Source organism: Sinorhizobium sp. RAC02 (genome assembly GCF_001713395.1).
In the GTDB taxonomy this organism is placed as follows: domain Bacteria; phylum Pseudomonadota; class Alphaproteobacteria; order Rhizobiales; family Rhizobiaceae; genus Shinella.
Genome location: NZ_CP016450.1, coordinates 3,883,382 through 3,998,724, shown reverse-complemented (window position 1 = coordinate 3,998,724; position 115,343 = coordinate 3,883,382). Strand labels below are relative to the sequence as shown.

Annotated in this window: 99 protein-coding genes and 1 pseudogene (2 of these 100 running past the window's edge); 60 read left to right on the top strand and 40 right to left on the bottom strand. The window is 63.6% G+C overall.

Translation table 11 applies throughout. The annotated features are described in order from the left end of the window. Window positions 1-828: the final stretch of a dihydroxy-acid dehydratase gene (gene ilvD, locus BSY16_RS19085; RefSeq protein ID WP_069061139.1), read on the top strand. It extends 1,008 nt beyond the left edge of the window; the window shows 828 of its 1,836 coding nt (coding positions 1,009-1,836); its start codon lies beyond the left edge, outside the window; it ends in the stop codon at window positions 826-828. Between the two features lie 42 nt (window positions 829-870). Here ilvD and BSY16_RS19080 read toward each other — a convergent pair whose 3' ends face one another. Continuing rightward, the gene (locus BSY16_RS19080; RefSeq protein WP_069061138.1) at window positions 871-1,275 is read right to left on the bottom strand and encodes a GFA family protein; all 405 of its coding nucleotides are present in this window, start codon (window positions 1,273-1,275) and stop codon (window positions 871-873) included. 85 nt (window positions 1,276-1,360) lie between these two features. On the opposite strand from BSY16_RS19080, the gene BSY16_RS19075 reads away from it, so the two are divergent. The 16 genes and pseudogenes from BSY16_RS19075 to BSY16_RS19000 all read left to right on the top strand — a co-directional run bounded on the left by BSY16_RS19075 (window position 1,361) and on the right by BSY16_RS19000 (window position 26,474). After that, window positions 1,361-1,822 (top strand): MarR family winged helix-turn-helix transcriptional regulator, encoded by a 462-nt coding sequence (locus BSY16_RS19075; RefSeq protein WP_069061137.1) that lies wholly within the window; start codon window positions 1,361-1,363, stop codon window positions 1,820-1,822. An 81-nt stretch (window positions 1,823-1,903) separates the two neighbouring features. Continuing rightward, window positions 1,904-2,638 (top strand): DUF899 domain-containing protein, encoded by a 735-nt coding sequence (locus BSY16_RS19070; protein ID WP_069061136.1) that lies wholly within the window; start codon window positions 1,904-1,906, stop codon window positions 2,636-2,638. Window positions 2,639-2,687: 49 nt separating this feature from the next. Beyond that, window positions 2,688-3,464, top strand: coding sequence for a VOC family protein (locus BSY16_RS19065; protein ID WP_069061135.1), 777 nt, complete (start codon window positions 2,688-2,690; stop codon window positions 3,462-3,464). A 188-nt stretch (window positions 3,465-3,652) separates the two neighbouring features. Further along, window positions 3,653-5,911 carry a methyl-accepting chemotaxis protein gene (locus tag BSY16_RS19060; RefSeq protein ID WP_069061134.1) on the top strand — a complete coding sequence of 753 codons (2,259 nt, stop codon included), beginning with the start codon at window positions 3,653-3,655 and terminating at the stop codon, window positions 5,909-5,911. Window positions 5,912-6,014: 103 nt separating this feature from the next. Next, the gene (locus BSY16_RS19055) at window positions 6,015-9,347 is read left to right on the top strand and encodes a transglutaminase family protein (RefSeq protein ID WP_069061133.1); all 3,333 of its coding nucleotides are present in this window, start codon (window positions 6,015-6,017) and stop codon (window positions 9,345-9,347) included. 189 nt (window positions 9,348-9,536) lie between these two features. After that, a pseudogene (locus BSY16_RS19050) lies at window positions 9,537-11,879 on the top strand (circularly permuted type 2 ATP-grasp protein); the annotation flags it as partial. Between the two features lie 22 nt (window positions 11,880-11,901). Further along, a complete protein-coding gene (locus BSY16_RS19045; protein ID WP_069061132.1) occupies window positions 11,902-12,789 on the top strand; it encodes a transglutaminase family protein in 888 nt (295 codons plus the stop codon). Window positions 12,790-12,930: 141 nt separating this feature from the next. Next, entirely contained in the window at window positions 12,931-14,166 is a 1,236-nt protein-coding gene (locus BSY16_RS19040; protein WP_069061131.1) for a TadE/TadG family type IV pilus assembly protein, read from the top strand. A 217-nt stretch (window positions 14,167-14,383) separates the two neighbouring features. Then, window positions 14,384-16,843, top strand: coding sequence for a glycogen/starch/alpha-glucan phosphorylase (locus BSY16_RS19035; protein ID WP_150130001.1), 2,460 nt, complete (start codon window positions 14,384-14,386; stop codon window positions 16,841-16,843). Then, window positions 16,843-19,056, top strand: a complete 2,214-nt coding sequence (gene glgB, locus BSY16_RS19030; protein ID WP_069061130.1) for a 1,4-alpha-glucan branching protein GlgB — start codon at window positions 16,843-16,845, stop codon at window positions 19,054-19,056. Before BSY16_RS19035 ends, glgB begins: the two co-directional genes overlap by 1 nt. Before the next feature lie 25 nt (window positions 19,057-19,081). Next, complete coding sequence (gene glgC / locus BSY16_RS19025; RefSeq protein WP_069061129.1) at window positions 19,082-20,344, top strand: glucose-1-phosphate adenylyltransferase; 1,263 nt, start codon at window positions 19,082-19,084, stop codon at window positions 20,342-20,344. A 7-nt stretch (window positions 20,345-20,351) separates the two neighbouring features. Further along, window positions 20,352-21,791, top strand: a complete 1,440-nt coding sequence (glgA, locus tag BSY16_RS32015; protein WP_069061128.1) for a glycogen synthase GlgA — start codon at window positions 20,352-20,354, stop codon at window positions 21,789-21,791. A 3-nt stretch (window positions 21,792-21,794) separates the two neighbouring features. Beyond that, on the top strand, window positions 21,795-23,426 hold the full coding sequence (locus BSY16_RS32010; RefSeq protein WP_069061127.1) for an alpha-D-glucose phosphate-specific phosphoglucomutase: 1,632 nt from the start codon (window positions 21,795-21,797) through the stop codon (window positions 23,424-23,426). A gap of 1 nt (window position 23,427) precedes the next feature. Then, the gene (glgX, locus tag BSY16_RS19010) at window positions 23,428-25,401 is read left to right on the top strand and encodes a glycogen debranching protein GlgX (protein ID WP_069061126.1); all 1,974 of its coding nucleotides are present in this window, start codon (window positions 23,428-23,430) and stop codon (window positions 25,399-25,401) included. A 63-nt stretch (window positions 25,402-25,464) separates the two neighbouring features. Further along, window positions 25,465-25,953 (top strand): MaoC family dehydratase, encoded by a 489-nt coding sequence (locus BSY16_RS19005; protein ID WP_069061125.1) that lies wholly within the window; start codon window positions 25,465-25,467, stop codon window positions 25,951-25,953. Next, window positions 25,950-26,474: a GNAT family N-acetyltransferase gene (locus tag BSY16_RS19000; RefSeq protein WP_083242948.1), complete on the top strand. Its 525-nt coding sequence runs from the start codon at window positions 25,950-25,952 to the stop codon at window positions 26,472-26,474. The genes BSY16_RS19005 and BSY16_RS19000 overlap by 4 nt, the downstream gene beginning before the upstream one ends. A 7-nt stretch (window positions 26,475-26,481) precedes the next feature. On the opposite strand, the gene BSY16_RS18995 is transcribed toward BSY16_RS19000, so the two are convergent. Genes BSY16_RS18995 through BSY16_RS18975 form a run of 5 tightly spaced genes read right to left on the bottom strand, consistent with a single transcriptional unit; the run spans window position 26,482 to window position 32,035 of the window. Continuing rightward, window positions 26,482-27,030 (bottom strand): sarcosine oxidase subunit gamma, encoded by a 549-nt coding sequence (locus tag BSY16_RS18995; protein WP_069061123.1) that lies wholly within the window; start codon window positions 27,028-27,030, stop codon window positions 26,482-26,484. Next, window positions 27,023-30,016 carry a sarcosine oxidase subunit alpha gene (locus BSY16_RS18990; protein WP_069061122.1) on the bottom strand — a complete coding sequence of 998 codons (2,994 nt, stop codon included), beginning with the start codon at window positions 30,014-30,016 and terminating at the stop codon, window positions 27,023-27,025. The genes BSY16_RS18995 and BSY16_RS18990 overlap by 8 nt, the downstream gene beginning before the upstream one ends. After that, window positions 30,013-30,372 carry a sarcosine oxidase subunit delta gene (locus tag BSY16_RS18985; protein ID WP_069061121.1) on the bottom strand — a complete coding sequence of 120 codons (360 nt, stop codon included), beginning with the start codon at window positions 30,370-30,372 and terminating at the stop codon, window positions 30,013-30,015. Before BSY16_RS18985 ends, BSY16_RS18990 begins: the two co-directional genes overlap by 4 nt. A 14-nt stretch (window positions 30,373-30,386) precedes the next feature. Further along, window positions 30,387-30,782, bottom strand: coding sequence for a hypothetical protein (locus BSY16_RS18980; protein WP_069061120.1), 396 nt, complete (start codon window positions 30,780-30,782; stop codon window positions 30,387-30,389). Then, the gene (locus tag BSY16_RS18975; RefSeq protein WP_069061119.1) at window positions 30,782-32,035 is read right to left on the bottom strand and encodes a sarcosine oxidase subunit beta family protein; all 1,254 of its coding nucleotides are present in this window, start codon (window positions 32,033-32,035) and stop codon (window positions 30,782-30,784) included. The genes BSY16_RS18980 and BSY16_RS18975 overlap by 1 nt, the downstream gene beginning before the upstream one ends. A 330-nt stretch (window positions 32,036-32,365) precedes the next feature. On the opposite strand from BSY16_RS18975, the gene rpsU reads away from it, so the two are divergent. Together rpsU and BSY16_RS18965 are read left to right on the top strand one after the other, a co-directional pair. Continuing rightward, window positions 32,366-32,596: a 30S ribosomal protein S21 gene (gene rpsU, locus BSY16_RS18970; RefSeq protein ID WP_069061118.1), complete on the top strand. Its 231-nt coding sequence runs from the start codon at window positions 32,366-32,368 to the stop codon at window positions 32,594-32,596. A 324-nt stretch (window positions 32,597-32,920) separates the two neighbouring features. Then, a complete protein-coding gene (locus BSY16_RS18965) occupies window positions 32,921-33,817 on the top strand; it encodes a tetratricopeptide repeat protein (protein ID WP_069061117.1) in 897 nt (298 codons plus the stop codon). 234 nt (window positions 33,818-34,051) lie between these two features. Here BSY16_RS18965 and cysE read toward each other — a convergent pair whose 3' ends face one another. The 4 genes from cysE to BSY16_RS18945 form a co-directional block, all read right to left on the bottom strand. After that, window positions 34,052-34,864: a serine O-acetyltransferase gene (gene cysE, locus BSY16_RS18960; RefSeq protein ID WP_069061116.1), complete on the bottom strand. Its 813-nt coding sequence runs from the start codon at window positions 34,862-34,864 to the stop codon at window positions 34,052-34,054. A gap of 10 nt (window positions 34,865-34,874) precedes the next feature. Continuing rightward, window positions 34,875-35,864, bottom strand: coding sequence for a WD40 repeat domain-containing protein (locus tag BSY16_RS18955; RefSeq protein WP_069061115.1), 990 nt, complete (start codon window positions 35,862-35,864; stop codon window positions 34,875-34,877). Between the two features lie 58 nt (window positions 35,865-35,922). Further along, window positions 35,923-37,032 (bottom strand): CobW family GTP-binding protein, encoded by a 1,110-nt coding sequence (locus tag BSY16_RS18950; protein ID WP_069061114.1) that lies wholly within the window; start codon window positions 37,030-37,032, stop codon window positions 35,923-35,925. A gap of 91 nt (window positions 37,033-37,123) precedes the next feature. Then, window positions 37,124-37,915 carry a creatininase family protein gene (locus tag BSY16_RS18945; RefSeq protein ID WP_069061113.1) on the bottom strand — a complete coding sequence of 264 codons (792 nt, stop codon included), beginning with the start codon at window positions 37,913-37,915 and terminating at the stop codon, window positions 37,124-37,126. Between the two features lie 98 nt (window positions 37,916-38,013). Between BSY16_RS18945 and BSY16_RS18940 the strand changes: the two genes are divergently transcribed. The 4 genes from BSY16_RS18940 to BSY16_RS18925 all read left to right on the top strand — a co-directional run bounded on the left by BSY16_RS18940 (window position 38,014) and on the right by BSY16_RS18925 (window position 41,124). After that, window positions 38,014-38,550, top strand: a complete 537-nt coding sequence (locus BSY16_RS18940; RefSeq protein WP_069061112.1) for a MarR family winged helix-turn-helix transcriptional regulator — start codon at window positions 38,014-38,016, stop codon at window positions 38,548-38,550. Window positions 38,551-38,607: 57 nt separating this feature from the next. Continuing rightward, window positions 38,608-39,636 (top strand): LacI family DNA-binding transcriptional regulator, encoded by a 1,029-nt coding sequence (locus BSY16_RS18935; protein ID WP_069061111.1) that lies wholly within the window; start codon window positions 38,608-38,610, stop codon window positions 39,634-39,636. Window positions 39,637-39,663: 27 nt separating this feature from the next. Then, entirely contained in the window at window positions 39,664-40,632 is a 969-nt protein-coding gene (locus BSY16_RS18930) for a 2-hydroxyacid dehydrogenase (protein WP_069061110.1), read from the top strand. Window positions 40,633-40,713: 81 nt separating this feature from the next. Next, a complete protein-coding gene (locus BSY16_RS18925; protein ID WP_069061109.1) occupies window positions 40,714-41,124 on the top strand; it encodes a hypothetical protein in 411 nt (136 codons plus the stop codon). Window positions 41,125-41,133: 9 nt separating this feature from the next. Here the strand turns inward: BSY16_RS18925 and BSY16_RS18920 are convergent, their stop codons facing one another. Next, window positions 41,134-41,586 carry a winged helix-turn-helix transcriptional regulator gene (locus BSY16_RS18920; RefSeq protein WP_069061108.1) on the bottom strand — a complete coding sequence of 151 codons (453 nt, stop codon included), beginning with the start codon at window positions 41,584-41,586 and terminating at the stop codon, window positions 41,134-41,136. Between the two features lie 104 nt (window positions 41,587-41,690). Here BSY16_RS18920 and BSY16_RS18915 point away from each other — a divergent pair, with 104 nt between their 5' ends. Next, window positions 41,691-42,926, top strand: a complete 1,236-nt coding sequence (locus BSY16_RS18915) for an MFS transporter (RefSeq protein ID WP_171902432.1) — start codon at window positions 41,691-41,693, stop codon at window positions 42,924-42,926. A 42-nt stretch (window positions 42,927-42,968) separates the two neighbouring features. Here the strand turns inward: BSY16_RS18915 and BSY16_RS18910 are convergent, their stop codons facing one another. Continuing rightward, window positions 42,969-43,781: a gamma-glutamyl-gamma-aminobutyrate hydrolase family protein gene (locus tag BSY16_RS18910; protein WP_069061106.1), complete on the bottom strand. Its 813-nt coding sequence runs from the start codon at window positions 43,779-43,781 to the stop codon at window positions 42,969-42,971. 131 nt (window positions 43,782-43,912) lie between these two features. Here BSY16_RS18910 and BSY16_RS32005 point away from each other — a divergent pair, with 131 nt between their 5' ends. The 7 genes from BSY16_RS32005 to BSY16_RS18880 all read left to right on the top strand — a co-directional run bounded on the left by BSY16_RS32005 (window position 43,913) and on the right by BSY16_RS18880 (window position 51,045). Continuing rightward, complete coding sequence (locus BSY16_RS32005; RefSeq protein WP_150130000.1) at window positions 43,913-44,128, top strand: hypothetical protein; 216 nt, start codon at window positions 43,913-43,915, stop codon at window positions 44,126-44,128. 108 nt (window positions 44,129-44,236) lie between these two features. After that, the gene (locus BSY16_RS18905) at window positions 44,237-46,546 is read left to right on the top strand and encodes a putative bifunctional diguanylate cyclase/phosphodiesterase (protein WP_069061105.1); all 2,310 of its coding nucleotides are present in this window, start codon (window positions 44,237-44,239) and stop codon (window positions 46,544-46,546) included. A 184-nt stretch (window positions 46,547-46,730) separates the two neighbouring features. Next, window positions 46,731-47,504 carry an N-acyl amino acid synthase FeeM domain-containing protein gene (locus tag BSY16_RS18900; protein ID WP_069061104.1) on the top strand — a complete coding sequence of 258 codons (774 nt, stop codon included), beginning with the start codon at window positions 46,731-46,733 and terminating at the stop codon, window positions 47,502-47,504. 254 nt (window positions 47,505-47,758) lie between these two features. Continuing rightward, window positions 47,759-47,983, top strand: coding sequence for an aa3-type cytochrome c oxidase subunit IV (locus BSY16_RS18895; RefSeq protein WP_069061103.1), 225 nt, complete (start codon window positions 47,759-47,761; stop codon window positions 47,981-47,983). Window positions 47,984-48,067: 84 nt separating this feature from the next. After that, entirely contained in the window at window positions 48,068-49,225 is a 1,158-nt protein-coding gene (locus BSY16_RS18890; RefSeq protein WP_069061102.1) for a Re/Si-specific NAD(P)(+) transhydrogenase subunit alpha, read from the top strand. Further along, window positions 49,225-49,635 (top strand): NAD(P) transhydrogenase subunit alpha part 2, encoded by a 411-nt coding sequence (locus BSY16_RS18885; protein WP_069061101.1) that lies wholly within the window; start codon window positions 49,225-49,227, stop codon window positions 49,633-49,635. The genes BSY16_RS18890 and BSY16_RS18885 overlap by 1 nt, the downstream gene beginning before the upstream one ends. A gap of 9 nt (window positions 49,636-49,644) precedes the next feature. Then, window positions 49,645-51,045, top strand: a complete 1,401-nt coding sequence (locus BSY16_RS18880) for an NAD(P)(+) transhydrogenase (Re/Si-specific) subunit beta (protein WP_069061100.1) — start codon at window positions 49,645-49,647, stop codon at window positions 51,043-51,045. 168 nt (window positions 51,046-51,213) lie between these two features. Here the strand turns inward: BSY16_RS18880 and BSY16_RS18875 are convergent, their stop codons facing one another. Next, window positions 51,214-51,513, bottom strand: coding sequence for a hypothetical protein (locus BSY16_RS18875; RefSeq protein ID WP_069061099.1), 300 nt, complete (start codon window positions 51,511-51,513; stop codon window positions 51,214-51,216). Window positions 51,514-51,761: 248 nt separating this feature from the next. On the opposite strand from BSY16_RS18875, the gene BSY16_RS18870 reads away from it, so the two are divergent. Continuing rightward, window positions 51,762-52,928, top strand: a complete 1,167-nt coding sequence (locus BSY16_RS18870; protein WP_069061098.1) for an outer membrane beta-barrel protein — start codon at window positions 51,762-51,764, stop codon at window positions 52,926-52,928. 3 nt (window positions 52,929-52,931) lie between these two features. Here the strand turns inward: BSY16_RS18870 and BSY16_RS18865 are convergent, their stop codons facing one another. Next, a complete protein-coding gene (locus tag BSY16_RS18865; RefSeq protein WP_069061097.1) occupies window positions 52,932-53,378 on the bottom strand; it encodes a glyoxalase superfamily protein in 447 nt (148 codons plus the stop codon). 238 nt (window positions 53,379-53,616) lie between these two features. Between BSY16_RS18865 and BSY16_RS18860 the strand changes: the two genes are divergently transcribed. After that, window positions 53,617-54,252 carry a LysE family translocator gene (locus BSY16_RS18860; protein WP_069061096.1) on the top strand — a complete coding sequence of 212 codons (636 nt, stop codon included), beginning with the start codon at window positions 53,617-53,619 and terminating at the stop codon, window positions 54,250-54,252. Between the two features lie 42 nt (window positions 54,253-54,294). Here BSY16_RS18860 and BSY16_RS18855 read toward each other — a convergent pair whose 3' ends face one another. The 3 genes from BSY16_RS18855 to odc2 all read right to left on the bottom strand — a co-directional run bounded on the left by BSY16_RS18855 (window position 54,295) and on the right by odc2 (window position 57,006). Then, window positions 54,295-54,990, bottom strand: coding sequence for an OmpW/AlkL family protein (locus BSY16_RS18855; RefSeq protein ID WP_069061095.1), 696 nt, complete (start codon window positions 54,988-54,990; stop codon window positions 54,295-54,297). Between the two features lie 198 nt (window positions 54,991-55,188). After that, on the bottom strand, window positions 55,189-55,779 hold the full coding sequence (locus BSY16_RS18850) for a GNAT family N-acetyltransferase (protein ID WP_069061094.1): 591 nt from the start codon (window positions 55,777-55,779) through the stop codon (window positions 55,189-55,191). A gap of 93 nt (window positions 55,780-55,872) precedes the next feature. Then, window positions 55,873-57,006 carry an ornithine/lysine decarboxylase gene (odc2, locus tag BSY16_RS18845; RefSeq protein WP_069061626.1) on the bottom strand — a complete coding sequence of 378 codons (1,134 nt, stop codon included), beginning with the start codon at window positions 57,004-57,006 and terminating at the stop codon, window positions 55,873-55,875. A 598-nt stretch (window positions 57,007-57,604) separates the two neighbouring features. On the opposite strand from odc2, the gene BSY16_RS18840 reads away from it, so the two are divergent. The 3 genes from BSY16_RS18840 (at window position 57,605) to BSY16_RS18830 (ending at window position 60,246) form a co-directional block, all read left to right on the top strand. Next, window positions 57,605-58,510 (top strand): LysR family transcriptional regulator, encoded by a 906-nt coding sequence (locus BSY16_RS18840; RefSeq protein ID WP_069061093.1) that lies wholly within the window; start codon window positions 57,605-57,607, stop codon window positions 58,508-58,510. Between the two features lie 96 nt (window positions 58,511-58,606). Further along, window positions 58,607-59,248 carry a DUF1007 family protein gene (locus BSY16_RS18835; protein ID WP_069061092.1) on the top strand — a complete coding sequence of 214 codons (642 nt, stop codon included), beginning with the start codon at window positions 58,607-58,609 and terminating at the stop codon, window positions 59,246-59,248. Then, complete coding sequence (locus BSY16_RS18830) at window positions 59,242-60,246, top strand: nickel/cobalt transporter (protein WP_069061091.1); 1,005 nt, start codon at window positions 59,242-59,244, stop codon at window positions 60,244-60,246. Before BSY16_RS18835 ends, BSY16_RS18830 begins: the two co-directional genes overlap by 7 nt. On the opposite strand, the gene BSY16_RS18825 is transcribed toward BSY16_RS18830, so the two are convergent. The 4 genes from BSY16_RS18825 to BSY16_RS18810 all read right to left on the bottom strand — a co-directional run bounded on the left by BSY16_RS18825 (window position 60,243) and on the right by BSY16_RS18810 (window position 62,702). Then, window positions 60,243-60,455, bottom strand: a complete 213-nt coding sequence (locus tag BSY16_RS18825) for a hypothetical protein (protein WP_069061090.1) — start codon at window positions 60,453-60,455, stop codon at window positions 60,243-60,245. The two genes, BSY16_RS18830 and BSY16_RS18825, sit on opposite strands and share 4 nt — an antisense overlap. After that, complete coding sequence (locus BSY16_RS18820) at window positions 60,452-61,144, bottom strand: GNAT family N-acetyltransferase (RefSeq protein WP_069061089.1); 693 nt, start codon at window positions 61,142-61,144, stop codon at window positions 60,452-60,454. The genes BSY16_RS18825 and BSY16_RS18820 overlap by 4 nt, the downstream gene beginning before the upstream one ends. Before the next feature lie 99 nt (window positions 61,145-61,243). Beyond that, window positions 61,244-61,936 carry a tellurite resistance TerB family protein gene (locus tag BSY16_RS18815; protein WP_069061088.1) on the bottom strand — a complete coding sequence of 231 codons (693 nt, stop codon included), beginning with the start codon at window positions 61,934-61,936 and terminating at the stop codon, window positions 61,244-61,246. Between the two features lie 127 nt (window positions 61,937-62,063). Further along, the gene (locus BSY16_RS18810; RefSeq protein ID WP_069061087.1) at window positions 62,064-62,702 is read right to left on the bottom strand and encodes a 2-dehydro-3-deoxy-phosphogluconate aldolase; all 639 of its coding nucleotides are present in this window, start codon (window positions 62,700-62,702) and stop codon (window positions 62,064-62,066) included. 153 nt (window positions 62,703-62,855) lie between these two features. Here BSY16_RS18810 and BSY16_RS18805 point away from each other — a divergent pair, with 153 nt between their 5' ends. Beyond that, window positions 62,856-63,341 (top strand): CYTH domain-containing protein, encoded by a 486-nt coding sequence (locus tag BSY16_RS18805; RefSeq protein ID WP_069061086.1) that lies wholly within the window; start codon window positions 62,856-62,858, stop codon window positions 63,339-63,341. Window positions 63,342-63,395: 54 nt separating this feature from the next. Next, window positions 63,396-64,334, top strand: coding sequence for an oxygen-dependent tRNA uridine(34) hydroxylase TrhO (gene trhO / locus BSY16_RS18800; RefSeq protein ID WP_069061085.1), 939 nt, complete (start codon window positions 63,396-63,398; stop codon window positions 64,332-64,334). On the opposite strand, the gene BSY16_RS18795 is transcribed toward trhO, so the two are convergent. After that, the gene (locus tag BSY16_RS18795; RefSeq protein WP_069061084.1) at window positions 64,335-66,530 is read right to left on the bottom strand and encodes a putative bifunctional diguanylate cyclase/phosphodiesterase; all 2,196 of its coding nucleotides are present in this window, start codon (window positions 66,528-66,530) and stop codon (window positions 64,335-64,337) included. It lies immediately after the preceding gene. Window positions 66,531-66,609: 79 nt separating this feature from the next. Then, window positions 66,610-67,983: a GH1 family beta-glucosidase gene (locus tag BSY16_RS18790; protein ID WP_069061083.1), complete on the bottom strand. Its 1,374-nt coding sequence runs from the start codon at window positions 67,981-67,983 to the stop codon at window positions 66,610-66,612. Window positions 67,984-68,878: 895 nt separating this feature from the next. Between BSY16_RS18790 and BSY16_RS18785 the strand changes: the two genes are divergently transcribed. Further along, a complete protein-coding gene (locus BSY16_RS18785; protein WP_083242947.1) occupies window positions 68,879-69,784 on the top strand; it encodes an HD-GYP domain-containing protein in 906 nt (301 codons plus the stop codon). Between the two features lie 48 nt (window positions 69,785-69,832). Here the strand turns inward: BSY16_RS18785 and BSY16_RS18780 are convergent, their stop codons facing one another. From BSY16_RS18780 to BSY16_RS18760, 5 genes are all read right to left on the bottom strand, one after another. Then, on the bottom strand, window positions 69,833-71,017 hold the full coding sequence (locus BSY16_RS18780; protein ID WP_069061082.1) for a Gfo/Idh/MocA family protein: 1,185 nt from the start codon (window positions 71,015-71,017) through the stop codon (window positions 69,833-69,835). Window positions 71,018-71,030: 13 nt separating this feature from the next. After that, window positions 71,031-72,083: a sugar phosphate isomerase/epimerase family protein gene (locus BSY16_RS18775; RefSeq protein ID WP_069061081.1), complete on the bottom strand. Its 1,053-nt coding sequence runs from the start codon at window positions 72,081-72,083 to the stop codon at window positions 71,031-71,033. A gap of 181 nt (window positions 72,084-72,264) precedes the next feature. Beyond that, a complete protein-coding gene (locus BSY16_RS18770; protein ID WP_069061080.1) occupies window positions 72,265-73,218 on the bottom strand; it encodes a substrate-binding domain-containing protein in 954 nt (317 codons plus the stop codon). A gap of 104 nt (window positions 73,219-73,322) precedes the next feature. Beyond that, entirely contained in the window at window positions 73,323-74,333 is a 1,011-nt protein-coding gene (locus BSY16_RS18765) for an ABC transporter permease (RefSeq protein ID WP_069061079.1), read from the bottom strand. Between the two features lie 48 nt (window positions 74,334-74,381). Beyond that, window positions 74,382-75,908, bottom strand: a complete 1,527-nt coding sequence (locus BSY16_RS18760; RefSeq protein WP_069061078.1) for a sugar ABC transporter ATP-binding protein — start codon at window positions 75,906-75,908, stop codon at window positions 74,382-74,384. Window positions 75,909-76,128: 220 nt separating this feature from the next. On the opposite strand from BSY16_RS18760, the gene BSY16_RS18755 reads away from it, so the two are divergent. After that, a complete protein-coding gene (locus tag BSY16_RS18755; RefSeq protein ID WP_069061077.1) occupies window positions 76,129-77,160 on the top strand; it encodes a LacI family DNA-binding transcriptional regulator in 1,032 nt (343 codons plus the stop codon). A 6-nt stretch (window positions 77,161-77,166) separates the two neighbouring features. On the opposite strand, the gene BSY16_RS18750 is transcribed toward BSY16_RS18755, so the two are convergent. From BSY16_RS18750 to BSY16_RS18730, 5 genes are all read right to left on the bottom strand, one after another. After that, window positions 77,167-78,675, bottom strand: a complete 1,509-nt coding sequence (locus BSY16_RS18750) for a methyl-accepting chemotaxis protein (RefSeq protein ID WP_069061076.1) — start codon at window positions 78,673-78,675, stop codon at window positions 77,167-77,169. A gap of 319 nt (window positions 78,676-78,994) precedes the next feature. Then, window positions 78,995-80,305, bottom strand: a complete 1,311-nt coding sequence (gene xylA, locus BSY16_RS18745; protein WP_069061075.1) for a xylose isomerase — start codon at window positions 80,303-80,305, stop codon at window positions 78,995-78,997. 27 nt (window positions 80,306-80,332) lie between these two features. Beyond that, window positions 80,333-81,787, bottom strand: coding sequence for a xylulokinase (gene xylB, locus BSY16_RS18740; protein ID WP_069061074.1), 1,455 nt, complete (start codon window positions 81,785-81,787; stop codon window positions 80,333-80,335). Window positions 81,788-81,797: 10 nt separating this feature from the next. Continuing rightward, window positions 81,798-82,862 carry a LacI family DNA-binding transcriptional regulator gene (locus BSY16_RS18735; RefSeq protein ID WP_069061073.1) on the bottom strand — a complete coding sequence of 355 codons (1,065 nt, stop codon included), beginning with the start codon at window positions 82,860-82,862 and terminating at the stop codon, window positions 81,798-81,800. Between the two features lie 83 nt (window positions 82,863-82,945). After that, entirely contained in the window at window positions 82,946-84,064 is a 1,119-nt protein-coding gene (locus tag BSY16_RS18730; protein WP_069061072.1) for a metallophosphoesterase, read from the bottom strand. Between the two features lie 331 nt (window positions 84,065-84,395). Here BSY16_RS18730 and BSY16_RS18725 point away from each other — a divergent pair, with 331 nt between their 5' ends. Further along, window positions 84,396-85,280, top strand: coding sequence for a PhzF family phenazine biosynthesis protein (locus BSY16_RS18725; RefSeq protein ID WP_069061071.1), 885 nt, complete (start codon window positions 84,396-84,398; stop codon window positions 85,278-85,280). Between the two features lie 6 nt (window positions 85,281-85,286). Here the strand turns inward: BSY16_RS18725 and BSY16_RS18720 are convergent, their stop codons facing one another. Both BSY16_RS18720 and BSY16_RS18715 read right to left on the bottom strand, forming a co-directional pair. Next, a complete protein-coding gene (locus BSY16_RS18720; RefSeq protein WP_069061070.1) occupies window positions 85,287-86,876 on the bottom strand; it encodes a DHA2 family efflux MFS transporter permease subunit in 1,590 nt (529 codons plus the stop codon). Window positions 86,877-86,903: 27 nt separating this feature from the next. Then, the gene (locus tag BSY16_RS18715; protein ID WP_069061069.1) at window positions 86,904-88,106 is read right to left on the bottom strand and encodes an HlyD family secretion protein; all 1,203 of its coding nucleotides are present in this window, start codon (window positions 88,104-88,106) and stop codon (window positions 86,904-86,906) included. 144 nt (window positions 88,107-88,250) lie between these two features. Here BSY16_RS18715 and BSY16_RS18710 point away from each other — a divergent pair, with 144 nt between their 5' ends. From BSY16_RS18710 to lysS, 6 genes are all read left to right on the top strand, one after another. Then, window positions 88,251-88,910: a TetR/AcrR family transcriptional regulator gene (locus tag BSY16_RS18710; RefSeq protein ID WP_069061068.1), complete on the top strand. Its 660-nt coding sequence runs from the start codon at window positions 88,251-88,253 to the stop codon at window positions 88,908-88,910. Window positions 88,911-89,041: 131 nt separating this feature from the next. Beyond that, entirely contained in the window at window positions 89,042-89,896 is an 855-nt protein-coding gene (locus BSY16_RS18705; RefSeq protein ID WP_069061067.1) for an AraC family transcriptional regulator, read from the top strand. 98 nt (window positions 89,897-89,994) lie between these two features. Then, window positions 89,995-90,747, top strand: a complete 753-nt coding sequence (locus BSY16_RS18700) for a TerC family protein (RefSeq protein WP_069061066.1) — start codon at window positions 89,995-89,997, stop codon at window positions 90,745-90,747. A 299-nt stretch (window positions 90,748-91,046) separates the two neighbouring features. Further along, window positions 91,047-92,819: an SLC13 family permease gene (locus BSY16_RS18695; protein WP_069061624.1), complete on the top strand. Its 1,773-nt coding sequence runs from the start codon at window positions 91,047-91,049 to the stop codon at window positions 92,817-92,819. Between the two features lie 162 nt (window positions 92,820-92,981). Next, window positions 92,982-94,451 (top strand): glutamate--tRNA ligase, encoded by a 1,470-nt coding sequence (gltX, locus tag BSY16_RS18690; RefSeq protein WP_069061065.1) that lies wholly within the window; start codon window positions 92,982-92,984, stop codon window positions 94,449-94,451. Between the two features lie 12 nt (window positions 94,452-94,463). Beyond that, a complete protein-coding gene (lysS, locus tag BSY16_RS18685; protein WP_069061064.1) occupies window positions 94,464-95,960 on the top strand; it encodes a lysine--tRNA ligase in 1,497 nt (498 codons plus the stop codon). A 184-nt stretch (window positions 95,961-96,144) separates the two neighbouring features. Here lysS and BSY16_RS18680 read toward each other — a convergent pair whose 3' ends face one another. After that, window positions 96,145-96,849 carry a hypothetical protein gene (locus BSY16_RS18680; protein ID WP_069061623.1) on the bottom strand — a complete coding sequence of 235 codons (705 nt, stop codon included), beginning with the start codon at window positions 96,847-96,849 and terminating at the stop codon, window positions 96,145-96,147. A 213-nt stretch (window positions 96,850-97,062) separates the two neighbouring features. Here BSY16_RS18680 and BSY16_RS18675 point away from each other — a divergent pair, with 213 nt between their 5' ends. From BSY16_RS18675 to BSY16_RS18650, 6 genes are read left to right on the top strand one after another with little or no spacing between them, the layout of a single operon-like run. After that, complete coding sequence (locus tag BSY16_RS18675) at window positions 97,063-97,953, top strand: metal ABC transporter substrate-binding protein (protein WP_069061063.1); 891 nt, start codon at window positions 97,063-97,065, stop codon at window positions 97,951-97,953. After that, entirely contained in the window at window positions 97,950-98,819 is an 870-nt protein-coding gene (locus tag BSY16_RS18670; RefSeq protein ID WP_069061062.1) for a manganese/iron ABC transporter ATP-binding protein, read from the top strand. The genes BSY16_RS18675 and BSY16_RS18670 overlap by 4 nt, the downstream gene beginning before the upstream one ends. Next, window positions 98,816-99,688 carry a metal ABC transporter permease gene (locus BSY16_RS18665; protein WP_069061061.1) on the top strand — a complete coding sequence of 291 codons (873 nt, stop codon included), beginning with the start codon at window positions 98,816-98,818 and terminating at the stop codon, window positions 99,686-99,688. The genes BSY16_RS18670 and BSY16_RS18665 overlap by 4 nt, the downstream gene beginning before the upstream one ends. Further along, entirely contained in the window at window positions 99,685-100,527 is an 843-nt protein-coding gene (locus BSY16_RS18660) for a metal ABC transporter permease (RefSeq protein WP_069061060.1), read from the top strand. The genes BSY16_RS18665 and BSY16_RS18660 overlap by 4 nt, the downstream gene beginning before the upstream one ends. After that, window positions 100,524-101,882 carry an NAD(P)/FAD-dependent oxidoreductase gene (locus BSY16_RS18655; RefSeq protein WP_286157154.1) on the top strand — a complete coding sequence of 453 codons (1,359 nt, stop codon included), beginning with the start codon at window positions 100,524-100,526 and terminating at the stop codon, window positions 101,880-101,882. Before BSY16_RS18660 ends, BSY16_RS18655 begins: the two co-directional genes overlap by 4 nt. A gap of 39 nt (window positions 101,883-101,921) precedes the next feature. Next, window positions 101,922-102,872: a nucleoside hydrolase gene (locus BSY16_RS18650; RefSeq protein WP_069061059.1), complete on the top strand. Its 951-nt coding sequence runs from the start codon at window positions 101,922-101,924 to the stop codon at window positions 102,870-102,872. A gap of 2 nt (window positions 102,873-102,874) precedes the next feature. On the opposite strand, the gene BSY16_RS18645 is transcribed toward BSY16_RS18650, so the two are convergent. From BSY16_RS18645 to BSY16_RS18635, 3 genes are all read right to left on the bottom strand, one after another. After that, window positions 102,875-103,861 (bottom strand): squalene cyclase, encoded by a 987-nt coding sequence (locus BSY16_RS18645; RefSeq protein WP_069061058.1) that lies wholly within the window; start codon window positions 103,859-103,861, stop codon window positions 102,875-102,877. A gap of 33 nt (window positions 103,862-103,894) precedes the next feature. After that, the gene (ung, locus tag BSY16_RS18640; protein ID WP_502695986.1) at window positions 103,895-104,584 is read right to left on the bottom strand and encodes a uracil-DNA glycosylase; all 690 of its coding nucleotides are present in this window, start codon (window positions 104,582-104,584) and stop codon (window positions 103,895-103,897) included. A gap of 89 nt (window positions 104,585-104,673) precedes the next feature. After that, entirely contained in the window at window positions 104,674-105,840 is a 1,167-nt protein-coding gene (locus BSY16_RS18635) for a dihydrodipicolinate synthase family protein (protein ID WP_069061056.1), read from the bottom strand. Window positions 105,841-106,200: 360 nt separating this feature from the next. Here BSY16_RS18635 and BSY16_RS18630 point away from each other — a divergent pair, with 360 nt between their 5' ends. Genes BSY16_RS18630 through BSY16_RS18610 form a run of 5 tightly spaced genes read left to right on the top strand, consistent with a single transcriptional unit; the run spans window position 106,201 to window position 112,142 of the window. Further along, entirely contained in the window at window positions 106,201-107,247 is a 1,047-nt protein-coding gene (locus BSY16_RS18630) for a LacI family DNA-binding transcriptional regulator (RefSeq protein ID WP_069061055.1), read from the top strand. Then, the gene (locus tag BSY16_RS18625; protein WP_069061054.1) at window positions 107,244-108,245 is read left to right on the top strand and encodes a Gfo/Idh/MocA family protein; all 1,002 of its coding nucleotides are present in this window, start codon (window positions 107,244-107,246) and stop codon (window positions 108,243-108,245) included. The genes BSY16_RS18630 and BSY16_RS18625 overlap by 4 nt, the downstream gene beginning before the upstream one ends. 6 nt (window positions 108,246-108,251) lie before the next feature. Continuing rightward, the gene (locus BSY16_RS18620; protein ID WP_069061053.1) at window positions 108,252-109,865 is read left to right on the top strand and encodes an acyl CoA:acetate/3-ketoacid CoA transferase; all 1,614 of its coding nucleotides are present in this window, start codon (window positions 108,252-108,254) and stop codon (window positions 109,863-109,865) included. After that, a complete protein-coding gene (locus BSY16_RS18615; RefSeq protein ID WP_069061052.1) occupies window positions 109,858-110,637 on the top strand; it encodes an enoyl-CoA hydratase/isomerase family protein in 780 nt (259 codons plus the stop codon). The genes BSY16_RS18620 and BSY16_RS18615 overlap by 8 nt, the downstream gene beginning before the upstream one ends. Then, entirely contained in the window at window positions 110,637-112,142 is a 1,506-nt protein-coding gene (locus tag BSY16_RS18610; protein WP_069061051.1) for an aldehyde dehydrogenase family protein, read from the top strand. Before BSY16_RS18615 ends, BSY16_RS18610 begins: the two co-directional genes overlap by 1 nt. Before the next feature lie 47 nt (window positions 112,143-112,189). Here BSY16_RS18610 and BSY16_RS18605 read toward each other — a convergent pair whose 3' ends face one another. Then, window positions 112,190-113,233: a LacI family transcriptional regulator gene (locus tag BSY16_RS18605; protein WP_502696013.1), complete on the bottom strand. Its 1,044-nt coding sequence runs from the start codon at window positions 113,231-113,233 to the stop codon at window positions 112,190-112,192. Between the two features lie 341 nt (window positions 113,234-113,574). Between BSY16_RS18605 and BSY16_RS18600 the strand changes: the two genes are divergently transcribed. After that, window positions 113,575-114,825, top strand: coding sequence for an ABC transporter substrate-binding protein (locus tag BSY16_RS18600; RefSeq protein ID WP_069061049.1), 1,251 nt, complete (start codon window positions 113,575-113,577; stop codon window positions 114,823-114,825). A 154-nt stretch (window positions 114,826-114,979) separates the two neighbouring features. Then, on the top strand, window positions 114,980-115,343 hold the 5' end (the start) of the coding sequence (locus BSY16_RS18595; protein ID WP_069061048.1) for a carbohydrate ABC transporter permease. 518 nt of this gene lie beyond the right edge of the window; the window shows 364 of its 882 coding nt (coding positions 1-364); it begins with the start codon at window positions 114,980-114,982; the stop codon falls past the right edge of the window.

The window sequence follows — 115,343 nt, the reverse complement described above, 5'->3', positions numbered from 1 at the left end:
GGCGAACTCGACCGCGGCGGCCTCATCCACCGCGACACGCCGACCGTGCATGCCGAAACGCTCGGCCACGCCATCGATCGCTGGGACATCACCCGCACGACCAGCGAGACGGTGCGCACCTTCTTCCGCGCGGCACCGGGCGGCATCCCGACCCAGGTCGCCTTCAGCCAGTCGGCCCGCTGGGACGAGCTGGATACGGACGGCGAAAACGGCGTCATCCGCTCTGTCGAACACCCGTTCTCGAAGGATGGCGGCCTCGCCGTTCTGTCCGGCAACATCGCGCTCGACGGCTGCATCGTGAAGACGGCCGGCGTCGATGAATCGATCCTGAAGTTCTCCGGTCCGGCCGTCGTCTTCGAAAGCCAGGACGCAGCGGTCAAGGGCATCCTCAGCAACGAGGTGAAGGCCGGCGACGTCGTCGTCATCCGCTACGAAGGCCCGAAGGGCGGCCCTGGCATGCAGGAAATGCTCTATCCGACGAGCTACCTGAAGTCGAAGGGCCTCGGAAAGGCCTGCGCGCTCGTCACCGACGGTCGCTTCTCCGGCGGCACCTCGGGCCTGTCGATCGGCCATGCCTCGCCGGAAGCGGCGCAGGGCGGCACCATTGGCTTGGTACGCGACGGCGACCTGATCGAGATCGACATCCCGAACCGCACGATCAACCTCGCCGTTTCCGAGGAAGAACTGGCAAGCCGCCGCGCCGAACAGGACAAGCTCGGCTGGAAGCCGGCCGCCCCCCGCAAGCGCAATGTCACGACGGCGCTGAAGGCCTATGCCGCCTTCGCCGCCAGCGCCGACAAGGGCGCCGTGCGCATCCTGCCGGAATAAACATTTGCCGGGCGCGGAACATGTTTCGCGCCCGGCCTCACGTCAGAGGTGCCGCGTCTCGGCCGGCGTGTTCCACCAGGCATCGTTCCGCCCATCGAAATACTGGATCGGCAGGGCCGCCAGTTCGCTGTGCTCGATATCGTCGAGACACGCGACATTGATCGAGACATAGGCGCCGCCAATCGCCTCGACATAACCCCGACCGAATGGCGACACGCCGCAGTTCTTGCAGAAATGATGGTGCCCGCTCATCGTGTTGAACTGGTAATCGCCGAGGTCGGCCTCATCGCATTGCAGGCGAAAGGCCTCCGGCTTGATCTGGGCGCCCCAATAGCGCTTCTTCGAGCAGATCGAGCAATTGCACCGCCCCGTGCCGGCGGAGAGGTCGATATCGGCCTCGTACCGGATTTTCCCGCAATGGCAGCTTCCCTTATAGGTCTTCAACATGATGCTCTCCTCGCTTGCGTCCGTCGGCCTAAAATGACAATATGCTGTCAAAATCACCCTCGCAGAATGACAGTATGTTGTCAATATGAATCCTGACCGCACCCCTTCTGGCGACGCTTTCGCCGCCTTCGCCATCTCCGTCCTGCGTCTTGCCGGACACTTGCAGACGGCCGGTGATGCACTGGCCAAGCCCGCCGGCCAGACCAGCGCGCGCTGGCAAGTGCTCGCCGCCGCCGACCATGCACCGATGTCGGTGGCTGACGCCGGCCGGGCGCTCGGCATGACGCGGCAGGGCGTGCAGCGGGTCGCCGACCTGCTCGAAAAGGACGGGCTGATCCTCTATGCGGAAAATCCCGCCCACCAGCGCGCCAAGCTGATGGTGTTGACCGACGCAGGCAAGGCGACGCTCGACGCCATCAAGGCCCGCCAGGCCGCCTGGGCCAATGCGCTCGGCGAACTCTTCGATAAAAAGCAGCTCCGCGAAGCAACCGAGACCGTCATCACGGCGTTACAGGCCGTTGAGAAACAGTCCGTGCCGGACGACTGAAACCGGTCGACACTTTGACACGAACCATGAATGTTGATACCAACTTATTTGTCGAAAGCCCGTGAAAGAGGAGTCCCGAGCATGAGACCGAACCATGAAATCGTATCCCAGGAACAATGGCTCGCCGCCCGCAAGGCCCTGCTGGCCCTGGAAAAGGAAGAGACCAAGCTGCGCGACAAGGTACGCGCCGAACGCCTCACCCTGCCCTGGGTCAAGGTGGAGAAGGATTACACCTTCGACACGCCCGATGGCCGCAAGACCTTGGCCGAGCTGTTCGACGGCCGCAGCCAGCTCATCGTTTATCACTTCATGTACGGCCCCGACTGGGATGCCGGCTGCCCCGGCTGCTCCTTCATGGGCGACCATATCGACGGCATGCTGCCGCATCTCAACAATCACGACGTGACGATGATCGCCGTCGCCCGCGCGCCGCTGGACAAGCTTCTGGCCTACAAGACGCGCATGGACTGGGAATTTCCCTGGGTCTCGTCCTTCGGCAGCGACTTCAATTTCGACTACCATGTCTCCTTCACCAAGGAGGAGCTGGCCGGCGGCAAGGTCATGTACAATTACCGCGAGACCGACGCAGCCGATGCGCATGACGAACTTCCCGGCCTTAGCGCCTTCTTCAAGGACGAGGACAGCACCGTCTACCACACCTATTCCGACTATGCCCGTGGCGGCGAAGAAGCCCTCGGCACCCTGATGATCCTCGACCGCGCACCAAAAGGCCGCAACGAGACCGGCACGCTGAGCTTCGTCAAGCGCAAGGACGAATATGCCGATGCGCCGAAGGCCCATTCCTGCTGCGACTGATCGATAGAGATCGACCTCCGCCGCAAAAAGACAACAGAAGGGAAGACGCATGCACAAGGATTATGGCAAGTTCTGCTGGTACGAACTGATGACGACGGATGTTCCCGCCGCCGAACGCTTCTACGCATCGGTCGTCGGCTGGTCGATGCGCGATTCCGGCATGCCGGGCATGAACTATACGCTCGCCTATACGGGTGAGACGCAAGCGGCCGGCATTGCGGAACTGCCGCAGGAGGCCAAGGGCATGCCGCCCGCCTGGATGGGCTACATCTTCACGGACCGGATCGAGGACACCGTGAAGGACATTGCCGTGAATGGCGGCACGATCATGCGCGCGCCGGACGACATTCCGGGCGTTGGACGCTTTGCCGTCGTGGCCGATCCGCACGGCGCGGTCTTCTCGCTCTTCACCACCGAGGATGAAGGCCCCGCCCAGCCCGGCATGATGGAACCCGGCCGTGTCGGCTGGAACGAGCTGATGGCCGGCGACCTCGACGCTGCCTGGGACTTCTACGCGAAAACCTTCGGCTGGACCAAGGACAAGGCAATCGACATGTCGGACGCCGGCATGGGCACCTACCAGACCTTTGCCGCCGGCGGCGGTAATGCCATCGGCGGCATGATGACGAATCCACCGGGCTCGCCCGTCCCACCCTGCTGGGGTTATTATTTCGTCGTCGAGGGCCTCGATGCCGCCGGAGCGCGGGTTACGGACGGCGGCGGCAGCATCATGATGGAGCCGATGGAAGTTCCCGGCGGCGCCTGGATCCTCAATTGCCTCGATCCGCAGGGCGCGTATTTCTCGCTGGTCTCCATGACCCGTTAGAGCCTGTGCCCAAGTGGAGCGGCCCTGGCCGCTCCACGCAGCTTTCACAAAACCGTCACAGACCCGTCATGACCGATGGTCATATTGACGACGGTCAGAACCGGGCGTCGCCCCGGCCGCAGGATGCGCTTTCTGGCAGCCGCTATCGGCATGATCTGTAGCTGCGTATTTTTTTAGAAATCATCCCCATGCGTCTTTCCATAAAGCTTTCGCTTGCAGCCCTGCTGCTGGCCGTCATTGCCATTTCCGCAACCAGCGTCGCGAGCCTTTACCTCAGCGCCAGCCAGTCGACCGAGGCGGCCGTGACGAAACTCGAAACGCTGGCCGACGGCCGGCGCAACGAGCTCGCGCAATATCTGCAATCGATCGTCAAGGAAACACGCGACCTCGCGGGCCAGAAAGTCGTCGCCAAGGCGCTCGATGACCTGTCCGGCGCCTTCGGTGCCATCGAGGGTGATCGCGCGGGCGAGTTGCAGCGTCGCTATGGTGGCAAGGCCGAGCTGAAATCCGCCGAGACCGACAAATTCGACCAGTCGCACGGCCGCTACCACGGCTTCTTCCAGCGCAATGCGGAGGCGCAGGGTTTTGACGACATGCTGCTCGTCAATCTCAACGGCGATATCGTCTATTCTCTGAAAAAACACGATGATTTCGGCGCAAGCCTGACGCGCGATGCTCGGTTCGCTGATACCGGCCTTGCCAAGGTCTTTGCCGAAGCGGCGCCCAGCACGGAAACCGCCATCGTCGCCTTCAGTGACTACCAGCCCTATGCCCCGGCCGGTCGCGCCACGGCCTTCCTCGCGACCCCTGTCTCTTCCGTCGCCGGCAAGATCGGCGTGCTCGTCGTGGCGCTGCCGACCGAACGCATCGCCGCCAAATTGAACAATCCGGTCGGCCTCGGAGAGACCGGTGAAGCCATGCTGCTGAATGCCGACGGTTATCTCCTCACCCGCCCTTCGCATGGCGCGGATGTCGACGTGCTCACAATGCGCATCGCGCCGGAGCTTCTCATTCCCGGCGACGGCGCGGCGATCGCCCAAGCGACCCTGCCCGATCATCGTGGCCGCGAGGTCAAGCTTGCCGCTGCCAGTTTCGATTTCCTCGGCCGCACCTGGACCGTCGCCGCCGTCATGGCGTCTAGCGAAGTCTTCGCCGGCCTCACGCGCCTCATCAACTGGACGCTGCTCATTTCGCTCTGCGTGCTCGCGGTAACGGCGGCCGTCGGCTTCTTCTTTGCCAATCGCCTGTCGCGCCCGATCACCGCCCTTGTCTGGGACATGAACCGGCTGGCAAGCGGCGACACGACGATTGCTTGCAACGGCGAAAGCCGTCGCGACGAGATCGGCGACATGGCACGCTCCGTGCTGGTCTTCCGGGATGCCGCGATCGAGAAGGAACGCCTTCAGCGCGAAACGGCAACGATGCGTGAGGAAGCCGATAGCGAACGGGCGGTGCGCGACGCGGCTAAACAGGCACATGACGCCGAAACGGAAGAGACGGTCATTCGCCTCGCCGAGGCGCTACAGCACCTCGCCCGTGGCGACCTGACGCAACGCATCGACACCCCCTTCATCCCCTCGCTCGACCGGATCCGCACGGACTACAATGCCTCCATCGAGCGGCTCGCCGAGGCGATGACGACGGTTCGCATCAACACGCACCGCATCCGCGACGATTCCAGCGAAATGCAGGAAGCGCTCGTCCAGCTCTCCAGCCGCACCGAGCGGCAGGCAGCGTCGCTTGGCGAGGCCGCGACGGCGCTTGCGGAAATGACGCAGGCCGTGCAATCCGCCGCCGAGCGCACGACGACCGCCGAGCGCCTCGCCTCTGATACCAAGAAGAGTTCGGCGGCATCCGAACAGGTCGTCGACAATGTCGTCAACGCCATCGGCAAGATCGAGACCTCCTCGCACGAGATCGAAAACATCATCGGCGTCATCGACGATATCGCCTTCCAGACGAACCTGCTGGCGCTGAATGCCGGCGTCGAGGCGGCACGCGCGGGTGAAGCCGGCAAGGGCTTTGCCGTTGTTGCGCAGGAAGTGCGGGAACTGGCGCAACGCACGGCCAGTGCAGCGCGCGAAGTGAAGGCGCTGATCACCAAATCCGCCGACGAAGTGGCTCGCGGGGCCGGCCTGGTGCGCGAGACCGGGACCGTGCTTCGCGATATCGCCGGCAAGATCAATGCGATCGATACGGAGATCAAGCAGATCGCCCGCGCCGCACGCGACCAGTCCGTCGGTATTCACGAGATCAACACGACGATCCGCCAGCTTGATGCGGTGACGCAGCAGAATGCTGTGATGGTCGAGGAGAGCAGCGCAGTCACGCATCGCCTTTCGGAAGAATCCGCGACGCTCGCGCGTCTGGTCGGCCAGTTCGAGATGCCGCGCAACGAGGCAAGGCAGGAACCGGCGGCGAGACCGCACCTGCGGCGTATCGCCTGATCGACTGTAGCCGCCTCAAACGAACGCGCTTGCAATCTCTCTTCGCATTGCACAAACTCCCCTCGATGGCGGCATCAGACCGCCCGAGGGGAACAGAGCGCGCATGTCGATCAAGGCCGGTATCTACCACCTCACCCACTACAAGTACGACAACCCGGTCCGCCTCGGACCCCAGATCATCCGGCTGAAGCCGGCGGCACATTCCAAGACCAAGGTCATCAGCCACTCGCTGAAGGTTTCGCCCGAAAACCACTTCGTGAACCTCCAGCAGGACCCCTACGGCAACTATCTCGCCCGCTACGTCTTTCCCGATCCGGTCACCGAACTGAAGATCGAGGTCGATCTCGTCGCGGACATGACGGTCTACAACCCGTTCGACTTCTTCGTGGAGGAGGAGGCCGAGCACTGGCCCTTCGATTATCCGGAGGATCTGCGCGAAGACCTCAAGATCTATCGCGCACCCGAGCCGATGGACCCCGCGCTCGAAGCCTACATGAAGACCGTCGACCGCACGCCGAAGCAGCGAACGCTGGATATGGTGGTGGGCCTTAATGCGAACCTCCAGCAGAAGATCGGCTATGTCATCCGCATGGAGCCGGGCGTGCAGACGCCCGAGCAGACGCTGACGAGTGCGCTGGGCTCGTGCCGCGATTCCAGCTGGCTGCTCGTGCAGATCCTGCGCCATCTCGGCTTCGCCGCCCGCTTCGTCTCGGGCTACCTCATCCAGCTCGCACCGGATCTGAAGGCACTCGACGGCCCCTCCGGCACCGAGGTCGACTTCACCGACCTGCACGCCTGGTGCGAGGTCTATCTGCCCGGCGCCGGCTGGATCGGGCTTGACCCGACCTCGGGCCTGCTCACCGGCGAAAGCCATATTCCGCTTGCCGCAACGCCGCACTTCCGCAACGCCGCGCCGATCAGCGGCGGTTATTTCGGTGAGGCGAACACCGAATTCGACTTCGCCATGACCGTGACCCGCGTGGCCGAACATCCGCGCATCACCAAGCCCTTTTCCGACGAAAGCTGGGAGGCGCTGAACGCGCTCGGCCGCGAGATCGACACCGTGCTCGTGAGCAACGACGTGCGCCTCACCATGGGCGGCGAGCCGACCTTCGTCTCCATCGACGATTTCGAATCGGAGGAATGGAACACCGCCGCCGTAGGCCCGACCAAGCGCGAGAAGGCCGACGAACTGATCCGTCGGCTGCGCGAGCGCTTCGCCCCCGGCGGCTTCCTGCATTACGGCCAGGGCAAGTGGTATCCCGGCGAAAGCCTGCCGCGCTGGACCTTCTCGCTCTATTGGCGCAAGGACGGCAAACCGATCTGGCACAACCCGGAGCTGATCGCCACCGAGGGCGCTGATACCGAGGTCACCGACAAGCAGGCAGCAGCTCTCCTGGCCGGCATTGCCGCCGAGTTGGAGATCGGGGAGGACATGATCATCCCCGCCTTCGAGGACCCGGCGGAATGGATCATCAAGGAAGGCAGTCTGCCGGAAAATGTCGACCCCTCGAACTCCAAGCTCGAAAGCCCGGAAGAGCGGGCGCGCATCGCCAAGGTGTTCGAGCGTGGCCTGACGACCGCGACCGGCTACATCCTGCCGGTACAGGCCTGGAACGCCAAGGCCGGCGGCCCGCGCTGGGTGAGCGAGAGATGGCGCACCCGCCGCGGCAAGATCTTCCTCATCCCCGGCGACTCACCGATCGGCTTCCGCATGCCGCTCGGCACCCTGCCCTATGTGCCGCCGTCGCAATATCCCTACATCCACCAGGCCGATCCCTCGATCCCGCGTCAGCCTCTGCCCGACTACAGCGCCCCGGCGCGGACATTGGCACAGGCATCGCTCCGGGCAGCCGAGCCGCAGCAGGACCGCAACGAGCAGAACATCGCCGGATCGACGGGCGATATTCGCGGCGCGGTACGCACTGCGCTGAGCGTCGAGCCGCGCGACGGCCGCCTGTGCGTCTTCATGCCGCCGGTCGAACGCATCGAGGACTATCTCGACCTGATCGCCGCCGCCGAGAAGGCCGCAGCCGATCTCGGCCTGCCGGTCCATATCGAAGGTTATGCGCCGCCGCAGGACGAGCGCATCAACGTCATGCGCGTCGCCCCCGATCCCGGTGTCATCGAGGTCAACATCCATCCTGCCAGCAACTGGCAGGATTGCGTGGCGATCACCACCGCGACCTACGAGGAGGCTCGCCTCACCCGGCTCGGCGCAGACAAGTTCATGATCGACGGCCGCCACACCGGCACCGGCGGCGGCAACCATGTGGTCGTCGGCGGCGACAACCCCAACAACAGCCCGTTCCTGCGCCGGCCGGACCTGCTGAAGAGCCTTATCCTACACTGGCAGCGGCATCCCTCGCTGTCCTATCTGTTTTCCGGCATGTTCATCGGCCCGACCAGCCAGGCACCGCGTATCGACGAGGCGCGACACGACACGCTCTACGAGATGGAAATCGCGTTTGCGCAGGTGCCGCTTCCCGGCACGGCACAGCAGCCCTTGCCGTGGATGGTCGACCGGCTGTTCCGCAACCTGCTCACCGACGGTACGGGAAACACCCACCGTTCGGAAATCTGCATCGACAAGCTTTTTTCGCCGGACGGCCCGACCGGACGTCTCGGCCTCGTCGAGTTCCGCGGCTTCGAGATGCCGCCGAACGCGCGCATGAGCCTTGCACAGCAACTCCTCATCCGCGCGCTCATCGCCCGATTCTGGCAGAACCCGGCGGATGGTGGGCTCGTGCGCTGGGGCACCACGCTGCATGATCGCTTCATGCTGCCGCACTATGTTTGGCAGGACTTTCTAGACGTGCTTGCGGACCTAAAGGGCAACGGCTTCGACCTGCGCCCGGAATGGTTTGCCGCCCAGCTCGAATTCCGCTTCCCCTTCTGCGGCGAGGTGGAATACGAGGGTGCCAATCTGGAAGTCCGCCAAGCGCTCGAACCCTGGCATGTCATGGGCGAACAAGGCGCGGTCGGCGGCACCGTGCGTTATGTCGATTCGTCCGTCGAGCGGCTTCAGGTCAAGCTGGAGACCGCCAATCCGGAGCGTTACACCGTCACCTGCAACGGCCGGCCCATCCCGCTGAAATCGACCGGCACGCAGGGCGTTTCCGTTGCCGGCGTGCGCTACAAGGCCTGGCAGCCGGCCTCCGGCCTGCATCCGGGGCTGCCCGTCAACACACCGCTTACATTTGACATTTATGATACATGGTCGCGGCGGGCGATCGGGGGCTGCATTTACCACGTTGCCCATCCGGGCGGACGCAACTATGACACCTTCCCGGTGAACGGAAACGAGGCTGAGGCGCGCCGGCTGGCGCGATTCGAGCCCTGGGGGCACAGAGCGGGCGGCTATACGCTATGGCCGGAAACAGCATCGGCGGATTTTCCGCTGACGCTGGATCTGAGACGGCCGCCCGGTATCTAAGCAGTCCAGCAAAAAGTGCGAAGCGGTTTTGCGTCCGGAACTGCGTAAAGACAAATGGCTTGGGGCGTTTTCGCGATTCGAAGAGAAGCGAAAACGCCCCAAGTCTCCTGCAGGAGAAATTGATTGAAGACCACGAGTGTGGAGGCAGAACGCATCAAGGCCGACGCAACGGAAACGTCGTCGCGTGTCTATGCACCGCTTCCGGGCGTGGCCGACGAGATGGTCGATACGCACGGCAAAGTGCGTCCCGTCTGGCGGCATTTCCTGAAAGCGCTCGACCGCATGGACGAAACGGACCTTGCCGGCCGCTTCGCTCGCGCCGACCGATATCTGCGCGATGCCGGCGTCTTCTACCGTGCCTATGGCAAGGAAGCGAGCACCGAGCGCGCCTGGCCGCTCTCCCACATTCCCGTGCTCATCGATGAAGCCGAGTGGGAAGCCTTGTCGCGCGGCCTCACCCAGCGCGCGGAACTTTTGGAAGCCGTCGTCGCCGACATCTACGGCAAGAACGAACTCGTCGCAAACGGCCTGCTGCCACCGGCCCTCGTTGCCTCCAACAGCGAATTCCTGCGCCCGCTCGTCGGCGTTCAGCCGGCCGGCCAGCACTTTCTGCATTTCGTCTCCTTCGAGATCGGCCGCGGGCCGGACGGCAACTGGTGGGTGCTCTCTGACCGCACCCAGGCCCCCTCCGGCGCCGGCTTCGCGCTGGAAAATCGCGTGGCGACGACGCGCGCCTTCTCCGACGTCTATGCGGAAACCCACGCCCACCGTCTCGCCGGATTTTTCGGCGCCTTCCGCAGCACGCTACAAGGCAACAAATCGGCGGAGGACCGCATCGCGGTTCTCACCCCGGGCCTTGCCAACGAAACCTATTTCGAGCACGCCTATATCGCCCGTTATCTCGGCTTCATGCTGCTCGAAGGCGAAGACCTGACGGTCGTCGGCGGCAAGGTGATGGTGCGCACCGTCGCCGGCCTCAAGCCGATCGGCGTGCTCTGGCGGCGTCTCGATGCCTCCTTTGCCGATCCGCTGGAGCTCAACCAGAATTCTCATATCGGCACGCCCGGCATCGTCGAGGCCCTGCGGTCCGGCTCCGTCAGCATCGTCAACGCGCTGGGCGCCGGCGTCGTGGAAACACGCGCCATGCTGGCCTTCCTGCCAAACATCTGTCGCCAGCTTCTCGGCGTTGAGCCGATCCTCCCATCCATTGCCACCTGGTGGTGCGGGCAGAAGAACGAGCGGGAGCATGTGGCGCAAAACATCGAGCGCATGGTGATCGGACCAGCCTATTCAACCCGACCGTTCTTCGACGACAACGAACAATCCGTGCTCGGCTCCTCCTTGCGCGACACCGCCAAGCAGTCGGTCGCCGAATGGCTCACCTCCGACGGCGCCAAGCTGGTCGGCCAGGAGGCGGTCACGCTCTCCACCACGCCCGCCTGGGTGGACGGCAAGCTCGTGCCGCGGCCGATGTCGCTACGCGTCTTCGCCGCCCGCACGCGCGACGGCTGGCAGATCATGCCCGGCGGTTTCGCCCGCATTGGCGCCGGCAACAATGTCTCGGCCATCGCCATGCAGGAAGGTGGTTCGGCGGCGGACGTCTGGATCGTCAGCCCCAAGCCGGTAGAGCGCACCTCGCTTCTGCCCGCGGAAGCGGAATTTACGCGCAACATGCCCGGCAGCCTGCCGAGCCGCGCCGCCGACAATCTGTTCTGGCTCGGCCGCTATATCGAGCGGGCGGAAGGGGCACTGCGCATCCTACGCGCCTGGCATGGCCGCTACGCCGAATATGCCAATCCCGAACAACCCCTCCTGAAGGACGTCAGCGACTATCTCGACGCGCTCGGCATTGACACGGCGGAAGCTGTGCCGACCACGCTGATCCGCAGCATCGACAGCGCCGTCTTCTCCGCCAGCAACATCCGCGACCGCTTCTCGCCCGATGGCTGGCTGGCGCTGAACGACCTCTCGAAGACCGCGCGCCGCTTCCATCTCAACGTCCAGGCCGGCGACGATACGACCCGCGCCATGACCGTGCTGTTGCGCAAGCTCGCGGGCTTTGCGGGTCTCGTGCATGAAAATATGTACCGTTTCACCGGCTGGCGCTTTCTGTCGATCGGCCGCCATCTCGAGCGCGGCCTGCACATGACACGCCTGCTCGGCCACATGTCCGGCGAAGATGCACCCGACGGCGCACTCGACATGTTGCTCGAGATCGGCGACAGCGTGATGACCCACCGCCGCCGCTACAATGTGGCGACGGCCCGCCTGACGGTCACCGACCTCCTGGCGCTCGACGCGCTTAACCCGCGTTCGATCCTCTACCAGCTGAACGAGATCAAGAACGAGGTCGAGCAACTGCCGAACGCCTATTCAAACGGTCAGATGTCGCCCTTCTACCGAGAGGCCATGCGGCTGCATGCGGGGTTGGCCGTGATGACGCCGGAAACCATGACGGACGCGACCTACAAGCGGCTCGAGGCAGAGATGGAAAAACTTTCCGACATCCTCGCGCAGACCTATCTGAGCTGAGCGGGAGGGAGACGCTGTGACCATGCTCTACGACGTCAACCTCACCATCAGCTATCTCTACGACACGCCAGTCTCCGGCGGGCGGCACATCGTGCGCGTGCTGCCGCTGTCGATCGGCGGCCGCCAACGGCTGGTCGCCGGCACGGTCGGCGCCAATCCGGGTCCTGGCGAGCGGGTTGATCACAACGACTTCTTCGACAACCCGATGAGCGCGATCCTCTTTCGCAATTCGCATGAGCGGCTGGACATCCGCATGCAGGCCCGCGTCCATGTCGATATGCCGGAACAGGCCGCCGATTTCTCGCCACGCGTCGCCGACCTGCCGGAGGATATCGCCAACTACTGGTCGCTCGATGCCGGTTCGCCGCACCATTATACCGGGCCGAGCCCGCGCCTGAAGGAATGCCCCGGGATCGCCGACTACGCCCGTGCCATCGCCAAGCCGGACATGACGATCCGCGCCATCGCGACCGCGATCTGCGCCCGCATCCACAAGGATTTCACCTACGATCCGAAGGCGACCAATGTCGACACCACCCCGCGCGAGGCCTTCAAGCTGAAGCGCGGCGTGTGCCAGGATTTCACCCATGTGATGATCGTGGCGCTCCGAAGCCTCGGAATTCCGGCCGGCTATGTCAGCGGGTTCCTGCGCACCATTCCGCCAGCGGGCAAGGAGCGGTTGGAGGGCGCCGACGCTATGCATGCCTGGGTGCGCTTCTGGTGCGGCCGGGTGAACGGCTGGATGGAGCTCGACCCGACCAACAACATTCCCGCCGGCACGGACCACATCGTCGTCGCCTATGGCCGCGACTATGCCGACGTGGCGCCGGTCATCGGCGTCCTCAAGGGCTACGGCCAACACAAGACGACACAGGCCGTCGACGTCATACCGGTGCGCCAGACGGCATGAAATCCCGTTTGGAAACAACGACAAACGCCGGAACTACGGGATCGGCAAAATTTTACGAAAACTATACCACGCGGCCGAACCGTTAAATAACACTTCGTTGCTAGCTTCACGCCACATTATGAAGATGGCGGGTGAGCTCTCATGACGAAGAAGATTGCGGAACAGACGTGGACGTCCCGGATATCGCGGGATCGTCGCGGCAATTTCGGAATGATGACGGCAATCCTCTTGCCGGTGATACTTGCGACCGCCGGCGTGGCGATCGACTTGACCAATATGGTGATGACAAGAGGCGAGCTTCAGGACGCGACCGACGCAGCAGCGCTTGCTGCCGCATCCGCCCTTGCAAATGACAATAAGAGCCCCGCGGAAGCGAAGGAAATCGCCATGCGCTTCCTGAAGGCGCAGATTTCCAGCAAGGGCAGTGCCGTCGGCGAAGGCGAGACCAAGAAGGACGAGAACGATATCGACTCGGCCACGACCATCACGATCAAGGAAACCCCCTTGTCTGGCTCCGGCAAGTCGTTCAGCATCGATGTCTCGACCAAATATGTCCTGCAGTTCAACGCCTTCACGCGACTGCTCGGCCAGAAATCGACGACGATGAACGCGACGAGCTCGGCCGAGAGCGCCACGGAATCGAAGAACGCACTTTCGATGTTCCTGGTGCTCGACCGGTCCGGCTCAATGGCATGGATCACGGATGAGAAGGAAGCGGATCTCACCAAGAAGTGCCAAAACCATACGGAACAGAATTGGTTCAATGCCAACCTGAAGGCAACCGCGCCGTGCTACATTTCGAAGATCGCGGCCCTCAAGACGGCAGCAGCGAGCCTTTTTACCCAGTTAAACACTGCCGATCCGAAGAGCACGCTCGTGCGCACGGGGGCCGTCGCCTATAACGACCAGATGTTTCCCGCTGTCGATCTGGCCTGGGGCACAGGTGGGGCGCTCACCTATGTCAACGCCATTCCGAAGGTTCCCGAAGGCGGCACCGATTCCAGTGGCGCTTTCGCGAAGGCCCTGGAAAAGCTGAACGATCCTAACGAGGCCACGCTTCACAAGAACAAGAACGGCCAGGTTCCTTCGCGCTATATCGTCTTCATGACCGACGGTGCGAACACCCACTATAAGGGTGCCACCAACAATACGAAATCGGACGAGGAAACGAAGAAGAGCTGCGATGCTGCGCGCACCGCCAAGGTCGAGGTCTATACCGTCGCCTTCATGGCGCCGGAGCGTGGCAAGACCCTTCTGAAGTACTGCGCGACCACCGGCTCGAACTATTTCGAAGCGACGAACATGGCGGCCCTCGTCTCCGCCTTCAAGGCGATCGGCGACCGCACGGCCGCAGCCATGGCGCGACTGACCAAATAAGTCGGCACGCCTCCACGAAATTCACAAAAAGCCGGCCCGCTGCATGCAAATGCGGCGGGCCTTTTAGCATTCTTCTTGTATTTCAGGCATGCTGAAAATGCATGCGCCCTTTCTTGAAAACGCGTATTGCAAGCGCTTCGGATAGATGCATAAATTGATTTAAACGTGATTTTCGCAAGAAACGAACGCAATGAATGCGAAGGGGCAAAGTTCACCAATGATGAACCGGGTTACCAACAACGACCTCGCTCCCGCTCTCCGATCTTCCGACGTCGAACAGCTCGCCACAGAGCTTCTCGAGCGTCTGAAATACCGTATCGGCAAGGACCCGAAAGTCGCCAAGCCGCATGACTGGCTGACCGCCGCCATCCTGGTCGCGCGCGACCGCATCACCGACAAGTGGATGGACAGCACCCGCCGCACCTACGCGACCGGCGCAAAGCGCGTCTATTATCTATCGCTGGAATTCCTGATCGGTCGCCTGATGCGCGATGCGATGACCAATACCGGCATCATGGACGCGATGCGCGAGGCGCTCGCCTTTCACGGTGTCGATATCGACGTCATCGCGGAGCTTGAGCCCGATGCCGCGCTCGGCAATGGCGGCCTGGGCCGTCTTGCAGCCTGTTTCATGGAAAGCATGGCAACGGTGGACGTGCCGGCCTATGGCTACGGCATCCGCTACGTGCACGGCCTGTTCCGCCAGCAGATGGCGGACGGCTGGCAGGTCGAACTGCCCGAAACCTGGCTTGCGCACGGCAATCCCTGGGAATTCGAACGCCGCGAAAGCTCCTACGAAATCGGCTTCGGCGGCGCCGTCGAGACGATCAACATCGGCGAGGACAAGCAGCGCTTCGTCTGGAAGCCGGCCGAGCGCGTCATCGCCACCGCCTTCGACACGCCGGCCGTCGGCTGGCGGGCAAAGCGCGTCAACACGCTGCGCCTGTGGGCCGCCAACCCGATCGACCCGATCCTGCTCGACGCCTTCAATGCCGGCGACCACATTGGCGCATTGAAGGAGAGCAACAAGGCTGAAAGCCTGACGCGCGTGCTCTATCCGGCCGATGCCACGGCCGCGGGACAGGAGTTGCGCCTGCGCCAGGAATTCTTCTTCTGCTCCGCCTCGCTGCAGGACATCCTGCGCCGCCATCTCCAGCAATATCCGGACTTCACGTCCCTGCCGGACGCCGTCGCGATCCAGCTCAACGACACGCACCCGGCCATTTCCGTCACCGAACTCGTACGCCTCCTCACCGACGTGCACGGGCTGGATTTCGATGCGGCCTGGGACATCACCCGCCGCACCTTCTCCTACACCAACCACACGCTGTTGCCGGAAGCACTGGAAACCTGGCCTGTACCGCTGCTCGAACGGCTACTGCCGCGGCACATGCAGATCGTCTATGCGATCAACGCCAAAATCCTGCTCGAGGCCCGCAAGCAGGCGGGTTTCGAAGACCAGCGCATCCGCAGCATCTCGCTGATCGAGGAATCCGGCGAGCGCCGCGTGCGCATGGGCAACCTCGCTTTCGTCGGTTCGCACTCGATCAACGGCGTGTCCGCGCTGCATACGGAGCTGATGAAGGAAACGGTCTTCGCCGACCTGCACAAGCTCTACCCGGACCGCATCAACAACAAGACGAACGGCATCACCCCGCGGCGCTGGCTGATGCAGTGCAATCCGGGCCTCTTCAATCTGATCCGCGAAGCGATCGGCGACGCCTTCATGGACGATGCCGAGCAGCTGAAGGCACTCGACGCCTTTGCCGACAAGAAGGACTTCCAGGAGCGTTTCGCCGCGATCAAGCGCGAGAACAAGAACCGTCTCGCCAATCTGGTGGGCAGCCGCATGGGCGTGCGCATCGATCCCGCCGCGATGTTCGACATCCAGATCAAGCGCATCCACGAATACAAGCGCCAACTCCTCAACATCATCGAGGCCGTGGCGCTGTACGACCAGATCCGCTCGCATCCGGAACTCGACTGGGTGCCACGCGTAAAACTCTTCGCCGGCAAGGCTGCGCCGAGCTACCACAATGCCAAGCTGATCATCAAGCTCGCCAACGACGTGGCGAAGGTGATCAACAACGACCCGTCCGTGCGCGGCCTGCTCAAGGTCGTCTTCGTGCCGAACTACAATGTCTCGCTCGCCGAGATCATGGTGCCGGCCGCAGACCTCTCGGAACAGATTTCCACCGCCGGCATGGAAGCGTCGGGAACCGGCAACATGAAGTTCGCGTTGAACGGAGCGCTGACGATCGGCACCCTCGATGGGGCCAATGTCGAGATGCGTGATCATGTTGGCGAGGAGAACATCGTGATTTTCGGCATGACCGCAGATGAAGTGGCGAAGGTCAGGGCCGACGGGCACAATCCGCGCGCCATCATCGAGCAGTCGAAAGAGCTGTCCCAGGCACTCGCCGCCATTTCCTCCGGTGTCTTCTCGCCGGATGACCGCAACCGCTTCACGGGCCTCATCGACGGCATCTACAATCACGACTGGTTCATGGTGGCGGCCGACTTCGACGCCTACGCCAAGGCGCAGCGCGATGTCGATACCATCTGGGCCGACAAGACTTCCTGGTATTCCAAGACCATTCGCAACACGGCGCGCATGGGCTGGTTCTCCTCCGATCGTACGATCCGTCAATACGCCAAGGAAATCTGGAGAGCCTGATGACCGCACCGCCGAAAAAAGGCACGACGGAGCAACCGTCAGAACTTCTGGCGAAAACGGACATTGATGCAATTTTGGAAAGCCGGCATTGGGACCCGTTCGCAGTGCTCGGCCTTCACGAGGCGGGGGGTAAATTTATCGCCCGCTGCTTCCTTCCCGGCGCGGCGGAGGCTACCGCCGAAACCCTGGCAGGCAAGGAAATCGGCCTGCTCAGGCAGGTCGATCCGGCCGGCGTCTTCGCCGGCGAAGTCTCCCTCAAGAAGTTCCAGCCGATCCGCTATCGCGCCCGCAACGAAGGCGGCGAATGGATCGTCATCGATCCCTACAGCTTCGGCCCGGTGCTTGGGCCCATGGACGACTACTATATCCGCGAAGGCTCGCACCTAAGGCTCTTCGACAAGATGGGCGCCCATCCGATGACGCTCGACGGCATCGACGGCTTCCACTTCGCTGTCTGGGCGCCGAATGCCAAGCGCGTCTCCGTCGTCGGCAATTTCAACAACTGGGACGGCCGGTTGAACGCCATGCGGCTGCGCCGCGATACCGGCATCTGGGAAATCTTCCTGCCCGGCATCACCGAGGGCCATGCCTACAAATACGAGATCGTCGGCCCGAGCGGTGAGGTTCTGCCGCTGAAGGCAGATCCCTTCGCCCGCCGCTCGGAACTGCGTCCGAACAATGCGTCGATGACGACGGGTCCCATTGCCCAGGAATGGGAAGACGAGGCGCATCTCGCCCATTGGGCCGCGGCGGACGCCCGCCGGCAGCCGATCTCCATTTACGAAGTGCATGCCGGGTCCTGGCAGCGGCACGGCAATGGGGAATTTCTCACCTGGGACGAACTCGCCGACCGGCTGATCCCCTACTGCGTCGACATGGGCTTCACCCATATCGAGTTCCTGCCGATCACCGAGTTTCCCTTCGATCCGTCCTGGGGCTATCAGACGACTGGCCTCTATTCGCCGACAGCGCGCTTCGGCGAACCGGAAGGTTTTGCCCGCTTCGTCAACGGCTGCCACAAGGTCGGCATCGGCGTCATCCTCGATTGGGTGCCGGCGCACTTCCCGACGGATGCCCATGGCCTGCGCCAGTTCGACGGCACGGCGCTCTACGAACACGCCGATCCGCGGCAGGGTTTCCATCCCGACTGGAACACGGCGATCTACAATTTCGGCCGCGCCGAAGTTCTCGCCTATCTCATCAACAACGCACTCTATTGGGCGGAAAAATTCCATCTCGACGGCCTGCGCGTCGATGCCGTCGCCTCGATGCTCTACCTCGACTATTCGCGTAAACACGGCGAATGGGTGCCGAACGAATACGGCGGCAACGAGAACCTGGAGGCCGTACGCTTCCTGCAATCGATGAACAGCCACGTCTATGCCGGCCATCCCGGCATCCTGACGATCGCGGAAGAATCCACCTCCTGGCCCAAGGTGTCGGCGCCGGTGCATGACGGCGGCCTCGGCTTCGGCTTCAAGTGGAACATGGGCTTCATGCACGACACGCTGCAATATCTGTCGCGTGAATCGGTGCACCGCAAGTTCCACCACAACGACATGACCTTTGGCCTGCTCTATGCCTTTACGGAGAACTTCGTGCTGCCGCTGTCGCATGACGAGGTCGTGCACGGCAAAGGCTCGCTGATCGCCAAGATGGCCGGCGACGACTGGCAGAAGTTCGCCAACCTGCGCGCCTATTACGGCTTCATGTGGGGGTATCCCGGCAAGAAGCTGCTCTTCATGGGCCAGGAATTCGCGCAGTGGCAGGAATGGAGCGAGGAAAGATCGCTCGACTGGAACTTGCTGGAATATCCGCTGCACGAAGGCATGCGCCGGCTGGTGCGCGACCTCAACGGCACCTATCGCCGCAAGGCCACGTTGCACGCCCGCGACTGCGAAGGCGACGGCTTCGAATGGCTGATTGCCGACGACCGGGAAAACTCGGTCTTTGCCTGGCTGCGCAAGGCGCCCGGCGAAAAGCCGATCGCCGTCATCACCAACTTCACCCCCGTCTACCGCGAGAATTACGCGATCCCGCTTCCGGCGGAGGGCCGCTGGCGGGAAATCCTCAACACCGATGCCGAAATCTACGGCGGCAGCGGCAAGGGCAACGGCGGTGCAGTACAAGCCAAGAAACAAGCCAACGGAACGATCTCAGCCGCGCTCACCTTGCCGCCTTTGGCAACGCTGATGCTGGAGCTGGACGTATAATTCGACTGTCGGGAGGACGGACACTATGGAGCAAAAGCGGATTCAACCCCTCGCCCGTGACGCGATGGCCTATGTTCTTGCCGGCGGTCGAGGAAGCCGCCTGAAGGAACTGACGGACCGGCGCGCCAAGCCTGCCGTCTATTTCGGCGGCAAGGCGCGCATCATCGATTTTGCGCTGTCCAATGCGCTGAACTCGGGTATCCGCCGTATCGGCGTCGCGACACAATACAAGGCGCATTCGCTGATCCGCCACCTGCAGCGCGGCTGGAACTTCTTCCGCCCGGAACGTAACGAAAGCTTCGACATCCTGCCGGCCAGCCAGCGCGTTTCCGAAACGCAGTGGTACGAGGGTACGGCCGACGCGGTCTACCAGAACATCGATATCATCGAGGACTACGGCGTCGAGTACATGGTCATCCTTGCGGGCGACCATATCTACAAGATGGACTACGAGCTGATGCTCCAGCAGCATGTCGATTCCGGCGCGCAGGTCACCATCGGCTGCTTGGAAGTGCCGCGCATGGAAGCGACCGGCTTCGGCGTCATGCATGTCGACGAGAAGGACCAGATCATCGCCTTCGTGGAAAAGCCGGCCGACCCGCCGGGCATTCCCGGCAATCCGGAAATGGCGCTGGCCTCGATGGGCATCTACGTCTTCCACACCAAGTTCCTGATGGAATTGCTGCGCCGCGACGCTGCCGACCCGACGTCGAGCCGCGACTTCGGCAAGGACATCATCCCCTACATCGTCGAGCACGGCAAAGCCGTCGCCCACCGCTTCAACCAGTCCTGCGTGCGTTCGGATTTCGAGCGTGAAGCCTATTGGCGCGACGTCGGCACGATCGACGCCTACTGGCAGGCCAATATCGACCTGACACACATCACCCCCGAACTCGACATCTACGACAGCACCTGGCCGATCTGGACTTTCGCCGAGATCAAGCCGCCGGCGAAGTTCGTGCATGACGACGAGGACCGCCGCGGTTCGGCAATCTCGTCGCTGGTGTCGGGTGACTGCATCATTTCCGGCTCGACGCTGCACCGCAGCCTGCTCTTCACCGGCGTGCGTGCCAATTCCTATGCCCGCCTTGAAGGGGCCGTCGTTCTGCCGAATGTCATGGTCGGCCGCCATGCCAACCTCAAGAATGTCGTCATCGATCGCGGCGTCATCATTCCGGAAGGCCTCGTCGTCGGTGAGGAACCGGAACTCGACGCCAAACGTTTCCGTCGGTCGGAAAACGGCATCTGCCTCATCACCCAACCGATGATCGACAAGCTGGAGCTGTAGTCGACCAATGAAAATCCTTTCGGTGGCATCCGAAGTATTCCCGCTCATCAAGACGGGAGGCCTCGCCGACGTCGCCGGCGCATTGCCGATCGCGCTCGCCGGGCATGGCATGCAGATGCGCACGTTGATGCCCGGCTATCCTGGTGTCATGCAGCGCCTGAGCACCGTCGATGTGGTCGCCACTTTCGACGACCTGCTCGGCGAGCCGGCACGCATTCTCGCTACCACGCATGAGGGCCTCGACATCCTCGTGTTGGATGCGCCGGGCTTCTACGATCGTCCGGGCGGGCCGTATACCGATGCCACCGGCAAGGATTTCGTCGACAACTGGCGCCGCTTCGCAGCGCTCTCCTTCGCGGGCGCGGAAATCGCCCGCGGGCTCTTGCCGGATTGGCAGCCGGACATTGTGCAGGCCCATGACTGGCAGGCGGCGATGACGGCCGTTTACATGCGCTACACGGGTCTCCAGCACATTCCCACCATCATCACCGTGCACAATCTCGCCTTCCAGGGTCAGTTCGGCGCCGATATTTTTCCGGACCTCGGCCTGCCACCGGAGGCCTTCACCGTGGATGGACTGGAATATTACGGCGATGTCGGCTTCCTGAAGGGAGGGCTGCGCACAGCCTGGTCGATCACCACGGTCAGCCCAACCTATGCACACGAGATCATGACGCCGGAATACGGCATGGGCCTCGAAGGCCTGATGAATGCGCGCGCCTCCGATCTCGTCGGCCTCGTCAACGGCATCGACACTGCCGTGTGGAGCCCCGAAACGGACGCCCATATCGCCCGCACCTATGCCGCCGGCTCCCTCAAGCAGCGTGCCGTCAACCGGCAGGCGCTCGCCGAGCGTTTCAGCCTCGTACAGGACACCGGCCCGATCTTCTGCGTCGTCAGCCGCCTCACCTGGCAGAAGGGCATCGATCTCATCGCCGAGACGGCCGACTGGATCGTCGAGCAGGGCGGTAAGCTTGCCGTGCTCGGCTCCGGTGACCAGGGCCTCGAAGGCGCGCTGCTCGCCGCCGCCTCCCGCCATCGTGGCCGCATCGGCATCGTCATCGGCTACAACGAGCCGCTGTCGCATCTCATGCAGGCCGGCGCCGACGCGATCCTCATCCCGTCGCGCTTCGAGCCCTGCGGCCTCACCCAGCTCTATGGCCTGCGCTACGGCTGCGTTCCCATCGTCGCACGCACCGGCGGCCTTGCCGACACCGTGATCGACGCCAACGAGGCCGCCCTTTCCGCCCGCGTCGCAACGGGCTTCCAGTTCACCCCGATCAATGCCGAGGGCCTGCAACACGCGCTGCGCCGGGTCTTCAAGGCCTATAGCGAGCCCAAAATCTGGGCCCGCATCCAGAACCAGGGCATGAAGTCCGACGTTTCCTGGGAAAACAGCGCCGCGCGTTATGCCGACCTCTATTCCAGCCTTCTTTCGCGAGTCTAAGCCATGACCATCAACACCGTTTCGACGACGCCCTACACCGACCAGAAGCCCGGCACGTCCGGCCTGCGCAAGAAGGTGCCCGTCTTCCAGCAGGCCAACTATGCGGAGAACTTCATCCAGTCGATCTTCGATTCGCTGGAGGGCTTTGCCGGCCAGACCCTGGTGATCGGCGGCGATGGCCGATACTACAACCGCGAAGTCATCCAGCTCGCCATCAAGATGGCCGCCGCCAACGGGTTCGGCCGCGTGCTCGTCGGCCGTGGCGGCATCCTGTCGACGCCCGCCGCGTCCAACGTCATCCGCAAATACCAGGCCTTCGGCGGCATCGTGCTCTCCGCCAGCCACAATCCCGGCGGCCCGACCGAAGACTTCGGCATCAAGTACAATATCGGCAATGGCGGCCCGGCGCCGGAAAAGATCACCGATGCGATCTTCGCCCGCACCCTGTCGATCGACAGCTACAAGATCGCCGACGCCGACGATCTCAACCTCGACCTCGAGGGCAGCCATGAAATCGAGGGCATGACGGTCACGGTCATCGATCCCGTCGCCGACTATGCCGCGCTGATGGAACAGCTTTTCGATTTCGACGCCATCCGCGGCCTGCTCTCCGGCGGGTTCCGCATCGTCTTCGACGCGATGAGCGCCGTCACCGGCCCCTATGCCAAGGAAATCCTCGAAAACCGCCTCGGCGCGAGCAAGGGCTCGGTGCTGAACTTCATGCCGCTGCCCGATTTCGGCGGCCATCACCCGGACCCGAACCTCGTGCATGCCCGCGCCCTCTACGAGGCGATGATGGCCGACGACGCGCCGGACTTCGGCGCCGCCTCCGACGGCGACGGTGACCGCAACCTGATCATCGGCAAGGGCATCTTCGTGACCCCCTCCGACAGCCTCGCGCTGCTCGCCGCCAACGCCCATTTGGCCCCCGGCTATGCTGCGGGCCTCGCCGGCATCGCCCGCTCCATGCCGACATCCGGTGCGGCCGACCGCGTCGCGGAAAAACTCGGCATCGGCATCTACGAAACGCCGACCGGCTGGAAATTCTTCGGCAACCTGCTCGATGCCGGCCTTGCCACGATCTGCGGCGAGGAAAGTGCCGGCACCGGCTCCAACCATGTGCGCGAGAAGGACGGCCTCTGGGCGGTGCTGCTCTGGCTCAACATCCTCGCCGTGCGCAAGGAAAGCGTGCTCGACATCGTCGAGCAGCATTGGGCGACCTACGGCCGCAACTACTATTCCCGCCACGACTACGAGGAAGTCGACACCGATGCCGCGAATGGCCTGGTAGCGAACCTGCGCGACCAGCTCGCGACCCTTCCCGGCAAGTCTTTCGGTGCTCTCACCGTCGCAACGGCAGACGACTTTGCCTACAACGACCCGGTCGATCAGTCGGTGAGCAAGAACCAGGGCATCCGCATTCTCTTCGAAGGCGGCTCGCGCGTGGTCTTCCGCCTGTCCGGCACCGGCACCTCGGGCGCCACGCTGCGCGTCTACATCGAGCGCTTCGAGCCGGACGCCGCGCGCCATGACGTCGAGACGCAGGAGGCGCTTTCCGACCTCATCACCGTCGCCGACACGATCGCCGGCATCAAGAGCCGCACCGGCCGCGACGCGCCAACCGTGATCACCTGAGATGACGACAATCGCCCCCTCCTTCGCACCGGGCGCCACGCTCTCCGGGGAGGGGGTGGAGTTCTCGGTCTATTCGCACGATGCCGGCCGCGTCGAGCTTTGCCTGTTCGACGATGATGGCAACACGGAACTCGCCCGCCTCACCATGGGGCGGGATGAAAACGGCTTCCACCGCGTCTTCGTCGAGGGCGCCGCAGAAGGCACGCGCTACGGTTTTCGCGCGGACGGCGTCTATTCGCCGGATCACGGCCTGTGGTTCGACCCGGCCAAGTTGCTGGTTGACCCCTATGCCAAGGAACTCGATCGCCCCTTCGTGCATGATGGCCGGCTGACGCTCCTCGGCACGGACACGGCGGCCATCGTGCCAAAGGCCATCGTCACCCGCGACGTGCTCGTCAACGTAAAACCACCGATCTTCCGTCCCGGCGGCTTCGTCTATGAAATTGCCGTGCGCAGCTTCACCATGCTGCACCCGGACGTGCCGGAGGCCATGCGCGGCACGGTCGCAGCCTTGGCCCACCCCGCCGTGCTCGCCCATCTCAAACGCCTCGGCGTCGATGCGGTCGAGTTGATGCCGATCACCGCCTGGATCGACGAGCGCCACCTGCCACCGCTCGGCCTGTCCAACAGCTGGGGCTACAACCCGATCGCACTGATGGCGCTCGACCCACGCCTCGTGCCGGGCGGCATGACGGAACTCGCCGACACCGTCGCGGCCCTGCGCGCGGAAAATATCGGTGTCGTGCTCGATCTCGTCTTCAACCATTCCGGCGAGAGCGACCGCCATGGCGCGACGCTCTCCATGCGCGGCCTCGACAACCTCACCTATTACCGCCATGTGGAGGGTCGACCCGGCGAACTGATCAACGACACCGGCTGCGGCAACACCATTGCCGGTGAGCACCCCGTCGTCCGCCAGCTCGTGCTCGACAGCCTGCGCTATTTCGTGCGCCATGCCGGCGTCGATGGTTTCCGCTTCGACCTCGCGACGATCCTCGGCCGCGAGACCGACGGCTTTTCCGCCCACGCCGCCCTGCTGTCTGAAATCTGCGCCGACCCGCTGTTGAAAGACCGCGTGCTGATCGCCGAACCCTGGGATATCGGCCCCGGCGGCTACCAGCTCGGCAATTTCCCCGCCCCCTTCCTGGAATGGAACGACCGCTACCGCGACGACACACGCACTTTCTGGCGCGGCGACAGCCATCGGCTAGGGTCTTTCGTCACCGCCTTTGCCGGCTCCTCCGACATTTTTTCACGCCACGGCGGGGACAGCACACGAACCGTCAATTTCCTCGCCGCCCATGATGGCTTCACGCTGATGGACCTCGTTTCGCACACGGTGAAGCACAACGAGGCGAACGGCGAGGACAACCGCGACGGCCACAACGAAAACCACTCCTGGAACAATGGCGTCGAGGGTGCGACGACGGACGGCGCGGTGCTGTCCGCCCGCCGCGCCGATGTGAAGGCGCTGCTGTCCAGCCTCTTCCTCTCGCGCGGCACGGTGATGCTGACGGCCGGCGACGAGGGCGGGCGCAGCCAGCAGGGCAACAACAATGCCTATTGCCAGGACAATGCCATCACCTGGATGCATTGGGACAGGCTGGACGAAGGCCTGATCGAGCACACCGCCATGCTCGCAGCGATCCGCAAGCGTTTTCCCGCGCTTGGCGAGACCACATTCCTCAGCGGCGCGGGCGATGTCGAGTGGCTGACGCTGGCAGGCAGCCCGATGACCGTCGGCGACTGGGAAGCGCCGTTCGCCGGAACCCTGCTTGCCCTTTTGAAGACACCTGATCTACAGCAGCAACGGATCGTTCATCTTGCGCTTGCCATCAACCGGACTCATGGCGCGCAAGCTCTTGCCTTGCCGCCCCCGGAGGGGCGAGAGTGGACGAGCCTGCTTTCTGCCAACCATCCCGCGACTGGTCTCCTTCATCCACGCAGCGTCGAGATTTTTGTCGAAAAGCATTGATCTTCATTGCCCGGACAAACCGCCCCTCTAGAAGAGGCGCGAATCGATCGACGGGAAAGCCCTATGCCAGACAATATCCACCTGAAAGACATTGCCGCCCTCGTCGGCACGGAGCTCGGCCTGTCACGCTGGTTCACCGTCGACCAGACGATGATCGACCGCTTTGCCGAGGCCACGGAAGACCATCAGTTCATTCACACCGATCCCGTGCGCGCGGCGGCGGAAACCCCCTTCGGCGGCACGATCGCCCACGGCTTCCTGACGCTCTCACTGCTCTCGGCAATGAACTACGACTGCGTTCCGCGCATCGTCGAACAGACGATGGGCATCAATTACGGGTTTGATAAAGTTCGCTTCATGACGCCGGTGAAGAGCGGCGCGCGCGTGCGCGGCCGCTTCGTTCTCGCCGAAGCCCGCTTCCGCGGCGCCGGCATGGTGACGATCCGCTACGACGTGACGGTCGAGATCGAGGACGAGCGCAAGCCGGCGCTGACGGCCGACTGGATCACCATCATCCAGTTCGACCCGAAGGACCGTCCGGAGGACGTGTGAAGGTTCGATCTGCCACCCCGGAGGATCTGACGGCGCTTGGCGCCTGCGATTTCTCCTTCCTCATCACTCGCGAGGCCGCGCCGCCCTTCGAAGGCGACTGGCTGGCCCATGCGCGCCCGGTCGAGCCCTATCCGAAAAGTTATGGCTTCGATCCGGCGGAACTGGCGCTGCATGTGGCGACGGATGACAAGGGCCTCTTTGTCGTCGTCGGCGACGAGGCGCCTGTCGGCTACATCGCGCTGTCGCGCGAATGGAACGATCTCGCCTCGATCGATGATCTTGCCGTCGACATGGAATGGCGCGGCACCGGTGCCGCACAACGTCTGATGCAGCAGGCGGTCACCTGGGCGAAGGAGAAGGACCTACCCGGCATCCGGCTCGAGACCCAGACGACCAATGTCGCAGCCTGCCGGTTCTACATGCGCCAGGGATTTACCCTCGGCGGCCACGACCGGTACCTGTACAAAGGGCTGTCCCCCGGCACGCGAGAGACAGCCCTGTTTTTCTATCGCTTCTTCTGATCCGGGATCAGAGCCCGGCGTCTTCCGCACCTTCGGCAAGAATGCCGAAGGCGTACGACGAGAACGAACGCCAGCATTCGACGCGATAATCCTCTTCGCCCGTGCGCAGGAGCACGATCTCGATCTTGCCGAGCACGGTGCGGGCCGCGGCACCGACCGGGAAGATCGTCTTGCCGAGATCGAGCGGGCAGCTGCTGGCAATCGCACCGGCCGCATCCGGCCCGGAAACGAGGATCGCCGTGTTGCGGTGGGAAACGTCCGTGGCCGAATGCAGCGCCGAAACGCCGGAGGCGATCGCCATCAGGTCGGTGCCGTTCTCATCGATCAGCAGCCACTCGTCCGGCCCGAGCCAGAGCGCGTGGCGGCCACTGACCGATGCCGAAGTTTTGGGCCGCTGCGGCAGTTCAAGGCCGAAGGCCAGCGACAGCGTGCCGATGGCGTCGATGCCGGCACGCAGCGACAGGCGGGTTGCGGGGGCGGCGGGCGTGACGCGCGCGCCGGCGGAACCACCATGACGGCCGGCGAGCGGCGCCTTGCGGAGAGCTTGATCAGCCATTGAGGCGTCCTCCTTCCTTGTCGACAAAGACCATGTCGCTGACTTCGACCGCGATGGTGCGGTCGGGCATCGGCACGTAGAGCGTCTGGCCCAAACGGGCCTGGCCACCGGCGACGAGTGCCATGGCAATCGAGCGGCCGCAGTTCTCCGACCAGTAGGACGATGTCACATGGCCGAGCATGGTCATCGGCTTCGGCTGGTTCGGATCGGCGACGATCTGCGCGCCCTCCTCCAGAACCACGGTCGGATCCTTGGTCAACAGGCCGACGAGCTGCTTGCGGCCTTCCTTGACGAGGTCGGGCCGCTTCAGGCCGCGAATGCCGACGAAGTCGGTCTTCTTCTTGGAGACCGCCCAGCTGAGGCTGGCATCGTGCGGCGTGACGGTACCGTCCGTATCCTGGCCGACAATGATGTAGCCCTTTTCGGCGCGCAGGACGTGCATGGTTTCGGTGCCGTAGGCGCAGGCGCCGAGCGGTTCGGCACGCGCCCAGATGGCTTCCCAGACGGCCTGGCCGTAATCGGCCGGCACGTTGACTTCGAAGCCCGCCTCGCCCGTGAACGACATGCGGAAGAGCCTTGTCGGCACGCCGCAGATCTTGCCTTCACGCACGCTCATATGCGGGAAGGCCTCATTCGTCATGTCGATGCCTTCGACCAGCGGCGCGAGGATTTCGCGTGCCTTCGGGCCTTGCACGGCGATGACCGCCCACTGTTCCGTGGTCGAGGTCAGCCACACCTTGAGATACGGGAATTCCGTCTGGAGATAGTCTTCCATGTGGTTCATGACACGCGGCGCACCGCCCGTCGTGGTGGTGACGTGGAAGCGATCCTCGGCGAGGCGCCCGACGACGCCGTCGTCATAGACGAAACCGTCTTCGCGCAGCATGATACCATAGCGGCAGCGACCGGGCTTCAGCGTGTCCCAGGCATTGGTGTACATCAGGTTGAGGAATTCGGCCGCATCCGGGCCGACAACCTCAATCTTGCCGAGCGTCGAGGCATCGAACAGGCCGGCGGCGTTACGCACCGTACGGCACTCGCGGTTGACCGCATCGTGCATGGTTTCGCCGGAACGCGGATAGTACCAGGCGCGCTTCCAGTTGCCGACATCCTCGAAGACGGCGCCATGCGCCTCCTCCCAGGCATGCATCGGCGTCTTGCGCGCCGGATCGAACAGGTCGCCGCGCGAATGGCTGATCAGCGCACCGAAGGTCACCGGCGTATAGGGCGCGCGGAAGGTGGTGAGGCCGATCTTCGGGATTTCGCGGTTCAGCACTTCTGAGGCGATGGCAAGGCCATGGATGTTGGACAGCTTGCCCTGATCCGTCGCCATGCCATTGGTGGTGAAGCGCTTGATATGCTCGATCGAGTGCATGCCCTCGCGTACGGCAAGGCGGATATCCTTGGCGCAGACGTCGTTCTGGAAATCGACGAAGGCCTTCACCGTCGTATCGATACCCGCGCCCTCGGCGCTGCCCGCCATGCCGCCGGTCCATTCGAAGGCATTTTCGCCGCGAAGCTCGACCTTGGCGCCACCCTCGTTGCCGGTGGCGCGTGCCATCAACTCGCCGGCTGCCAGCGATTCCTCGATGGTTGCCTGAAGGCCGTCCGTGCCGTTGCACGAACCGACGGAAAGGCAGTCCTGCGCATAGGTGCCCGGCAGGAAACGGCCGGAGGCCGCGTCATAGGCGACCTTGCCGCGTGACTGCGAGAACAGATGCACGGACGGCGTCCAGCCGGCGGACATCAGGAGCGCATCGACCGGGATCGCGCGGGCCGAACCGCCGCCATTGCGGGCGACCGAGATGGATGAGACGCGCAGCTTGCCCTTGGTGTCGACGACCGAATGCCCGGTGAGCACTTCGATGCCGAGCTTGCGGGCTTCCGTCAGGACGGCATCGCCCGGCTTTTCGCGGTTGTCGACGATGGCGGCGATGGTGACGCCCGCCCGCTTGAGGTCGAACGCGGCTTCATAGGCCGAGTCGCTTGCCGTATAGACGCCAATCTTGCGGCCGACGGCAACGCCGAAATGGTTGAGATAGGTGCGCGCCGCCGACGCGAGCATGATGCCCGGACGGTCATTGTTGGCGAACACCATGTGGCGCTCGATCGAGCCTGTGGCGATAATCACGCGCTTGGCGCGGACCTGCCAGAGCCGTTCGCGCGGCAGCTTCTTGTCCGGGCGCGGGAGATGATCCGTCACGCGTTCGACGAGGCCGACGAAATTGTGGTTGTAGTAGCCGAAGGCCGTCGTGCGGGTGAGAACAGTAACGTTCTCCATCGCCTTCAGCTTGGCGGCCGTCGCCTGCGCCCATTCGTAACCGCTCTTGCCGTCAATGGTGACGGAGGTGTCGTAGTGCAGCGCACCGCCGACTTCCGGCTGCTCGTCGACGAGGATGACGCGGGCACCGGCTTCGGCGGCGGCAAGCGCTGCGGAAAGGCCAGCAACACCACCGCCGGCGACCAGAACATCGCAATAGGCGTAACGGTTGGCGTAGTGATCAGGATCTTCTTCGGTCGGCGCGACGCCGAGGCCGGCGGCCTTGCGGATAAAGGGCTCGTAGACCTTCTCCCAGGCGGCCTTCGGCCACATGAAGGTCTTGTAGTAGAAGCCGGCGGCGAAGAACGGCGACATCAGGTTGTTGACGCCGCCGATATCGAACGACAGCGAGGGCCAGCGGTTCTGCGATTCCACCTTCATGCCGTCGAAGACTTCCTGCACCGGCGCGCGCACGTTCGGCTGGCGGCGGGCGGCGTCGCGGGAAACGTCAATCAGCGCATTCGGCTCTTCCGGACCGGCCGAAAGAATGCCGCGCGGACGGTGATACTTGAACGACCGACCGACGAGGTGCACGCCGTTGGCGAGCAGCGCGGAGGCGACGGTATCACCCTCCAGCGCCTGATAGGTCTTTCCGTCGAAGGTGAAACGCGCCGTCTTGGCGGGCGTCAGGCGGCCCTGACCGGCAATACGATTAGCACCGCTCATTGCGCGGTTCCTTCCGTGGCTTCATAGGTTTCGCCCACTTTTTCAGCGGGGGCTTTTTCCGTGGCGGGCGCGGCGCCGGAAAGATCGGGCTTCGGCTCGCCGGCCTTGTAGCTCATGACGAATTTGTCGCTCACCGTGTCGCGTGCCGCATTGAAGAAGCGACCGCAGCCATGGATATGGCGCCAGCGTTCGAAGATCAGGCCCTTCGGGTTGTCGCGCAGGAAGAAGAATTCCTGGAACTCCTCGTCGGTGATGTCGGCCATGTTGGTCGGCCGGGCGATGTGCGCGTCGCCACCGTGGCGGAATTCGAGCTCCGAGCGCTCTTCCTCGCAGTAGGGGCAGTAGATCAGCAGCATTGGTTCCTACCTGTTTAAAGCTCTGGTTCCGTCACGTGCGTGCCCGGTTCCTGGTCGCAAAGTCGCTGGCCCATAGTGACGAAGGGCACAATCCGATGAAGCAGTTGCGCCGTGTTGTCATAGGGGGCCAGCACGTCCGTTATTCCGATATTGGCCATGCTCATCGCAAAGAGGTTGATGTCGATATGATAGGCGCGCTCCACGTCTTCGCCGGGGATGAAGTAGACCAACCGCTCCCCGAGCATTTTTGCGCATCCCAGCATCCCGCTCTCAGCGATAAAGGGCCAATTCTGCTCGCCCGCCGCCTTGTGGATCGTCTGAAACCGGAAATCATCGGGTTCAGGAATGATCGAACTCACCGGCACCACGCCAGCGGTCATCAGCAACCCGGCAACGAGCACGCCATGCATCAGTGGGCCACCGCCGCCGCCGCTGCCTCGTCGATGAGGCGACCGGTACGGAAGCGGTCGAGCGTCAAACCGGACGCCAGCTTGTGCGGCTCGCCCTTCGCAATGAGATGCGCGAAGAGGTGCGCCGAACCCGGCGTCGCCTTGAAGCCGCCGGTGCCCCAGCCGCAATTGACGAAGAGGTTCGGAACCGGCGTCACGCCCTGGATCGCCGAACGGTCCGGCGTGTTGTCGGTGATGCCGCCCCACTGGCGCATCATCTTGACGCGGCGAAACATCGGGAAGAGCTCGCAAATCGCATCCAGCGTATGGGTGATGATCTGGAGGCCGCCGGTCTGGGAATACGAATTGTACTGGTCCGTGCCCGCGCCGATGACGAGTTCGCCCTTGTCCGACTGCGAGATGTAGGCATGCACCGAGTTGGACATGACCACGCAGGGGAAGATCGGCTTCATCGGCTCGGACACCAGCGCCTGCAGCGGCACGGAATGCAGCGGCAGCTTGACGTCGGCCATCGACAGGATGACCGAGTTGTGGCCGGAGGCCGACACGGCGATCTTCTTGGCGCCGATGAAACCCTTCGAGGTTTCCACACCCGTCACCGCCCCGTCCGGCCCGCGGCGAATGCCCTTGACCTCGCAGTTCTGGATGACATGCACGCCGCGATCCGACGCAGCACGCGCATAGCCCCAGGCAACGGCGTCGTGGCGGGCGGTGCCGCCGCGGCGCTGGAGGGCCGCACCGTTGATCGGGTAGCGGGCCGTCGCGGAAATATCGAGCGGCGGGCAGAATTCCTTCGCCTGCTGCGGCGTCAGCCATTCATTGTCGATGCCGTGCAGACGATTGGCATGGATGTGACGGCCGAAGGACTGCTTGTCGTGCACATTGTGCGACAGCATCATCACGCCGCGCGGCGAGTACATGACATTGTAGTTGAGATCCTGGCTCAGCCCTTCCCAGAGCTTCAGCGAATGCTCGTAGATGTCCATGCTCTCGTCATAGAGATAGTTCGAGCGGATGATCGTCGTGTTGCGGCCGGTATTGCCGCCGCCGAGCCAGCCCTTCTCGATCACCGCGACATTGGTGATGCCGTGCTCCTTGGCAAGGTAATAGGCAGCGCCCAGCCCGTGGCCGCCCCCGCCGATGATGATCACATCGTATTCCTTGCGCGGCTCGGGCGAGGTCCACTGTGCCTCCCACCCCTTGTGGCCGCGCAGCGCCTCGCGGGCGACGGCGAAAACCGAATATTTGCGCATCCCAAGTCCTCAACGTCTCGCCAGCATTGGCCAGCTTGTTTCCTGCCTCGATAGAAAGCAAATCCTGGCGCCGGACAACGTATTCTTTGCGACGCAATCAGGCGCACCTTGTACCACATGCGACATGACCCGCATTGAGGCTGCTGCGACGGTTTTGCAGGGGCCCGGCACAAATATCCTTAACATCGGCGAGGTCGAGGCTGGACTTCTCCGCGACGATCTGGTATCCGACCCACCAATTGCCGGCCCAGCGGGCTGCGCGAACGCAATCTATTTGCCTGACGGACTCTGATCGCCGGGCTTACAACCAACCGAAGGAACGGGATTCTCGTGCAGGTACTAGTCCGCGACAACAACGTTGATCAGGCTCTCCGCGCTCTCAAGAAGAAGATGCAGCGCGAAGGTATTTTTCGTGAAATGAAGATGCGCGACTTCTATGAGAAGCCGTCGCAGAAGCGTGCGCGCGAAAAGGCCGAAGCCGTTCGCCGCGTTCGCAAGCTGGCCCGCAAGCGCGCACAGCGCGAAGCTGGCGGCGTCACTGCTCGTCCGGGCGCCCGTTAATCGGCCGTCATTTCGACGTTTTCGAATGCAAGACCGGGCGGGGGCGAACATATCGCCGCCGCCTTTTTTGACGTGATCGGAATTTTTTCACCATTGTGAAAGACTTCCCGTGCGATTTCGGGCGTATCAGCTACGCGTCTTTGCCCCGAATTGCCCGCTGGTTACCTCTGCAATCGACGCCGATTTCAGAGGTAATCAGCAACAATTAAAGGACCGCGGCGTCCTTAACGTGTCATAGATGACGCGTCACGCTGTGAAGGCCGTAGCGTATTTCTTCGCGCATGAGGCGCGACAGAAGCCCACTTTGAGGATTCGCACTTGGACATGGCTGCATCTACCGGGTTCCCGATCGACCGTTTCTCCTCCTCGGCCGCCCGCTTGCGCCGCCCCCTGATGGCCGCTGTCGCCGCCACGTCCCTCGCCTTGCTGCTCACCGGCTGCCAGTCGACCGCAACGTCTACGGATGTGCTGAAGGTCGAGCGCGCGCAGGGCTCGGAAGAGAACATCTCCTCGCTCTCGGCCGTCATTGCCGCCAATCCCCAAGATGCCGGAGCCTACAACGTGCGCGGTTCGGCCTATGGCCGTGCTGGTCAGCATCGTCGCGCCATCGATGACTTCAACCGTGCAATCGAGCTCAACCCGCGCCTCTACCAGGCCTATGCGAACCGCGCGCTCGTCGAGCGCAGCACGGGCGACACGGCGCAGGCGGCAGCCGACTACAACACGGCGCTGCAGCTCAACCCCAATTATGACGTCGCCTATATCGGCCGCGGCAACCTCTATCGGCAAGCCGGCCGCCTCGACGACGCGTTCGGCGATTTCAACAAGGCGATCCAGCTCGATACGACCGACCCGCGCGCCTATCACAATCGCGGCCTGATCTATCAGGTCCGCCGCCAGCACGACAAGGCGATCGACGACTTCTCGAAGGCCATCTCGCTCTCGCCGAACTCGGCAGAACCCTATAACGGCCGCGGCATTTCCTATGCCGCGCAGGGCGACGACGACAATGCGTTCTCGGATTTCAACACGGCGATCAACCTCGACGGCAAGCTCGCCGAATCCTGGGCGAACCAGGCGCTGATCTATGAGCGCCGCGGCGAGATGGCGCGCGCCGCCAAGTCCTATTCGCACGCCCTCAAGCTCGATCCGAACTACGCACCGGCCAAGGCTGGCCTCGCCCGCACCCGCGGCGCGGTCAACACCGCCAAGCCGGCCTGATCGCGTCCATCGTCCAAACGAAAAAGCGGCGGCATAACGTTTTTATGCCGCTGCGGTGTGCTCTCGCATTCTCGCGTCTAGGATGACCATCATTCCGCATGCCGACAAGGCGGCGGCTCCCGACCTTCAACTGGCTCTGAGTTCCGTACAACGCGTTTTGATGATGCGGCCTCTTCCAGCATCAGGAACGGGCGGCCGACGAACCCCATACCGCTGGCCCCTGCTCCGTGGCGGTCAATCGATCCGCTGGTCCATCGTTGCCGCCGGCACCTCGTGCGCAGGATGCTGCCGGACGATCTTTGCCGGAACACCAGCGACCGTGGTGTGCGGCGGAACGTTTTCCAGCACCACGCTGCCCGCCGCGACCTTGCTATAGGCACCGATCTCGATATTTCCCAGGATTTGCGCGCCGGCGCCGATGAGCACACCGCGGCGCACCTTCGGATGCCGGTCGCCCTTGTCGCGGCCCGTGCCGCCGAGCGTCACGTGCTGCAACATCGAAACGTCATCCTCGATGACCGCCGTTTCGCCGATCACGATGCCCGAGCCATGGTCGAGCATGATGCCGCGGCCGAGGCGTGCAGCGGGGTGGATGTCCACGCCGAAGACCAGCGATGCTTGCGAGGAAAGCCAGCGCGCACCCTCTATCCGGCCGTCACGCCACAGGCGATAGGCGAAGCGATGGACCTGAAGAGCCTGAAACCCCTTGAGGTTGAGGAGCGCGGCAAGCGGATCGGGATTGGCCGGATCGCGTGTCGTGATGGCAATGAGATCGGCTTCCGTCTCGGCGAGCAGTTCCCCGTCTTCGACGGAGGCGAGAATCTGCACGGCAAGTGCCCGGTCGCCGGCCGAATGGGCAAGCCGCGCGGCAAGCGTGCCGATCAGCATCTGCCGACCGGTCGAGGCCTTGCGGACGGGAAGGAGAAGTTCTGCCAGATGCGGCTGGCGACTGCCGATAATCTCGGCGGTGGCGCGCATCTGCGCCCAGATCGCTCCGTCCGGGCGATTGGCGACAGGCAATACATGCAGGCTCGCCTGGGGCGCCATGGCCGATCTCCTATCCGGCGAGGTCGATGACGCCACAATCACCAGCCTCGCTGGCGAAGGCAAGCAGTTTTCCGTTCTTGCTCCAGGCCATGGAGGTGACGGCACCCTTGCCGGGGCGGCGCAGCAGCACCTCGCGGCTGTCGGCAAACCGGGCGGCGAGCACCATGCCGTCGGAGTAGCCGATGGCGACGACCTCTTCCGCCGGGTGGCAGGCGACGGCCGTGACCATGACGTCGGCGCGGGTACCGAGTTCCAGCGGCGGCTTGCCCATCGGGCCATCCTTGGCCGAGAAGGGCCAGACTATGGCGGCGGGTGCACCCGAGGAAGCGAGCCACTTGCCCTTGGCGGACCAGGAGAGCGACTTCACCTTGGTGGGGTAGCCGGTCATGCGCATGTGACGGGTGTCGCCACCCGGTTTGCTGTCGAGCTTCCAGCCATGCAGGGCGTTTTCCTGCATGCTGGTGACGACGAAACGGCCATCGGGCGAGAAAGTGATGCCTGTATGGGCGCCCTTCCATTCGAGATCGACCGGCTGGGCCGCCATGGCTACCCAGTGCAGCGACGCGCCGTTGTAGCGCGCCAGGCCGATGCGAAGCCCTTTCGGCGCGAAGGCAACGCCTTCGACGGACCGTGTCTCGACGAATTCCTTGATCGTGCCGTCCGCAAGCCGAACGCGGGCCGTGCGACCTTCTGCGAAACCGACGGCACCCTGCGGCCCGGCGGCAACGATGGAAATCCACTTGCGCGGCACTTCGGCAAGCAGCGTCACCGTTCCGTCGGCGGCGATGCGCTGCACCTTGCCGTCCTCGCCGCCGGTGATCAGCGTGTCGTTCGCGTCATCACGCACACAGGCGAGCAGGCCGTCATGCGCCTCGGTGACCTTTTGGCCATGGTCGAGGCGATGGATGGCGCCGGAGGCGGAAGCGAAGAACGGCACGTCGCCGAGGAAGGCGGCCGCAACAATGTGGCCGTCGAGATCAAGAGGCGCGACTGTCGGCATCAGTAGGTATCTTTCGTCCGCATGACGGTGTCCATAAACCGCTTCACACTTTTCGGTGTCATGCTTGGGCTGCCTCGCAGGCCTTGAAGGTGCGTTCGATCTTCTCGCGGTCGAGATCGCGGCCGATGAAGACGAGGCGGCTTTCGCGCTTCTCGCCATCCTTCCAGGCGCGCTGGTGGTCGCCCTCGACGATCATGTGCACGCCCTGCACGACATACCGCTCATCATCGCCGGCAAAGGCGATGATGCCCTTGAGGCGCAGGATGTTCGGGCCGTCGGTCTGGGTGATCTTCTGGATCCACGGGAAGAAGCGGTCCGGGTTCATCTCGCCACCGCGCAGCGAGATCGACTGCACCGTCACGTCATGGATCGGCGAGACGCTGTGGTCATGGTGATGGTGGTCATAATCGTGGTGGTGATGATCGTGATCATGGTGCGCATGATCGTGGTCGTGGTGATGATGATGGTCATGGCCGCAATCCGGGCCGCAGGCATGGTCCGGGTGGTCATGGTCGAGGAAGTGCGGATCGTTTTCGAGCGCACGCTCCAGGTTGAACGCACCCTGATCCAGAACCTTGGTGAGGTCGATTTCCGAACGGGTGGTGCGGTGGATGCGGGCGGACGGGTTGATCACGCGCACCGTTGCCTCGATCCGCGCCAGCTCTTCCGGGCTGACGAGGTCGGTCTTGTTGATCAGCACGACGTCGGCGAAGGCGATCTGGTCCTCGGCCTCGCGGCTGTCCTTCAGGCGCAGCGGCAGATGTTTTGCGTCGACGAGGGCGACGACAGCGTCGAGTTCGGTCTTCTGGCGCACATCGTCGTCCATGAAGAAGGTCTGGGCGACCGGCACCGGATCGGCAAGGCCGGTGGTCTCGACGATGATCGCGTCGAAGCGGCCGGGGCGGCGCATCAGGCCTTCGACGACGCGGATCAGGTCGCCGCGCACCGTGCAGCAGATGCAGCCGTTGTTCATTTCGTAGATTTCTTCGTCCGACTCGACGATCAGGTCGTTGTCGATGCCGATCTCGCCGAACTCGTTGACGATGACGGCATATTTCTTGCCGTGGTTGCCGGTGAGGATACGGTTGAGCAGCGTCGTCTTGCCGGCGCCGAGATAGCCGGTGAGCACGGTGACGGGAATGGGCTTGGGAAGGGCTGTTTCGGTCATGGGAACCTCGAGCGGTGGCAGGGACGGCTGAGACGTCCGGTTGGCGACTGATATAGGAGATCGAACGGGCCAGCGCAAATGCCGGATGGCGTTAGCGGAGCGTATCCGCATCGAATGCGGCGACGTCCTCAAGAAGGGCGACGAGGCCGCGGACGGCATGGGCAATCAGCCGCTCGCCTTTTTCCGCTGTCGCAGCGCTGGCGTCGCCGGCGACACCCTGCGGGTTGAGGTCGGACATTTTCCAGCCGAAGGCATGCGGCCCGTAGGCGCGCAGATGCGCGAAGCGGGCGGCAAACTCCGCCTGTCGAGAGCCGAAACGCTCCGCCTTGTCCATGCGGACGAGGTCCGGATGAAGCGCCAGCATCACGGACGTCTCGATATCGCCGCCATGGATGTCGATTGCCTTGTCCTCCGCAGCGATCCAGCCGTCCGGCTGGCCGAAACGAGTCCAGGCCGTCGCCACCACGAGCATGTCGAAGCGGATGCGCGCCTCGGTCGCGACGATCGTCATCAGGGGCGAATTGCCGCCATGCGCGTTGAGCAGCACGAGCTTGCGGATGCCGAAACGATTGAGATCCCCTGCAATGCCGAGCCAGCGTTCGATGGCCTCGGCGTAACCCAGCGAGCGTGTACCCGGCACGTCGAGATGTTCCGGCGAATAGCCGACGGGCTCGGCGGGCAGTAATGTTACCGGCAGATGCGTGGGCAGCACGGCAGCCAGCCGGGCGGCAATGCCCTCGGCGATCAGCGTATCCGTTTCGAATGGCAGGTGGGGGCCATGGCCTTCATGGGCGCCAAGCGGCAGTACAGCGATCCAGCCTGTGCGCGCCTCCGGCGGCAGGTCCAGATCGTTGTCGGTCCATCGCATCTTGGGATGCGCCATTCCGGGCCTCCGATCTTCACTTGCCGCCTGCCGCTTTCCTGAGTCATATGAAGCCCGAGCCCGCGATGCAAGGGCAGCACGTTCTAACGAGGCGATCGATGGGCAAGAAGCACAAGGACGGCAAGGACGGGAAGAAGGTCAAGAAGAAGAAATCGCACGACGACGTCTCGGGTGCGGGTCTTGCCGCCGCCGTCGTCAATGCCGCCCGGTCCATGCGCACAGTGCTGTCGCGCAACCTGCTGGCGACCGGCCTCTATGCCGGACAGGACGGTGTGATCCTGGCGCTTTCGGAGGATGGCGGGCTGACGGCAGGTGCACTTGCCACCCGGCTCGGTGTCAAGGCGCCGACGATGACGCGCACGATCGGGCGCCTGGAGACTCAAGGGTTCGTCGCGCGCCAGCCGGACGAGACGGATGGGCGCCTGACCGTCGTGCACCTCACCGAGGCCGGCAAGGCCTCCGTTGAGCAAATCACCGAAGCTGGCCGGCTCAGTGAGGAGCAGGCGGCAGAGGGATTGAGCGAGAAGGATGTGCGCAATCTCCTGAAACTGCTGCGCGTGATGGACGAAAACCTGCACGCAACGCTGCCGGAGCTGCCCCGCAACGGCGAAAAGCCTGTTGCCGACGAGATTTAAACTGTTTAAATAAACGGTTTTAAACGTCACATTGCTTGGCGTTCGTCGGGAGGGGTCGTGGCACAGAAAATCAAGCTTTCCACCATCGCGGAGACGCTCGGCGTTTCCACGGCGACGGTATCGCTTGCGCTGAGGGACAGTCCGCTTGTCGCGGCGACCACCCGCGACAAGATCAAGGAACAGGCCCGCGCACTCGGCTATATCTACAACCGCCGGGCAGCGAGCCTTCGCACCTCCCGGTCGGGCATCATCGGCGTCGTCGTGCACGACATCATGAACCCGTTCTATGCGGAAATCCTGAAATCGATCGAAAGCGAACTCGATCGGGACCGGCAGACCTTCATTCTCTCCAACCATTACGATTCGGTCGAAAAGCAGCGCAATTTCATCGAGACATTGCTGCAGCTCGGTGGTGACGGCGTCATCATGTCGCCGGCCATCGGCACGCCGCCGGAGGATATCCAGCTTGCCGAGGACAATGGCATGCCGGCGATCCTGATTGCGCGCTCGATCGAGGGGCTGGACGTGCCGATCTTCCGCGGCGACGATAGTTATGGCATTTCGCTTGCCACCAACCACCTGATCGGCCTTGGTCACCGCACCATCGCCATGGTCGGCGGCACAGACCAGACCTCCACCGGCCGCGACCGTTACCAGGGTTATGTCAACGCGCTGCGCAAGGCCAATATCGACGTCGATCCGAGCCTGCGCATTCCCGGCCCCCGCACCAAGCAGGGTGGTTTCGAGGCGGCGGTGCATTTTCTCTCGCTGCCTCAGAAGCCGACGGCTGCCGTCTGCTGGAACGACCTCGTGGCGATCGGCCTGATGAACGGCATTGCACGCGCCGGCCTCGTGCCGGGCCGCGACGTTTCGGTCACCGGTTACGACGACCTGGAGGAAGCGGCGATCGCGACGCCGGCACTCACCACCGTCTGGAACGGCCAGTCCGAAGTCGGGCGCAACGCCGCCCGCGCGCTGCTCGACAAGCTCTCGGGTAGTCACGAGCCGGATGGCATCCATCTCATCAAGCCGGAAATGCGTATCCGGCAATCCACCGGACCGCTGAAGCCACATCCGGAAGGCTGAGGCATTTCAGACAGAAGGAGCTTTGCCATGTCGGCCAAGACACGCATCCTCGTGCCCGGCACGATCCGCGAGCGGGTACTCGATCGCCTGAAGGAAAGCTTCGACGTGGTGCGCATCGACCGGGCGGACCCGGCGCTGCTCGCGCGCTCGGAAGCGGCAAGCATTGCCGGTGTTGCCGTTTCCGGCGGCTTCGATGCGGCGATGATCGAACATCTGCCGGCTCTGGAGATCATTGCCAGTTTCGGCGTTGGTTATGATGGCGTGGATGCGGCCGCCGCGGCCGAGCGCGGCATCACCGTCACCAACACGCCGGACGTGCTGAACGACGAGGTCGCCGATACCACGATCGGCCTGCTGCTCAACACGGTGCGCCGCTTCCCGCAGGCGGAAGCCTGGCTGCGCGATGGCCGCTGGAAGCGCGACGGCGCCTTTCCACTGGCGCCGCTCAGCCTGCGCGGCCGCAGGGCCGGCATTTACGGGCTTGGGCGTATCGGGATGGCAATCGCCGAACGGCTGAAAGGGTTCGGCGTCGATATTGCCTATCACACACGCCGCCCGCGCGACGGTGTGCCCTATGCCTATTATCCCTCGCTGCTGGAGCTGGCGGAGGCCGTCGATATCCTGATCGCCATCGTACCGAAAACAGCGGAAACGCACAGGACGATCAATGCCGAGGTTCTGCGAGCGTTGGGGTCGAACGGCGTGTTGATCAATGTCGGCCGCGGCTGGACAGTCGATGAGGACGCGCTGGCGACGGCACTCAAAGACGAAGTGATCGCAGCGGCCGGCCTCGACGTCTTCTACGACGAACCGAATGTGCCGCAAGCGCTGCTCGACCTGCCCAACATCTCGCTTTTGCCGCATGTCGCATCGGCTTCGGTGGCGACGCGCGATGCGATGGCCGATCTGGTGGCGGACAATCTGTTTGCCTGGTTTGATCGTGGGGCGGCGCTGACGCCGGTGCCGGAAACGCCCTTTACGCGAAAAACGGGGTAGAGGCTGGAAAGCCTTCGTTAACCCTCCGGCAAGTTTGTGGATGCATGCTTGCCCGATCGAGTCGTTGCGAAGGAGACGCCCATGAAGACGCTGATGATAACCGCCGCCGCGGGCCTGGTGTCGCTGGGTCTCTGGAACGTCATCGGGCACGAGACGCCTTCGGTCGACCCGGTGATCTCGAATTCCATTCCCGCGAAGGCGCCGGGCAGCCACAGCTATACGATTTCCAACGTGGTGGCGAACACCGCCTGCCTTGCCGAGCGCGGCAGCCGAATTTCGAGCCGGAGTGAGCAGTTCTCGGCGAATGCCGATTGCGACACGGTCTGGCCGGGCCTTTCGACGGCCAGGACATGGATCAGCAATGGTGACGGCACCGTGGTCGTCGCCGATGCACGCGGCGAGGCGATCCTGACCGTCGTCGACGGCGACGGTCTCGCCTATGAAGCGGTCGAGCCGGCCGACGCGATGGTTACGCTGATTTCTGCGGACTAGCTGAACCCGTTACGGCGTGGATGCTGCGTCGACGAGACGCGTATCCGCCCAGGTCAGGCCGCGTCCGTCGGACGCGTGGAGTTTCAGGCGTTTGACGGGCGCGTTTGTCGCCGCATCCACCAGCGTCGACCGCCGCTCGCCCGCACGAAAGAGATGGTCCTCTCCCCATTGCCGCAAGGCGACGATGACGAGAAAGAGGCCGCGCCCCTTCTCGGTCAGCACATATTCCTGATAGGCGCTGCCATCGGATGCCGGCGCGAGTGCGAGCACGCCAGCCTCTACGAGATCGCGCAGGCGCGTGCTCAGCATGCCCTTGGCGATGCCGAGGTTTTGCTGAAAGGCGCTGAAGCGCCGGATACCATCGAAGGCATCACGGACGATTAACAGCGACCACCAGTCACCGATGGCATCCAGCGTCCGCGCAACCGGGCATTCCGCTTCACGAAAACTCCTGCGTTTCATTCCGGGCCTCGCGTTTAAAACTGGTTCTAAAATAGAACTGGAAGCATCTTGCTGCAAGTGGTCTCATTATAAGACCAAAAGGAGCGAGAACGACGATGGACACAATGGATACGAGAGATTGCCGGAGAGCAGCGAACCACGACCACGCCGGCGGCAGGCAGGCGTCCGGCCTGCCGCATTGGATGCTGGTCGTCTTTGCCATCACCTGTGGAAGCAGCGTCGCAAATATCTACTATGCACAGCCGCTGCTCGATACGATCGCAACGAGCTTCGACATCGATGCCGCGCGTGTTGGTCTCGTCGTGACGCTGACCCAGATCGGCTATGCGGCCGGCCTGCTTTTCATCGTTCCCCTCGGCGACTTCGTCGATCGGCGCAAGCTGATCGTGGCGCAGGCCCTGTTGTCCGCCGTTGCCCTGGCTGGCGTCGGAAGCGCGCCCGGTGCGCCTTTCCTGTTCGCCGGCATGGTCCTGGTGGGGCTGCTGGCTGTCGTCGTTCAGGTATTGGTGGCACTGACCGCCACCTTGGCACGACCGGAGGAGCGCGGCCGATCCGTCGGTCTGGTCACCAGCGGCGTGGTGATCGGCATCCTGGCGGCGCGCTTCGTCGCCGGTGTCCTGGCTGACGCCGGAGGGTGGAGAGCCGTCTATTTTTCCTCCGCCGGCCTTATGCTGCTGATGGGCCTGCTTCTGGCCCGTATTCTGCCGCGGGATATTCTCGTCGCCAGTGCCGAGCGATATGGCGTCGTGCTGAAGTCGGTTCCCGCCCTCTTCTTGCGGGAGCCGTTGCTGCGCCTTCGGGCCGGGCTGGCCTTCCTGATCTTTGCCAGCTTCAGCACGCTCTGGACCGCCATGGTATTGCCGCTGAGCGCGGCACCTTTTCACCTGTCTCACACCCAAATCGGCCTCTTCGGCCTCGCGGGGCTGGCGGGCGCCCTTGCCGCAAGCCGTGCAGGGCGTCTGGCGGATCGTGGGCTTGCCGAGCGGACGACGGGTTTTTCACTCGTGCTGCTCGTGGTCTCGTGGGTGGCGATCGGTTTTCTGCCGCACGCGCTTGTCGTCTTCACGATTGGCGTCGTGCTGCTCGATTTTGCCGTGCAAGCCGTGCACGTCACCAATCAGAGCCTGATCTTCGCCACTCGCCCTGAAGCGCACAGCCGGCTGGTCGCCGGCTACATGGTCTTCTACTCGGCCGGAAGTGCATTTGGCGCCATTGCTTCGACGGCGAGTTATGCCCGTTACGGCTGGACGGGTGTCTGCCTCACCGGTGCGGCTTTCAGCCTGGCCGGATTGCTTCTCTGGGCCTGCTCTTATGCAAGGACCCGGCGGCGTGTTTCGTGAACATGCATCGCCGGGTGCAGGAGAATGCCGGGAAGACCTGGATCAGGCCGACTTGACCGAACCGAAGGCCAGCACGTCCGCCTCGGTGGCGGGAGCGCTTGCGCCCTGCTTGGCAGCCGCATAGTCGCGGACCGCTTCGCCGAAGGCGGCAAAAAGCTTGTTCGACGGCTGGTCGGAGCCGACCCAGTATTCCGGGTGCCATTGCACGCCGACGGCAAACGCCTTGGCGCCGATGACGGAGACGGCTTCGATCGTGCCATCCTCGGCGACCGCTTCCAGCGCAAGGCGCGGCGCCAATTCGGAGATCGCCTGGCGGTGCAGCGAATTCACCTGCACCTCGCCGGCGCCGAGCACTGCAGCGAGGCAGCTGCCTTCCTTGACCGTGACCTTCTGGCGAATGCCGTAGGCGACGTCGAGCACCGGTGTGTCGGGCTTGCGGTGATCCCACACGCCGGGCTGCTCCTGAATTTCGTTGGCGAGTGTTCCGCCCAGCACGACGTTCAGCTCCTGAATGCCGCGGCAGATGGCGAGCAGCGGAATGCCACGCTCGAGCGCCCGCTTGATGAGCGGCAGGCTGGTCGCGTCGCGCGCCATGTCATAGGGGCCTTCCGCCGCGGTGGCCTCCTTGCCGTAGAGCGAGGGGTGCACGTTCGTGCGCGAACCGCTGACCAGAAGCCCGTCCACCCGATCGAGGATGCCGTCGAAATCGTTGTCGGCATCCAGTGCGGGGACGAGGAAAACCGTGACGTCGGCGCCCTTGACGGCCGCACGGACATACTGGTTCGGGGTGGCCTGCCAGACGTTGCCTTCGATCTCCCTGATATCGGCGGGAATGGCGACGACGGGTTTCGACATGATGGGCTCCGGAAAAAGAAATACCAAATGAGGATTTGCTATCAAATCCGCGATCAGTCAATTCCCCTATTCTGGCGAAATGACGACAGATCAATCGTTGCAGGGGGTATGACAGCCTGTGCAACGTAGCCGTGACCGATAAAATCTGTCAGAGTGTCCGCCAGGGGTTGTTAACCAAAGCCTTGCAAACAGCGATTGCGGCATGGATTTTTCTCGCCTTTCTTTCGCGTAATTGTGTGTCGTTGCCAGGTAAGGATATTGCGCGCCATGCCCATGCCAGGTTGAATCTATGGGCCGAAAAGCAGCAATACTACAATATGAGGTTGAAGCTATCTTCCTTCGGTTGAACAAGCGTGCAAGAATGCCCGGGTGCACCCTCGTTATTGGGTAATTTCCCGAAATCATTCATTAAATTTTGGTCGGTAACCCTCTCTCGTCAAGGGAGTGCCTAGTCCATGAAGGATAAGGGTCAAAACACACTGCCGGCTGATGTGTACCTGTCGTTCGTCAGCTCGCTGTACGGGAACCGCCAGACCCTCTTCGTGGGCATGATTTCGCATGTCATCACGTTCTCGTTCGTCTATGCCAAAACCGCCGACCCTTTCTTCCTGATCTGGAGCGGGCTCGTTATACTCATCTGGTCGACGCGTGCTGTCGGCATGCGCCATTTCGACCGGGTGGACCAGTCCACGCTCGACATGGACGGCATCCGCTACTGGGAGAACTGGTACAATCTCGGCGCCGTCGGCACGACGCTGGCGCTCGGCATCTCCTGCGGCTACAGCCTGCTCTTCAGTCGCGACAGTTTCGCCGAGCTAGCAACCATTGCGGTGACGCTCGCCACCATGGTCTCCGTCGTTGGCCGCAACTGCGGCTCGAAGCGCGCCGTCGACTACATGACCTTTACCGCCTGCTTCCCGATGGTCGTCGGCTTCCTGGGCCTGCAGGATTTCTATCACGCAGTGCTCGCCGTCCTCATCCTGCCCTTCGTGATGACGACCCGCATGATGGCGAATGGCGTGCGCGACTTCCTCTACAGAAACGTGCTGGCGACGCGCGAAGTCTCGATCATCGCCGACCGTTTCGACACGGCGCTGAACAACATGCCGCACGGCCTGTTCATGCTGGATGCCGACCATCGTATCCTCGTCGCCAACCGCCGGGCCTGTGAGCTTCTCCATCTCGGCAACCAGGAGCGGCTGAAGGATTGCCACCTCGATGTCGTGCTGCGCTTCGGGGTACGCAACACGTTCGTCAACGCCGAGCAGAGCAAGACGATCCTGCGCCGGCTCGACGAACTTCTGAAGGGCGAGCGATCGCGCGCGCTCATCCAGGTGACGGATGGGCTCTATCTGGAATTCACCGCATCGCCCCGTGAAAACGGCGGCGCGGTTCTGATTTTCGAAGACGTGACCGCGCGTGTGCGGGCGGAAAACAAGATCCTGCACATGGTGCGCTACGACAGCCTCACCGGCCTGCCGAACCGCACTTATTTCTCCGATCTCGTGCAGGAGGCGCTGGCCGAGCGCAAGAAGCCCGGCACGGTCGGCTTCATGGTGCTCGACGTCGACGACTTCAAACATGTCAACGACATGAAGGGCCACGTCACCGGCGACCGGCTGCTCTGCGCCATCACCGAGCGGCTGCGCCGGCTTGCCAGCGACAAAATGATCGTCGGCCACCTGATGGGCGACGAGTTCATCGTCTTCTTTCCGAACGAGACGAACCGCCGCGATCTCGAGACGCGCATGCACCGCTTCCACGAGCAGCTGCGTGGCAACTATGAATTCGACGGCATGACCTTCCTGGTCTCCTTCAGCGCCGGCTGCGTAACCGTACCGAGCGGCGATTTCCGGCTGGAGGAAATGCAGATCCGCGCCGACCTCGCGCTCTTCGAGACGAAATCGCGCGCCAAGGGCAGCGTCACCGTCTTCGAACAGGAGATGGACGAGCGCTATACCGATCGCCAGAAGCTCAAGGACGACCTGCGCGATGCGCTTGCCAGCAACACGCTGTCGGTCGCCTACCAGCCGATGTTCGTGCCCGACGGTTCAAGCATCGAGTGCTGCGAGGCCCTGTCGCGCTGGACACATCCGGAGCGCGGCCCCGTGCCGCCGACCGTGTTCATCCAGATCGCCGAGGAGATGGGCATCGTCTCCGACATCACCCGCTTCATGGTCATGCGGGCCTGCGCCGACTGCGCGACCTGGCCGGCGCATATGGGCGTTTCGGTCAATCTCTCCGTGCAGGACCTGCGCGGCACCAGCATCATCGACCTCGTCGCCGAGGCACTGGAGGCCGCGAAGCTCGCGCCGCACCGGCTGCATCTCGAAGTCACCGAAAGCTGCCTCATGGAGGAGCCGGTGAAGGTGCAGGCAATCCTGCAGGAGCTGCGCGCACGCGGCATCACCATCGCCATCGACGATTTCGGCACCGGCTATTCGAGCCTCAGCTATCTCGACCAGCTGCCGCTCGACGTTATCAAGATCGACCGGTCCTTCGTGCGCAACATCGGCGAGGACCCGCGCCGTTTCAAATTGCTACGCGGCACGGTGAACCTTTCGCGCGAACTGGGCTTGCGCATTGTCGTCGAAGGTGTGGAGACGCGCGAGCAGCTTGCACTTATCAACAAGTACCAATGTGCCGATCTCGTGCAGGGCTACGTCTTTGCCGCGCCCATGTCGCCGGATGCGCTGCGTGATCTTTACGAGACCCTCGCCCGTAAACCCGGCGATTCCCGCCGCCGCGGCCGCCGCGTCGCCTGAAAACCCTCCCCTGACTTTTCAACGGATCGTATAAATTCGATACCGTGTATCAGCTTCTTCAAATTTAGCGTTAACCACTCATTAAGGTTAACGAATGGTATTTTACACAAATTGTCTTATATCGGAGATTGTTAAGCATAGCAGCGCGGTGGCTGCGGCTTTTTCAATCGGGGATACGGGGACAATGGCCAGCGTGGAGACGGCGACCAATCGCTTTTCGGACAAGCTTCTGGGACTGCTCGACAGGATCGAATACCGCCGGGTCGAGACGGGCGAGGACATGGAAGACGTCGCTCGCATCCGCTACAAGGCCTACAAGGCCGGCGCCGTCATGCATCTCGACGAACAGGCGGTGCTGATCGATGACTCCGATTTCGACAGCCAGGCCTATGTCTTCGGCATCTACTATGAAGAGCGGCTGATCTCGACGGTGCGCTTGCATCATGTGACGCCGGACCATCGCGTCACCTCGTCGGGCAAGGTTTTCCCGGACGAAATCAATGCCTTCCTCGATGCAGGCCTCTCGCTGATCGATCCCGTGCGCCTTGCCGCCGATCCGGAAATCTGGCGGGAGATGCCGGCGATCCCCTATCTGACGCTGCGCATCGCCACGATGGCGACGGATTATTTCCAGGCGGATCGCTGCCTGCAGATGGTCAAGCCGGCCCATTCGGCCTTTTACAAGCGCGTCTTCGATGCCGACTTCGTCGCCTCGCCGAAGAGCAACCACGGCAAGTTCATCATCGACCTGATGCTGCTGGCGACCAACGTCAAGGAGACGCTGCCCTCGCTCTACCAGCGCTTCCCGTTCTTCAAGTCGGAACCCTACGAGCGCCGCATGATGTTCGCCCGCGGCGAGGACCTGACGTTCAGCCCGCTGACGGTGCGCCCGACGGCCCGTCGCGCCCATTTCGGTGATGGCCGGATCCAGCTTTCCGGCAATGCCTTCGCCGGATGAGACCTGCGTTTTGATGTCACATGGCGGGCCGGTTTCTTGCGAAACCGGCTCGATCTGTTTCGGAAACGATACAGGTGCATCGGCACCCCCCGCCTTGCCGTTGCGCTTTGCCGATCCATTGTGTATGGCCTGAAGACCGCGCGCTTGCCGCGCAAGGGGGAAAAGCCGGGATGCTTTGGTTCCGGCGTGTTTTAGGCACTCATCGGGTGGAGCTTTTCTGTCTGGCGGGTGTGGCTGCTTAGGAGAAGGTGACTATGGCTGAACATCATTCCGGACCGGTCGAAATGGGCGCTCCGATGGATTATCCCGAGCACGAGAAGACCTACAATTTCTTCATCAATGCAGCCAAGTTCGGCACGCTGTTCTGCGTCGCCCTGCTGGTCGCCATGGCCGCCGGTTTCTTCACCAGCGCCGGCTTCTTCAGCGCACTTCTGCTCTTCATCATTCTCAACGTCGCCGGCTTCATTCTGCTGCGTTGATCTAAACAGCCGCATTTGCGGTTTGTCACGGTGCCATCCGGCGTCGTGATTCAACACGGCCAGTCTCGGGGGGAGGACCACGGTTTGAGTCAGTGTATTTTTGTGTCGCGGGAAAGCGACGCGGCGGAGGGCCGCGTTGCGGGTTCCGTGGAAACTGTCAAGAAATTGAAAGGCCTGGGGCTAGATGTGCTGGTGGAAGCCGGCGCAGGTCTCAAGTCGCGTATCCTGGATGCGGATTACGAAGCGGTCGGTGCCCGCATCGTCGGTCCGGACGAGGCGAAGTCTGCGGACGTCGTCCTGAAGGTGCGCCGGCCGACCTCGGCCGAGATCGCCACCTACAAATCCGGCGCCATCGTCATCGCCACCATGGATCCCTATGGCAATGAGGCGGCGATCGCCGAAATGGCCAATGCCGGGCTTTCCGCCTTTGCCATGGAACTGATGCCGCGCATCACGCGCGCCCAGTCGATGGACATTCTCTCATCGCAGGCAAACCTTGCCGGCTACCAGGCGGTGATCGACGCGGCCCACGAATTCGACCGCGCCATGCCGATGATGATGACCGCCGCCGGCACCGTTCCGGCCGCCAAGGTTTTTGTCATGGGTGCCGGCGTTGCCGGTCTTCAGGCAATCGCGACGGCACGCCGTCTCGGTGCAGCCGTGTCCGCGACGGACGTTCGTCCCGCCGCCAAGGAACAGGTCGCTTCGCTCGGCGCAAAATTCATCGCCGTCGAGGATGATGAGTTCAAGGCCGCCGAAACCGCGGGCGGCTACGCCAAGGAAATGTCCAAGGAATATCAGGCGAAGCAGGCGGCACTCGTGGCTGAGCATATCGCCAAGCAGGACATGGTCATCACCACCGCGCTCATTCCCGGCCGCCCGGCACCGCGTCTCGTGACGCGCCAGATGCTGGCCGCCATGCGCAACGGCTCCGTCGTCGTCGACCTCGCGGTTGAACGCGGCGGCAATATCGAGGGCTCCGAGGCCGGCAAGGTCGCCGAAGTCGAGGGCGTCAAGGTTATCGGCTATCTCAACGTGCCGGGCCGCATCGCCGCCTCCGCCTCCGCGCTCTATGCCAAGAACCTGCTGACCTTCCTCGAGACCATGGTCGACAAGGAAAACAAGTCGGTTTCGGTCAATGTCGAGGACGAACTCGTCAAGGCAACGATGCTGACCCATGGCGGTTCCGTGGTGCATCCGAACTTCGGCAGCGCTGCCGTACAGCTAGGGGAGGCCAAGTGATGGCGAACGAACTTCTGGACAAGGCCATCATCGAGCTTGAGCGCGCCGTGGAAGCCGTGCGCACGGCCTCCGAATATGTGCCTGATGCGGCTGCTGTTGCGGCGCACGGCGTTTCCGGCGGGGCAATCGACCCCTTCGTCTTCCGCCTGGCAATCTTCGTGCTGTCGATCTTCGTCGGCTATTATGTCGTCTGGTCGGTGACGCCGGCGCTGCACACGCCGCTGATGGCCGTCACCAACGCGATCTCCTCGGTCATCGTCGTCGGCGCACTGCTCGCCGTCGGCATCTCGCTCTCGGGTATCGCGACCGGCTTCGGCTTCGTCGCGCTGATCCTCGCCTCCGTCAACATCTTTGGCGGCTTCCTCGTCACCCAGCGCATGCTGGCGATGTACAAGAAAAAAGAGAAGTGAGGCTGGCCGATGTCTGAGAATTTCGCAGCCTTCCTCTATCTCGTCTCCGGCGTGCTGTTCATCATGGCACTGCGCGGCCTGTCGCATCCGACGACCAGCCGCCGTGGCAACACGCTCGGCATGATCGGCATGGGCATCGCCATCGGCACGACGCTGCTGCTCGCGACGCCATCCTTCGGCGGCCTCGTGCTCATCGTGCTCGGCCTTGCCATCGGCGGCGGTGCAGGCGCCTATATCGCCCGCTCCATCCCGATGACCTCGATGCCGCAACTCGTCGCCGGCTTCCACTCGCTGGTCGGCCTTGCCGCCGTGCTGGTGGCGGCCGCAGCGCTCTATTCTCCGGTCTCCTTCGGCCTCGGCCAGGTCGGCGAAATCCATGGCCAGGCGCTCGTCGAAATGGCGCTCGGTGCCGCGATCGGCGCGATCACCTTCACCGGCTCGATCATCGCCTTCCTGAAGCTCGACGGCCGCATGTCCGGCAAGTCGATCATGCTGCCCTATCGGCACGTCATCAACATTGTGCTGCTCGCCGCGGTCATCTTCTTCATCGTCGGCCTGACGCTGTCGGAAAGCCACTTCGATTTCTGGCTGATCGTCATCCTCGCGCTGGCACTCGGCGTGCTGCTGATCGTACCGATCGGCGGCGCGGACATGCCCGTCGTCGTGTCGATGCTCAACTCCTATTCGGGCTGGGCCGCGGCCGGCATCGGCTTCACGCTCGGCAACCTTGCGCTGATCATCACCGGTGCCCTCGTGGGCTCGTCGGGTGCGATCCTGTCCTACATCATGTGCAAGGGCATGAATCGCTCGTTCATCTCGGTCATCCTCGGCGGCTTCGGCGGCGATAGCGGGGCGGCAGCGAGTGACGACGGCGTGCAGCGCACGGTCAAGCAGGGTTCGGCCGACGATGCGGCCTTCCTGATGGCGAATGCCTCCAAGGTCATCATCGTGCCCGGCTACGGCATGGCAGTCGCACAGGCGCAGCATGCGGTACGCGAACTCGCCGACGCGCTGAAGAAGGCCGGCGTCGAGGTGAAATACGCGATCCATCCGGTCGCGGGCCGTATGCCCGGTCATATGAACGTGCTGCTCGCCGAAGCGAACGTGCCCTATGACGAGGTCTTCGAACTGGAAGACATCAACTCGGAGTTCGCCCAGGCGGACGTCGCCTATGTCATCGGCGCCAACGACGTGACGAACCCGGCCGCGCGCGACGACAAGTCCTCGCCGATCTACGGCATGCCGATCCTCGATGTCGACAAGGCCAAGACCTGCCTCTTCGTCAAGCGCTCGCTCGGCTCCGGCTATGCCGGCATCGACAACACGCTGTTCTACAAGGACGGCACGATGATGCTGCTCGGCGACGCCAAAAAGATGACCGACGACATCGTCAAGGCGATGAACCACTGATCGGCAAACGCATGAAATGAAGAAGCCCGCGAGATAATCGCGGGCTTTTTTGCTTTAGAGCGCAGAACGGCTTTCGTGCCCTGACAGTGGAAATCCAAAATGCCGAAAGCCCGGGAGAGCGAAGCTCTCCCGGGCTCCCGACAGACCGCATGGGCGGGGATGGTGCGGTCAGTGTTTGCGCTTCTTGCAGCCGCAGTCGCTGCCGCCGAGGATGCCGAGCGTATTGCCGTTCAGGATGCCGGACAGCGTGCCATTGAGGGTGTTGTTCAGAACGCCGTTCAGGATGTTGTTGCCGTCATTGTCGCTGAGGATGTTACCGACGCCGACACCGACGCTCGGGGCGATGACGATGCCGCCGGTCTTGTTGCCGCCGAGAATGCCGAGGCCGAGAAGGCCACCAGCGGATGCCTGGCTGGTACCGGCGAATGCGAGGATGGTTGCGACGGCGATGATGCGAGCCTTGTTCATGTCTCTCTCCTTCGGTTGTGTACCTCCTCGGTACGCAACTGAAGGTAATATAAGTACCGATTAACTCAACCGGATTTGGCAGTCATAGCAAAGAGTTAACCATAACATAGACAAGTTTAACGATCGCCAACCGCATACAACCTATAGTGAATTATTCTGCGAATGCTGCGCGAACATCAACCATTGAGGGAATTTTTAACCCTGCAACCCTAAGATTCTGTTCCAAGAACGGACAGGAACGGAATCCGATGCACTCTCCTCGCGGCCCCATCTTCGTGGCTCTGATGCTTGCCGGATGCAACCCGTCTTTTGCAGATTCAACCGTTGATTACAGCACCGGCGGTGGTTGGACGTCGAACATTTTTCAGGACCCGACCGCCCTTCCCGCTGCTTTCGGCGAGGCGAAGCTCGGCTTGCGGGGCAGTCTCGACCTCGAAGACTCCCATTTCGCCTACGGACTGACCACAAGCGTCCGGCGTGTGCCGAAATACGACTTTGCCGACCAGCGAACGCTCGGCGGAGAAATCGGCTATACCCACGATCTTAGCAAGACCATGAAGCTGACACTCAAAGGCGGTCTCGAATACCGGCGATCCGGCGATATCTTTCTGTCCCTGCCCGGACTGCTGATCGGCTACCGCAAGGCCGACATCGCGGCCGCCACCAGCGTAGGCCTGACGGATGAACGCTGGGGTGGCAAGAACCATGTCACCGCCGCGGTCTCCAATCTCAACCGGGGCAAGGCCCATTTCACGCTCCGTGGATTGCGGCCCACGCAGCTCGAAGCCGGCAATACGCTCTACGAGGTGAGCGGCGGTCACATTCGCCCGCTGCTGGGCGGCGAGGTCGGTGTCACCGTGCAATACCGGACGAACCACATCGACCGGTGGGAACAGAAGACCTTCGGGCAATTCCCGGCCGAAACGCTGCGCGGCTCGCTCGCCTATGGCCGCGCCTTCAAGAACGGTATCACCGTGATGGCGGAGGCCGGTATCGTCGGCGTGTTCAGTCCCTATCTCGGCAAGACGGTCGAGCGCGCCCGCCCCTTCCTGAAAGGCGAAGCGGCATGGCAGGTTTCGAAGAAGACGGTCCTGAAGGCAAAGCTCACGCGCGACATCCAGCTCGCCGATGTGGACGATTCACTCGGCGAAGATGTGCGCACGGTTGGCCTTTCGCTGGAAAAGGCGCTGACGGAAAAGCTGAAATTCGGCCTCGCCTTCGAGCAGGCCTATAGCGACTGGCTCTACTTCGACTATCGCACACGCACGAAATCGCTCTCGGCGAGCCTCACCTACACCTTCGCCAAGGGCGCGACGGCGGCGCTGGAATACAGCCGCCTCATCCGCCGCGAGACCGACAAGGCCGCCGACTTCGAGGTCGACGGCCTTGCGGCGCGGCTGTCCGGCTCGTTCTGATACCTACCATTCCAGTTCGAGATGTGGCCGCCCGTTCGAGGTTTTCGCGGCCGTCCGCCCCGTCTCGTCGACGGTGCAGTTCACCCGCTGGCGAAAAGCCGAAAAACTGTCGAAGGTCACCACATCCACCGGCTCGTCGAAATGCAGCGTCATGCGGTAGCGGCCGGGCTGGCTCGTCAGCGCATGCACACCGAGCACTTCGGCATCGAAGGGCTGGCCGAGATAGTGGCCGCGCACGCGCGAGCCGAGCATCCACGGATTGAACGGCGGCCGGTTGCCGACGATCGCGTGCAAGGTGTTCCAGTCGCGATAACCGTATTGCGCGGCGATGAGTTCGAGCGCGCGGGAATGGGCAATGGCCTGGCCGTCCTCGGCAAAACGGGCACGCAGCCGCTTCGCCTGGTCTTTCAGGGCGTCAAGGGATGGCAGGGGCGTCGGGGATGGACGCATGTCGGATCTCCAGTGTCTGCATGCGTCATTTCGGAGGGAGCCCGCATTGCCACCGGTTCGCATGCATGATGCTGGAAGACCGATTGTTCTGAGAGAGACTTCACCAAAGCTTGCGCTCGCGGACGGCAGGGGCTCTCACCCTTGCCCCGCACATAGGGCTTTATCCGCTTTCTGTCAATTTCGGACGTCTTGCATCGGTGACGGAAGCATGGGAGCAATCGGAGCAGGAGGCCCCATCATGACATCCGTTACCCTTCTCGCCTTTGCCGCGGTCGCCTTCATCGGTATTGCCACGCCAGGCCCGACGGTCCTGCTCGCGCTCACCAACGGCTCGCGCTACGGCATGCGCCGCGCCCTGCCCGGCATGATCGGCGCCGTGCTGTCCGATTTCGTGCTGATCGGCGCGGTGGCGCTCGGATTGGGCGCGCTGCTCGCGGCATCCGAGTTCTGGTTCTCCGTCGTGAAATGGCTGGGTGCCGCTTATCTCGCCTTCCTCGGCATACAGATGCTGCGCTCCACCGGCTCGATCGGCCGGGCACTCGACGATGCGCAGTCAGCCGGTCGAACGACAGCGAAAGCCATCTTCACGAAAAGCTTCCTCGTCGCCGTCACCAATCCGAAAGGCTATCTGTTCTTCTCCGCCTTCCTGCCCCAGTTCATCGATCCCTCAGCGCCCCAGGCGCAGCAATACATGCTGCTCGCCCTCGTCTTCGCGGCTATCGATTTCATGGTGATGGTCGGCTATGCCGGCCTCGGCACTCAGGCCGTGCGCGTTCTCAAGACATCGGGAGCCGCCTGGCTCGACCGCATCTGCGGTGGCGCGCTCCTGGCACTTGCGGGATCGCTCGCCTTCTATCGTCGCGCAGCGAACTGAACCGGCCCGCCCCCCTAAGGGCAGGCCAACTCGTGCCGGTCTTCAGAACCGGTAGGTGACGCCGGCGCCGACCAGCCAGGGGTTCAGCTTCGCCTTGCCCGTCAGGGGCGTGCCGTTGAAATCGACCTTCCACTTGGGTTCGAGGAAGATCTTCTTCACGTCGAAGTTTACACCCCAGTGTTCGTCGAGCATGTAGTCGAAACCGACCTGGAGGGCGGCCCCCACCTTGTTCTTGACCTTGAGGTCGGAGAAGGCACCCGAGCCGGACTGGTTGTAGAAGTACGTATAGTTCACACCGGCACCGACATAGGGCTTGAACGCGCCGAAATCAGTGAAGTGATACTGCAGGGTCAGCGTCGGCGGCAGGAGCCATGTCTTGCCCACCTTGCCGAGGCCGGCAATCGACCCGTCCGCCTCGATATTCGCATAGGTCGTGCCGAGAATGAGTTCGGCCGCGATGTTGTCCGTGAAGAAGTAGGAAATATCGAGTTCAGGAACGACCGAGTCCGAATAGGAGAGGCTCGACCCTGCTATGCCATTTACGGAACCGGAATCATTGGTGATGACACCGAGGCCGCGCACGCGGATCTGCCAGGGGCTCTGCGCGGCAAGATCCACCGTCGCTTCCGGCGGGGCCATGCGTTCTTCGAGGTCCGCCGCCAAGGCCTGATTGCCGAACAGCATCAGACCGGCCGCCATTCCGGCAAGCACCAACCGGCTTTTCCCATTTCCATTCATGTCGTCTCTCCATCATCGCGACTCGTCTTTTTCGGAACGACTATGGAGCCGAGAGGCGAGCGCCTCCCTTGAGATGGATCAAACGAAAACCAAACGGAGAAAGGATTGGCGCGATATCCGCACCAATCTTGACAATTGCCCAATCAAAACAATGATAAACATCAAATTGGAAAGAGCCGGCTCATCGCCGGCTCCTTCTCAGGCAGCCTTGCGCACGTCCAGGATGACGCGGCGCCGGCCGCTGGCGACGAGCACGCCTGCCGCACCATCCAGCCAGCCGTCCTTCAGTTCCAGCGCCAGGAAACGGCGGCGCTCGAAGGGGCCGGGCATGACGAGGTGCTGCGCCTTGTCGGCAAAGAAGCCGAAGCGCTCGTAATATTCCGGATCGCCGACGAGCAGCACCGCACCATGGCCGCGGTCACGCGCCTCGGTGAGGGCCGCCCGCATCAGCGCGCCGCCAATGCCCTTGCCCTCGTGTTCGCAATCGACGGCGAGCGGGCCAAGCAGCAGCGCGGAGACGGCATTGCCGTCGGAATCGACGCCCGCCTCGACATTCCACAGGCGCACCGTGCCGATGACATGGCCATCCGGATCGCGGGCGACAAGGGCGAGGTCCTCCGCCGGCATGCGGCCACGGCGCAGCTTTTCGGACGACTTGCGGAAGCGGGCCTCGCCCATGACGCGGTCGAGCAGACGCTCGCGCGCCACGACGTCGCCGGCATTTTCCTGGTCGATGGTGAAGGCGGCATGCGCGAAGAACGCGCGGACAGAATCAAGAACAGTGGCCATCTCTGGGCCTCCCGTGCTCAAAACCGATTCAAACGGTATCCAAAACTGATTGTGAATTTGGTGCTCCCGTTCGTGACGGGAGCACCGATAGGCTTAGATGACGTAGGCCTTGAGCGGCTCGAAGCCGTTGAAGGCGACGGCCGAGTAGGTCGTCGTGTAGGCGCCGGTGCCCTCGATCAGAACCTCGTCGCCGATCGAAAGGGTAATCGGCAGCGGATACATGTTCTTCTCGTACATCACGTCGGCCGAATCGCAGGTCGGGCCGGCAAGCACGCAGGGCTCCATCTCGTCCTGATCGCGCGCGGTGCGGATCGGGTAGCGGATCGCCTCGTCCATGGTTTCGGCGAGACCGCCGAACTTGCCGATGTCGAGGAAGACCCAGCGGTGGTTGTCGTTGTCCGACTTCTTCGAGACGAGAACGACTTCCGCCTTGATCACACCCGCATTGCCGACCATGCCGCGGCCCGGCTCGATGATGGTTTCCGGGATCTGGTTGCCGAAGTGCTTCTTCAGCGCACCGAAGATCGCCTTGCCATAGGCTTCAGCCGACGGAACGTCGCGCAGGTACTTCGTCGGGAAGCCGCCGCCCATGTTGACCATCTTGAGCTCGATGCCCTGCTTGGCAAGCTGCACGAAGACACGCTTGGCATCGGCAAGGGCCGCATCCCAGGCGTCGAGCTTCGTCATCTGCGAGCCGACATGGAACGACACGCCGTAGGAGACGAGGCCGTTCTGGTGGGCGTAGACGAGCACGTCGACGGCCATCTGCGGCACGCAACCGAACTTGCGCGACAGCGGCCATTCGGCACCTTCGCCATCGGTCAGGACGCGGCAGAACACGCGGGCACCCGGAGCGGCACGGCCGATCTTCTCGACTTCCTCATGGCTGTCGACCGCGAAGAGCGAAACGCCGAGCGCATGCGCCTTGGCAACGTCGCGCTCCTTCTTGATCGTGTTGCCGAAGGAGATACGGCTCGGGGTGGCACCGGCATCGAGCGCCATTTCGATTTCGGCGACGGACGCGCAATCGAAGTTGGAGCCCATGGAAGCGAGCAGGCGCAGGACTTCCGGCGCCGGGTTTGCCTTCACGGCATAGTAGATCGAGCTGTCGGGCAGCGCGTGGCGGAACGCCTTGAAATTGTCACGCACGACATCGAGGTCGACCACGAGGCACGGGCCGTCGGGACGTCGGGTGTTCAGGAAGTCGATAATACGTGCAGTCGCCATTTCGGTATTCCCCATATCCAGGTTGCTCCGGGAAACCCGGAGGACAAAGGGCAGGATGCGAGCACGCTCTGGAACCAGCCGGTGGAGACCCCGGAACCAAGCATGCGCATCATGCGCGATCGGTGAACCGAAGCCCGCCTAGGCTTCAATTCGGCTTTGTCTGCCTTTGATTGGTGGGAGAACCCGACCGCACGTCCGGCAATGAAGGTGTGCCTCTTCAGTAACCCCGGCTGTTGGAAAGCCGGCAGACACCAGAAAGGCCCGCACCGTCGTTGCTTCAAGATGTCCTCGCTCTTCCGGTTGGCCGGAGAAACGACTGGAGGGGTTAGTTCCAGGTACCTTACCGAGTTCCTCACCAAATCGAGGGTCGGCGGACACCCACAGGCACGTGCGACTTTGGGCAAGGGGGAGATAAGAAGAATCGCTGTCGCAATCAAGAGGTTTTTTGCATTTCGCTATTGAAAATATCCTCCCAGCCACGACATTCGCGAAACGTAGTTTCAAAGCATGGTTATAACGCACCGGCCATCACGTTTCGGCCGGCCCTGCGCCACCTTTGCATTTCCGGCAATGCGGCGCGACAGTCGAGTGGGGATACATGGACACATTGACCCGAATCCGGGCCTTCATCGACGTCGTCGACGCCGAGGGTTTTTCCGCGGCCTCGCGCAAGACCGGGAGGTCCAAGGCGCTGCTTTCCAAATATGTGCGCGAGCTGGAGGACGAACTCGGCACCCTGCTGCTCAACCGCACCACCCGCCAGTTCTCGATGACCGAGGCCGGCCATACCTATTACCGCACTGCCTCCGACATCCTGAAGGAGATCGACAACCTCGCCGATCTCGTGCGCGAAAAGAACACGGACCTGCGCGGCAAGCTGAAAGTTTCCGCCCCGCGCACCTTTGTGGATGCCGATATCGGCCAGTCACTCATCGACTTCGGCAAGGAGCATCCAGAACTTTCGTTGGAAATCGTCTCGGACGACCGCTTCGTCGATCTGGTGGAGGAGGGCTTCGATGTCGCAGTCCGCATCACCAAGCTTGAAGATTCGGCGCTCATCGCCCGCAAGCTCGGGGACTTCTACCTGAAGATCTGCGTGAGCGAGGAGTTTCTCGCACAGGCCGGCCCGATCAACCATCCAAGCGACCTTGCCCGCCTGCCCTGCATCATCGACACCAATGGCAAGTCGCACAGCAACTGGCGCTTCGTTGACGACAAGGGCGCGGGCTTCAGCGTTCCTGTCAGCGGCCATATCGAGGTGAACAGCCCGACGGCGGCGGTGCGTGCTGCCGCAAGCGGCCTCGGCGTCGCGCAGGTACCGGCCTTCATCGCCCGCCATTGCCTCGATTCCGGCCGCATCGTCTCGATCCTTGAAGACTATCTGCCGACCGACCGCGGCATCTACGCGATCTACCCCCACCGCCGCTACCTGCCCGCGAAGGTCCGCACCTTCGTCGATTTCCTGCACGCCTGGTTCCGCCGCAATCCTGGCATCGAGGCGTAATGCAGCGCTGGTAAGGTCCCAATTCCGACCCATTTGCGTTACATTCAACCGGACGATTCTGAAGACCGCCCCGCCGCTTCGAGAGGACACAAACCGATGCGATTGCTCCCCCTTCTCGTTGCCGGAGCAGCCTTCATCGCCCCGGCTGTGGCGTTTGCCCATCCGCACATCTTTGCCGAGGCGCGACTGGAAGTCGTGGCCGGCGAAGACGGCACGGTCAGCGAGCTGCGCAATGTCTGGCGCTTCGACGACATGTTTTCCGCAAGCGTCGTGATGGACTTCGACAAGAACAGCAATGCCGTGCTCGACCCGGACGAACTGGCCGAGGTCGGCAAGACCGTTCTCGAATCGCTTGAAGAGTTCAGCTACTACACGACGATCACCGAGGACGGAAAAACCATCAAGGTCGGAAAGCCCGACGCGATCAATGTCGACTTCAAGGACGGCCAGCTCCTGATGTTCTTCTCCGTCAAGCCGGGCGAAGTGATGCCGCTCAAGGGCAAGCTCACCTTCGGCGTCTACGATCCGACCATGTATGCGGCGATGGATTTTGCCTCCGATGACGACCTCGTCGCCGTCGGCGACAAGTTTTCCGCCTGCACGCGCGCGGTGGTGCGGCCCGATGCGGACGAAGTGCTCGCCCAGAACCAGGACAGCCTGACGGAAGCCTTCTTCAACGATCCGGCCGGCACCGACATGTCGAAACTCTTCGCCACCCGTCTGGAGATGTCATGCTGACCCGCGGACGCGCCCTTGCCCTCGCCACCGTAACGCTCGCCGTCGTGGCCACGGCCACCCTGGCCCATGCCCAGTCACCGCTCGGCATCGGCTCGGCGGAACCCGGCTTCAATACGACCGGCACCTTCGGCAGCCTGTTCGGCTGGATCAACGCGCAGCAGCAGGGATTTTACCGGCTGATGACCGGCGCACTGAAGGAGATGCGCACGAACCCCTGGGCAGCCTCGACGCTGGTGGCGCTGTCCTTCGGTTACGGCGTCTTCCACGCCGCCGGCCCCGGCCATGGCAAGGCCGTCATCTCGTCCTACATGCTAGCAAACGAGGTGGAGCTGAAGCGCGGCGTGTTGCTCTCCTTCCTCTCCTCGATCCTCCAGGGCATCGTCGCCATCCTGCTGGTCGGCGCGGCCTTTCTCTTCCTGCGCGGCACCACGGTGTCGATGACCGACGCCACCCGCGCGCTCGAAATCGGCAGCTACGCCCTCATCACGCTCTTCGGCGCCTGGCTGCTCTTCAGGAAACTGTGGCCGGCCAGCCGGCGCGCCTCTGCGCTCGGCGCCCAGGCGGTCGAGGTCCATGACCATCATCATCACGAGCACGGTCACCACCATCATGCAGGCGAAGTCTGCTCGACCTGCGGCCATGCCCACGCGCCCGATCCTTCCCTGCTGAAAGGCGAGCGTTTCGCGCTGCGCGAAGCCTGGTCCGCCATCGTCGCGGTGGGGCTGCGCCCCTGCTCCGGCGCACTGATCGTGCTGAGCTTCGCGCTCCTCAACGGCCTGTATCTGGGCGGCCTGCTCGCCGTCTTCGCCATGTCGATCGGCACGGCCATCACGGTGTCGACGCTCGCCACCCTCGCCGTCACCGCCAAGGGTGCGGCCGTACGCTTCGCCGGCAACGGTTCGGCCGGCCAGCGCATCGGCACCGCCATCGAAATCGGCGGCGCAGCTTTGGTGATGGTTCTGGGGATGCTCCTGCTTGGAGCCTCACTACAGGCCTAGTTCCCGCGATTACGCTGGTAGCGCGCCCTGAGCCAGAACAGCAGGAAGAAAGCGAGCACCATCAGCGTGCCGAACACGCCCGCCAGCCACGGCGAGACGTCGCCAAGGGCGATCATGACGCGCGGCAGGAAGTAGAACACCACGCCTGTGCCGAGCAGGATGAAAAACGCCGCGAGCGCTGCCGATTTTCCCTTGTTTTCCTCGCTCATGCCGCGTCCGCCTTGGCGATCTCGGCGCGGATGTCTTCCAGCTTGCGCTTCTGCTGGCCATCGGCATCGAAATTATCCGGAGAAAGCCAGGCATCGAACGCCTTGGCGACGGCTGGCCACTCGCCATCGATGATCGAGAACCAGGCGGTGTCGCGGTTCTCGCCCTTCGACAGCATGTGCTGGCGGAAGACGCCCTCGAAGGTGAAGCCGAGGCGGGTAGCGGTGCGTTTGCTTGCCGCATTGCCGTTGTGGCACTTCCACTCGTAGCGGCGGTAGCCGAGATCTTCGAAGACATGTTTGGCCAGAAGATACTGCGCCTCGGTGGAGAGGGGCGAGCGGGCCATGCTGGGGCCATGCGCAATGCCGCCGATCTCGACGACGCCGTTTGCCGGGTCGGGCCGCATGTAATGCGCCATGCCCACCACCGTGTTGCTTGCCTTGTCGACCATGACCTCGCGCACCCAGCCGGATTTGATCACCGCCTCGGACCACGCATCGAACCCTTCAATGCCGGTGAAATCGGCCTGTGCGAAATAGCGCAGCAACGGGTTGATCGCCATGCCGCCGAAAGTATCCCAGAGGGCCTGAAGGTGTTTGGCGCGGTCGTAGGGCTCCAGGCGCACGGTGCGGCCTTCAAGCGTAACGGGTGCCGGTGGCGGGCAACCCTTCCAGTCTGTGAGATCGCGCATGCAAATTCTCCTTCGATCGTTGCCGAAGGGATAGAACAGGCGGCCTGTCCGCGCAATGTGGAAAGCAGGGAGCGGCGTTCGGCCGCTCCCCGGCAAGTCTTAGACGGTGGCGGCGGAAACCGTCGCCTCGATATGGTCGACCAGCGCATCCGGCAGGTTGAGGCGGCCGGCGAGCAAGTCGAGATAGCCGCGTTCGGCGCGCGACTTCGGCTCGATGGCAAGGCGCGAGGCCGTATAGAGTTCGACACGCTGCTCTTCGGTCGTCGCGGCCGAAATGATCGCGTCGAGATCGACCGGGTTGGCAAGCTCGTCTTCCAGGAACTGCGCGGCATCGGCACCGAGACCGGAGACCTTCAGTTTGTCCATGATGCGGGCGCGCTCGGCTTCGTCGATATGGCCATCGGCGCGCGAGGCGGCGATCATGGCGCGAACGAGGATGAGCGCGAAATCGGTGCTGACGGCTTCGGGGTGGAAGCCGGAATCGGTCGGCGGCGGCAGGAGTTCCGGGGTCGTGCCCTGTGTGGTCTCGACGGGATTCTGGCCGGCCTTGTAGTTCTTGTAGGCCTGGTAGCCGAGGCCGGCGATGGCGGCGAGGCTGCCGAGCTTCAGCGCGGAGCCCGCCACCTGGCGGCCGGTGCCCGTGCCGAGCAGCACGCCGGCAATGGCGATCGAGGCAAGCGGATTGTCCTTGGCGAGCTGGGTGACCTGGCCGGCGCGGTCGCGCACCGATCCGCCGGCACCGGGCACCTGCGAACCGAGGAACTGGTCAAGCAACTTCTTGGCGTCAAACATAGGGCGTCTCCGTTTCTCTTGTCACCGCAGGGGCCGACTGCAAGGCAAGATAGGAATGCACGTCCTGAATTACAAACGCATAACGGGCGACCAAGGGCCGCCCGTCTGCAATTCCGTTGAACCTGTCTCAGCCCTTGAGTGCTGCGGCTTCCGCCGCGAGCTTGGTAATGCCGGCCCAGTCGCCCTTGGCGACAAGCTCCTTCGGCGCCACCCACGAGCCGCCGACGCAGACGACGTTCGGCAGCGAAAGATAGTCGCGGGCATTCGACAGCGAAATGCCGCCGGTCGGGCAGAACAGCGTGCCGGCAAGCGGCGAGGACAGCGATTTCAGGTAGGCCGCACCACCCGCCTGTTCGGCCGGGAAGAATTTCAGCACCTGATAGCCCTCTTCGCGCAGGCCCATGACCTCGCTGGCGGTGGCGGCACCCGGCAGAAGCGGAATGTCGGAATCGTTCGCCGCATCGATCAGCTCCTGCGTCGTGCCGGGGCTGACGATAAACTGCGAGCCGGCCTCGACGGCGGCCTCGAACTGCGCGGCATTGAGGATCGTGCCGGCACCGGCGACGGCGCCCTCGACCTCGTTGGCAACCGCACGAATCGCCTCGAGCGCGGCCGGCGTGCGCAGCGTTATTTCGATCGCCTTCAGGCCGCCGGCGACGAGCGCTCGCGCCAGCGGAACGGCCGTCTTGAGATCATCGATGACCAGCACCGGCACCACTGGCTGCAGCTTCAGGACGGAAAGGAGCTTGGCGTTTTTCTCGCTCATGGCACGACCTTTTAAAACGATTGAATTTGGATCCGAATACCGCGTCTGCGACGTCGTGTCGAGCCTAAAGCATGATTCATGGCCTTGTCATGACACACTTATCGTGTAGTGTTCCGCTCGCCTAAGCCTATCTCCAACAGCGAAAGCGTGCCTGTGGCAAAAGAGATCGAGCGTAAGTTCCTGGTATCGGGCCAGCGATGGCGTACCTTCGCAGACGAAGGCATCGCCATACGGCAGGCCTATATCGTCGCCCAGGAGGACCGATCGCTTCGTGTCCGCATCTACGGCGACGGCAAGGCACGCATCACCCTGAAAATCGGCCATGCAGTGCTCGTTCGCGACGAGTACGAATATGATGTGGACCGCGACGAGGCGGAGGACATGCTGCGCCACGCCATCGGCAACGTCATCGAAAAGGTACGCTACAAGGTGCCGCACGAAGGCCATGTCTGGGAAATCGACGTCTATGGCGGCGCCCACAAAGGCCTCGTTATCGCCGAGGTCGAGCTTGCCTCGATCCAAGAGGAGCCGCATCTGCCGAACTGGGTGGGCCGCGAAGTGACCGGCGAGAGCCAGTATTCCAACCAGTCGATGGCGCTCGGCGCCAGCAATGGCGCAAGCCTGCACCAGCTCGCCTGAGGCGCTACAGAGCGCCGCATTGCCTGAAATGCGCCAAAGCTGTATGTGGCGGCCATGACAAACGAAACCTCCCTGCCCGCGGAAGACGGCACGTTCCTTGTCGCCGCGCTTTACCATTTCGTCTCGGTGCCGCGTTTCGCGGACCTGCGCGAGCCCTTGCAGGCGCTCTGCGAGGAAAACGGCGTGCGCGGCACGCTGCTGCTCGCCCATGAGGGTATCAACGGCACGATCGCCGGGCCGCATGCCGGCATCCGCACGGTGCTCGCCTTCCTGCGCAGCCAGCCGGAATTTGCCGGGCTGGAGCACAAGGAAAGCTTTGCGAGCGACATGCCCTTCCTGCGCATGAAGGTGCGGCTGAAGAAGGAGATCGTCACCATGGGCGTCGAGGATATCGACCCCACCCGGTCCGTCGGCACCTATGTGGCGCCGGAGGACTGGAACGCGCTGATTTCCGATCCGGACACGATCGTCATCGATACGCGCAACGACTACGAGACGGCGATCGGCATGTTCAAGGGCGCCGTCGATCCGAACACCAAGACCTTCCGCGAATTTCCGGACTGGGTGCGCAACAATGCCGGCCTGCACAACAAGCCGAAGATTGCCATGTACTGCACCGGCGGCATCCGTTGCGAGAAGGCGACCGCCTTCATGAAGGAAGAGGGTTTCGACGAGGTCTACCACCTCAAGGGCGGCATCCTGAAATATCTCGAAGAGGTGCCGGCGGACGAAAGCCTGTGGGAAGGCGCCTGCTTCGTGTTCGACGAGCGCGTCTCCGTGTTGCACGGGCTGGAGGAAGGCGAGCACAAGCTTTGCCGCGCCTGCCGCCATCCGCTGACCGCCGAAGACGTCACCTCGCCGCTCTACGAGGCCGGTGTTTCCTGTCCGCATTGCCACACGACCCGGAGTGAAGACGACCGGCTGCGCTTTCGCCAGCGCCAGAAACAGATGGATCTCGCCCGCAAGCGCGGCGAACGCCATCTCGGCAAGTGATCAACTGGCCGCCGCCTGCACGGCGGCCGGCGGGGCGAGCAGTTCGCTGATCGCCTTCTCGCTCATCGGCCTGCCGAAGAAGTACCCCTGAAGCTGATCGCAGCCGCAGAGATGCAGGAAAGCGGCCTGCTCGCCGGTCTCCACGCCTTCGGCCGTCACCGGCATGTCGAACGAAGCGGCCAACGCCACCGTTGCCTGCAGCATCGCGCCGCCCTTCACCGATTGCTCGCCCGCTATGGTGAGCGACCGGTCGATCTTCATCCGGTCGAAACCGAAGCGGATGAGATAACCGACGCTGGAGAAACCAGCACCGAAATCGTCGAGCGCAATGCGCACGCCACCGACCTTCAGCCGGTCCATGACAAGCTTCGCGCGGCCGGGATTCTGAATGAAGTAACCCTCGGTGATCTCCAGCGTGACGCGTGACGGCTCGATGCCCGCAGCCTCGATGATCGCCAGCGCCTGATCCGGGAAATAGGGATTGCGGAACTGCGCCGGCGAGACATTGATCGAAATGCCGATATCAGGCCAGTTGCGCGCCGCCTCGCAGGCGCGGCGCAGCACGAGCGGCCCGAGCGCATCGATGACGCCGGTCGCCTCTGCGAGTGGAATGAACACGTCCGGCGGCACCGACACGGTCCCGCCGCGATACCAGCGTGCGAGCGCCTCCACGCCACAGATCTCACGGCCACGCGCCTTGACGATCGGCTGGAAGACGACGTCGATCTCGCCGCGCGCCACGGCCGTCCGCAACGCATCCTCCATCTCGCGTCGCTCGTCGCGGTCGTCGTCCATCAGCGTTTCATAGTGCATGACGCGGCCACGCCCGGCATGTTTTGCCCGGTACATGGCGACATCCGCCCGCCGCAGAAGCTCCTCGCCACCCACGGTCCCCTTGCGCGACACGGCAAGGCCGATGCTGGCGCCGACGATGGCGACACGCTCGCCAATGGCAAAGGGTTCGGCAAAGAAATCGAGGATGGACCGCGTCAACCGCTCGGCTTCCGGACCATCCGCCGAACCGAGGAAGGCGATGGCGAATTCATCGCCGCCGATGCGCGCGAGCAGGGTGCCGGGCAGAACAAGGCGGGCCAGCCCGGCCGAGACGCCGCGGATCAACCGGTCGCCGACCGCATGGCCGTAGAAATCGTTGACGTCCTTGAAGCCGTCGAGGTCGAGATAGAGCAGTACGACGTCGCGCTCGTCCTGGACGGCGCAGGCATTCAGTTCATCGAGACCGAGATAGAGGCCGGTGCGGTTGCGAAGGCCGCTCAGGCGATCGGTCAGGGCCTGCCTGCGCGCCGCGTTCTCATCTGCCTTGAGGCGGATGACGAAGGCGGCGCCGGTCAGCACCAGCAGCACGAAGAAGATGATGACCCCGGCCAGCGCCAGCAGAACCAGCGGGCGCACCTGCGCGTAGCTCTTGTCGCCCGGCGCGTCCGGCGTCCAGGACAGGTAGCCGAGCACCGTTCCGCCGGGATTGGTGAGGGGCACGGCCGAACCTTTCGCGGGCTCATCTTCCGTCATCATAAGCCCGGAAATCAGAAAGTTGTCGGCGATCCGCGCGATCCGTGCGGGCGACAGGTGGCGGATGATGAAGAGTGTGCGAAGGGCACCCGCCGGCGCCTTTACCGCATCGGAAATCGGGCGGATGGCCGACACGGCGGCAACGGCAGGGCCATGCGGCGTGCGCAGGAAGGCCCCGAGCTCCTCGCCGGGCTCCAGCCCTGCCTTGATGACCTTGTCGTAAAGATCCGCAAACACCGCGCCACCATAGGAATGCGCATCCGCCTCCAGCGGCGCGCCGTTTCGATAGGCAAGCATGGTACGGCCGTTTTCATCGACGAGGAAAACCGTATCGAAAAGCGGACCGCCCTCGGTGGCAAGGCCGAAATTGGCGACAAGCCAGGGCATGTCGGCCTGACCATAGATGGCCTGCACGGCATCGTCCCAGACCGCATAGTCGCGCACCGTCGTGACCATGGAACTGCGCAGTGACGAGAGGGAGCCGAACACCGCCTGGCGCGTACGTTCCTCATCCAGCTCGTTTGCCCGGTTGGCGAGAAAGCCGAGCGCCATCATGACGAGAATGGTGGCAAGGCTGACGACGACGGCAAAGGACGCAAGCACGCCCAGCACGACCGCTAGTCGTCTGGCGCCGATCATGCTCGAAAGGTGGCGCGCAAGTCGCAGCATCGTCTTCTCCGGCCGAAGAACGATGATGCGGCAGAACCGTTATGAATCCTTTACGGTGCGAACGACAATGCGAACGGTATCAGGCCGTCCGGTGGTTGCCCTTCGGAAACTGGCCGGCGAGTTCACCGTACCATTGGCCGCTCTTCTTTATCGTGCGCACCTGCGTGTCGTAGTCGACATGCACGATGCCGAAGCGCATGCGGTAGCCTTCCGCCCATTCGAAATTGTCCATCAGGCTCCAGGCGAAGTAACCGCGCATCGGATAACCCTCGCCGATCAGGTCGGCGGTGACACCGAGATGTTCAGCGATGTAGTCGAGGCGCGGCTGGTCGTCGACCATGCCGTTTTCGACGCCCATATTGTAGCAGGCGCCGTTTTCCGTGATGTAGCAATCCGGCAGCGCATAGGCCGCATTGAGCTTGCGGATGAGATCGCCAAGCGCCGGCGCATAGACTTCCCAGCCGATATCCGTCTGGACGTCGGCAACGGGCGGCGCGGGCAGCGTGGCGGGGAAGACGGCGCCTTCCGACGGATCATGCGAAACCCGCATGGGCGTGTAGTAGTTCAGCCCCCACCAGTCGAGCGGCTGGCTGATCGTTTCCATGTCGCCCGGCTCGATCTGCGGCATGCGATGACCAAGCGCGGAGAGGAAGCTTTCCGGATATTCGCCCTTGAAGACCGGGCCGAAGAAGATGCCGTTGTGGAAATCGAAGGCGCGGGCGGCAGCGGCCTGGTCCGCCGCGCTGTCGCTGCCGGCATAGGTCTGGTGGGCATTCAGCACGAGGCCGACCGGCAGATCCGGCCGCTCGGAACGGATGGCCGCGACGCCAAGGCCGTGCGCCAGGTTGGTGACATGCAGAGCGTATAGCGCCGCATCCATGTTGCGTTCGCCGGGCGCGTGAATGCCGTAGAGATGGCTGAGCCAGACGGAGCACCAGGGCTCGTTGAAGGTCGCCACCGCATCCAGCCGGTCGCCGAGGCGGGCGATGGCGGTTTTTGCATAGCGCTGGAAGGCATAGGCCGTCGACCGCGCCGTCCAGCCGCCATTGCCGGCCAGCATCAGCGGCAGGTCCCAATGGTAGAGCGTGGCGAAGGCCTTGATGCCGCGCGCCTTCAGACCATCGACGAGGCGGTCGTAGAAATCCAGCCCCTTCTCGTTCACCGGCCCGGTGCCCTCCGGAATGATGCGCGGCCAGGCGATGGAGAAGCGATAGGCCTCGACGCCGAGCGACTGGATGAGGTCCAGATCCTGCTCCAGGCGATTGTAATGATCGCAGGCGACATCGCCATTGTGCCGGCCGAAGACCCGGCCGGGCATGTTGGAAAAGGCATCCCAGATCGACGGCTTGCGGCCATCCAAATTCGTCGCGCCCTCGATCTGGAAGGCGGCTGTCGCCACGCCGAACACGAAATCACCGGGAAAACGCTCGGCAAGGGTCTTGGGATCGATCATCGGCTTTCTCTTGAAACTGGGGAGACAAACGCGGCGTTGCGGGAACCTGCAACGTTGCAGTAAAGCCATTGAACGAAAAGTCAACCGTGCAATGATGATCGCATGCAGGAACATCCACGCGGCGGAATCTTCGCCCGTGGGTTTTTGAAGCATCGGACGGGGCGCTGGAAGCTGCCTCGTAAAAGTGAGTGTATGTGGCACCTTTCAGCGCCCCGTTCAGCGGTTTTTGCCTGCGACTCCGGTCTCTCTGCAAAGGCCGGTGCCGGTGGATGTCTGCCGCCGGTTTCCGGGATGGGCCGTTCCGATTTTTCGCCGCGCAAGACCTCACCTTGAGGACATTGTGGACGGAAAGGGGTTTGCCCCTTCCGGACTGCTGCCATCCCGGCGGACGATGCCGACGCATCCGCCAGACCCAACCTCCTTGCGTGCCGCACAGGCACATCCGGCGCGCCGTTCGGGCGTGAAACGACAGGGTCTGTCCGATGCCCTGCCGTTTCCCCCGTGTCGCCGGAGGGAGACCATTTTCCGCAGGCCCTTCCGGTGAAGGTTCACGTCCTTCCCGCACCGAAAGCGCCGATCCCGCCTGACTGCCACGCCTGGCAGCGTATCCTCTAGCGGGATGACAGGATTGTAGGCACGGATTTGCAGGGTGGGGAAAAGTTCGGGATTTTTCCCCGGAAAGCGGCTGACAAAATCGGAGCGGCATACCCGTGTTTGCCAAGACTGCTGCTCGGAAGCCGCCCTTCGCGCTCATCAGTCTTTGACGGAGAAAGACCATCCGGGGCGCTTGCAAGCTTTCCCTTCACCCAGCAGCAATTTGACAAAAGCCAAGCTCTAAAACAGGTATTCCTTAAACGACGGTTAGGAAGTCTTCCTCTAAAGTGCCCATGCAGAGATGGAGATCTGGCGCGTGGTACGGCGAATACCCAAGAATCTCGTTCGAAAAGGCATGTTCATCGAATCCGTCGAATGCCCGAATGCGGAATTCGCCGGCCGGCGGTTCCTGGTGCAATCCGATGAGACCGTGCGCGCGATCCTCGCGACGTCGGCGGCCTATGCGCTGGTCAATCCGCAGAGAAGCACGATCGATATCGACGAAGCCGCCGATCTGAAGGCTGAAGAGCGCCGCCGCACGCAGGAAACCGTCGCACAGGCGGCAAGCGCCCTGCGCAACAGTTTCGATGCCGTTCGCTCCGGCAACCTGCAGATCGATACGCTGGGTCCAGTCGCCGGGGAGATTTCCGAACGCATCGACGCGTCGCCGGAGGTTTTCCTCAAGGTCACCCGCCTCAAGACCAAGGACGAGGGGACCTATGTGCACTCGCTGGCGGTGAGCGCCCTGATGATGAAGCTCGCCGGCCTGCTCGACTACGACGAAGACCTGGTGCGGGAACTGGGCGTTGCCGGCCTGCTGCACGATGTCGGCAAGCTCATGATACCGAACGCCATTCTCAACAAGACGGGTAGCCTGGAAGCAGAGGAACGGCGCGTGGTTCGCAACCATCCGGAGGTCGGCTACCGGCTGCTGAAAGAACAGGGCAATGTCTCGGAGCTGACCCTCGACATCTGCCGGTTCCATCACGAGGTGCTCGACGGCAGCGGCTATCCACTCGGCCTGAAGGCGGAGCAGCTCAGCCCGGAAATCCGCCTTGCCACCGTCTGCGACGTCTTCGAAGCGTTGACGAGTGCGCGCCCCTACAAGCGGGCCTGGACGACGCGCGACGCGCTGAACTGGATGTTCGACCGCGGACAACTGTTCGACAAGAAACTGGTCATTCGCCTCGGCAGCATCTTTTCCTGACACAGCCGTGACCGCCGCGATGACGCGGCGGCCGCTGGCGAAGACTGATCAGACCTTGACCCAGGCCCCGTTCTTCTTCGACGACTGCACGCAGGCATCGACGAAGAGCATGCCCTTCAGGCCGTCATCCACCGTCGGATAGACGATGGCGGGATCGGCCGCGGCGCCGCTACGCTTGGCATAGATTGCGCGGGCAGCTTCGGAATAGATGTTGGCAAAGCCTTCGAGATAGCCTTCCGGGTGGCCGGAGGGCACGCGGCTCATGCGCGCGGCAGCAGGGCCCGAACCGGCACCATTGCGGGTGATGAGGCGCTTCGGCTCGCCGAAGGGCGTGTACCAGAGGTAGTTCGGATCGGCCTGCACCCATTCGAGGGCGCCCTTGGTGCCGTAGACGCGCACCTTGAGGCCATTCTCGTGACCGGGCGCCACCTGGCTGCACCACAGCATGCCCTTGGCGCGCGCGCCGTCCTTCTCCTTGAAGCGCAGCATGACATGGGCGTTGTCGTCGAGGCGACGGCCGGCCACGAAGCTGTCGAGATCGGCGGACAGTTCCTCCAGTTCGAGACCGGAGACGAAGCAGCCGAGATTATAGGCATGGGTGCCGATGTCGCCGGTGGAGCCGCCGGCACCCGACTTGGTCGGGTCGGTGCGCCAGGCGGCCTGCTTCTGGCCGCTGCTCTCGATGTCCTCGGTCAGCCAGTCCTGCGGGTATTCCATTTGCACGAGACGGATCGGGCCGAGTTCGCCGTTCGCCACCATCTCGCGCGCCTGGCGGACCATGGGGTAGCCCGTGTAGTTGTGGGTGAGCACGAAGAGCGCATCGCTCTCCTCCGCCAGCTTTTTCAGCTTGCGCGCATCGCCAAGCGTCGAGGTGAGCGGCTTGTCGCAAATGACGTGGATGCCACGCTTCAGGAATTCCTTCGCGGCCTCGTAATGCACGTGGTTGGGCGTAACGATCGCCACCGCCTCGATGCCGTTCTTCAGCTTGGCCTCGCGGATCGCCATTTCCTTGAAGCTGCCATAGCTGCGCGAGGGATCGAGCCCGAGTTCGCGCGCCGACTGCTCGGCCTTTTCCGACGAGGACGAGAGCGCGCCGGCGACAAGCTCATAGTGATCGTCGAGCCGGGCGGCGATGCGGTGCACCGCGCCGATGAAGGCGCCGGAGCCGCCGCCGACCATGCCGAGCCGGATGCGGCGTTCCCGCGTTTCGCTTGCGCTTCCTTCGATTGCCATCCTGTATTCCTCCTTAAAGCCCGAGCATGCGCCGGTTGGCGGCGTCATCCGTGCCGGCATCGGCAAAATCGTCGAACGCCTTTTCCGTGACGCGGATGATATGTGCCTTGACGAATTCCGCGCCTTCGCGGGCGCCGTCCTCCGGATGTTTCAGCGCGCATTCCCATTCGACCACGGCCCAGCCGGCGAAATCGTTGGCAGCCATCTTGGAGAAGACGGCGCCGAAATCGACCTGGCCGTCACCGAGCGAACGGAAGCGGCCGGCGCGGTTGACCCACCCCTGATAGCCGCCATAGACGCCCTGCCGGCCGGTCGGATTGAACTCCGCATCCTTCACATGGAACATGCGGATGCGGTCCTTGTAGATGTCGATATTGTCGAGATAGTCGAGGCACTGAAGGACATAGTGCGAGGGGTCGTAGAGCATGCAGGCACGGGCATGGTTGCCGGTGCGCTCCAGAAACATCTCGTAGGTGATGCCGTCGTGCAGGTCTTCGCCCGGATGGATTTCGTAGCAGATATCGACGCCGTTCTCCTCGGCATGGTCGAGGATCGGCTTCCAGCGTTTTGCTAGTTCGTCGAAGGCGGTCTCGACGAGGCCGGCGGGGCGCTGCGGCCAAGGATAGACGAAAGGCCAGGCGAGCGCACCGGAGAAGCTGGCCATGGCATCGAGGCCGAGGTGTTTCGAGGCGGTGAGCGCCATCTTCACCTGCTCGACGGCCCATTCCTGGCGCGCCTTTGGATTGCCGCGCACTTCGGGCGCGGCAAAACCATCGAAGGCCTCGTCATAGGCCGGGTGCACGGCGACAAGCTGGCCCTGCAGATGGGTGGAAAGTTCGGTGACCTCGACGCCGTTTTCACGCGCCTTGCCGGCGAACTCGTCGCAATAGGTCTTGGAGGCGGCGGCCTTCTTCAGGTCGATGAAGCGCGCATCCCAGCTCGGAACCTGCACGCCCTTGTAGCCAATGTCGGCGGCCCATTTGGTGATCGAGTCCCAGGAATTGAACGGCGCGGCATCGCCCGCGAACTGCGCAAGAAACAGGGCCGGGCCCTTGATCGTCTTCATCGGTGACTTCCTCCCATGGACGCGGCCGTCCGCGCGGCCAGTCTTGAATATTTTTGCGGTACGTACCGCAGCGCGTGAAAAGCTAACGGCCTTTGGCGGGGCGGGCAATGTGAAATTGTGGGCAAGGGGCAAGAAAAACCGCCCGGGGCATCATGCCCCGGGCGGCCTGGTTTTCGTCAGATCAGAACGGCGAATCCGGGAAGTAGAATTCCTTCGCATTGTCCTTGGTCACCAGCGTCGCGTCGATCGTGTAGACGCCGCGCACCGGAACCTGGCCGTAGAAGTTGGCGACGGTCATCTCGAGCGCCGTGCCAACCATTGCCGGCGGATAGAGCACGTCGACCGGGATCATCTTGTCGCCATCCATGACCTTCTTGATCATTTCCTTCGAGCCGGCACCGGCGATGACATACTGGATGTCCTTGCGGCCGGCCTGCTCGATGGCCTGGAGAACGCCGACAGCCATGTCGTCGTCCTGGCACCATACGACGTCGATCTTCTGGTACTTGGTCAGGTAGTCCTGCATGACCTTGAAGGCGTCGTCGCGGTTCCAGTTGCCGTACTGGCGGTCGAGGATCTTGACGCCGGAGCCTTCGACGCCCTTGTCGAAGCCGTCCTGGCGCTCCTGGTCGATCGGGATCGGCATGCCGCGGATGACGACGACTTCGGCTTCCGGCGTGGTGGTCTTGATGTATTCGCCGGCCGTCTGGCCAAGTGCGAAGTTGTTGCCGGCAACGTAGAGGTCACGCACCGTGTTGTCGTTGGTGCTCGGCGCACGGTCGACGAGAGCGACGAACGTGCCCTTACCCTTCACTTCCTTGATGGCGTTGACCAGCGGATCCGGATCGGTCGGCAGGATGACGAGCGCGTCGATGCCCTGCGTCTCGAGGTCCTGCACAGCATTCGCCTGGCTTGCCGGATCCGGCGAGGTCTTGACGATGACGTTGAGGCCCGGATTGCGCGCCATAAGAAGCTTGGCGACGCGTTCGGCGTGGAAGACGACGCCCGAGGTCCAGCCATGGTCGGCGGCCGGGATCGAGACGCCGATCGTGACCTTCTTTTCTTCCTGTGCGTGCACGACGCCGGCGACGAGCGCCATTGCCGCGACCGTCAGGCCCAATAGTTTCTTGCGCATGAATTTCCTCCCAAAATCAGGTCTTTCCTTCGTGGCCGGGCGACCTGTGGACCCGGCTAGTCCCCCCGCAAAAGCGTTTGAGGCTCTTGCGGTAATGGCTTGGCTTACGACTTGCGCACCAGCGAGCGCTGGACGAGCATCGCGATGATGATGATCGCGCCCTGGATGGCCCCGATCAGATATTCGCTGATGAAGTTGGAGAGCAGCATGATGTTGCCGACCAGTTCGAGAATGAAGGCGCCGCAGATCGTGCCCCAGACACGGCCCGCCCCGCCCTTCAGCGCTGTGCCGCCCACGACGACCGCGGTGATCGCCTGCAACTCCCAGAGAATGCCTGTCGTGGCCGAGGTGGAGCCGAGGCGCGGCACATAGAGCAGCACGGCGATGGCCACGCAGAGACCCTGGATGACGAAGGCGATGGTGCGCACGCGGTTGACCGGAATGCCGGAATAGCGCGCGACATCGCTGTTCGAGCCGACGGCGACGACATGACGGCCATAGCGCGTGCGGTAGAGGATGAAGGCGGCGATGGCCGTCACCGTGAAGATGACGACGATCGGCACCGGCACGCCCAGGATGTAGCCGAAATAGGCCGGGCGGTAGAGCGCCTGCAATTCCGGTTCGCGCAGCGTGATCGCGCCGCCCTGGGAGAGCCAGGTGGTAAGGCCGCGATAGATGCCCATCGTGCCGAGCGTTGCGATGAAGGGCTCGATCTTGCCCACGGTGGTGATGAGGCCGTTGAGAAAGCCGCAACTTGCGCCGATGACGAGCGTCAGCACGATCGCGACCGTCAGCATGAGCGAGGGATCGGCGATCACCCCGGAATTCATGAAGAGGATCATGAGGCTGGCGACGAAGGCGACCATGGCGCCGACGGAGAGATCGAGATCGCCCGACGAGATGACGAAGGTGGCGCCGACCGCGATGATCGCGATGAAGGCGCTGCGCGTCGCAACGTTCGCCAGGTTGTTGATGCCGATGAAGTTGGGGTTCACCAGCGCGCCGACGATGAGCAGCAGCGCGAGCGCGGCAAAGGGCGCGACCGCCCTCAGATCGACATCCCGCCAGCTGCGGCCCCTCGCCTTCGTTTCGACCGTGTCGTCACCTGCCGTCATATTCGTCCCCGACCTGAAATTGTTGTTGTTCCGCCGCCGGCCTTTGGCTCAGGCAGCCGCCTTCTTCTTCAACCCTGCCGAATAGCGCATGATCTCCTGTTCGGAGATTTCCTCGCCTTCGAGAATGCCGACGATCCGCCCTTCGCGCATGACGGCGACGCGGGTGCACAGCCCGATGATCTCCGGCATCTCGGAGGAGACGACGACGATCGACTTGCCATCGCGGGCGAGCGCGGAAATGAAGTGGTAGATCTGCTGCTTGGTGCCCACATCGATGCCGCGCGTCGGCTCGTCGATGATGATGATGTCCGGCTCGGTCTCCATGACCTTGGCGAGCAGCAGCTTCTGCTGGTTGCCGCCCGACATGCGGCCGGCGACGACGCGCCCGTCGCGCACGCGAATATCGAAACGCCGGCGCGCCCGCTCCAGCGCCTCGGCCTCGCTCTTCGGGCTGAGGTAGCCGTACTGGCCGTGTTTCTCCAGCGATTGCAGCGTGAGATTGGCCGTCATGCGGGAGTTCAGAAGCAGGCCCTTGTGCTTGCGGTCCTTGGTCATGTAGGCGATGCCGAGGCGGTTGGCGGCATGCACATCGTCGCCCGGCACGCTTTCGCCGCGCACCGAGACCTCCCCCGAAAGGCGCGAGCGCAGGCCCGCAACAGCCTCCATCAGTTCCGTGCGACCGGAGCCGATGAGCCCGGAGAAACCGAGGATCTCGCCCTTGCGGACCTCGAAGCTGGCATCCTTGACGTAGTTCGTCGTCAGTCCCTCGACCGCGAGCGTCACCTCTTCGTCGACGCTCGGCTCCTGCTTGGCCGGGTAGAGGCTCGAAAGCTCGCGCCCGACCATGAGCTGGGCGATCGATTCGCCATCGAGAATGCTGGTCGGGGCCGTCTTGATCCATTGCCCGTCGCGCAGCACCGTGACCCGGTCGGTGAGTTCCATCACCTCGTCCAGCTTGTGCGAGACGAAGACGAAGGACGTGCCCTTTTCGCGCAGCTTGCGCACCTGCCGGAACAGGTAGTTGGTTTCCTCGCGCGACAATACGGCGGTCGGCTCGTCCATGAAGATGATGCGCGCATCGCGGCTGATCGCCTTGGCGATCTCCACCATCTGCTTGTCGGCGATGGAGAGCGAACTGATCAGGGCATTCTCGTCGACATGCGAGCCGAGTTGGTCGAGCACGCGTCGGGTTTCCGCACGCATAAACTTGCGGTCGAGCACGCCGAAACGCGTGATCTCGCGACCGAGGAACAGGCTCTCGGTGACGGTCAGGTGTTCGGCGAGGTTGAATTCCTGGTGGATGATGACGATGCCGAGCTGCTCGGCCTGGCCGTTTGCCGGCAATTTCACCGACTGGCCGTCGAGCAGGATCTCGCCCGAAGTCGGCTGCTCGAAGCCCGAAAGGATCTTGACGAGCGTCGACTTGCCGGCGCCGTTCTCACCCATGAGCGCATGAATCTCGCCGGCACGCAGCTCGAAATTGACGCTGAAAAGCACCTGCACACCGCTGAAAGACTTGCTGATGCGGCGTGCAGAAAGAACGACGGGAGCCCCGTCGGCAGCGTCCGGATTCATGATTTCCTCCCTGCGGCTCCTCGACCGCTTGGGCAATGATGTAAACCTTTACACTCCGTATGTAAAGGTTTACATCATTGGATATCAGGAATTTCCAGCAAGCGCCGTTTGACCCTCAGTCCAGTCTGTGTAGTGTCCCCCGCAAATCGTTCGTTTTCGCAGTTCCATCGCAAGCCGCCCTACCCTTTGCCGGAATTGCCGCTGCTAAGTGAGAGCCAGTTTGTCGACCTCCAGCCCCGCCACGATCGAAGATGTTGCGCGGATTGCGCAGGTCTCCATCGCGACCGTGTCCCGGGCGATCCACATGCCGGAAAAGGTGGCGAATTCGACGCGGCTGAAGGTCAACCAGGCGATCGCCATCACCGGCTATACGACCAATGCCATGGCACGCAGCCTGCGGCTTGGCCGGTCGAACATGATCCTCGTCGTGGCCCCCGATATCGGCGACCCGAACTTCTCCAACATCCTGGTCGGCCTGGAAAACGAGGCGCGCTCACACGGCTACGGCATCCTGATCGGCCATACCCACAACGACCCGCAGCGCGGGCTGGAATATCTGAAATTCCTGAATTCCAACCAGGCGGCCGGGCTGATCCTGTTCACCGGCATCCTGCCCTTCGGGCACCAGTCCATGACGGCGCGCCTGCCGCCCTGCGTCGGGGTGTTCGAGCCGGTCTACAATGGCGGCATTCCCTATGTCGGCGTCGATGACATCGAGGGTGCGCGCAAGGCTGTCGACCTGCTGATCGCGGAAGGCCATCGCAAGATCGCCTTCATCGGTGATTCGCGCACGCGGCTCGCCTATAGCCGCCGCCGGCAGGGTTATGACGAGGGACTGGATGCGGCCGGCGTGCCGGTCGGCGAGCGCATCATCCTCGAAGGGGACGGCACGATCGAGAGCGGGCGCCTGGCGCTCGAACAGCTCTTCATGCGCGACACGCTGCCGAGCGCCTTCATGTGCGTCAACGACCAGACGGCGATCGGCGTGATGATCGGGCTGAGCGCACGCGGCTATGACATTCCCGCCGATTTTTCCGTGACCGGCTTCGACGACGTGCCGCAGGCGACCTTCATGACGCCCTCGCTCACCACCATCCGCCAGCCGCGCACGGCGATCGGCAAGAGCGCCATGGCGCTTCTCCTGGAACTGCTGTCCGGCAGCGAACCACCGGACACCGAAATCCTGCTCCGGCCGGACCTCATCGTGCGCAACTCCGTCTCCGCACCGGCGCGGCGTTTTCAGTCCCGCTAGCCCCGGTCAACCGTAGCGCCGCCGGGCCGGGCTGACCGCCCGCTCGCTGCGTTGCGCCGAAACCGTGAAACGATCGACAAGCCCCTTCAGCGTCGTGCTGATCTGCATCAGGTTGTGGGTAGCGGCATTGGTCTGTTCGACCATTGCGGCGTTCTGCTGCGTCATCTGGTCCATGCTGCCGACGGCCGTGTTGATCTCGGCGATACCGGCCGATTGTTCGCGGGCGGAATTGGCGATCGCGTCGATATGGCCGTTGATGTGCACGACCTGCTCGCCGATGTGATGCAGCGCCTCGCCCGTCTTGTTGACCAGCGACACGCCGAGCAGCACGTCGGCGAAGGACTTGTCGATCAGCGACTTGATCTCCTTAGCCGCTTCCGCCGATTTCTGCGCCAGCTCCCGCACCTCCTGCGCGACGACGGCAAAGCCCTTGCCCGCCTCGCCCGCCCGCGCCGCCTCGACGCCCGCGTTCAATGCCAGAAGGTTGGTCTGGAAGGAGATCTGGTCGATGACGCCGATGATCTGAGTGATCTTGCCGGAGGAATCCTGGATCGCGCCCATCGCCGAAACCGCCTGCTCGACGACCGCGCCGGAGCGCGTCGCCTCCTCCGTCGCGCCGCCGACGACGCGGCGCGCCTCCTGCGCGCGTTGCGCAGCCTCGCGGGAAATGGTGGTGATCTCTTCTACGGCGGCCGCGGTTTCCTCCAGCGAGGCCGCCTGCTGCTCGGTGCGCTTGGCCATGTCGTCCGTCGCATTCACCAGCTCGCCGGAGTTGCCCGCCGCATCCTCCGCGGCGGTAACGATTGCGCCGAGCGTATCGTCCAGTCTTGCGATCGCCGCGTTGAAATTGGTGCGCAGGCCCTCGAACTGCGGGGCAAGCGGGTTGGTGATGGCGGCTGTGAGGTCGCCGCCGGCGAGGCGGTTGAGCGAGGTATCAAGGGCGCTCAGCGCCTCTTCCTGTTCGGCATTGCGGACCTGCCGCTCGGCCTCCGCCTTTTCGCGCTCTTCCTGAAGCGCATCGAGATAGACCGAGATCGCATAGTCCATGTCGACCAGCGCCGCCTTGACGATGGCGGTGATCTCCGCACCGAGCGCCGCTGCCTTCGTGCGATACAGGAAACCTTCGAGGTGTTTTGCGACGACGCTCTCGACGATCGCTTCGAGGATCAGCGCGTAGCCGCCGATGTACCAGCGCGGCTCCAGCCCCAGGCGGGCATGTGTCTTGCCGATCATCGTGACGGCATCGACATAGTGCGTGTCGAACGTGGCCGAGCCGATCAATTCCCAGTGCCTGACCTGCCGGCCCTTGGCGCTCTGGATATGCGCCTCGCTCGCGAAGAACCGCGCCGTCTCGGGCGTCGCGCGCGCCTTGCGGTAGAAGGTGTCGAGCGCGCCATCCAAGGAGGCGGAAATGGTCGGCAGCGCCCGCTTCAGCGCGGCGCGCTGGGCGGTGTCGAGATCGACGAACTGGAGGCGCTCGTTCAGTTGCTGGGTCTTGGCGTCCTGCGCTGACATGGGAAAATCCTCGTGGCCACCTGTCGGCGACCAGAAGTCGAGCCACGACAACTTCTGGTGTTGTCGATTCTTCACGGCGGATGGTAAATAAAATCTGTAGGCCTAAAATATAGATGTGTCGTGAAATTGCGATCCATCAAGAATACGGTCGTCAATAGCGAATTTTTCCGAAAAAATTCCGAGGCGGCACAACCGCCTACAGATTAAAGATGCGCATTACGTAACGTTATCTAGTAATACTATCGTAGCGTGAGCGGGCGAACACCAGAAACGCAGAAGGGCGCCCAAGGCGCCCTTCGCTTACTCTTTTATACACCGCTCAAACGTAGCGGTTGACCACGTTTTCCAGAAGTTCCTGCTTGCCGGAGCGCGGCTGCGGGTTGACGCCGGCCTTCAGCACATAGGCTTCCAGCGCCTCCAGCGACGAACCACCAGCCAGGATGTTTTTCGCGGGCGCGGTCTGCCAGCCGGCATAGCGCTCGGCGAGCGGGCCGGACAGCGCCTTGTCCTCGATCATCTTCGCCGCCGCCTTCAGGCCGCGGGCGCAGCAATCCATGCCGCCGATGTGACCGATCAGCAGGTCCGCCGGATCGATCGACTGGCGGCGCAGCTTGGCGTCGAAGTTCGTGCCGCCGGTGGTGAAGCCGCCGCCCGCGAGAACCTGATAGAAGGCGAGCGCCATTTCCGGCACGTTGTTGGGGAACTGGTCGGTGTCCCAGCCGGACTGGTAGTCGTTGCGGTTCATGTCGATGGAGCCGAAGATGCCAAGCGCATTGGCAAGCGCCAGCTCGTGCTCGAAGGAGTGGCCGGCCAGGATGGCGTGGCCCTGCTCGATATTGACCTTCACCTCGTTTTCCAGGCCGTATTTCTTGAGGAAACCGAACACCGTCGCGACGTCGTAGTCGTACTGGTGCTTGGTCGGCTCCTGCGGCTTCGGCTCGATGAGGATGGCGCCCTTGAAGCCGATCTTGTGCTTGTACTCGACGACCATGTTGACGAAGCGGCCGAGCTGGTCAAGCTCCTGGCCGATGTTGGTGTTGAGCAGGGTCTCGTAGCCTTCGCGACCGCCCCACAGCACGTAGTTGTCACCGCCCAGGCGATGCGTGGCGTCGATGCAGGTCTTGACCGTCGCGGCCCCGAACGCGAAGACGTCCGGATCCGGATTGGTCGCGGCACCGCCCATGTAGCGGCGGTTGGAGAAGAGGTTGGCGGTGCCCCAGAGCAGCTTGACGCCGGTCTCGGCCTGCTTCTTCTCGAAATAGTCGACGATCTCGTTGAGGTTCTTGGTGTTCTCGACGAAATCCTTACCTTCCGGGCGCACGTCCGCGTCGTGGAAGCAGTAGAACGGCACGCCGAGCAGCTGGAAGAATTCGAAAGCCACGTCGGCCTTCAGCTTCGCAGCCTTCATCGAATCCTCGAACCACGGGCGCTCGAAGGTCTGGCCGCCGAAGGGGTCTCCGCCCGGCCAGACGAAGGTATGCCAGTAGGCGACGGCAAAGCGCAGGTGATCTTCCATGCGCTTGCCCGCGACGATTTCGTCGGGGTTGTAGTGGCGGAAGGCGAGCGGATTGGTGCTGTCAGGACCTTCATACTTGATCTTGGCAATGTCGCCGAAAAAGCCGGTGGCCATGGATGTCTCCTCTTGAGTGTTCGTGGATCAGTAGGCGGCGCGGATTGCCGGATAGAGGCGGCGGTAGCGCTGATAGGCGTCCTCGTAGGCGGCGGTCAGCGCCGTCTCCGGTTCGATCGTCTCGGCCGTGGCCGGCGCGGTCAGGATATCGGTCGGGTTTGCGCCGGTCGCGGCGATGAGGCCAAGGCGGGCGGCACCGAAGGCGGCACCGAAGTCGCCGTCGGCCGGCAGGTCGACGGGCAGGTCCAGCGCGGTGGCGATCGACTTCAACCAGTAGCGCGAGCGCGAGCCGCCGCCGATGGCGGTGACGCGCGACAGGCGCGTGCCGGCGGATTTCAGAGCCTCGAGGCTGTCGCGGATGGCAAAGGACACGCCTTCGAGCACGGCCTGTGTCAGCACTGCGCGGCCACTCTCATGGCCAAGGCCCAGGAAGGCGCCGCGGATGGCGGCGTCGTTGTGCGGCGTGCGCTCGCCGGAAAGGTAGGGCAGGAAGGTGACGCTCGAGGGTTCCTTCAGCGTTTCGCCGAGTTCCTTCGTCAGGTCGGCCGCGGACGCGCCGGTGACGCGCGAATGCCAGTTCAGCGCATCGGTGGCCGAAAGAATGACGCCCATCTGGTGCCAGGTGTTGGGCAGCGCATGGCAGAAGGCATGCACCGCACTTTCCGGGTTCGGCAGGTAGGTGGCATTGGCGGCGAAGAGCACGCCGGAGGTGCCGAGCGAGACGAAGGCCGTGCCTTCACGCACCGTGCCCATGCCGCAGGCCGAGGCCGCATTGTCACCGGCGCCGCCGGCGACGACCACACCGTCGCCAAGCCCCCAACGGGCGGAGAGGTCCGGCCGCAGCGTGCCGGCCGCCTCCGTGCCTTCGACGAGGCCGGGCATCTGGCGTTCTTCCAGGCCGGTTGCCGCAAGCAGCTCCGTGGACCATCTGCGTGCGCCGGTATCCAGCCAGGACGTGCCGGCCGAATCGGACATTTCCGACAGATGTTCGCCGGTGAGCCAGAGGCGCAGGTAATCCTTCGGCAGCAGGACCCAGCGGACCTTTGCAAAAACCTCCGGCTCGTTGGTCTTCACCCAGGCGAGTTTTGGCGCGGTGAAACCGGGGAAGACGATGTTGCCGGTGATTGCGCGGAAGCGCGGATCGGCGTCGAGGCTGGCGGCCTCGCGATGGCTGCGCGTGTCGTTCCACATGATGCAGGGACGCAGGACCTTGTCGTCGGCATCGATGAGGGTGGCGCCATGCATATGGCCGGACAGGCCGATGCCGCGCACGGCGGCAAGGGCTGCGGGATGGGCGGCGCGCAGGCCGGCAATGGCTTCCTCCGTCGCGCGGATCCACTCCGCGGGGTCCTGCTCGGACCAGCCGGGATGCGGACGCGTGGTCGCGACCTCCTTGCTGGAGGCCGAGCCGATGACCGCCTGGTCCGCGTCGATCAGCATGGCCTTGACGCCCGAGGTGCCGAGGTCGATCCCGAGATACATGCGTCTCTCCCTAGTTGCCGGCCGCGCCGGGCTGTTCATCCTCGTCCGGCCCGGCCGGGAGGTTGTCCTTGATGAAAATGTCGAGGCGGATGCGCTCCTGCGCGGCAATGACCGGCAGGCCATCGGCCTTGGCGCGCAGGACGCGGATAGCGCTGCGCACCTCATGGCCGGCATCCTGGTTGAGCACGGCATCGACGAGGCCGCTTTCGAGCGCCGCGCGGGTCTCGACGGTCAGTTCATGTGCGATCACGCAGAGGTCGACCCTGCCCTTGGCGGAAAGGGCCTGGATGAGGCCGCGGTTACCGGCGCCGAGATTGTAGATGCCGGCAAGGGTCGGATTGGCGGCAAGGCAATCGGAAATGAGGGAGAACGACAGGTCCGGATCGTCCTGTCCCTCCAGCACGGGCAGCACGGTCCGGGCAACGGGCATGGCAGCAATCGCCGCGCGAAAACCGTCGAGACGTTCACGATGGTCGCGCACCCGCATCGAGCCTGCCAGAACCGCCACGGTGCCGGGGCGTTCCCCCAGGAAACGGCCCATCAGGCTGCCGGCTGTGCGGCCGGCGGCGATGTTGTCGACGCCGACGAAGTGGTCGCGGCCGGAATTGGCGAGGTCCGAGACGAGCGTGACGAAGGGAATGCCGGCGGCATGCGCCCGGGCGATCGCTGCGGAAACCTCCGGCGCATCGACCACGACGGCGGCGATGCCGGAGACGTTTTCCATGATGGCGACGTCGATGGCCTTGACCAGCGCGCCGGCATCGAAGGCGGGAACCGTCGCCACCGAAAGGCGCGTGCGCTCGGCGGCCGAATGCCGGCCGGCGCGGCGAACCTCCGCTTCCAGCCCGCGCATGAAGGGGTTGTCACCCTCCGGCAGGATGAACACCAGCGGGTAGACGCGGCTCTTGGCAAGGTTGGCCGCCGCGACATCGCGCACATAGCCGAGCGAGATAATTGCCGCCTCGACCTTGGCCTTCGTGACGCCGCGCACGCCCGGCCGGTCGTTCAGAACGCGGTCGACCGTGGCCAGGCTGACGCCCGCCGTGTCAGCGATATCATGAACTGTGGGTCTCATGTCTCCTCCGTGGCGAGACCCTTAGAGGAATTTTTGATGTACGTAAATCAAAAATTTTCACGGGCACCCCGGAACGGGTTTTTTCAACTCCGGAGAGGCTTGCTGAAGGCGTGCGTGAAGACGATTTCGGCCGAGTTTTCGCCGGCCTTCGCGAGGGTCACGTCGAGAAATGAATCAGTGATGCGGACCAGTGCGAAGCCGCCCAGAAAGGCGGCGATCGGCTTGAAGATGTCATAGCCCTCGCGGTTGTAGATCATGGGCGTCGGGTGTTCGTGGCCGTGGAAGATGCCGATGACATTGTAGCCCTCGAGGGCGGCGGCGAGGCTGATGCGCTCCGCATCGGTCCACCAGTGCGCCGGGCCGGCGCCATGCGGATCAAAGGTCTTTGCCGTCGGGTCCCAATGCTCCGTCGAGAACGCATCCCAGCCATAGTGCTGGAACAGGACGACGGGACGGCCGTCGGCGGCGTAGGTGGCAAGATCCTGTTGCAGCCACGCGAGACCGCTGACGGCGCCCTTCGTATCGTCGCCGCCGAAGCGCTGCAGCTGGATGAGATGCAGGCCGCCCCAATCCCAGGAATAATTGTCCGACTCGACGTCATAGTTCGTCACCGGCACCGGCGCCTTGTAGAACACGGTGGACCGATGGTTCAGCTCGACATAGTCGCGCAGTTCGCGGCGATACCAGTCGACATGCGGCGGCGCGCCATCCTGGTCGAGGTCGTGATTGCCGAGGCCGTTATAGACCGGATAGTGCACGCGATCCGGCCCGGTGCCCTGCTGGTAGCGACTGGAAAACTGCTGGAGTTGGCGCCCCTCGCCCGGCACCTTCACCTGTCCACCACCGTCATCCGTCATGTCGCCGCCGAGCACGAGGCCGAGTGGTGTGGCAATCGTGGTGCCGGCGCCTTGCAGGCCGGAAGGCTTGCCGTCGATCGTGGCGGGCCAGGCAAGGCCGCCGACGGCGTTCACCGCCGCGACATGCCTGAGCAGCGCCGCATCCGTCTTGCCCTCGTCCGCACAGCCCGGGCTGAGGCCATCGGCGGAGACCAGGCAGGCGTGCACGTCGCAGGAAAAGAGGAAGGTCGCATCCGTCGCCGGCCGCTGCGTCTGCGCAAAAAGCGGCAGGCGCGGCAGCGTGAGGGAAAGGCCGAGGCCGGCGGCGCCGGTCAGAACATGGCGGCGGGTGGGACGAACGGGCATGCGGCTCTCCAGGGTGAAAGGCGAACCGTATTCTGGAACAGGATCGTGTGGACGTATAGCGGTCTCGACGCCACCCCAGCGCAATCGCATATGGCGCAACGTTGCCGCTTTCCCCTTCTCCCCCGCGGGGAGAAGGTGGCCCGAAGGGTCGGATGAGGGGGCTTGCACGCCGCCGGTGGTCCGCGCCGCCCCCCTCATCCCGCTGCCGCGACCTTCTCCCCGCGGGGGAGAAGGGGCAGGAGGCATCCTCGAAATGCCATAGGCGATTGCCTTGCGTCACCTTGAGCCGTCGCCGCGAACTTGCTACCACCAGACGCTTTGGAGCCGCATGATGAAGCTGCCTTTTCACACGCTCGACGTCTTCACCCGCCTGCGCTTCGGCGGCAATCCGCTTGCTGTCGTGCTGGATGCCGATGACCTGACGGGTGAGGAGATGCAGATGATCGCCCGCGAGTTCAACTATTCCGAAACGACCTTCGTGCTGCGCCCGAAGGACACGCGGCATACCGCGCATGTGCGCATCTTCACGCCCACGGTGGAAGTGCCGTTCGCCGGCCACCCCAATGTCGGAACCGCCTACACGCTGGCGACGGCGGAGGGCAACGAAACGGTCGAGGAATTCCTCTTCGAGGAGGCCGCAGGCCTTGTGCGGGCGAAGATCCTGCGGATCGCAGGAGCGGTCGACCAGATCCAGCTGACGGCACCGCAGGCCCTGTCCGTCGGGAAGAGTTTTACGCCGGCGAGCGTCGCCGCGTGCCTTTCGCTGGACGAGGCGGATATCGCCGTTGGTGTCCACCAGCCTTGCATCGCCTCGGTCGGCCTGCCGTTCATCGTCGTCGAGATCGCCACGCGAGAGGCCCTGCAGCGCGCCAAGGCCGACATGGCGGCGTTTTCCGCCATCCTGCCGGCGGACGGTGCCGATGCGATCTATCTCTACTGCCGGGAGGTGGCGGACCGCGACGGTGCGGTGGATTTTTCCGCTCGCATGTTCGCGCCGTTCGATGGCCTGCCGGAAGACCCGGCAACGGGCAGCGCCACGGCGGCGGCCTGCGCCCTGCTGGCCGGGCTGGAAAACAGCACGCCGCGGCGTTTCCAGGTGGCGCAGGGCATCGACATGGGACGGCCGAGCCTGCTGTCAGTCGAAGTCGACGGCGATGGGACCGTGCGGATCGGCGGCGCCTGCGTGCCGGTCATGAGCGGCGTGCTGAGCGTCTGACGCCCGTCAGTGCCCGCCGCCGCCCCCGACGCCGGATTGGGGTTTCTTGATGACGAAGGCGCACAGCACGAGCGCTCCGAACAGCCACGTCAGAAGCACGAAGACGTCTGCGAAAGACAGGATCGTCGCCTGCTGCTGGACGAGGCCGGACATCTTCTGGATCGCGATGGCGGTGCCGTCGAGGCCGTGCTGCGAGTAGTTCGCCGCCATGTTGCGCAGCTGGTCCATCGCTTCCGGGTTGCCCCACTGCACGTGCTCGGAGAGCCGGGCATAGTGCTCGTGCTGGCGCTGGGTGAGGATGGTGTTGATGACGGCGAGCCCCACGGCGCCGCCGAGATTGCGCGTCAGGTTGAAGACGCCGGAGGCACCCCGGACCTTGTCCGGCGAGAGCGTGCCGAGCGCCACGTTGTTGATCGGCACCATGCAGATCATCAGGCCGAAGCCGCGAAGAATCTGCGGCAGGAGCAGCTCGTAGAAGTCCCAGTCCGTCGTCAGGCTGCTCATGATCCACGTGCCGTAGGAGAAGCTCGCGAAACCGATCATCATCATGAACCGCGGATCCATGCGGCTCGACAGGATGCCGGCAATCGGCGCCGTGAAGAACATGGTGAGGCCGCTGACGAACATGGTCTCGCCGATCATCAGCGAATCGTAGCCGCGAATGCGCCCGAGATAGAGCGGATAGAGATAGGTCAGGCCGTAGAGGCCGATGCCCATGACGAAGGAGAACAGCGAGCCGAAGGCGAAATTCCGGTTGCTGAAGGCGCGCAGATCCACCACCGGAAACTCGACGTTGAAGACCCGGTAGAAGAAGATCAGCGCGCCGACGGCCGAGGCGACGGCACCCATGACGATATATTCGTCGTTGAACCAGTCGTTGGCATTGCCCTCTTCCAGCACATATTCCAGCGCACCGAGGAAAACCGCCATGGCGGCGAGGCCGAGCCAGTCGAACTTCTTCATCAGACTGAGCTGCGGCTTGTCGAAATCGATAAAGTTCCAGGTCACGATCGTCACGATGATGCCGGGCACGATGTTGACGAGGAACAGCCAGTGCCAGGAGAAAGCGTGGCTCAGATAGCCGCCGACCGTCGGGCCGATCGTCGGCGCAAGCGTCGCGACGAGGCCGATCATCGGCGAGACGATGGAGCGCTTCGACGGCGGGAAGATGGTGAAGGCGGCCGCGAAGACCGAGGGGATCATGCCGCCGCCGATAAAGCCCTGGATGGCGCGGTAGACGATCATCTGGTCGATGTTCGTCGCCGTTGCGGCGAGCGCGCTCGCGGCGGTGAAGCCGGCCGCCGAGACGGAAAACAGCACGCGGGTCGAGACGATGCGGGCGAGCGTGCCCGACAGCGGGATCATGATGACCTCCGCGATCAGGTAGGAGGTCTGCACCCAGCCGATCTCGTCCGTGCCGGCACTCAGACCCGCCTGGATTTCGGCAAGCGAGGCCGAGACGATCTGGATGTCGAGAATCGACATGAACATGCCGAAGACCATCGCGAAGAACGCGATGACGCGACGGACGGGGATCTTGTCGGATTGCGCGGGCGCCGCCACGGCGACGGCGGTTGGTTGAGCGGTCGCGGCCATAGCCCGCGCTCCTTTGACTGAGGAACCCTACTCGGCTTTCGCGGCCAGTGCCGTGTCCGTCGGCGCCGTGCGGCTGTCGACATCGACGACCACGCTCAGGCCCGCCCGGAGCTTGCCGGTATCCAGCGCCTCCTGCGGGATGGCGATGCGGACCGGCACGCGCTGGGTAATCTTGGTGAAGTTGCCCGTGGCATTTTCCGCCGGCAGCAGCGAGAAGACCGAGCCGGAGGCCGGCGCGATCGACTGAACGGTGCCGACGATATCGTCTTCCTCGTAGGCATCGACATGCAGGTGCACCTTCGAGCCGGGTACGAGGTGAGCGATCTGCGTTTCCTTGAAATTCGCCTCGATATAGAGGTCCTTGACCGGGACGAGCGCGGCAAGGCGCTGGCCGGCCGAAACGAGATCGCCGACCTGCATGGAAATGTTGCCGACGACGCCATCATAGGGCGCCTTCAGCACGGTGAAGCCGAGGTCGCGCTCCGCCTTGTCGCGGGCAAGCTCCAGCGTGCGCACACCGCTTTCGGACTCGGCGCGTTGCGCCTGCAGGACCGCGATGTTCGCCCTGGCGGCGACGATGTTGGCATCCGCGCCGACGAGATTGGCCTTGGCCTGGTCGAGCGCCACGGTCGCGCTGTCGAGCGAGGCGGTGGTGCCGACGGCCTTGGCATTCAGCTCCTTGGCGCGCTTTTCGGCGACTTCCGCACCGCTGAGGGAGGCCTGGTAGGCGACCTTCTGGGCCTCTGTCTGGGCGAGGCTCGCCTTGGCACCCTCGATCTGCGCATCGATGCGGCCGAGCGCCAGCTTCTGCGTGACGATCTGGGCTTCGGCCTGTTCCTTGGCAAGCAGGTAGTCGCCGTTGTCCAGGGTGACGAGCGGATCGCCGGCCTTCACCACCTGGTTGGCGACGACGTTCACGGCCGCGATGTAGCCGGAGACCTTGGGAGAGATGGAGGCGATGTCGCCCTCGATATAGGCGTCGTCCGTCGAGATCATGAAGCGGCCGTTCGTCCACCACTGATGGCCGTACCAGCCCGCGACGGCAAGCAGCGCGAGGCCGACGACCGGCATCACGAAACGGCGACTGCCCTTCTTCTTTTCGGGCTGCGCCACGGCAGCGACAGGCGCCGCCTCCGCCGTCGTTACCGGCTGGGTCTCAGCGGTCTTGGCCTCGAAATCATCGTTGACCGGACGAACCTTCGCCGCGCCGGCGCCATGGGTAGTCGACATGGGCTTGCCACCATCTCTGGGATAAAATTCCGAACTGAACCGTTCGGTTCGATTTGACATAGGCCACTTTATGCCGCATATCAAGTGAAATCGAACTGATCGGTTCGAAATAGTTGACACCAGGTTTCGAACACGGGAACTGAGATGCAGACGACCGAAGAAAAGCTGGCCGTCCCACAGACGGGTCGCCGCGTGGCCGGCGAGGACCCCGCCAAGCGCGAGCAGATCCTCGACGGGGCGAAGCGCGTCTTCATGGAGCAGGGCTTCGAGGCCGCCAGCATGAACGACATCACCCGTGCGGCGGGCGTCTCGAAGGGCACGATCTACGTCTACTTTGAAAACAAGGAAGACCTGTTCGGCGACATGATCGAGCGCGAGCGCCGCAAGCTGACCGAAACGGTGCGCCATGCGCTCGACAGCGACCAGCCGCTCGACCGGGCGCTCAACGATTTCGGCATGCTCTTCGCCACCCATATGACGGCCGACCAGACGATCCGCGCCATGCGCATGGTGATCGCCGCCAACCATCGCCTGCCGACGCTCTGTAGTCGCTTCTTCTCCGCCTCGGCGATCAACCCGGTCTCAGTGCTGCAGGACTATCTCGACCGGCAGGTCGCCGCCGGCCGCGTCATCTGCGACGACACCGCGCATGCCGCCAAGCAGTTCATCGAACTCACCACGGTCGGGCTCTTCAAGCCGCGCATCTTCGGGTCGATGGAAGAGGTGCCGCCGCGCGCCGTGATCGAGAAGAATGTCGCTTCGGCAATCCGCGTCTTCCTCGCCGCCTACGGTTCAAACAGCTAAAGCTTTTACGCAATTCCGGACGCAAAACCGCTGCGCACTTTTGCTGGAGTTGCTCTAAACGCGCAACCACGATCAAGTGACGGGCCGCGAAGGACGCCATAGAATGGCTGTCCATGAGGAGCGACCGAGCCATGCATCCCGTTGCCAAGGCCATCTGGTACATCGAAAGCCATTTCGGCAAGGCCATCGCGCTTTCCGAAATCGCCGCGATGGCCGGCATGTCGCGCCATCACCTGTCGCGGCGCTTCAGCGCGATGACCGGCCAGAACCTCAATCGGTATCTGCGCGCCCGCCGTCTTTCCGAAGCGGCCCGGCAGCTGGCCGGCGGTGCGCAAAACATCCTGACCGTCGCGCTCGATGCCGGCTACGGCTCCCATGAGGCATTCACCCGCGCCTTCCGCGAGGAATTCGGCATCACGCCGGAAACCGTGCGGGCACGGCGCGATCTTTCCGGCCTCACGCTTCAGGAGCCCATTCGCATGACCACCATCGAAAAGCCCGACCTGCCCGCCCCGCGCATCGAAACGCTCGATGCCTTCGTCATTGCCGGCCTCGGCGCCGATTTCGAGCCCGGCAAGGCGGCCGGCATTCCGGCACTCTGGCAGAGGTTCAACGACTATTTCGGCCATATCCCCGGCCAGACCGACAAGACCGCCTTCGGCGTCTGCACGATGCTGCCGGGCAAGCCCGGCTTCCGCTATGTCGCCGGCGCCCGCGTCGCCAAGGGGCACGACGACCTGCCGGCGGAATTCGAAACCATCGCCGTGCCGGCGCAGACATGGGCGGTCTTCCACCACCACGGCCATGTCAACGGCATTCCGGCGACGGTGGATGCCGCCTTCCGCACCTGGTTGCCGACTTCGGGCCGCAAGATCGGGTCCTTCCCGGACGTGCTGGAATTCTACGGCGAGGATTTCGACCCGGAAACCGGGCTCGGACGTGTGGAAATCTGGCTTCCGCTCACGGATCCGATGACGAAATCGTGAAATGAGTCGGAACGGCCACCGGCCTGCTTGCCACCGGTTGAAATCTGCATAAATACGGAAGTCCATTCTCAAACCGTATTCATGGAGAGGAAGACCGGATGGATAGCATTCTTGCGCTCATGCAAGACCCGGCCGCCTGGGTTGCGCTCGTCACGCTGATCGTGATGGAAGTCGTTCTCGGCATCGACAACCTTATCTTCATCTCGATCCTGACGAACAAGCTGCCGCCGGAACACCGGGTGCAGGCCCGCCGCATCGGCATCGGGCTGGCGCTGGTCATGCGCCTCGGGCTCCTCGGGACCATCGCCTGGATCGTCCAGCTTACCACCCCGGTCTTCGAGGCCTTCGGCCACGGCTTCTCGTGGAAGGACATGATCCTGATCGCCGGCGGCCTCTTCCTCGTCTGGAAGGCGACGAAGGAAATCCACCACAATGTCGACCCCGTCGACCACAAGGAAGACATGGTCGGCGGCGCGGTCGCATCGTCGTTTTCGGCAGCAATCGGCCAGATCCTGCTGCTCGACCTCGTCTTCTCCGTCGACAGCATCATCACGGCCGTCGGCATGACGCCGCACCTGCCGATCATGGTGGTCGCCGTCGTCGTCGCCGTCGCCGTCATGCTGCTGGCTGCCAACCCGCTCGCCAACTTCATCGAGAGGAACCCGACGATCGTCATGCTGGCGCTCGCCTTCCTGATGATGATCGGCACGACGCTGATTGCCGAAGGCATGGGCTTCCACGTGCCCAAGGGCTACGTCTACGCAGCCATGGCCTTCTCGGCCCTCGTCGAGGTGTTGAACATGATCTCCCGGCGAGCACGGGAGAAGAAGAAGGGTGCGGCGCACCACTGACAAAAAGAACCGGCGGGACCTTCATCCCGCCGGTTTCAATTTGGGGAACTGCTGAAGACGAACCGGACGGGTGGGGAGCTCGCCTGCCGTTTCGTTGGCCACGGGAAGAAACCGGAAAAACCCCCGTGTTCTCCATCCCCGTCGCGTCCGGTTGACACGGCCCGCCTTCCCTTGGCAAACCTTTCGGCGGACAGATTGTTCCGCGAAAGTTCATGGCCGGTGCCCGTTGCTTGCAATGGAACCGGAAAGGCCCCGACGGAATTCATGCCAAGCATCTTCCTGCCGCACGGGCCATACGCATGACACTTGAGCAGACCTTCGCCTTCGTCGTCATCGGCCTGATGATGGCGGCGTTCATCTGGGGACGGTTTCGCTACGACCTCGTCGCCTGCGGTTCGCTGCTCCTGGCGCTTGCGCTCGGCATCGTGCCCTTCGACAAGGCTTTTTCCGGTTTCAGCGACGACATCGTGATCATTGTCGGCAGCGCGCTGATGGTGAGTGCCGCCGTCGCGCGCTCGGGCATCGTCAACCTGGCGGTCAAGCGGTTCTTTCCGAACCTCACCTCGAAGCAGAGCCAGCTTGCGCTGCTGCTCGTCTCCGTCGCCGTGCTCTCGGCCTTCATCAAGAATATCGGCGCGCTCGCCATCATGATGCCGCTCGCCTTCCAGTTCGCCAAGAAATCCGGCACCCCGCCCTCGAAATTCCTGATGCCGATGGCCTTCGCGGCCTTGCTCGGCGGCCTGATGACCCAGATCGGCACCTCGCCGAACATCGTCGTCTCGCGGCTGCGCGAAGAGATCACGGGCGAGAGCTTCACCATGTTCGACTTCACGCCCGTCGGCGCGGCCCTGACGGTGTGCGGCATCCTCTTCATGCTGTTCTTCAACCGCATCGTGCCCGAGCGTGCCAACAGCAATGCCAGCATCGAGGAATCGCTGGAGGCCTCAGCCTACTCCTCGGACGCGACGGTGGAGGAAGGTTCGCCGTCGGTCGGAAAATCACTCAACGAAATCCTGAGGAACGGCGATGGCGAGGTGATTGCGACAGCCATCATCCGCGGCCATGTCCACATCACGCCCCTGCCCGATGTGCGGCTATTGGTGAACGACACGATCCTGATGGAAGGCACGGCAAGCGCGCTCGACAAGGTCGTCTCCGCCACCGGCCTCACCCTCTCCGGCAAGCCGATCCGCGCCGGACGTGGCGAGGCCGGCGAAATCAGCGCCATCGAGGCCGTCGTCGGCAACGATTCCCGCCTCATCGACATTTCGGCGCGCAGCATCGCGCTGTTCCACTCTCACGGCATCAACCTGCTCGCCGTCAGCCGGCAGGGCCAGCGCCTTCGCGAAAAGCTTTCCGAAGTCCGCCTTCGCCCGGGCGACATGATCGTGATCCAGGGCAACAACCGCACGCTGCCGGCGTTGCTGCCGGAACTCGGCCTGCTGCCGCTGGCCCAGCGCGAAATCCTGCTCGGCGCGCCCAGGCGGGCGATCATTCCCGTGCTGATCCTGATCGCCGCCATGGCCTCCACCGCGCTCGGCTTCGTGCCGGTCGCAACCGGCTTCTTCGCCGCCGCCGTGGCCATGGTGCTGTTCAAGGCCGTGCCGCTGCGCGAGGCCTATACCGCACTCGACGGGCCGATCCTCGTCATGCTCGCCGCCCTCATTCCCGTTTCCGACAGCCTGCGTACGACCGGCGCCAGCGAATTGATCGCCGGCTGGCTCGGTGACGTCGCCGTGCACCTGCCGCCCTTCGGCGCGCTTGGCCTCATCCTGCTGACCGCGATGGCCGTGACGCCCTTCCTCAACAACGCCGCGACCGTGCTCGTCATGGCGCCGATCGCCGCGAGTTTCGCAAGCGCGCTCGGCTACAGGCCCGAGGCCTTCCTGATGGCGGTGGCGATCGGCGCCGGCTGCGACTTCCTCACCCCCGTCGGCCACCAGTGCAACACGCTGGTCATGGGGCCGGGCGGCTACAAATTCGCCGATTATCCGCGCGTCGGCCTGCCGCTCTCCCTGCTGATCGTTCTCGTCAGCGTGCCGGCACTGCTTTACGTCTGGCCGGTGCAGTAGCGCCGACCGACTTTTTCTTGACGTGCCGGGCTGAATATGGTCTCAACCAGCCCAACGGAGAGCCTTTTCCCCGCGAAAACCGGGCTCTTCCTCGCAAAGTGACGCCTTCGACGCCGGGTCCTCCGGCCGGGGGCGCAAAACCATGTCAAGACGGGCCAAACCATGAGCACTTCCGGAACCGCGTCCGGCGTTCGCGTACGCATCGCACCCTCCCCGACCGGCGAACCGCATGTCGGCACCGCCTATATCGCGCTGTTCAACTATCTCTTCGCGAAAAAGCACAACGGCACCTTCATCCTGCGCATCGAGGATACGGACGCCACGCGCTCGACGCCGGAATTCGAGCAGAAGGTGCTGGACGCGCTGAAATGGTGTGGCCTGGAATGGTCGGAAGGCCCAGACATCGGCGGTCCCTACGGTCCCTATCGCCAGTCCGACCGCAAGGACATGTACCGTCCCTATGTCGACAAGATCGTCGCCAACGGCCACGGCTTCAAGTGCTTCTGTACGCCCGAGCGGCTGACCGAAATGCGGGAAGCCCAGCGCGCCGCCGGCAAGCCGCCGAAATATGACGGTCTCTGCCTGCACATTTCCGCGGAAGAAGTAACCCGCCGCGTCGACGCCGGCGAGCCGCATGTCGTGCGCATGAAGATCCCGACCGAGGGCTCGTGCAAGTTCGTCGACGGCGTCTACGGCCCGGTCGAAATCCCGTGGGATGCCGTCGACATGCAGGTGCTGCTCAAGGCCGACGGCATGCCGACCTATCACATGGCGAACGTGGTCGATGACCACCTGATGAAGATCACCCATGTGGCGCGCGGCGAGGAATGGCTCGCCTCCGTGCCGAAGCACATCCTCATCTACCACTATCTCGGCCTCGAGCCGCCGGTCTTCATGCACCTGTCGCTGATGCGCAATCACGACAAGTCGAAGCTGTCCAAGCGCAAGAACCCGACGTCGATCTCCTACTATTCGGCGCTCGGCTACCTGCCGGAAGCGCTGATGAACTTTCTGGGCCTGTTCTTCATCCAGATCGCCGAGGGTGAAGAGCTGCTCACCATGGATCAGCTTGCCGAAAAGTTCGATCCGGACAACCTCTCCAAGGCCGGCGCGATCTTCGACATCCAGAAGCTCGACTGGCTGAACGGCCGCTGGCTGCGCGAGCAGCTGACGGAAGAGGAATTCACAGGCCGCGTGCTGGCCTGGGCGATGGAAAACGACCGCATCCGCCAGGGCCTGAAACTCTCGCAGTCGCGCATCTCCAAGCTCGGCGAACTGCCTGACCTCACCGGCTTCCTGCTGAAGTCGGATCTCGGCCTGACGCCGGAGGCCTTTGCCAAGGTGAAGTCCACGCCGGAAGAAATTCTCGACGTCTTGAACCAGGTCCAGCCGGACCTCGAAAAGATGCCGGAATGGACCGTCGAGAGCATCGAAGCGGAACTGCGCGCCAGCGCCGACCGGCTCGGCAAGAAGCTCAAGGTCGTCGTGGCCCCGCTCTTCGTCGCCGTCTCCGGCTCGTCGCGCTCGCTGCCGCTGTTCGACAGCATGGCCATCCTCGGCCGCTCGGTGGTGCGCCAGCGCCTGAAAGTAGCGGCACAGGTGGTGGCCTCGATGGTGGGCGGCGGAAAGTAAGGAACAAGAAAAATGACCGACACGAAGACAGAAACCGGCCTTTCCTCCGATCCGACGGAAGTCCGCCGCCAGAAGCTCAACCAGCTGCGCAAGACGATTGGCGACGTCTATCCGGCGCATTTCCACCGCACGATGACCAATGCGGAGCTCGCTGAGAAATACGAGACGCTGGAACTCGACACCGAGAGCGGCGACGTCGTGACCGTTGCCGGCCGCGTCTATTCCTCGCGCAACTCCGGCATGTTCATGGACATCCATGACGCCTCGGGAAAAATCCAGATCTTTTCGCACAAGGACACGACGCCGGAAGAGGCGCGCGCACTGCTGCCGATGATCGACCTCGGCGACATCATCGGCGTCACCGGTGTCGTGCGCCGCACGAAGCGTGGCGAGCTGACGATCAACGCGCAGGAGATCGTCATGCTGACGAAGACCCTGCTGCCGATGCCGGAAAAGTGGCATGGCGTGGCGGATATCGAAATCCGCTACCGCAAGCGCCACCTCGACATCATGACCAACGAGGAATCGAAGCTGCGTTTCCAGCAGCGCTCGAAGATCGTCTCGGGCATCCGCCGCTTCATGGAAAACGACGGTTTCATGGAAGTCGAGACGCCGATGCTGCACTCCGTCTATGGCGGCGCGACGGCCGAGCCCTTCAAGACGCACCACAACACGCTGAAGCTCGATATGTTCCTGCGCATCGCGCCGGAGCTCTATCTGAAGCGCACGCTGGTCTCCGGCCTCACCGACAAGGTGTTCGAGATCAACCGCAACTTCCGCAATGAGGGCGTGTCGACGCGGCACAACCCCGAATTCACCATGATGGAGTGCTACTGGGCCTATGCCGACTACGAGGACATCATGGACCTCGTGGAGCGCCTGTTCGCCGAGCTCGCGGTCAAGATCCACGGCTCGACGGAATTTGCCTATGGCGACAAGGAAATCTCCTTCAAGGGTCCGTTCAAGCGTGTGCCGATGCCTGATGCCGTCAAGGACGTAACCGGCATCGACTTCCTCGCCCTCAAGACGGACGAGGAAGCCCGCGCTGCCGCCAAGGCCGCCGGCTTCGAAGTCGAGAAGGACTGGACCTGGGGCGAATGCCTTGCCTTCCTCTTCGAGGAAAAGGTCGAGCCGACACTGATCCAGCCGAGCCACGTCACCCACTTCCCGAAGGACATCTCGCCCTTCGCCAAGGAAGTGCCGGGAGAACCGCGCCTCGTCGAGCGTTTCGAGACCTATTGCAACACCTGGGAACTCGGCAATGCGTTTTCCGAATTGAACGATCCGGAAGAGCAACGCGCCCGCATGGTCGAGCAACTCGAACAGGCCCATGCCCGCGGCGAGAAGTCCAAGCAGCTCGACGACGAGTTTTTGGACGCCATCGACCAGGGCATGCCGCCCGCCGGTGGCCTCGGCATCGGTGTCGACCGCCTGATCATGTTGCTCACCAACGCCCCGTCGATCCGCGACGTCATCCTCTTCCCGGCCCGCCGGGCAAAGGCTGACTGACAGCCTTTACAGCCGGCACGACCCCTCATCCGCCTGCCGGCTCCTTCTCCCCGCAAGCGGGGCGAAGGGGACAAGGCGCTATGGTTTCCTGACATCGGGTGGCCGGTTCGGCATATCCCTTCTCCCCGCCTGCGGGGAGAAGGTCGCGGCAGCGGGATGAGGGGCAAGTCTCCCCCACCAGCGCTTAGTGTTCGCTCTTGGCGACCTCTTGCGTGCCTTCTTCGGCAGCGGCGGCATGGTCGCCACCGCCCTCGCCTTCGGCCGGCGCTTCATGGCCACCTTCAGCTTTCGCTTCGCCGTGTCCACCGCCCTCCTCCGCCACGGCATTCGGATCGACACAATCCGCCCGCTCTTCCATGCCCGTGACGATGGTCTTGATCTCGTCGAGCGACAATTCCTTACGCTCGCCGTAAAACTCGCCGTTTTCGGCCGGCGTGCCATCGGTATAGCGCGCGACGAAGGGCGCGTTCATGCCGGGGATGGCGGAAGGATCGCGGGCGAAGAGCACTTCGGCGCCGATGGCGCGGCCGCGCATGTCGGCGCGGTTTATCGGGCCTGCCGCATCGAGCAGGATGACCTGGTAGAGATCGGCCGCCTCATGGTTGGAGACGGCACCGGCGACGCGCAGCGCCGTCTTGATGCGCACTTCACCGTCCTTGGCATCCGAACGCACATATTTGCGCAGCCAGTGCTGGCCGTTGCGGTCGAGGCGAACGGTGGTGACCGTGGTGCAGGCGACGCCCGACACCTGTTCCGAGGGCGGCCCGAGCAACGCCTCGCGCCCGACGAAAATCGCCGCGGCACCGGACGCGCCGGTCAGCACGACGACACCGGCGACGATGATGAGAAGCTTCCGGGACAAGCGGAACGAGGTCGGAAGGAACTTCACGGGCGACAGACTTCTCTTTGAACGCAGGAACATGGAACGCGCCGAGACCACGCGAACTTTGCGCACATTACACGGCGGGCGTTTCGGAAGTTTTAAACGCCGGCGTCCGATTTCGGGACATTTTTGCGAATGATTTGCAATTGCGTTTGACAGGCGCCGAAAGCGCCCTATAGTTTAATGCAACTCATTCGCAAAAGCAGCTCAGGAGAGCCGATGCTCCGCCGTTCGTTCAATGCCCTTCTTGTCAGCCTGACGCTGGTTTCCGCCGCCCCCGCAATCGCACAGGAAAAGCCGAAGGTCGTCACGACCTTCACCATCATCGCCGACATCGCCTCGAACGTCGCGGGCGATGCGGCAGTCGTGGAATCGATCACCAAGCCGGGTGCCGAAATCCACAACTACCAGCCGACGCCGCGCGACATCCTGAAGGCCCAGGGCGGCAATCTGGTGCTGTGGAACGGCCTCAACCTGGAACTCTGGTTCCAGAAGTTTCTCGCCAATCTCGGCGACGTGCCGAACGTCACGGTCAGCGAGGGCATCGAGCCGATGAGCATCGTGGACGGTCCCTACCAGGGCAAGCCGAACCCGCATGCCTGGATGTCGCCCAACAATGCGCTGATCTATGTCGAGAATATCCGCAAGGCGCTCGTCGCGCTCGATCCCGCCAATGCCGCCACCTATGACGCCAACGCCAAGGCCTATAGCGCGAAGATCACCGCGCTCGGCGAGGAGATGAAGGCAAAGATCGGCGCATTGCCGGCGGAAAAACGCTGGCTCGTGACCAGCGAAGGCGCCTTCAGCTACCTCACCCGCGATTTCGGCCTCAAGGAACTCTTCCTCTGGCCGATCAATGCCGACCAGCAGGGCACGCCCAAGCAGGTGAAGGCGGTGATCGACGCCGTTCGCGAGCACAATATCCACGTCGTCTTCTCCGAAAGCACCGTCTCTGCCGACCCGGCCAAGCAGGTCGCTGCCGAAACGGGCGCTACCTATGGCGGTATCCTCTATGTCGACTCGCTGAGCGAGGCGGACGGCCCGGTGCCGACCTATCTCGACCTGTTGCGCGTGACCTCCGAGACCATCGTGAAGGGCCTGTCGCAATGATGATGGGCGGCAAGCCGAAAAAGGTGGACGGCATCGTCGCGGAAGACGTGACCGTCACCTATCGCAACGGCATGACGGCGCTGCGGCATGCCAGCTTCTCCGTGCCGAAGGGCACGATCACGGCGCTCGTCGGCGTCAACGGGGCCGGTAAATCCACCCTGTTCAAGGCGATCATGGGCTTCGTGCCGGTCGCCGCCGGCAAGGTGACGATCCTCGGCCTTTCCGTGAAGGAGGCGCTGAAGCAGAACCTCGTCGCCTATGTGCCGCAGGCCGAAGAGGTCGACTGGACGTTTCCCGTGCTCGTCGAGGACGTGGTGATGATGGGCCGCTACGGCCACATGAACTGGCTGCGTATTCCGAGCAAGCGCGACCACGAATTGGTCGACGAGGCGCTGTCGCGCGTCAACATGGCGGCCTTCCGCAAGCGCCAGATCGGCGAGCTTTCCGGCGGGCAGCGCAAGCGCGTCTTTCTTGCCCGGGCGCTGGCGCAGGAAGGCCAGGTGATCCTGCTCGACGAACCCTTCACCGGCGTCGACGTCAACACGGAAGAGCAGATCGTCGAACTGCTTGGCAAGCTGCGCGACGAAGGCCGCGTCATGCTGGTCTCGACGCACAATCTCGGCAGCGTGCCGGATTTCTGCGACCGCACCGTCTTCGTGAAAGGCACGGTCATCGCCTCCGGGCCGACGGCGGAAACCTTTACCGAGGCCAATCTGGAGCGCGCCTTCGGCGGCGTGCTGCGTCACTTCATTCTCGGCGGCCACGACCTGCACGACGACGAGGACAAGCGCTCGATCACGGTCATCACCGACGACGAACGCCCCTTCGTCATCTATGGCGAGCCCGAGAAGGAGAAGACGCCGTGATCGACACGCTCCTCGAGCCCTTCGGTTACGGCTACATGGTCAACGCCATGTGGGTCAGCGCGCTGGTCGGCTGCATCTGCGGCTTCCTCTCCGCCTATCTCATGCTGAAGGGCTGGTCGCTGATCGGCGATGCGCTCTCGCACTCGATCGTGCCGGGCGTCGCCGGCGCCTATATGCTCGGCCTGCCCTTTGCGGCCGGCGCCTTCCTCTCCGGCGGGCTTGCCGCCGCCGCCATGCTCTTCCTCAACCGCCAGACCAAACTGAAGGAAGACGCGATCATCGGCATGATCTTCTCCTCCTTCTTCGGCCTTGGCCTGTTCATGGTGTCGCTGTCGCCGACGCCGGTGAACATCCAGACCATCGTGCTCGGCAACATCCTTGCCGTCAGCCCCGAGGATACGATCCAGCTCGCCATCATCGGCGCGGTCACGCTCATCATCCTGCTGTTCAAGTGGAAGGACCTGATGGTCACCTTCTTCGACGAGAGCCATGCCCGCTCGATCGGCCTCAACCCGACGGGCCTGAAAATCCTGTTCTTCACGCTGCTCAGCGCCTCGACGGTCGCCGCCATGCAGACGGTCGGCGCCTTCCTGGTCATCGCCATGGTGGTGACGCCGGGGGCCACCGCCTATCTTTTGACCGACCGCTTCCAGCGGCTGATCATCATCGCCGCATCGCTTGGCGCCGGCACGAGCTTCGTCGGCGCCTATATTTCCTACTTCCTCGACGGTGCGACCGGCGGCATCATCGTCGTGCTGCAAACGGCGATCTTCCTGCTGGCCTTCGTCTTCGCCCCGAAACACGGCCTGCTTGCCGCACGCCGCAAGGGCCAACTGGCGCTCGAACCCGTGGAAGGCGCCAAGCCATGAACGAGACGCTCGAACTCGCCATCATGCCCTTTCAACTCGCCTTCATGCAGAACGCCTTCCTGGTGACGCTGATGATCGCCGTGCCGATGGCGCTGCTGTCCTGTTATCTGGTGCTGAAGGGCTGGTCGCTGATGGGCGATGCGGTCTCCCATGCCGTGCTGCCGGGCGTCGTCATCGCCTATGTCGTCGGCCTGCCCTTTGCGGTCGGCGCCTTCGTCGCCGGCCTGTTCTGCGCGCTTGCCGCCGGCTACCTCAAGGACAACAGCCGGGTGAAGGAAGACACCATCCTCGGCATCGTCTTCTCCGGTATGTTCGCGATCGGGCTGGTGCTCTACGTCAAGATCCAGCCGGACATCCATCTCGACCACATCCTGTTCGGCGACATGCTCGGCATCGCCGTCTCGGATCTCGTCGAAACGGCTGTCATCGCGCTTGCCTCGACCGGCTTCATCCTGCTTTTCCGCAAGGACCTGCTGGTGCATGCCTTCGACAGGCAGCACGCATCCGCCATCGGCCTGCCGGTCAAGCTGCTGCATTACGGCCTGCTTGCGGTGCTGTCGCTGGTGGTGGTCGGCGCGCTGAAGGCGGTCGGCATCATCATCGCGATCGCCATGCTGGTGGCGCCGGGTGCCATTGCCGCCCTCGTCACCCGGCGCTTCCCGAGCATGCTGATGGTCGCCGTCGCGGTTGCCGTCGGAGCGACGTTCTTCGGCATCTGGCTGAGCTTCCTGATCGACAGTGCGCCGGCCCCGACCATCGTGCTTTTGATGACCATCCTCTTCATCCTGGCCTTCTTCCGCAACGTGCTGCAAAGCCGCAGGCCGGCACAGGAGGCGTGACCCGGCACGGCTGCGGCCGTGTCGACAGAGGTGCGGTTTCCGTCTATCGTCCGCCGCGACCGGTCGGCCGCGTGCTTCGCGGCAGGCCCAATGAAGACGAGAACAAGCAGCGGGACGGCATGGCGCATATCGGTATCGTCGGCGGTGGCCTCATGGGCTGTGCCACAGCGCTCAATCTGTTGGAGCAGGGCCACAGCGTCACCATCCTCGAGCGGGACGCCGGTGGCCTGCCCGCATCCGTCGGCAATGCGGGCATTCTGGCCGTACCGGAAATCGATCCGCTCGCCCGGCCGGACATGCTGCTCTCCGTGCCGAAATGGCTGCTTGATCCACTCGGACCGCTGACCGTTCGCTGGCAGGACCTGCCGGCGCTCACACCCTGGCTTTTTAAGTTCCTGCTCTCCGCGCGCTCGGCAAACGTCACCGCAAGCCGCGCAGCCATGCTCTACCTCATGAAGACGGCCGAGGCCGATCATGTGCGCCTCGGAAATTTCGCCGGCATATCCGGCCATATGCGCGATACCGGCGCCATGACCGTTTTCGACACTGTTGCGGCCCGCGACAAGGCTTTCGCGCACGAGACAGAGAATGCCAGGCTGATCGGCTGCAATGTCGAAAAACTGGACGCCGAGGAAACCCGCCGCCGTGTGCCGGCGCTGCAGGGCGCCTTTGCCGGCGCCACCTTCAGCGACGGCTACAAGACCTTCGAATATCCGCTGACCTTCCTGCGCCGGCTGCAGGCGGTGCTGCGCGAGCGCGCGACGCTGCTCGATGCCACCGTCTCGTCGGTGGCGCGCGCCGAGAACGGCATCGTCGTTAGGACGGAAGGCGGCGGCGAATTCACCTTCGATCGGCTGGCGATCACCTCGGGCGTGTGGTCGCGCCGTTTCGTCGCCGATCTCGGCCTGACGGTGCTGCTCGAAACCGAGCGCGGCTACAACACGACCTTCATGAACCCCTCGACCACGCTGGAAATGCCGGTGTTCTTCTCCGAGCACGGCTTTGTCGCGACCCCCTTCGAGAATGCGCTGCGCGTTGGTGGCGCCGTGGAACTCGCCTCGCCGGACGCGCCCGCCAACTACAAGCGTGCCGCCGTGATGCGCAAGAAGATGCGGCGCTACGTGCCTGACCTTCCGGAAGAGGGCGGCACGGAGTGGATGGGGCGACGCCCCTCGACGCCGGATACCCTGCCCGTCATCAGCCTGCATCCCGGCGATCCGCGCATCGCCTTCGCCTTCGGCCATGGCCATCTTGGCCTCACGCTTTCGGCAACGACCGGGCGCCATGTCGCGCGGTTGCTGGCCGGCGAAGGAGAGACAGCGCTCGCCCCCTTCTCCATCGCCCGCTTCCAGTAAACGCGCGATCTCCAGGACAACAAAAAGAAAGAAACGACCATGCACAAGGTTATTTTCGATACGGATCCCGGCGTCGACGACGCGATGGCGCTGCTGTTCCTGCACAATCACCCCGAGATCGACCTGATCGGCATCACCACCGTCTTCGGCAATGCCTCGATCGAGACGACGACGCGCAACGCGCTGTTTTTGAAGCGCGAATGGGGCATCGGGGCGCCGGTGGCGAAGGGTGACGGCAAGACCTACAATCCGATGCGCAACCCGATCGACTGGCCGGTGATGATCCACGGCCATGACGGGCTCGGCAATATCGACGTCCCTGACACGATCGACCTGCCGCTCGATCCGCGCCCGGCGCACCGCTTCATCATCGAGACGGTCCGCGCCAATCCCGGCGAGGTGACGCTGATCGCCGTCGGCCGCATGTCGAACCTCGCCTATGCGCTGAAGGAAGACCCGGAGATCGCCGGTCTCGTCAAGCAGGTCATCATCATGGGTGGCGCCTTCGACGTGCCCGGCAACATCACGCCCGCCGCCGAAGCCAATATCCACGGCGACCCGGAGGCGGCCGACGTCGTGATGGGGGCGGCGTGGAAGGTGGTCGTCGTCGGTCTCGACGTGACGATGAAGACCGTGATGCTGCGCAAGCGGCTGGCCGACCTCACGGCGCAGAACGGCAAGCACCTGAAATTGCTCTCCGACATCTCGCAGTTCTACATCGATTTCTACGGCCAGCATGTGAAGGACGAGGGCATGGTGGTGCACGACAGCTGCGCCTGCGTCTATCTCGTCGCCCCCGAACTCTTCGAGACGCGCAGTGGCGCGATCCGCGTCGTCGCCGGCGGCATTGCCGATGGCCAGACGATCCAGAAGCCGGACGGCCGCGGCTTCCCGCCCGGCAACTGGGACGACCTGCCGAGCCAGCATGCCTGCATCGGCATCGATGCGGAAAAGGTGATGGCGCTGCTCGACGAGACGCTGGTCCGCTAAGCTCAGGACGGCCGGTGCCCGTCACCGGCCGCATCCCACCAGCGCAGCACGCGCAAGGCCCGAAGCGTGATCCAGCGCGAGGGCTGTCCCGGCACCTCCATCTCGAACCAGACCGGCCCCTTCAAGGTCCAGTCGAGCGGCCAGGTGCCATCGTCCGACTGCCGGGAGCGTAGATGGTCGATCGCCTCGCGCAGGCGAGGATCGGGTACAGCGCCTGTCGCCAGCGACGCCGCGCGGAAATAGTCGAGACCGCGCAGAACATCGTAGCGCCAGCGGTTCGGGTTGAGGAATTTCAGATAGCGTTCGTCCACCGGCGCGCCGGTGCCGAGACGGCGGAAAAGACCGCGTTCCAGCAGATAGGCTTCACCCGCTGCCCGCGCCGCGTGCGTTTTCGCCGTGGCGCCCTTGGCTTTTTCGTATTCGAGCAGTCCTTCCAGCACATTGATCGTCGTGTGGAAGGACGAGCGGTGCGAGCCGTTGCAGCGCTCGCAGTTCCAGCCGCCATCCGACTGCCGTTCGCCCAGCAACCGCTCGACGATCGGCGAAACCTCGACACCGAAATAGACGCCCACCATCACCGTGCGGGCATTGATGCATTCTTCGACTTCGCCATCCCAGAAAGGCTGGCCGTCATGGTCCCAGCGCGAATTCTTCGCAATGAGATCAACCGTACGCCGCGCCCGTGCCGATGAAGGATCGAGGCCGAAGTCGTAAAGCTGCTGCAGGGAAATGCAGGTGGCGGTCCAAGCCTGGCCGAGGTCGCGCCAGTTCTCCTGCGTGTAGCCGGCCGGCATGAAGGCGCCACCGGCCCATTGGCCATCCTGATCCTGATGGGAGAGGAGCCGCGCGCCCCAGCCTTCGGTTTCCACCCTGGCGCGCTCGGCCTGCCATTCCGCTTCCGGCGCATCGAGGAGGTCGCGCATCACCTGCCAGCGGATCGCGGGATCCGAAGCGAGCAGCCAGTCGATGACGGAACCGGTGGGAGCCATGCGGCAGAGCCTACCAGCCCCGCCTGTCGATTTCTATTCCGGCGTTGCCGGCAATTGCCAGTCGATCGGCTTGCGGCCGTTTTTTTCCAGGAAGGCATTCGCCCTAGAAAACGGTTTCGTGCCGAAAAACCCGTTATGTGCGGAAAGTGGCGAGGGATGAACCGAGCGCAGCACAAGATGGCGCTTGCTGTCAACGAAGGCGGCCTTCTTCTGCGCGTACGAGCCCCAGAGGATGAAGACGACGGGTTTTTCCTGCTCGTTGACGGCGCGGATCACCGCATCGGTAAAGCGTTCCCAGCCCTTGCCCTGATGCGAGGCGGCGCGGCCCATTTCCACCGTCAGGACGCTGTTGAGCAGCAGCACGCCCTGCTTGGCCCAATGTTCTAGGAAGCCATGATTCGCCCGCGCAATGCCGAGGTCTTCCTGCAATTCCTTGTAGATATTGACGAGCGACGGCGGAATGCGCACGCCGGGTTGCACGGAAAAGCACAGTCCGTGCGCCTGTCCTTCGCCGTGGTAGGGATCCTGACCGAGAATGACGACCCGCACCTCATCGAGCGGCGTCAGGTCCAGCGCACGAAAATATTCAGGCCCCTTGGGGAAGATGCGCCGCCCGTCCTGCTTCTGCTCCAGCAGAAAGGTCTTCAGGTCGGCCATGTAGGGACTGGAGAATTCCGCCGCGAGCGGCGCCTTCCAGCTTTCGCCGATCTTCACATCCGTCATCATCCGCTCCCGTCACGCTTTCGAGGAGGCGGAGTTTAGCGCCGGATAGACGGAACGACCGGCCAAAGGGCCGGTCATCCACAGCTATCTCAACGCACCCCGAGCACGGTCATCAGGCTTTTCATGCGCTCTGCGGCCAGATCCGGCTTGTCGAGCACATTTGCCTGGTCGGCGAGGCGGAAGACATCGGCATAATGCAGCACGCCGCGCGCGGACTGCATGCCGGCCGGCATGGTGAAGTGGTCCTGATGGCCGTTCAGCCAAGCAAGGAAGACGACGCCCGCCTTGTAATACTGCGTCGGCGCTTCGAAGATCTTGCGCGACAGCGGCACGGTCGGCTCGATGACCGAGCGGAACGTCGCAACGTCGCCGGTGGCCAGCGAAGCCAGCGCCTTAGAGGCCTGGGGCGCCACCGCATCGAAGATGCCGAGCAGCGCATGGCTGTATTTGCGCCCATCGCCCTCGATCAGTTCGGCATAGTTGAAATCGTCACCGGTAAAACACAGCACGCCTTCCGGCAGGCGATCGCGCAGCGCCACTTCCTTGGCGTTTTCGAGAAGCGAAATCTTGATGCCTTCGACCTTGTTGCGATTTTCGTCGATGATCGACAGCACCGCATCGAGCGCCGGCTCGAAACTGTCCGAGCCCCAATAACCCTTCAGCTGCGGATCGAACATGTCGCCGAGCCAGTGCAGCACGACCTTGTCCTTCGCCTGGCCGAGGATGCGGCCATAGACCTTGCGGTAATCGTCCGGCGATTTGGCGAGACGGGCAAGCGCGCGGCTGGCCATCATGATCGCGCGGCCGCCATGCTTTTCGACAAAGCCGACCTGTTCCTCATAGGCCGCGATCACATCGTCCAGCGAGCGGGCATCGGCCGGGTTCAGGTGATCCGTGCCGGCGCCGCAGGCGAGGTCAGCATCCGGCACCGTTCTAGCGTCCGCCAGCGACCGGCGGATCAACTCCTGCGCGCCGGCCCAATCGAGCCCCATGCCGCGCTGTGCCGTATCCATCGCCTCGGCGATGCGGAAGCCGAGCGACCAGAGATGATGGCGGAAGGCCATGGTGGCGTCCCAATCGACGGCCGGCGCCTCCCAGGGGCGCGTATCGCGACGCGGGTCCGATACCACATGGGCCGCGGCATAGGCGATACGGCTGAAGACGGGCACGCCGGCGGGACGCGCCGTGGGCGTTCCCACGAGAGCGTAGGCTTCGACGCCACCATCGGCACGCGGCAGGGAAAGGTTGATCGGCATGAAATCCTCCCAAGGGTTTCTCAGGGCAATAATTTAGATCGTTCCAAATTTCAAGTGCGATTTTTTGAAGTACTCTGATTGGTGGCAGGCCGTCCCTGATGCAATGACAGGGCAGGAAACTGCCACCACCCCTCCTCCGCCCTGCCCATCTCGGCGCACCAACCTCAAATCAGGCTATGCCTGGGTTTGGATTGGCCAAAAGAAGCTCACCAGGACAGGCGGAGAGAAAGCGGCCTGGCCAGAAGACCGGGCCGACATATGCCTTCAATCTTCATCAAACGCACTTGACAAATTTGGAACGATCCAATTAACTACATCCAACAAGCGAGCACATTGCAGCTCGCACAGGGAGGACTGATCGTGAACAAAGGCCGGGTGACCGTCATCGATATTGCGCGCGCTGCCGGCGTGTCGAAGTCGACGGTGTCGCTCGTCCTGCAGGCGAGCCCGCTGGTGAACGAGGTGACCCGCGCCAAGGTGAACGCCACCATTCGCGAACTCGGCTATGTCTATAATCGCGGTGCTGCGAACCTGCGTCAATCCGCCTCCTCGCGCATCATCGGCATCATCGTCAACGACCTCACCAACTCCTTCTTCGCGGAACTTGCCGTCGGCATGGACATGGTCATGCAGTCTGCCGGCTATGTCCAGTTCCTGTCGAACTCCGCCGAAAGCGTCGACCGCCAGCGCGAGGTCATCGCCTCCATGCGCGAGCACGGCATTGCCGGCCTTATCTTCTCGCCTGCCCGCGGCACGGAAGCCGCCGACCTGAAGCCGCTGGTGGCAAGCGGCATTCCGGTCGTCGCCGTGGTGCGCAACGTGGTCGGCGCCAAGGTCTCGACGCTGTTTTCCGACAATTATGCCGGCGCGAAGGATGCCGTGCGCCACCTCATCGCGCTCGGCCATCGCCGCATCGCCTTCCTCGGCGGCATCTCGAACACCACGGTGTTTACCGAGCGTGTCCAGGGCTGGCGCGAGGCGCTGGCGGAGGGTGGGCTTGAGGCTCAGAATTCCCTCGTCATCGCCACGACGGCATCGCGCGCCGGCGGTGTCGCGGCCATAGAGCGCGCCTTGCTGCTGCCCGAACCGCCGACCGCGGCCCTCTGCTTCAACGACGCGGCCGCCTTCGGCGTCTGTGATGGCCTGCGGGCCGCCGGCAAGGAACCCGGCCGCGATTTCGGCGTGGTCGGCTTCGACGACGTGATCGAGGCCGAAACCGCAGTACCCGCGCTGACGACGGTTTCCGTCGATCCGCAGGGCATGGGCCGGCGTGCGGCGCACCTGCTTTTGAAACAGATCAATGCAGGCCGGGTAGAGCCCGAGGCGATCGTCAGTTCCGTGCGCCTCGTCGTGCGCCAGAGCTGCGGCGCCGGATTGAACGACAAGACGAGGAGGATTTCGGCATGACACGATGGGGTTTGATCGGGGCGAGCACAATCGCCAAGGAATGGGTGATCGGCGCGATCCGCGCGACGGGCGGCGAAATCGTCTCCGTGATGAGCACGAATGCCGAGCGCGGCAGGGCCTATGCGGATGCACAGGGCATTGCGAAATCGGTCACCACGCTCGCCGACCTGGTGAACGACCCCGACATCGACGCCGTCTATATTTCGACGACCAACGAGTTGCACCGCGACCAGGCGCTGGCGGCAGCCAAGGCGGGAAAGCATATTCTCTGCGAAAAGCCGCTTGCAATGTCGCTTGAGGACGCCCGCGGCATGGTCAAGGCGGCAAAGGATGCCGGCGTCGTCATGGCGACCAACCACCACCTGCGCAATGCGGCGACGCACGGCGCCATGCGCGCGGCGATCAAGGCCGGCCGCATCGGCAAGCCACTGTCGGCCCGTGTTTTCCATGCCGTCTACCTGCCGCCGCACCTGCAGGGCTGGCGCCTCGACAAGCCGGAAGCCGGCGGCGGCGTGATCCTCGACATCACCGTGCACGACGCCGACACGCTGCGCTTCGTGCTGGACGCCAATCCGGTGGAAGCGATCGCCTTTTCGCAGGCCGGTGGCATGGGCAAGGCCGGGCTGGAAGATGCTGTGATGGGCGTGCTGCGCTTCGAGAACGGCGTGATCGCGCAGTTCCACGATGGTTTCACCACCAAATACGCCGAAACCGGCCTGGAAGTGCACGGCACGGACGGTTCGCTGATCGGCCGCAACGTCATGAGCCAGCGCGCCGCCGGCACCGTGACGCTGCGCGATGCGAATGGCGAGCAGGAGCTGCCGCTCGATCACCGCAACCTCTACGAAACGGCACTTGCCGCCTTTCATGCGGCCATTGCCGGCAAGGGACAGCCCTCCGCCACGGGCGAGGACGGCGTCTGGTCGCTGGCCACCGGGCTGGCGGTCGTCGAGGCGGCCCGCACGGGCCGCACGGTCAGCATCGAACCTGGACTCTAAAAGACCATGAGCAAGCATATCACGCCACGCCAGGCCGCAGACCTGATCCCGGACGGCGCCGTCGTTTCGGTCTCCTCCTCCTCCGGCCTCGGTTGCCCGGACCTGACATTGAAGGCGATCGGCGAGCGCTTCGACGAGACCGGTCATCCGCAGAACCTCACCACGCTGCATCCGATCGCCGCCGGCGACATGAGCGGCATCAAGGGCGTGGATTACATCGCGAAAAAAGGCCTGCTGAAGACGATCATCGGCGGCTCCTATCCATCCGGCCCCTCCTCGTCCGAACCGCCGCTGATCTGGCAGATGATCGGCAGCGACGAGGTCGCCGCCTACAACGTCCCGTCCGGCATTCTCTTCGACATGCACCGCGAGGCCGCCGCCAAGCGCCCGGGCGTGATCACCAAGGTCGGCCTCGAAACCTTCGTCGATCCGAGCCGCGAAGGCTGCGCTATGAATGCTTCGGCGGCAAAGACCCCGGTCGTCGAAAAAATCACCTTCGCCGGTGAGGAATGGCTGTATTTCAAGGCGATCGCACCGCAGGTGGCGATCATTCGCGCCACGACGGCAGACGAACGCGGCAACCTGACCTACGAACACGAAGGCGCCTATCTCGGCGGCCTCGACCAGGCGCTCGCCGCCCGCAACAATGGCGGTATCGTCATTGCGCAGGTCAAGCGCATCGTGAAGGAAGGCTCGCTGAAGCCGCACGACGTGCGCGTGCCCGGCATGCTGGTCGACTACGTCGTGGTCGATCCCGACCAGAAGCAGACGACGCAGACGCTGTACGATCCCGCGATATCAGGCGAGATCTTCCGGCCGCTCGACACATTCCGCGTGCCGGAATTCAACATCCAGAAGGTCATCGCCCGCCGCGTGGCGCAGGAACTGCAGGCCGGCAGCGCCGTCAATCTCGGCTTCGGCATTTCCGCCAACGTGCCGCGCATCCTTCTCGAAGAGGGCCTGCACGGCACCGTCACCTGGGTGATCGAACAGGGTGCGGTCGGCGGCGTGCCGCTGCTCGACTTCGCCTTCGGCTGCGCGTCGAATGCCGATGCCTTCATGCCCTCGCCCTACCAGTTCACCTATTTCCAGGGCGCGGGCTTCGATGCCTCGCTGCTTTCCTTCCTGGAAATCGGCAAGGACGGCTCGGTCAATGTGTCGAAGCTCTCGTTCCGGCCGCATGTGACGGCAGGCGCCGGCGGCTTCGTCGACATCACGGCACGGGCGAAGAAGATCGTCTTCTCCGGCATGTTCAATGCCGGCGCCAAGCTTGCCGTCGAGGGCGGCAAGCTGGTGATCGAGAAGGAAGGCAAGCTCAAGAAGCTGGTCAACGCTGTCGAGCACGTCACCTTCTCCGGCCCGCGCGGCGTGGCGCAGGGGCAGGACATCACCTATGTCACCGAGCGCTGCGTGCTCAAGCTGACGCCGGAGGGTATCGTGCTCACCGAGATCGCACCGGGCGTCGATCTTCAGGCGCACATCCTCGACCAGTCGGAATTCGACCTCATCGTTTCGCCGGACCTGAAGGTCATGGATGCCGCGCTGTTCACCGATGCGCCGATCGGCCTGACGCTGCCGCAGAAGGCTCCGCGCCAGCTAGCAGGAGCACACCATGGCTGAACCGCGCATCCGCATCTCCATTGAAGGCTACGTCGCGACGATCACCGTCGCGCGGCCGGAAAAGGCGAACGCCTTCGACATCGACATGCTGAAGGAGCTTTCCGCTGCCTGCGACGCGGTCGAGGCGAATGCCGCCGTGCGCGTCGCGATCCTGACCGGCGAAGGCAAGGCCTTTTCGGCGGGCGGCGATATCCGCGCCTGGGCCGGCATGGAAGCCAATGAATTCGGCCATGCCTGGGTGCGCTTCGGCCACCGGGTGTTCGAACGGCTGGCGACGTTGCGCATGCCGCTGATCGCCGCCGTCAACGGCCACGCGCTCGGTGGCGGGCTGGAACTGGCGGCTGCCGCCGACATTCGCATCGCCGAAACGCAGGTGAAGATCGGCCTGCCGGAAGCCGGCCTCGGCATGGTTCCGGGCTGGTCCGGCACCCAGCGGCTGGTGAAACGCTTTGGCGCGCAGACCGTGCGGCGCATGCTGCTCGGCGGCGAGGTGCTGACCGCCGTGGAGGCGCAGACGCTCGGCATCGTCGACCAGGTTGTGGAAACGGGAACGGCCGTCGAGGCTGCAAAGGCCTATGTCGCGCGCATCGCGGCCCGTGGGCCTGCGGCGACGGAAGTCTCGAAACTGATGATCGCCGTAGCAAACGGCGAAGACAATGGTGCGGCGGTGGAGGCCCTGGGCTCGATCCTCGTCGCCAAGACCGGGGACCTGAAGGAAGGCGTCGCCGCCTTCACGGGTAAGCGCCCCGCAGAGTTCAAGGGAGAATGGTAATGACCGCGCATGTGAAGCCGAAAGCGCTGGAAAACTTCAAGGCACGCGATTTCCGCATGCTGATCGACGGCGTCTGGACGGAAGGCGCAGGCCCCGTGCTCGAACGCGTGGCACCGGGCCACGGCATCGTGGTCAGCCGCTATCCGGCCGGCACCAAGGCCGATGCCGAACGCGCCATCGCAGCCGCCCGCAAGGCCTTCGACGACGGTCCATGGCCGACCATGACGGGCGCAGAGCGCTCGAACATCCTGCTGAAGGCCGCCGACCTCATCGCCGCCCGCGCCGATGAACTGGCCTTCCTCGACTGCATCGAGAGCGGCAAGCCGATCAGCCAGGCCAAGGGCGAACTCGGCGGTGCTGCCGATATCTGGCGCTATGCCGCAGCCCTTGCCCGTGACCTGCACGGCGAAAGCTACAACACGCTCGGCGAAGGCACGCTCGGCGTCGTGCTGCGCGAGGCAATCGGCGTCGTCTCCATCATCACGCCGTGGAACTTCCCCTTCCTGATCGTCAGCCAGAAGCTGCCCTTCGCGCTCGCCGCCGGCTGCACGACGGTCGTCAAGCCTTCGGAGCTCACCTCCGGCTCGACGCTGGTGCTCGGCGAAATCCTCATCGAAGCGGGCGTGCCCGCCGGTGTCGTCAACATCCTCACCGGCACCGGCCCTGAAGTCGGCGCACCGATGACCACACATCCCGACGTGGACATGATCTCGTTTACCGGATCCACCGGCGTCGGCCGCCTGACGATGGCCAATGCCGCGCAGACGCTGAAGAAGGTCTCGCTGGAACTCGGCGGCAAGAACCCGCAGATCATCTTCCCCGATGCCAACCTCGACGAATTCATCGACGCCGCCGTCTTCGGCGCCTATTTCAACGCGGGCGAATGCTGCAATGCCGGCTCGCGACTGATCCTGCACACGTCGATTGCGGCGGACGTGACCGCCCGCATCGCCGAACTTGCGAGACAAGTGAAGGTCGGCGATCCGCTCGATCCGACGACCCAGGTCGGCGCGATCATCACGCCGCAGCACCTCGAAAAGATCGGCTCCTATGTTGAGGGCGCCACCAGGGCCGGCGCTTCGGTCGCACTCGGCGGCGGCGCACTCGATCTCGGCCTCGGCCAGTTCATGGCACCGACCATCCTCTCCGGCGTGTTGCCCGAGATGACGGTCGCCCGCGAGGAAGTCTTCGGTCCGGTGCTGTCGGTGCTGACCTTCGAGACGACGGAAGAGGCGATCCGCATCGCCAACGCCATCGACTACGGCCTGTCGGCCGGTGTGTGGAGCCGCGACTTCGACACCTGCCTGACGGTCGGCCGCAAGGTGCGCGCCGGCACGGTCTGGATGAACACTTTCATGGACGGCGCGTCCGAACTGCCCTTCGGTGGCTACCGACAGTCCGGACTCGGCCGCGAACTCGGTCGCCATGCGGTGGAGGACTACACCGAGACCAAGACGCTCAACATGCATATGGGCGCGCGTACCGGCTGGTGGATGCCGCGATGACAAAACCCTTCCCGACAATCATGGATGGGATCGGCTTTGCCGCCCGCTCAGGGCGTCGGGAAGCCGAACTGCGGGCTTTGCAGGATCGTGAGGTCCTCGACGGGCTCGCCGGCGATGCGCTGCAAGAGCAGCTGCCCCATGGCCTCTCCGGCCGCCTTGAGGTCCTCGTAGATCGTCTCGACCTTGGGCTGGATCTGGCTGAGCAGCAGCGAGGTCTGCTTGGCGACGATGTCGTATTCCGTGCCGAGGGTAAAACCCTGGTCGCTCATGCCGGTGATGGTGGCAAGTGCCGAGACTTCCCCGGGACAGGCGAAACCGTCCGGCGGATCAGGCTCACCGCTGCGGCGGCGCACATAGTCGCGGATCATGTCGGCCGGACTGTCGAGATCGAGCGTGTCGGGAATTTCGTAGGCGATACCGGCCTCGCGCACCGCGGTCATGAAACCGTGCAGCATGTGCTGGTGGAAGGTCAGGCGCTTCGGCGGCCGGATGATCGTGACCTTGCGCCGGCCCTTGACGATCAGGCGCCTGGTGGCCTCGTAGGCGAAGGCGTAATTGTCGTAGTCGACGAAGGCGTGCGGGGTGGAAAATTCCGTGCGGCCGTGCGTGACGAAGGGAAAGCCGTTTTCGAGCAGCAGCCGCACGCGCGGATCGAAGGGTTCGGTGCGCGAAAAGATCAGGCCGTCGGCCATGCCGTTGCGGATGATGTAGTTGACGGCATCGACATTGCTGCCGTCGAGAAAATTCGGCGTGACGATGAGATGGTAGGGCGTCGTCTGGAGCGCGCGCGCCAGGCCATGCATGATGGACGTGCCGAAGCCCAGAATTTCCTCGTGCGGATCGAGCAGCACGGAAATGACATTGGTGCGGCCGGTCTTGAGGCGCTGGGCGGCGCGGTCGGGCAGGTAGCCGATCTCGGCGGCGACCTCATGCACGCGCCGGCGGGTGTTTTCGGAAATCTGCGGCGCATTGCCGAGCGCACGGGAGACCGTGGTGATCGCCAGGCCCGTCATTTCGGCAATCGTCTTCAGCGTCGGCTTGCCGGCTCGGGACGGGCTGCGGGCGGGTTCACTGTCGGCGGGCTTTTCGATGCGGGACACGGGTGCGTTTCTTTGGATGGCGGGCGTCGATCGGCGGCACCATACCGACGCGCTACGCCTCTAGCAATCTTGCACCGCACAGAATTTAAAACGTTTTCCGTGCAGCGCAGCAAGCGCCCGAATTTGCGCCAATCGCCTGAACTGCCCGAATTTACCGCATTTGCGAAAGCAGTCGCGGCCGACGCCTCGGGTGGCTTGACTCCGCAAATTTACAACGTTTTAAATTGGCGCGGCACTTTGAGCCGCAAACGAAATTCCGACGCCTTCAAGGGCCTCGGGGAAATCGGCGGGAGGAGGCTCTCGCCCTCGAACTTGCAAACGGGAGGAATACGATGCGCAAGTTTCTAACAACCACCGCAATCGCCGCGGTGATGATGACGATGGGCGGCATGTCCGCCAAGGCAGCCGAAGGCGTCGAGGTTCTGCACTGGTGGACCTCGGGTGGCGAAGCCGCCGCTCTCGACGTTCTGAAGAAGGATCTGGAAGCCAAGGGCATTTCCTGGACCGACATGCCGGTTGCCGGCGGCGGCGGCACGGAAGCCATGACGGTGCTGCGCGCCCGCGTCACGGCCGGCAATGCGCCGACCGCGGTGCAGATGCTCGGCTTCGATATTCTCGACTGGGCCAAGGAAGGCGCACTCGGCAATCTCGACGACATCGCCGCCAAGGAAGGCTGGGACAAGGTCATCCCGACCGCGCTCCAGCAGTTCTCGAAGTATGACGGCCACTGGATCGCAGCCCCGGTCAACGTGCACTCCACGAACTGGGTCTGGGTCAACAAGGCAGCCCTCGACAAGGCAGGCGGCAAGGAGCCGGCGAACTGGGACGAGCTTGTTGCTCTCCTCGACAAGTTCAAGGAACAGGGCATCACGCCGGTCGCCCATGGTGGCCAGCCGTGGCAGGACGCGACGATCTTCGACGCGGTCGTGCTGTCCTTCGGCAACGACTTCTACAAGAAGGCGTTCATCGACCTCGATCCGGACACGCTGGGCGGCGCCCAGATGAAGGAAGCCTTCGACCGCATGACGAAGCTGCGCTCCTACGTGGACGACAACTTCTCGGGCCGTGACTGGAACCTCGCTTCCGCCATGGTCATCGAAGGCAAGGCCGGCGTGCAGTTCATGGGCGACTGGGCGAAGGGCGAATTCATCAAGGCCGGCAAGAAGCCGGGCACGGACTTCGTCTGCATGCGCTTCCCGGGCACGCAGGGTTCGGTCACCTTCAACTCCGACCAGTTCGCGATGTTCAAGGTTGCCGACGCCAAGATCCCGTCGCAGCTCGAAATGGCGACCGCTATCGAAAGCCCGGCCTTCCAGTCGGCCTTCAACGTGGTCAAGGGCTCTGCCCCTGCCCGCACCGACGTCTCGGACGAAGCCTTCGACGATTGCGGCAAGAAGGCCATCAAGGACCTCGCAGAAGCCAACACCAACGGCTCGCTGTTCGGCTCCATGGCACACGGCCACGCCAATCCGGCCTCGGTCAAGAACGCGATCTATGACGTCGTGACCCGCCAGTTCAACGGCGAGCTTTCCTCCGAGGAAGCCGTGACGGAACTCAAGGCCGCCGTCGAGGCCGCGAAGTAAGGGGCTAGCCCCCTCACCCTACCCTCTCCCCGCTGGGGAGAGGGAACTTGAACGTCGCGGCAAAGCCCTTCTCCCCGACGGGGAGAAGGTGGCGGCAGCCGGATGAGGGGGCCACGAGCCGCCCTGTAACCCGATTTCAACGGTGGTACCGACCATGGATAGCCGAAGCCGGCTGCAGGAGCTTCTGCCGAAGCTCGTGCTGGCACCCAGTTTCCTCATCGTGCTCGTCTTCGTCTACGGCTTCATCGCCTATACGGGCTTCCTGTCGCTGACGGACAGCAAGATGCTGCCCTCCTACAATTTCGTGGGCCTCAGCAACTATTCCAAGCTCTGGGCGCTGCCGCACTGGTGGCGGGCGATCTCGAATCTCGCGATCTTCGCCTCGCTCTACATCGTCATCTGCTCGGTGCTGGGGCTCGGGCTCGCCATCCTGCTCGACCAGAAGATCCGCGCCGAAGGCATTCTCCGGCCGATCTACCTCTACCCGATGGCGCTCTCCTTCATCGTGACGGGCACCG

Bases quoted from the DNA above. Each gene is read 5' to 3' on its own strand.
- BSY16_RS19080 (WP_069061138.1), bottom strand. From the start codon at position 1,275: ATGTTGAAGACCTATAAGGGAAGCTGCCATTGCGGGAAAATCCGGTAC.
- BSY16_RS19075 (WP_069061137.1), top strand. From the start codon at position 1,361: ATGAATCCTGACCGCACCCCTTCTGGCGACGCTTTCGCCGCCTTCGCC.
- BSY16_RS19070 (WP_069061136.1), top strand. From the start codon at position 1,904: ATGAGACCGAACCATGAAATCGTATCCCAGGAACAATGGCTCGCCGCC.
- BSY16_RS19065 (WP_069061135.1), top strand. From the start codon at position 2,688: ATGCACAAGGATTATGGCAAGTTCTGCTGGTACGAACTGATGACGACG.
- BSY16_RS19060 (WP_069061134.1), top strand. From the start codon at position 3,653: ATGCGTCTTTCCATAAAGCTTTCGCTTGCAGCCCTGCTGCTGGCCGTC.
- BSY16_RS19055 (WP_069061133.1), top strand. From the start codon at position 6,015: ATGTCGATCAAGGCCGGTATCTACCACCTCACCCACTACAAGTACGAC.
- BSY16_RS19045 (WP_069061132.1), top strand. From the start codon at position 11,902: ATGCTCTACGACGTCAACCTCACCATCAGCTATCTCTACGACACGCCA.
- BSY16_RS19040 (WP_069061131.1), top strand. From the start codon at position 12,931: ATGACGAAGAAGATTGCGGAACAGACGTGGACGTCCCGGATATCGCGG.
- BSY16_RS19035 (WP_150130001.1), top strand. From the start codon at position 14,384: ATGATGAACCGGGTTACCAACAACGACCTCGCTCCCGCTCTCCGATCT.
- glgB (WP_069061130.1), top strand. From the start codon at position 16,843: ATGACCGCACCGCCGAAAAAAGGCACGACGGAGCAACCGTCAGAACTT.
- glgC (WP_069061129.1), top strand. From the start codon at position 19,082: ATGGAGCAAAAGCGGATTCAACCCCTCGCCCGTGACGCGATGGCCTAT.
- glgA (WP_069061128.1), top strand. From the start codon at position 20,352: ATGAAAATCCTTTCGGTGGCATCCGAAGTATTCCCGCTCATCAAGACG.
- BSY16_RS32010 (WP_069061127.1), top strand. From the start codon at position 21,795: ATGACCATCAACACCGTTTCGACGACGCCCTACACCGACCAGAAGCCC.
- glgX (WP_069061126.1), top strand. From the start codon at position 23,428: ATGACGACAATCGCCCCCTCCTTCGCACCGGGCGCCACGCTCTCCGGG.
- BSY16_RS19005 (WP_069061125.1), top strand. From the start codon at position 25,465: ATGCCAGACAATATCCACCTGAAAGACATTGCCGCCCTCGTCGGCACG.
- BSY16_RS18995 (WP_069061123.1), bottom strand. From the start codon at position 27,030: ATGGCTGATCAAGCTCTCCGCAAGGCGCCGCTCGCCGGCCGTCATGGT.
- BSY16_RS18990 (WP_069061122.1), bottom strand. From the start codon at position 30,016: ATGAGCGGTGCTAATCGTATTGCCGGTCAGGGCCGCCTGACGCCCGCC.
- BSY16_RS18985 (WP_069061121.1), bottom strand. From the start codon at position 30,372: ATGCTGCTGATCTACTGCCCCTACTGCGAGGAAGAGCGCTCGGAGCTC.
- BSY16_RS18980 (WP_069061120.1), bottom strand. From the start codon at position 30,782: ATGCATGGCGTGCTCGTTGCCGGGTTGCTGATGACCGCTGGCGTGGTG.
- BSY16_RS18975 (WP_069061119.1), bottom strand. From the start codon at position 32,035: ATGCGCAAATATTCGGTTTTCGCCGTCGCCCGCGAGGCGCTGCGCGGC.
- BSY16_RS18965 (WP_069061117.1), top strand. From the start codon at position 32,921: ATGGCTGCATCTACCGGGTTCCCGATCGACCGTTTCTCCTCCTCGGCC.
- cysE (WP_069061116.1), bottom strand. From the start codon at position 34,864: ATGGCGCCCCAGGCGAGCCTGCATGTATTGCCTGTCGCCAATCGCCCG.
- BSY16_RS18955 (WP_069061115.1), bottom strand. From the start codon at position 35,864: ATGCCGACAGTCGCGCCTCTTGATCTCGACGGCCACATTGTTGCGGCC.
- BSY16_RS18950 (WP_069061114.1), bottom strand. From the start codon at position 37,032: ATGACCGAAACAGCCCTTCCCAAGCCCATTCCCGTCACCGTGCTCACC.
- BSY16_RS18945 (WP_069061113.1), bottom strand. From the start codon at position 37,915: ATGGCGCATCCCAAGATGCGATGGACCGACAACGATCTGGACCTGCCG.
- BSY16_RS18940 (WP_069061112.1), top strand. From the start codon at position 38,014: ATGGGCAAGAAGCACAAGGACGGCAAGGACGGGAAGAAGGTCAAGAAG.
- BSY16_RS18930 (WP_069061110.1), top strand. From the start codon at position 39,664: ATGTCGGCCAAGACACGCATCCTCGTGCCCGGCACGATCCGCGAGCGG.
- BSY16_RS18925 (WP_069061109.1), top strand. From the start codon at position 40,714: ATGAAGACGCTGATGATAACCGCCGCCGCGGGCCTGGTGTCGCTGGGT.
- BSY16_RS18920 (WP_069061108.1), bottom strand. From the start codon at position 41,586: ATGAAACGCAGGAGTTTTCGTGAAGCGGAATGCCCGGTTGCGCGGACG.
- BSY16_RS18915 (WP_171902432.1), top strand. From the start codon at position 41,691: ATGGATACGAGAGATTGCCGGAGAGCAGCGAACCACGACCACGCCGGC.
- BSY16_RS18910 (WP_069061106.1), bottom strand. From the start codon at position 43,781: ATGTCGAAACCCGTCGTCGCCATTCCCGCCGATATCAGGGAGATCGAA.
- BSY16_RS18905 (WP_069061105.1), top strand. From the start codon at position 44,237: ATGAAGGATAAGGGTCAAAACACACTGCCGGCTGATGTGTACCTGTCG.
- BSY16_RS18900 (WP_069061104.1), top strand. From the start codon at position 46,731: ATGGCCAGCGTGGAGACGGCGACCAATCGCTTTTCGGACAAGCTTCTG.
- BSY16_RS18895 (WP_069061103.1), top strand. From the start codon at position 47,759: ATGGCTGAACATCATTCCGGACCGGTCGAAATGGGCGCTCCGATGGAT.
- BSY16_RS18885 (WP_069061101.1), top strand. From the start codon at position 49,225: ATGGCGAACGAACTTCTGGACAAGGCCATCATCGAGCTTGAGCGCGCC.
- BSY16_RS18880 (WP_069061100.1), top strand. From the start codon at position 49,645: ATGTCTGAGAATTTCGCAGCCTTCCTCTATCTCGTCTCCGGCGTGCTG.
- BSY16_RS18875 (WP_069061099.1), bottom strand. From the start codon at position 51,513: ATGAACAAGGCTCGCATCATCGCCGTCGCAACCATCCTCGCATTCGCC.
- BSY16_RS18870 (WP_069061098.1), top strand. From the start codon at position 51,762: ATGCACTCTCCTCGCGGCCCCATCTTCGTGGCTCTGATGCTTGCCGGA.
- BSY16_RS18865 (WP_069061097.1), bottom strand. From the start codon at position 53,378: ATGCGTCCATCCCCGACGCCCCTGCCATCCCTTGACGCCCTGAAAGAC.
- BSY16_RS18860 (WP_069061096.1), top strand. From the start codon at position 53,617: ATGACATCCGTTACCCTTCTCGCCTTTGCCGCGGTCGCCTTCATCGGT.
- BSY16_RS18855 (WP_069061095.1), bottom strand. From the start codon at position 54,990: ATGAATGGAAATGGGAAAAGCCGGTTGGTGCTTGCCGGAATGGCGGCC.
- BSY16_RS18850 (WP_069061094.1), bottom strand. From the start codon at position 55,779: ATGGCCACTGTTCTTGATTCTGTCCGCGCGTTCTTCGCGCATGCCGCC.
- odc2 (WP_069061626.1), bottom strand. From the start codon at position 57,006: ATGGCGACTGCACGTATTATCGACTTCCTGAACACCCGACGTCCCGAC.
- BSY16_RS18840 (WP_069061093.1), top strand. From the start codon at position 57,605: ATGGACACATTGACCCGAATCCGGGCCTTCATCGACGTCGTCGACGCC.
- BSY16_RS18835 (WP_069061092.1), top strand. From the start codon at position 58,607: ATGCGATTGCTCCCCCTTCTCGTTGCCGGAGCAGCCTTCATCGCCCCG.
- BSY16_RS18830 (WP_069061091.1), top strand. From the start codon at position 59,242: ATGCTGACCCGCGGACGCGCCCTTGCCCTCGCCACCGTAACGCTCGCC.
- BSY16_RS18825 (WP_069061090.1), bottom strand. From the start codon at position 60,455: ATGAGCGAGGAAAACAAGGGAAAATCGGCAGCGCTCGCGGCGTTTTTC.
- BSY16_RS18820 (WP_069061089.1), bottom strand. From the start codon at position 61,144: ATGCGCGATCTCACAGACTGGAAGGGTTGCCCGCCACCGGCACCCGTT.
- BSY16_RS18815 (WP_069061088.1), bottom strand. From the start codon at position 61,936: ATGTTTGACGCCAAGAAGTTGCTTGACCAGTTCCTCGGTTCGCAGGTG.
- BSY16_RS18810 (WP_069061087.1), bottom strand. From the start codon at position 62,702: ATGAGCGAGAAAAACGCCAAGCTCCTTTCCGTCCTGAAGCTGCAGCCA.
- trhO (WP_069061085.1), top strand. From the start codon at position 63,396: ATGACAAACGAAACCTCCCTGCCCGCGGAAGACGGCACGTTCCTTGTC.
- BSY16_RS18795 (WP_069061084.1), bottom strand. From the start codon at position 66,530: ATGCTGCGACTTGCGCGCCACCTTTCGAGCATGATCGGCGCCAGACGA.
- BSY16_RS18790 (WP_069061083.1), bottom strand. From the start codon at position 67,983: ATGATCGATCCCAAGACCCTTGCCGAGCGTTTTCCCGGTGATTTCGTG.
- BSY16_RS18785 (WP_083242947.1), top strand. From the start codon at position 68,879: ATGGAGATCTGGCGCGTGGTACGGCGAATACCCAAGAATCTCGTTCGA.
- BSY16_RS18780 (WP_069061082.1), bottom strand. From the start codon at position 71,017: ATGGCAATCGAAGGAAGCGCAAGCGAAACGCGGGAACGCCGCATCCGG.
- BSY16_RS18775 (WP_069061081.1), bottom strand. From the start codon at position 72,083: ATGAAGACGATCAAGGGCCCGGCCCTGTTTCTTGCGCAGTTCGCGGGC.
- BSY16_RS18770 (WP_069061080.1), bottom strand. From the start codon at position 73,218: ATGCGCAAGAAACTATTGGGCCTGACGGTCGCGGCAATGGCGCTCGTC.
- BSY16_RS18765 (WP_069061079.1), bottom strand. From the start codon at position 74,333: ATGACGGCAGGTGACGACACGGTCGAAACGAAGGCGAGGGGCCGCAGC.
- BSY16_RS18760 (WP_069061078.1), bottom strand. From the start codon at position 75,908: ATGAATCCGGACGCTGCCGACGGGGCTCCCGTCGTTCTTTCTGCACGC.
- BSY16_RS18750 (WP_069061076.1), bottom strand. From the start codon at position 78,675: ATGTCAGCGCAGGACGCCAAGACCCAGCAACTGAACGAGCGCCTCCAG.
- xylA (WP_069061075.1), bottom strand. From the start codon at position 80,305: ATGGCCACCGGCTTTTTCGGCGACATTGCCAAGATCAAGTATGAAGGT.
- xylB (WP_069061074.1), bottom strand. From the start codon at position 81,787: ATGTATCTCGGGATCGACCTCGGCACCTCGGGCGTCAAGGCCATGCTG.
- BSY16_RS18735 (WP_069061073.1), bottom strand. From the start codon at position 82,862: ATGAGACCCACAGTTCATGATATCGCTGACACGGCGGGCGTCAGCCTG.
- BSY16_RS18730 (WP_069061072.1), bottom strand. From the start codon at position 84,064: ATGCCCGTTCGTCCCACCCGCCGCCATGTTCTGACCGGCGCCGCCGGC.
- BSY16_RS18725 (WP_069061071.1), top strand. From the start codon at position 84,396: ATGAAGCTGCCTTTTCACACGCTCGACGTCTTCACCCGCCTGCGCTTC.
- BSY16_RS18720 (WP_069061070.1), bottom strand. From the start codon at position 86,876: ATGGCCGCGACCGCTCAACCAACCGCCGTCGCCGTGGCGGCGCCCGCG.
- BSY16_RS18715 (WP_069061069.1), bottom strand. From the start codon at position 88,106: ATGTCGACTACCCATGGCGCCGGCGCGGCGAAGGTTCGTCCGGTCAAC.
- BSY16_RS18710 (WP_069061068.1), top strand. From the start codon at position 88,251: ATGCAGACGACCGAAGAAAAGCTGGCCGTCCCACAGACGGGTCGCCGC.
- BSY16_RS18705 (WP_069061067.1), top strand. From the start codon at position 89,042: ATGCATCCCGTTGCCAAGGCCATCTGGTACATCGAAAGCCATTTCGGC.
- BSY16_RS18700 (WP_069061066.1), top strand. From the start codon at position 89,995: ATGGATAGCATTCTTGCGCTCATGCAAGACCCGGCCGCCTGGGTTGCG.
- BSY16_RS18695 (WP_069061624.1), top strand. From the start codon at position 91,047: ATGACACTTGAGCAGACCTTCGCCTTCGTCGTCATCGGCCTGATGATG.
- gltX (WP_069061065.1), top strand. From the start codon at position 92,982: ATGAGCACTTCCGGAACCGCGTCCGGCGTTCGCGTACGCATCGCACCC.
- lysS (WP_069061064.1), top strand. From the start codon at position 94,464: ATGACCGACACGAAGACAGAAACCGGCCTTTCCTCCGATCCGACGGAA.
- BSY16_RS18675 (WP_069061063.1), top strand. From the start codon at position 97,063: ATGCTCCGCCGTTCGTTCAATGCCCTTCTTGTCAGCCTGACGCTGGTT.
- BSY16_RS18670 (WP_069061062.1), top strand. From the start codon at position 97,950: ATGATGATGGGCGGCAAGCCGAAAAAGGTGGACGGCATCGTCGCGGAA.
- BSY16_RS18660 (WP_069061060.1), top strand. From the start codon at position 99,685: ATGAACGAGACGCTCGAACTCGCCATCATGCCCTTTCAACTCGCCTTC.
- BSY16_RS18650 (WP_069061059.1), top strand. From the start codon at position 101,922: ATGCACAAGGTTATTTTCGATACGGATCCCGGCGTCGACGACGCGATG.
- BSY16_RS18645 (WP_069061058.1), bottom strand. From the start codon at position 103,861: ATGGCTCCCACCGGTTCCGTCATCGACTGGCTGCTCGCTTCGGATCCC.
- ung (WP_502695986.1), bottom strand. From the start codon at position 104,584: ATGACGGATGTGAAGATCGGCGAAAGCTGGAAGGCGCCGCTCGCGGCG.
- BSY16_RS18635 (WP_069061056.1), bottom strand. From the start codon at position 105,840: ATGCCGATCAACCTTTCCCTGCCGCGTGCCGATGGTGGCGTCGAAGCC.
- BSY16_RS18625 (WP_069061054.1), top strand. From the start codon at position 107,244: ATGACACGATGGGGTTTGATCGGGGCGAGCACAATCGCCAAGGAATGG.
- BSY16_RS18620 (WP_069061053.1), top strand. From the start codon at position 108,252: ATGAGCAAGCATATCACGCCACGCCAGGCCGCAGACCTGATCCCGGAC.
- BSY16_RS18615 (WP_069061052.1), top strand. From the start codon at position 109,858: ATGGCTGAACCGCGCATCCGCATCTCCATTGAAGGCTACGTCGCGACG.
- BSY16_RS18610 (WP_069061051.1), top strand. From the start codon at position 110,637: ATGACCGCGCATGTGAAGCCGAAAGCGCTGGAAAACTTCAAGGCACGC.
- BSY16_RS18600 (WP_069061049.1), top strand. From the start codon at position 113,575: ATGCGCAAGTTTCTAACAACCACCGCAATCGCCGCGGTGATGATGACG.